The organism is Janthinobacterium sp. GW822-FHT07A03, assembly GCF_058798815.1.
Window position 1 is genome coordinate 490,709 of record NZ_JBXAKW010000003.1, and the last position, 107,145, is coordinate 597,853.

At 62.9% G+C, this 107,145-nt stretch carries 92 protein-coding genes and 1 rRNA gene; 32 read left to right on the forward strand and 61 right to left on the reverse strand.

All coding sequences use genetic code 11. The annotated features are described in order from the left end of the window. From AC1RJW_RS11825 to AC1RJW_RS11835, 3 genes are all read left to right on the forward strand, one after another. Window positions 1–1,156: aminopeptidase P N-terminal domain-containing protein (locus AC1RJW_RS11825; RefSeq protein WP_493045071.1), on the forward strand; the 1,156-nt coding region annotated here is incomplete at its 5' end. 9 nt (window positions 1,157–1,165) lie between these two features. Next, window positions 1,166–2,308 (forward strand): UbiH/UbiF/VisC/COQ6 family ubiquinone biosynthesis hydroxylase, encoded by a 1,143-nt coding sequence (locus AC1RJW_RS11830; protein WP_493045072.1) that lies wholly within the window; start codon window positions 1,166–1,168, stop codon window positions 2,306–2,308. A gap of 115 nt (window positions 2,309–2,423) precedes the next feature. Next, on the forward strand, window positions 2,424–3,377 hold the full coding sequence (locus AC1RJW_RS11835) for a GGDEF domain-containing protein (RefSeq protein WP_493045073.1): 954 nt from the start codon (window positions 2,424–2,426) through the stop codon (window positions 3,375–3,377). Between the two features lie 45 nt (window positions 3,378–3,422). On the opposite strand, the gene AC1RJW_RS11840 is transcribed toward AC1RJW_RS11835, so the two are convergent. The 3 genes from AC1RJW_RS11840 to AC1RJW_RS11850 are packed head-to-tail and all read right to left on the reverse strand — an operon-like array spanning window position 3,423 to window position 6,337. After that, window positions 3,423–4,877: an NAD(P)(+) transhydrogenase (Re/Si-specific) subunit beta gene (locus AC1RJW_RS11840; RefSeq protein ID WP_493045164.1), complete on the reverse strand. Its 1,455-nt coding sequence runs from the start codon at window positions 4,875–4,877 to the stop codon at window positions 3,423–3,425. Window positions 4,878–4,885: 8 nt separating this feature from the next. Beyond that, window positions 4,886–5,200: an NAD(P) transhydrogenase subunit alpha part 2 gene (locus AC1RJW_RS11845; RefSeq protein ID WP_034745644.1), complete on the reverse strand. Its 315-nt coding sequence runs from the start codon at window positions 5,198–5,200 to the stop codon at window positions 4,886–4,888. A gap of 24 nt (window positions 5,201–5,224) precedes the next feature. Continuing rightward, on the reverse strand, window positions 5,225–6,337 hold the full coding sequence (locus AC1RJW_RS11850) for a Re/Si-specific NAD(P)(+) transhydrogenase subunit alpha (protein WP_099411321.1): 1,113 nt from the start codon (window positions 6,335–6,337) through the stop codon (window positions 5,225–5,227). 411 nt (window positions 6,338–6,748) lie between these two features. On the opposite strand from AC1RJW_RS11850, the gene AC1RJW_RS11855 reads away from it, so the two are divergent. Then, window positions 6,749–7,228 (forward strand): NUDIX hydrolase, encoded by a 480-nt coding sequence (locus AC1RJW_RS11855; RefSeq protein ID WP_010401817.1) that lies wholly within the window; start codon window positions 6,749–6,751, stop codon window positions 7,226–7,228. Window positions 7,229–7,259: 31 nt separating this feature from the next. Beyond that, the gene (mnmA, locus tag AC1RJW_RS11860; RefSeq protein WP_493045074.1) at window positions 7,260–8,375 is read left to right on the forward strand and encodes a tRNA 2-thiouridine(34) synthase MnmA; all 1,116 of its coding nucleotides are present in this window, start codon (window positions 7,260–7,262) and stop codon (window positions 8,373–8,375) included. Between the two features lie 155 nt (window positions 8,376–8,530). On the opposite strand, the gene AC1RJW_RS11865 is transcribed toward mnmA, so the two are convergent. From AC1RJW_RS11865 to AC1RJW_RS11875, 3 genes are all read right to left on the reverse strand, one after another. Continuing rightward, complete coding sequence (locus tag AC1RJW_RS11865) at window positions 8,531–8,938, reverse strand: response regulator (protein ID WP_086144753.1); 408 nt, start codon at window positions 8,936–8,938, stop codon at window positions 8,531–8,533. A 147-nt stretch (window positions 8,939–9,085) separates the two neighbouring features. Further along, window positions 9,086–9,859, reverse strand: a complete 774-nt coding sequence (locus AC1RJW_RS11870; RefSeq protein WP_086138692.1) for a 5'-3' exonuclease — start codon at window positions 9,857–9,859, stop codon at window positions 9,086–9,088. 71 nt (window positions 9,860–9,930) lie between these two features. Then, window positions 9,931–10,602, reverse strand: coding sequence for a glutathione S-transferase (locus tag AC1RJW_RS11875; protein WP_493045075.1), 672 nt, complete (start codon window positions 10,600–10,602; stop codon window positions 9,931–9,933). A gap of 165 nt (window positions 10,603–10,767) precedes the next feature. Between AC1RJW_RS11875 and AC1RJW_RS11880 the strand changes: the two genes are divergently transcribed. From AC1RJW_RS11880 to nagZ, 4 genes are all read left to right on the forward strand, one after another. Further along, window positions 10,768–11,820 (forward strand): YjgN family protein, encoded by a 1,053-nt coding sequence (locus AC1RJW_RS11880; RefSeq protein WP_493045076.1) that lies wholly within the window; start codon window positions 10,768–10,770, stop codon window positions 11,818–11,820. 1 nt (window position 11,821) lies between these two features. Further along, window positions 11,822–12,835, forward strand: coding sequence for a M48 family metallopeptidase (locus tag AC1RJW_RS11885; protein WP_493045077.1), 1,014 nt, complete (start codon window positions 11,822–11,824; stop codon window positions 12,833–12,835). A gap of 105 nt (window positions 12,836–12,940) precedes the next feature. Beyond that, the gene (locus AC1RJW_RS11890; protein ID WP_493045078.1) at window positions 12,941–14,551 is read left to right on the forward strand and encodes an FMN-binding glutamate synthase family protein; all 1,611 of its coding nucleotides are present in this window, start codon (window positions 12,941–12,943) and stop codon (window positions 14,549–14,551) included. 181 nt (window positions 14,552–14,732) lie between these two features. Continuing rightward, the gene (gene nagZ / locus AC1RJW_RS11895) at window positions 14,733–16,274 is read left to right on the forward strand and encodes a beta-N-acetylhexosaminidase (protein WP_493045079.1); all 1,542 of its coding nucleotides are present in this window, start codon (window positions 14,733–14,735) and stop codon (window positions 16,272–16,274) included. 43 nt (window positions 16,275–16,317) lie between these two features. On the opposite strand, the gene AC1RJW_RS11900 is transcribed toward nagZ, so the two are convergent. Next, on the reverse strand, window positions 16,318–17,298 hold the full coding sequence (locus AC1RJW_RS11900) for an oxidoreductase (protein ID WP_493045166.1): 981 nt from the start codon (window positions 17,296–17,298) through the stop codon (window positions 16,318–16,320). Window positions 17,299–17,435: 137 nt separating this feature from the next. On the opposite strand from AC1RJW_RS11900, the gene AC1RJW_RS11905 reads away from it, so the two are divergent. Then, entirely contained in the window at window positions 17,436–18,356 is a 921-nt protein-coding gene (locus AC1RJW_RS11905) for an AraC family transcriptional regulator (RefSeq protein ID WP_493045080.1), read from the forward strand. Between the two features lie 35 nt (window positions 18,357–18,391). Here the strand turns inward: AC1RJW_RS11905 and AC1RJW_RS11910 are convergent, their stop codons facing one another. From AC1RJW_RS11910 to AC1RJW_RS11925, 4 genes are all read right to left on the reverse strand, one after another. Continuing rightward, on the reverse strand, window positions 18,392–18,553 hold the full coding sequence (locus tag AC1RJW_RS11910) for a hypothetical protein (protein ID WP_493045081.1): 162 nt from the start codon (window positions 18,551–18,553) through the stop codon (window positions 18,392–18,394). A 64-nt stretch (window positions 18,554–18,617) separates the two neighbouring features. Continuing rightward, on the reverse strand, window positions 18,618–18,899 hold the full coding sequence (locus AC1RJW_RS11915; RefSeq protein WP_493045082.1) for a DUF6587 family protein: 282 nt from the start codon (window positions 18,897–18,899) through the stop codon (window positions 18,618–18,620). 9 nt (window positions 18,900–18,908) lie between these two features. Beyond that, window positions 18,909–20,810: a ferrous iron transporter B gene (gene feoB, locus AC1RJW_RS11920; protein WP_493045083.1), complete on the reverse strand. Its 1,902-nt coding sequence runs from the start codon at window positions 20,808–20,810 to the stop codon at window positions 18,909–18,911. A gap of 2 nt (window positions 20,811–20,812) precedes the next feature. Then, window positions 20,813–21,097 carry a FeoA family protein gene (locus AC1RJW_RS11925; RefSeq protein ID WP_493045084.1) on the reverse strand — a complete coding sequence of 95 codons (285 nt, stop codon included), beginning with the start codon at window positions 21,095–21,097 and terminating at the stop codon, window positions 20,813–20,815. A gap of 405 nt (window positions 21,098–21,502) precedes the next feature. On the opposite strand from AC1RJW_RS11925, the gene AC1RJW_RS11930 reads away from it, so the two are divergent. Together AC1RJW_RS11930 and AC1RJW_RS11935 are read left to right on the forward strand one after the other, a co-directional pair. Continuing rightward, a complete protein-coding gene (locus AC1RJW_RS11930; RefSeq protein WP_034745611.1) occupies window positions 21,503–21,718 on the forward strand; it encodes a (2Fe-2S)-binding protein in 216 nt (71 codons plus the stop codon). Between the two features lie 17 nt (window positions 21,719–21,735). Continuing rightward, window positions 21,736–22,437, forward strand: a complete 702-nt coding sequence (locus AC1RJW_RS11935) for an energy transducer TonB (RefSeq protein ID WP_493045086.1) — start codon at window positions 21,736–21,738, stop codon at window positions 22,435–22,437. Between the two features lie 280 nt (window positions 22,438–22,717). Here AC1RJW_RS11935 and AC1RJW_RS11940 read toward each other — a convergent pair whose 3' ends face one another. After that, window positions 22,718–23,398 (reverse strand): Fe2+-dependent dioxygenase, encoded by a 681-nt coding sequence (locus AC1RJW_RS11940; RefSeq protein ID WP_493045087.1) that lies wholly within the window; start codon window positions 23,396–23,398, stop codon window positions 22,718–22,720. Between the two features lie 423 nt (window positions 23,399–23,821). Between AC1RJW_RS11940 and bfr the strand changes: the two genes are divergently transcribed. Continuing rightward, window positions 23,822–24,298 carry a bacterioferritin gene (gene bfr / locus AC1RJW_RS11945; protein WP_010401839.1) on the forward strand — a complete coding sequence of 159 codons (477 nt, stop codon included), beginning with the start codon at window positions 23,822–23,824 and terminating at the stop codon, window positions 24,296–24,298. 197 nt (window positions 24,299–24,495) lie between these two features. Here bfr and AC1RJW_RS11950 read toward each other — a convergent pair whose 3' ends face one another. The 5 genes from AC1RJW_RS11950 to AC1RJW_RS11970 form a co-directional block, all read right to left on the reverse strand. After that, window positions 24,496–25,824 (reverse strand): MFS transporter, encoded by a 1,329-nt coding sequence (locus AC1RJW_RS11950; protein ID WP_493045088.1) that lies wholly within the window; start codon window positions 25,822–25,824, stop codon window positions 24,496–24,498. Beyond that, entirely contained in the window at window positions 25,821–27,695 is a 1,875-nt protein-coding gene (locus tag AC1RJW_RS11955) for an alpha-amylase family glycosyl hydrolase (protein WP_493045089.1), read from the reverse strand. Before AC1RJW_RS11955 ends, AC1RJW_RS11950 begins: the two co-directional genes overlap by 4 nt. A 15-nt stretch (window positions 27,696–27,710) precedes the next feature. Beyond that, the gene (locus tag AC1RJW_RS11960) at window positions 27,711–30,005 is read right to left on the reverse strand and encodes a TonB-dependent receptor (RefSeq protein WP_493045090.1); all 2,295 of its coding nucleotides are present in this window, start codon (window positions 30,003–30,005) and stop codon (window positions 27,711–27,713) included. A 310-nt stretch (window positions 30,006–30,315) separates the two neighbouring features. Then, entirely contained in the window at window positions 30,316–31,344 is a 1,029-nt protein-coding gene (locus AC1RJW_RS11965) for a LacI family DNA-binding transcriptional regulator (protein WP_493045091.1), read from the reverse strand. 7 nt (window positions 31,345–31,351) lie between these two features. Continuing rightward, window positions 31,352–31,966 (reverse strand): glutathione S-transferase N-terminal domain-containing protein, encoded by a 615-nt coding sequence (locus AC1RJW_RS11970; RefSeq protein ID WP_493045092.1) that lies wholly within the window; start codon window positions 31,964–31,966, stop codon window positions 31,352–31,354. 277 nt (window positions 31,967–32,243) lie between these two features. Here AC1RJW_RS11970 and purB point away from each other — a divergent pair, with 277 nt between their 5' ends. The 7 genes from purB (at window position 32,244) to AC1RJW_RS12005 (ending at window position 38,542) form a co-directional block, all read left to right on the forward strand. Then, window positions 32,244–33,623, forward strand: coding sequence for an adenylosuccinate lyase (gene purB / locus AC1RJW_RS11975; RefSeq protein ID WP_493045093.1), 1,380 nt, complete (start codon window positions 32,244–32,246; stop codon window positions 33,621–33,623). Window positions 33,624–33,808: 185 nt separating this feature from the next. Further along, on the forward strand, window positions 33,809–34,333 hold the full coding sequence (locus AC1RJW_RS11980) for a cytochrome b (RefSeq protein ID WP_070311507.1): 525 nt from the start codon (window positions 33,809–33,811) through the stop codon (window positions 34,331–34,333). A gap of 44 nt (window positions 34,334–34,377) precedes the next feature. Then, window positions 34,378–34,932: a YceI family protein gene (locus AC1RJW_RS11985; protein WP_070290826.1), complete on the forward strand. Its 555-nt coding sequence runs from the start codon at window positions 34,378–34,380 to the stop codon at window positions 34,930–34,932. A 139-nt stretch (window positions 34,933–35,071) separates the two neighbouring features. Then, window positions 35,072–35,647 (forward strand): YceI family protein, encoded by a 576-nt coding sequence (locus AC1RJW_RS11990; RefSeq protein ID WP_493045095.1) that lies wholly within the window; start codon window positions 35,072–35,074, stop codon window positions 35,645–35,647. A 166-nt stretch (window positions 35,648–35,813) separates the two neighbouring features. Further along, on the forward strand, window positions 35,814–36,083 hold the full coding sequence (locus tag AC1RJW_RS11995) for a GlsB/YeaQ/YmgE family stress response membrane protein (protein ID WP_071075198.1): 270 nt from the start codon (window positions 35,814–35,816) through the stop codon (window positions 36,081–36,083). A gap of 77 nt (window positions 36,084–36,160) precedes the next feature. Further along, window positions 36,161–36,283, forward strand: coding sequence for a hypothetical protein (locus AC1RJW_RS12000; protein ID WP_493045096.1), 123 nt, complete (start codon window positions 36,161–36,163; stop codon window positions 36,281–36,283). Window positions 36,284–36,388: 105 nt separating this feature from the next. Then, on the forward strand, window positions 36,389–38,542 hold the full coding sequence (locus AC1RJW_RS12005; protein ID WP_493045097.1) for a S46 family peptidase: 2,154 nt from the start codon (window positions 36,389–36,391) through the stop codon (window positions 38,540–38,542). A 96-nt stretch (window positions 38,543–38,638) separates the two neighbouring features. Here the strand turns inward: AC1RJW_RS12005 and AC1RJW_RS12010 are convergent, their stop codons facing one another. Next, window positions 38,639–39,208: a hypothetical protein gene (locus AC1RJW_RS12010; RefSeq protein WP_493045098.1), complete on the reverse strand. Its 570-nt coding sequence runs from the start codon at window positions 39,206–39,208 to the stop codon at window positions 38,639–38,641. A 152-nt stretch (window positions 39,209–39,360) separates the two neighbouring features. On the opposite strand from AC1RJW_RS12010, the gene AC1RJW_RS12015 reads away from it, so the two are divergent. Together AC1RJW_RS12015 and AC1RJW_RS12020 are read left to right on the forward strand one after the other, a co-directional pair. Then, window positions 39,361–41,049 carry a M14 family zinc carboxypeptidase gene (locus AC1RJW_RS12015; protein ID WP_493045099.1) on the forward strand — a complete coding sequence of 563 codons (1,689 nt, stop codon included), beginning with the start codon at window positions 39,361–39,363 and terminating at the stop codon, window positions 41,047–41,049. Between the two features lie 90 nt (window positions 41,050–41,139). Continuing rightward, the gene (locus AC1RJW_RS12020) at window positions 41,140–43,293 is read left to right on the forward strand and encodes an FUSC family protein (RefSeq protein WP_493045100.1); all 2,154 of its coding nucleotides are present in this window, start codon (window positions 41,140–41,142) and stop codon (window positions 43,291–43,293) included. A gap of 128 nt (window positions 43,294–43,421) precedes the next feature. Here AC1RJW_RS12020 and AC1RJW_RS12025 read toward each other — a convergent pair whose 3' ends face one another. The 6 genes from AC1RJW_RS12025 to AC1RJW_RS12050 form a co-directional block, all read right to left on the reverse strand. Further along, window positions 43,422–45,371, reverse strand: a complete 1,950-nt coding sequence (locus AC1RJW_RS12025) for a S9 family peptidase (protein WP_493045101.1) — start codon at window positions 45,369–45,371, stop codon at window positions 43,422–43,424. Between the two features lie 67 nt (window positions 45,372–45,438). After that, on the reverse strand, window positions 45,439–46,911 hold the full coding sequence (locus AC1RJW_RS12030; protein WP_493045102.1) for an amino acid permease: 1,473 nt from the start codon (window positions 46,909–46,911) through the stop codon (window positions 45,439–45,441). 449 nt (window positions 46,912–47,360) lie between these two features. Continuing rightward, complete coding sequence (locus tag AC1RJW_RS12035) at window positions 47,361–48,791, reverse strand: amino acid permease (RefSeq protein ID WP_493045103.1); 1,431 nt, start codon at window positions 48,789–48,791, stop codon at window positions 47,361–47,363. Window positions 48,792–48,907: 116 nt separating this feature from the next. Next, window positions 48,908–49,366, reverse strand: a complete 459-nt coding sequence (locus AC1RJW_RS12040) for a RidA family protein (protein ID WP_493045104.1) — start codon at window positions 49,364–49,366, stop codon at window positions 48,908–48,910. Between the two features lie 254 nt (window positions 49,367–49,620). Beyond that, window positions 49,621–51,204, reverse strand: a complete 1,584-nt coding sequence (locus AC1RJW_RS12045; protein ID WP_493045105.1) for an ABC-F family ATP-binding cassette domain-containing protein — start codon at window positions 51,202–51,204, stop codon at window positions 49,621–49,623. A 153-nt stretch (window positions 51,205–51,357) separates the two neighbouring features. Continuing rightward, complete coding sequence (locus AC1RJW_RS12050) at window positions 51,358–52,470, reverse strand: NADH:flavin oxidoreductase/NADH oxidase (RefSeq protein WP_493045106.1); 1,113 nt, start codon at window positions 52,468–52,470, stop codon at window positions 51,358–51,360. Window positions 52,471–52,630: 160 nt separating this feature from the next. Here AC1RJW_RS12050 and AC1RJW_RS12055 point away from each other — a divergent pair, with 160 nt between their 5' ends. Continuing rightward, window positions 52,631–53,194, forward strand: coding sequence for a glycine zipper 2TM domain-containing protein (locus AC1RJW_RS12055; protein ID WP_493045107.1), 564 nt, complete (start codon window positions 52,631–52,633; stop codon window positions 53,192–53,194). Here AC1RJW_RS12055 and AC1RJW_RS12060 read toward each other — a convergent pair. The 10 genes from AC1RJW_RS12060 to AC1RJW_RS12105 all read right to left on the reverse strand — a co-directional run bounded on the left by AC1RJW_RS12060 (window position 53,191) and on the right by AC1RJW_RS12105 (window position 68,187). Beyond that, window positions 53,191–53,700, reverse strand: coding sequence for a DUF1993 domain-containing protein (locus tag AC1RJW_RS12060; protein WP_046684523.1), 510 nt, complete (start codon window positions 53,698–53,700; stop codon window positions 53,191–53,193). The two genes, AC1RJW_RS12055 and AC1RJW_RS12060, sit on opposite strands and share 4 nt — an antisense overlap. 109 nt (window positions 53,701–53,809) lie before the next feature. After that, the gene (locus AC1RJW_RS12065; protein ID WP_493045108.1) at window positions 53,810–54,784 is read right to left on the reverse strand and encodes a DUF2167 domain-containing protein; all 975 of its coding nucleotides are present in this window, start codon (window positions 54,782–54,784) and stop codon (window positions 53,810–53,812) included. A gap of 146 nt (window positions 54,785–54,930) precedes the next feature. Continuing rightward, window positions 54,931–55,956: a succinylglutamate desuccinylase gene (locus AC1RJW_RS12070; RefSeq protein WP_493045109.1), complete on the reverse strand. Its 1,026-nt coding sequence runs from the start codon at window positions 55,954–55,956 to the stop codon at window positions 54,931–54,933. After that, window positions 55,956–60,683, reverse strand: coding sequence for an NAD-glutamate dehydrogenase domain-containing protein (locus AC1RJW_RS12075; RefSeq protein WP_493045110.1), 4,728 nt, complete (start codon window positions 60,681–60,683; stop codon window positions 55,956–55,958). Before AC1RJW_RS12075 ends, AC1RJW_RS12070 begins: the two co-directional genes overlap by 1 nt. Window positions 60,684–60,831: 148 nt before the next feature. Continuing rightward, on the reverse strand, window positions 60,832–62,172 hold the full coding sequence (astB, locus tag AC1RJW_RS12080; RefSeq protein ID WP_493045111.1) for an N-succinylarginine dihydrolase: 1,341 nt from the start codon (window positions 62,170–62,172) through the stop codon (window positions 60,832–60,834). A 9-nt stretch (window positions 62,173–62,181) separates the two neighbouring features. Beyond that, window positions 62,182–63,663: a succinylglutamate-semialdehyde dehydrogenase gene (astD, locus tag AC1RJW_RS12085; protein ID WP_493045112.1), complete on the reverse strand. Its 1,482-nt coding sequence runs from the start codon at window positions 63,661–63,663 to the stop codon at window positions 62,182–62,184. After that, window positions 63,656–64,708: an arginine N-succinyltransferase gene (gene astA / locus AC1RJW_RS12090; RefSeq protein ID WP_493045113.1), complete on the reverse strand. Its 1,053-nt coding sequence runs from the start codon at window positions 64,706–64,708 to the stop codon at window positions 63,656–63,658. Before astA ends, astD begins: the two co-directional genes overlap by 8 nt. A gap of 13 nt (window positions 64,709–64,721) precedes the next feature. Further along, window positions 64,722–65,753, reverse strand: a complete 1,032-nt coding sequence (locus tag AC1RJW_RS12095) for an arginine N-succinyltransferase (RefSeq protein WP_493045114.1) — start codon at window positions 65,751–65,753, stop codon at window positions 64,722–64,724. 107 nt (window positions 65,754–65,860) lie between these two features. Next, entirely contained in the window at window positions 65,861–67,102 is a 1,242-nt protein-coding gene (gene astC / locus AC1RJW_RS12100) for an acetylornithine/succinylornithine family transaminase (protein WP_493045115.1), read from the reverse strand. A gap of 140 nt (window positions 67,103–67,242) precedes the next feature. Continuing rightward, a complete protein-coding gene (locus AC1RJW_RS12105; RefSeq protein WP_493045116.1) occupies window positions 67,243–68,187 on the reverse strand; it encodes a GlxA family transcriptional regulator in 945 nt (314 codons plus the stop codon). Between the two features lie 131 nt (window positions 68,188–68,318). Here AC1RJW_RS12105 and AC1RJW_RS12110 point away from each other — a divergent pair, with 131 nt between their 5' ends. The 3 genes from AC1RJW_RS12110 to AC1RJW_RS12120 all read left to right on the forward strand — a co-directional run bounded on the left by AC1RJW_RS12110 (window position 68,319) and on the right by AC1RJW_RS12120 (window position 70,217). After that, window positions 68,319–68,753 (forward strand): MarR family winged helix-turn-helix transcriptional regulator, encoded by a 435-nt coding sequence (locus tag AC1RJW_RS12110; protein WP_353659668.1) that lies wholly within the window; start codon window positions 68,319–68,321, stop codon window positions 68,751–68,753. 45 nt (window positions 68,754–68,798) lie between these two features. After that, the gene (locus AC1RJW_RS12115; protein ID WP_034778933.1) at window positions 68,799–69,083 is read left to right on the forward strand and encodes a hypothetical protein; all 285 of its coding nucleotides are present in this window, start codon (window positions 68,799–68,801) and stop codon (window positions 69,081–69,083) included. A 285-nt stretch (window positions 69,084–69,368) separates the two neighbouring features. Beyond that, window positions 69,369–70,217, forward strand: a complete 849-nt coding sequence (locus tag AC1RJW_RS12120; RefSeq protein ID WP_493045117.1) for an HDOD domain-containing protein — start codon at window positions 69,369–69,371, stop codon at window positions 70,215–70,217. Between the two features lie 179 nt (window positions 70,218–70,396). Here AC1RJW_RS12120 and AC1RJW_RS12125 read toward each other — a convergent pair whose 3' ends face one another. From AC1RJW_RS12125 to queA, 8 genes are all read right to left on the reverse strand, one after another. Continuing rightward, window positions 70,397–71,023, reverse strand: coding sequence for a glutathione S-transferase family protein (locus AC1RJW_RS12125; RefSeq protein ID WP_493045118.1), 627 nt, complete (start codon window positions 71,021–71,023; stop codon window positions 70,397–70,399). A gap of 74 nt (window positions 71,024–71,097) precedes the next feature. Beyond that, complete coding sequence (locus AC1RJW_RS12130; RefSeq protein ID WP_493045119.1) at window positions 71,098–71,808, reverse strand: helix-turn-helix transcriptional regulator; 711 nt, start codon at window positions 71,806–71,808, stop codon at window positions 71,098–71,100. After that, window positions 71,805–72,554: a hypothetical protein gene (locus AC1RJW_RS12135; RefSeq protein WP_493045120.1), complete on the reverse strand. Its 750-nt coding sequence runs from the start codon at window positions 72,552–72,554 to the stop codon at window positions 71,805–71,807. The genes AC1RJW_RS12130 and AC1RJW_RS12135 overlap by 4 nt, the downstream gene beginning before the upstream one ends. Before the next feature lie 72 nt (window positions 72,555–72,626). Then, window positions 72,627–73,649, reverse strand: a complete 1,023-nt coding sequence (secF, locus tag AC1RJW_RS12140; RefSeq protein ID WP_493045121.1) for a protein translocase subunit SecF — start codon at window positions 73,647–73,649, stop codon at window positions 72,627–72,629. A 90-nt stretch (window positions 73,650–73,739) separates the two neighbouring features. Next, window positions 73,740–75,605: a protein translocase subunit SecD gene (gene secD / locus AC1RJW_RS12145; protein WP_326458874.1), complete on the reverse strand. Its 1,866-nt coding sequence runs from the start codon at window positions 75,603–75,605 to the stop codon at window positions 73,740–73,742. 96 nt (window positions 75,606–75,701) lie between these two features. Next, window positions 75,702–76,034: a preprotein translocase subunit YajC gene (yajC, locus tag AC1RJW_RS12150; protein ID WP_034745505.1), complete on the reverse strand. Its 333-nt coding sequence runs from the start codon at window positions 76,032–76,034 to the stop codon at window positions 75,702–75,704. A 196-nt stretch (window positions 76,035–76,230) separates the two neighbouring features. After that, the gene (gene tgt, locus AC1RJW_RS12155; protein WP_493026176.1) at window positions 76,231–77,370 is read right to left on the reverse strand and encodes a tRNA guanosine(34) transglycosylase Tgt; all 1,140 of its coding nucleotides are present in this window, start codon (window positions 77,368–77,370) and stop codon (window positions 76,231–76,233) included. 2 nt (window positions 77,371–77,372) lie between these two features. After that, complete coding sequence (queA, locus tag AC1RJW_RS12160; protein WP_493045122.1) at window positions 77,373–78,428, reverse strand: tRNA preQ1(34) S-adenosylmethionine ribosyltransferase-isomerase QueA; 1,056 nt, start codon at window positions 78,426–78,428, stop codon at window positions 77,373–77,375. A 178-nt stretch (window positions 78,429–78,606) separates the two neighbouring features. On the opposite strand from queA, the gene recG reads away from it, so the two are divergent. Continuing rightward, window positions 78,607–80,709, forward strand: coding sequence for an ATP-dependent DNA helicase RecG (gene recG, locus AC1RJW_RS12165; RefSeq protein ID WP_493045123.1), 2,103 nt, complete (start codon window positions 78,607–78,609; stop codon window positions 80,707–80,709). Between the two features lie 129 nt (window positions 80,710–80,838). Here the strand turns inward: recG and AC1RJW_RS12170 are convergent, their stop codons facing one another. The 12 genes from AC1RJW_RS12170 to AC1RJW_RS12225 form a co-directional block, all read right to left on the reverse strand. Then, window positions 80,839–81,330: an REP-associated tyrosine transposase gene (locus tag AC1RJW_RS12170; protein WP_493045124.1), complete on the reverse strand. Its 492-nt coding sequence runs from the start codon at window positions 81,328–81,330 to the stop codon at window positions 80,839–80,841. A gap of 149 nt (window positions 81,331–81,479) precedes the next feature. Then, window positions 81,480–81,605, reverse strand: a complete 126-nt coding sequence (locus tag AC1RJW_RS12175; protein ID WP_493045125.1) for a hypothetical protein — start codon at window positions 81,603–81,605, stop codon at window positions 81,480–81,482. After that, a complete protein-coding gene (locus AC1RJW_RS12180; RefSeq protein ID WP_493045126.1) occupies window positions 81,605–82,819 on the reverse strand; it encodes an MFS transporter in 1,215 nt (404 codons plus the stop codon). The genes AC1RJW_RS12175 and AC1RJW_RS12180 overlap by 1 nt, the downstream gene beginning before the upstream one ends. A gap of 11 nt (window positions 82,820–82,830) precedes the next feature. Beyond that, window positions 82,831–83,820 carry a Gfo/Idh/MocA family protein gene (locus AC1RJW_RS12185; protein ID WP_493045127.1) on the reverse strand — a complete coding sequence of 330 codons (990 nt, stop codon included), beginning with the start codon at window positions 83,818–83,820 and terminating at the stop codon, window positions 82,831–82,833. Further along, window positions 83,821–84,639, reverse strand: coding sequence for a DUF3025 domain-containing protein (locus AC1RJW_RS12190; RefSeq protein WP_493045128.1), 819 nt, complete (start codon window positions 84,637–84,639; stop codon window positions 83,821–83,823). It abuts the gene before it with no gap. A gap of 6 nt (window positions 84,640–84,645) precedes the next feature. Next, a complete protein-coding gene (gene pyrC / locus AC1RJW_RS12195; RefSeq protein WP_493045129.1) occupies window positions 84,646–85,698 on the reverse strand; it encodes a dihydroorotase in 1,053 nt (350 codons plus the stop codon). 149 nt (window positions 85,699–85,847) lie between these two features. Continuing rightward, the gene (locus AC1RJW_RS12200) at window positions 85,848–87,296 is read right to left on the reverse strand and encodes an amidohydrolase family protein (protein ID WP_493045130.1); all 1,449 of its coding nucleotides are present in this window, start codon (window positions 87,294–87,296) and stop codon (window positions 85,848–85,850) included. 37 nt (window positions 87,297–87,333) lie between these two features. Continuing rightward, the gene (locus AC1RJW_RS12205) at window positions 87,334–88,059 is read right to left on the reverse strand and encodes an amino acid ABC transporter ATP-binding protein (RefSeq protein ID WP_010401921.1); all 726 of its coding nucleotides are present in this window, start codon (window positions 88,057–88,059) and stop codon (window positions 87,334–87,336) included. 19 nt (window positions 88,060–88,078) lie between these two features. Next, on the reverse strand, window positions 88,079–88,771 hold the full coding sequence (locus tag AC1RJW_RS12210) for an amino acid ABC transporter permease (protein WP_493045131.1): 693 nt from the start codon (window positions 88,769–88,771) through the stop codon (window positions 88,079–88,081). Window position 88,772: 1 nt separating this feature from the next. Further along, window positions 88,773–89,522: an amino acid ABC transporter permease gene (locus tag AC1RJW_RS12215; RefSeq protein WP_086138726.1), complete on the reverse strand. Its 750-nt coding sequence runs from the start codon at window positions 89,520–89,522 to the stop codon at window positions 88,773–88,775. 100 nt (window positions 89,523–89,622) lie between these two features. Next, complete coding sequence (locus AC1RJW_RS12220) at window positions 89,623–90,579, reverse strand: amino acid ABC transporter substrate-binding protein (RefSeq protein ID WP_070220709.1); 957 nt, start codon at window positions 90,577–90,579, stop codon at window positions 89,623–89,625. Window positions 90,580–90,774: 195 nt separating this feature from the next. Further along, window positions 90,775–92,625 (reverse strand): ABCB family ABC transporter ATP-binding protein/permease, encoded by a 1,851-nt coding sequence (locus AC1RJW_RS12225; RefSeq protein ID WP_493045132.1) that lies wholly within the window; start codon window positions 92,623–92,625, stop codon window positions 90,775–90,777. Window positions 92,626–92,686: 61 nt separating this feature from the next. On the opposite strand from AC1RJW_RS12225, the gene AC1RJW_RS12230 reads away from it, so the two are divergent. Further along, window positions 92,687–93,127 (forward strand): acyl-CoA thioesterase, encoded by a 441-nt coding sequence (locus tag AC1RJW_RS12230; protein WP_086138644.1) that lies wholly within the window; start codon window positions 92,687–92,689, stop codon window positions 93,125–93,127. Between the two features lie 21 nt (window positions 93,128–93,148). Next, window positions 93,149–94,741, forward strand: a complete 1,593-nt coding sequence (locus AC1RJW_RS12235) for an alkaline phosphatase D family protein (RefSeq protein ID WP_493045133.1) — start codon at window positions 93,149–93,151, stop codon at window positions 94,739–94,741. On the opposite strand, the gene AC1RJW_RS12240 is transcribed toward AC1RJW_RS12235, so the two are convergent. Further along, complete coding sequence (locus tag AC1RJW_RS12240) at window positions 94,738–95,604, reverse strand: LytTR family DNA-binding domain-containing protein (protein WP_493045134.1); 867 nt, start codon at window positions 95,602–95,604, stop codon at window positions 94,738–94,740. The genes AC1RJW_RS12235 and AC1RJW_RS12240 overlap by 4 nt on opposite strands. Window positions 95,605–95,760: 156 nt before the next feature. Here AC1RJW_RS12240 and AC1RJW_RS12245 point away from each other — a divergent pair, with 156 nt between their 5' ends. Next, complete coding sequence (locus tag AC1RJW_RS12245) at window positions 95,761–96,933, forward strand: acyltransferase family protein (RefSeq protein WP_493045135.1); 1,173 nt, start codon at window positions 95,761–95,763, stop codon at window positions 96,931–96,933. Here AC1RJW_RS12245 and AC1RJW_RS12250 read toward each other — a convergent pair. The 4 genes from AC1RJW_RS12250 to AC1RJW_RS12265 form a co-directional block, all read right to left on the reverse strand. After that, on the reverse strand, window positions 96,930–98,612 hold the full coding sequence (locus tag AC1RJW_RS12250; protein WP_493045136.1) for a long-chain-fatty-acid--CoA ligase: 1,683 nt from the start codon (window positions 98,610–98,612) through the stop codon (window positions 96,930–96,932). The genes AC1RJW_RS12245 and AC1RJW_RS12250 overlap by 4 nt on opposite strands. 54 nt (window positions 98,613–98,666) lie before the next feature. Continuing rightward, window positions 98,667–100,349: a long-chain fatty acid--CoA ligase gene (locus tag AC1RJW_RS12255; RefSeq protein WP_493045137.1), complete on the reverse strand. Its 1,683-nt coding sequence runs from the start codon at window positions 100,347–100,349 to the stop codon at window positions 98,667–98,669. Window positions 100,350–100,625: 276 nt separating this feature from the next. Beyond that, complete coding sequence (locus AC1RJW_RS12260) at window positions 100,626–101,681, reverse strand: aminopeptidase (RefSeq protein WP_493045138.1); 1,056 nt, start codon at window positions 101,679–101,681, stop codon at window positions 100,626–100,628. Between the two features lie 2 nt (window positions 101,682–101,683). Then, entirely contained in the window at window positions 101,684–103,759 is a 2,076-nt protein-coding gene (locus AC1RJW_RS12265) for a molybdopterin-containing oxidoreductase family protein (protein ID WP_493045139.1), read from the reverse strand. 206 nt (window positions 103,760–103,965) lie between these two features. On the opposite strand from AC1RJW_RS12265, the gene AC1RJW_RS12270 reads away from it, so the two are divergent. After that, window positions 103,966–105,159: a M20 aminoacylase family protein gene (locus tag AC1RJW_RS12270; RefSeq protein WP_493045140.1), complete on the forward strand. Its 1,194-nt coding sequence runs from the start codon at window positions 103,966–103,968 to the stop codon at window positions 105,157–105,159. A 1-nt stretch (window position 105,160) separates the two neighbouring features. Here the strand turns inward: AC1RJW_RS12270 and AC1RJW_RS12275 are convergent, their stop codons facing one another. After that, complete coding sequence (locus tag AC1RJW_RS12275) at window positions 105,161–106,063, reverse strand: NAD(P)-dependent oxidoreductase (RefSeq protein WP_493045141.1); 903 nt, start codon at window positions 106,061–106,063, stop codon at window positions 105,161–105,163. A gap of 88 nt (window positions 106,064–106,151) precedes the next feature. On the opposite strand from AC1RJW_RS12275, the gene AC1RJW_RS12280 reads away from it, so the two are divergent. Beyond that, window positions 106,152–106,724 carry an acyloxyacyl hydrolase gene (locus AC1RJW_RS12280; protein WP_226941203.1) on the forward strand — a complete coding sequence of 191 codons (573 nt, stop codon included), beginning with the start codon at window positions 106,152–106,154 and terminating at the stop codon, window positions 106,722–106,724. A gap of 133 nt (window positions 106,725–106,857) precedes the next feature. Here AC1RJW_RS12280 and rrf read toward each other — a convergent pair. Further along, a 5S ribosomal RNA gene (rrf, locus tag AC1RJW_RS12285) occupies window positions 106,858–106,970 on the reverse strand. Between the last annotated feature and the right edge of the window lie 175 nt (window positions 106,971–107,145).

Below are 107,145 nucleotides of genomic sequence, written 5' to 3' on the forward strand. Positions count from 1 at the left end.
TGTTTGGGTTTTGGTTCCCCCCCCCCCCCCCGCGCCCGCGCGCGCCATCCTGTTTTGCCGCGCCAAGAATACGGAGCGCGAAATCTGGGACGGTTTCCGCCATGGCCCTGAGGCGGCGCGCGCCAGCTTCGGTTTTGACGCCGCCTTCCCCATCGAGGAACTCGACGTGGAAATGACGCGCCTGCTGGCCGACTCCCCCGCCATCTACTATGCGCTGGGCGGCAGCCTCGATGCGCAGGTCAAGGTCTGGCGGCACAATGTGCGGCAAAAGGCCCGCAGCGGCATCACGGCGCCCGCCATGGCAATTGAGCTCAACGGCATGCTCGACGCCATGCGCCTGCTGAAAGACCCAGAAGAACAGCAGCTGATGCGCCGCGCCGCCGCCATTTCCAGCGCGGCCCACGCACGCGCCATGCGCGCCACGCGGCCCGGCATGCACGAATATGCGCTCGAAGCGGAGCTGCTGTACGAATTTCGCCGCAGCGGCGCCCAGTTCCCCGCCTATTCCTCCATCGTGGCGGGTGGCGGCAACGCCTGTATCCTGCACTACAGCGCCAACAATACGGTATTGAAAGACGGCGAGCTGGTCTTGATCGACGCCGGCTGCGAATTCGATGGCTACGCCTCCGACATCACGCGCACGTATCCTGTCAACGGCCGTTTCAGCGGCCCGCAGCGGGCGCTGTACGAGCTGGTGCTGGCCGCGCAGCAGGCGGCGCTGGACATGGTGCGCCCCGGCTTGCCGCACAGCGCCATCCACGAGGCAGCCGTGCAGGTGCTGGCGCAGGGCATGCTGGACCTGGGCTTGCTGGAGCGGCAAAAAAGCGGCAGCGCGCAGGACGTCATCGCCGACAAGGCCTATATGCCCTTCTACATGCACGGCACCAGCCACTGGCTGGGCATGGACGTGCACGACGTGGGTGCCTACCGCGACACGGACGCGCCCGGCAAGCCATGGCGCGCTTTGGCACCGGGCATGGTGCTGACGGTGGAACCGGGCATCTACGTGCGTCCCGGCGCGGGCGTGCCGGAGCAGTTCTGGCACACGGGCATCCGCATCGAAGACGATGTGCTGGTCACGCCGCAAGGCCATGAAGTCTTCAGCACGGCGCCCAGGAGCGTCGCTGAAATCGAACAACTGATGTCACAGGATTAACCCCGCCGCATGCATACACCGTCCACTTTCGATCTCGCCATCTGCGGCGCCGGCCCCGTCGGCATGGCCCTGGCTGCCCTGCTGGTGCAGCGCGGCAGCCGCGCCGCCGGCATCGCCCTGCTCGACGCCAAATCCATCGAGCAGGCCAGGCGCGACCCGCGCACCATCGCCCTGTCGCACGGCAGCCGCCAGATACTCGAAGAAGCGGGTGCCTGGCCCGTCGAGGCGACGCCTATCCACCAGATCCACGTGTCGCGCCGCGGCCAGTTCGGGCGCAGCCTGATGGACCGCGGCGAGCATGGCGTCGAGGCGCTCGGCTACGTGGCCCGTTACGGCGCCGTCGTCAGCGCGCTGGCCGACGTGTGCGAGCGCCTGGGCGTGGCCAGCCTGCGCCCGGCGCTGGTGACGGGCAGCGCGGAGGATGCCGATGGCGTGTCCGTGCAGATCGACCAGGCGGGCGCCCCGTCGAGCTTGCGCGCCAGCCTGCTGGTGCAGGCCGAGGGCGGCCTGTTCGGCCAGCAGACGGAACGCGCCGTCAGCCGCGATTATGGCCAAAGCGCCATCATTGCCCATGTGCGCACAAGTAGCCCCATCGCCCACCGCGCGTACGAGCGCTTTACCGATGAGGGTCCGCTGGCCCTGCTGCCGCAGGACGACGGCTACGCGCTGGTGTGGTGCGTGCCGCCCACGCGCGCGGAACAATTGCTGGCCCTGGACGACGCTGCCTTCCTGGCCCGCCTGGGCGCCGCCTTCGGCAGCCGCCTGGGACGTTTTACGCACACGACGGCGCGCCTGGCCTATCCGCTGGGCCTGAACGCGCAGGCGAACGGCACGGCGCGCACGGTCGCCATCGGCAACGCGGCGCAAACCCTGCACCCGGTGGCGGGACAAGGCCTGAACCTGGGCTTGCGCGACGCCGCCGTGCTGGCCCGCGTACTGGCGCAGGACAGCAGCCCCGCAGCGCTGGAACGCTACGCCAGCCTGCGCCAGGCCGACCGGGGGCTGACCGTGCGCGTCACCGACACCATGGCGCGCATCTTCACGGGCAGCGCCCCCACGCAAAGCTTGCTGGGCCTGTCGCTGGGCTTGCTGGACGCCTTCCGCCCGGCGCGCAAGAGCCTGGCGGAACTGATGATGTACGGCCGCCGCTGAGCCTTATCAATAAGGAAAGAGCACGGGCGAAAAAGAAACAGGGAACATATCCGGCATGGAGTAAACGGCCTGCGGATGCGACAATGGCTGTCACCTGGTTTTTGGCGACCGTTCCATGACAGATGCATTGCCCGCAGCACCGCCTGCAGCTCTTCCCGAAGTGCTTTTTTCCCGCCTGCTGGAAGACGCCCTCGACGCCGTCATCATCATCGATGAACATTGCCGCATCCGCTATATCAATGGCGCCATGCAGGCGCTGTCGGGCTATGCCAGCGGGGAACTGCTGGGCCAGACCCTGAACGGCCTGCTGCCCGACGCCGTCGGCGCGCAGCACGACAACCATGTGATCAACTACATCCGCAGCTCGCGCACGTCCAGCGTGCTGGGCAAGATACGCGAATTCGCCATCCGCCACCGCGACACGCAGATGATTCCCATCGAAATGAAGGCGCTGGACCTGGGCGTGGTCGACGGCATGCGCTATTTCGGCGCCTTCTTGCTCGACGTGCGCGAACGGCGCGAACTGGCGGCAAAGAATGCCAGCCTGCTGGCGCAGCTGGAACAGCAGGCGCTGCACGATGCGCTGACGTCGCTGCCCAACCGGCGCGCCTATGAAGCGCAAGCCGCGCAGGCGATGGCGCGCGCGGCGCGCAGCGGCGCCGCCCTGACCGTGGGCGTGGCCGATCTCGACCATTTCAAGAAGATCAACGACCGCTATGGCCATGCCGTGGGCGACGCCGTGCTGCGCACGGTGGCGCAGGCGCTGCGCGACACGGGACGCATCACCGACGTGGCGGCGCGCCTCGGCGGCGAGGAGTTCGGCCTGCTGTTCCCCGACGCCAGCCTGCGGCAGGCGCACCAGGTGGCCGAGCGCATCCGCGCAGCCGTGGCGGCGGCGGTCACCGTGCTGCCCGACGGCGGCTCGCTGCAGGTGACCATCAGCATCGGCGTGGCCTCCCTGACGGCCGGCGCCAGCCTGGACGCGGCCATGTCGGAAGCGGACAAGGCCCTGTACGCGGCCAAGCACCAGGGACGCAATAAAGTCGTCGCCGCAGCGGCCGCCCAATAAAAACGGCCCGCGCAAGGCGGGCCGCTCCTTCAGCACCGAGAGACTTTACTCGATGGCCTTGACCATATCCTCGATCACCTTCTTGGCGTCGCCAAACACCATCATCGTGTTCGGCTGGTAGAACAGGTCGTTGTCCAGACCCGCATAGCCGGACGCCATCGAGCGCTTGTTGACGATGATGCTCTTGGCCTTATAGGCTTCGAGGATCGGCATGCCGGCGATCGGCGATTTCGGGTCCTTCGCCGCCGGGTTGACGACGTCGTTCGCGCCCAGCACCAGCACCACGTCCGTCTGGCCGAATTCGCCGTTGATGTCTTCCATCTCGAAGACCTGGTCGTACGGCACCTCGGCTTCGGCCAGCAGCACGTTCATGTGGCCCGGCATGCGCCCCGCCACGGGGTGGATCGCGTACTTGACGGTGATGCCCTTGTGCGTGAGCTTTTCCACCAGCTCCTTCAGCGAGTGCTGCGCGCGCGCCACGGCCAGGCCGTAGCCAGGCACGATGATGACGGTTTCCGCATTGCTCATGATGAAGGCGGCATCGTCGGCCGAACCGGATTTGACCGGGCGCTGTTCCTGCGCGCCGGCCGCGCCGGCCGCCGGCGCATCGCCGCCGAAGCCGCCCAGGATGACGTTGAAGAACGAGCGATTCATGGCCTTGCACATGATGTACGACAGGATCGCGCCGGACGAACCGACCAATGAACCGGCGATGATCAGCATCGAGTTATTCAGCGAAAAGCCGATGCCGGCCGCGGCCCAGCCCGAGTAACTGTTGAGCATCGACACCACCACCGGCATGTCGGCGCCGCCGATGGGGATGATGATCAGCACGCCCAGCGCGAAGGCGATGAGGGCCATGATGACGAACGGCGTCCAGGCCGGTTCGACGCCATCGGCGAAGCAGAACGCCAGGCCCAGGCCCACCATCACCAGCGCCAGCACCAGGTTGAGCATGTGCTGGCCCTTGAAGCTGACGGGCGCGCCCTGGAACAGGCGGAACTTGTATTTGCCCGACAGCTTGCCGAAGGCGATCACGGAACCGGAGAACGTGATGGCGCCGACGAAGGTGCCGATGAACAGTTCGAAGCGGTTACCGATGGGCAGCGCCTCGCCGTGTTTCGCGATATTGAAGGCCCACGGTTCCGACACGGCCGCCACGGCGATGCAGACGGCCGCCAGGCCGATCAGCGAGTGCATGGCCGCCACCAGTTCCGGCATCTTCGTCATTTCCACGGTTTTCGCCAGGTAGGCGCCGATGGCGCCGCCCGTGACGATGCCGATGAGGACGAGGGTCAGGCCCATGCCGCCCGTCTGCTGCTCCTTCAGTTTCAGGATCAGCGCGACGGTGGTGACGGCGGCAATGGCCATGCCGCTCATGCCGAAGGCATTGCCGCGGCGCGCCGTCGATGGCGACGACAGGCCTTTCAGGGCCTGGATGAAGCACACCGAGGCGATCAGGTACATCATCGTCACCAGGTTCATGGTGACGAAGCTCATGGCGTGACTCATTCTTTTGCTCCTTGCTTGGCCTTCGGTTCTTTTTTACGGAACATCTCGAGCATGCGCTGCGTGACGAGGAAGCCGCCAAACACATTGACGGCGGCGAGCGCCACGGCCAGCGTGCCGGCCACTTGCGCCAGCGGGCCATCGGTCAGGCCGGCCGCCAGCATGGCGCCGACGATGATGATGGCGGAAATGGCATTGGTGACGGCCATCAGCGGCGTATGCAGCGCCGGCGTGACGGTCCAGACGACGTGGTAGCCGACATAAATGGCCAGCACGAAGATGATCAGGTTGGTGATGGTGTGACTGATTTCCATGATGTTGTTTTCTCCGGCGCCGCGTTATTTTCTGAGGATGTCATTGCCCGCGCAAACCAGGCTGGCCTTGATGATTTCATCCTCGCGGTCGATCAGCAATTGATCGTCCTTGTCGATGATGAGCTTTAAAAAGTCCAGCACGTTGCGCGCATACAGGGCCGAGGCATCGGCCGCCACCAGGGTCGCCAGGTTCGGCTCGCCGACGATATACACGCCGTGCTTGACGACCGTCTTGCCCAGCTCGGACAGGGGGCAGTTGCCGCCCTGCTCGACGGCCAGGTCGACGATGACAGAACCCGGTTTCATGGCTTTCACCGTCTCTTCGGAAATAAGCACGGGCGCGGCGCGGCCGGGGATCAGGGCCGTGGTGATGATGATGTCGGCCAGTTTCGCCCGTTCGTGCACCAGTTCGGCCTGACGGCGCATCCAGTCGGCCGGCATGGCGCGCGCATAGCCGCCCGAGCCCTTGGCGATTTCCTTTTCTTCATCGGTGAGGAAGGGCACGTCGAGGAACTTGGCGCCCAGCGACTCCACCTGCTCCTTGACGGGCGGGCGCACGTCGGACGCCTCGATGACGGCGCCAAGGCGCTTGGCCGTGGCGATCGCCTGCAAACCTGCCACGCCCACGCCCATGATCAGCACGCGGGCCGCCTTGACGGTGCCGGCCGCCGTCATCAGCATGGGCATGAAGCGCTGGTAGGTATTCGCGGCCACCAGCACGGCCTTGTAGCCGGCGATGTTCGCCTGCGACGACAGCACGTCCATCGACTGCGCGCGCGTGATGCGCGGCACAGCTTCCAGGGCGAAGGCGGACAGGCCGGCCGTGGCCATGGCGGCGATATTGTCCGCGTCAAACGGGTTCAACATGCCGATCAGCACCGTGCCGCTGGCCATCAGGGCCCGCTCACCGGCATCGGGGGCGCGCACCTTGAGCACGATGGCGCAGCCATAGGCTTCCTGGGCGGTACCGATCTGCGCGCCGGCGGCGGCATACGCGTCGTCGGGAATCGAGGCTTGCAGGCCCGCCCCCGACTGCACGACGACTTGATGCTTGGCTGCTAGCTTCTTGACTGTCTCGGGCGTGGCTGCCACCCGGGTTTCACCAGGCCGTGTTTCGGCCGGTATGCCTATCCTCATGATGCCTCCGCTAATTGATAAACTGACTAGAATCTAACACGGAAAGCAGTGCGTTAAACGTTTGTGAAGCAGCAACTTTTAGTCGTACGACACTAATTTCATCCGCATCCATGATTTGTTTCACCATGCGGCGCGGCGCCCATATTGTGGGAAAGGTGTGTCAATCTCACCACAGTCGAGCAAGCGTGCGCGCTTGTTTTGACTACAGGGAAAGCCTATATTAGCGGGCGCTTCCTGCCATCTTGCCAACTAAGCCCCCATGCTAGTGTGCTCCCCGGGAAAGACGTAAGTACCTCCCACCGCTATTTGCTAAAACGTTGTCATTTATCAATATGTCCGCGCAACAAAAGGCCGGCTTCAAACCGCGCGCGCAGAACAAGATAAAATGTCGGCTCTTTCAAGGATGGAATCATGCCGAGAATCTGGAAACCCTCTGTCACCGTGGCCGCCATCGTCGAGCGCGATGGCCTGTTTTTACTGATTGAAGAAGAGACCAGCGAAGGCATCAAGCTCAACCAGCCGGCCGGCCACCTCGACCCGTTCGAGTCGCTGGAGCAGGCGGTGATCCGCGAAACGCTGGAAGAAGCGGCCTACGATTTCATCCCCACGGCACTGGTCGGCATGTACATGTCGCGCTACCAGTCACTGCGCACGGGCGAGGACGTGACCTATCTGCGCTTCACCTTTTGCGGCACGGCCGGCGCCGAGCACGACCGCCCGCTGGACGAAGGCATCATCCGCACCCTGTGGATGACGCGCGACGAGCTGGCGGCGTGCCAGGAGCGCCACCGCAGCCCGCTGGTGCTGCAGTGCGTGGACGAATACCTGGCCGGCCGGCGCGCGCCGCTGGCCTTGCTGCACACGCATGCGTCCGTTTTCAATAGCGCATAGCAATATTATCTAAAGTACACTGGAAAGCAAGATGAGCAAGAAGAAAGTCGTTATCGGCATGTCAGGCGGGGTCGATTCCTCGGTCGCGGCATGGATGCTGAAGGAACAAGGCTATGAAGTCATCGGCCTGTTCATGAAAAACTGGGAAGATGACGACGATTCGGAATACTGCTCCACGCGCCAGGACTGGATCGACGCGGCCAGCGTGGCCGACGTCATCGGCGTCGATATCGAAGCCGTCAATTTCGCCTCCGAATACAAGGACCGCGTGTTCGCCGATTTTCTGCGCGAGTACCAGGCCGGACGCACGCCGAATCCGGACGTGCTGTGCAACGCCGAAATCAAGTTCAAGGCCTTCCTCGACCACGCCATGACCCTGGGCGCCGACCTGATCGCCACCGGCCACTATGCGCGCGTGCGCCAGGCTCCGACCGACGCGGGCCGTTATGAACTGCTCAAAGCCGTCGACGCCAGCAAGGACCAGAGCTACTTCCTGCACCGCCTGAACCAGGCGCAGTTGTCCAAGACCCTGTTTCCGCTCGGTGAAATCCCGAAGACGCAAGTGCGCCAAATCGCCGAAAAACTGGCGCTGCCGAACGCGCAGAAGAAGGATTCGACGGGTATCTGCTTTATTGGCGAGCGCCCGTTCCGCGAATTCTTGAACCGCTACCTGTCGTACAAGCCGGGCCCGATGAAGACGGCCGACGGCAAGACCGTGGGCGAACACGTGGGATTGAGTTTTTATACCCTGGGCCAGCGCAAGGGCATCGGCATCGGCGGCGTGAAGTCGTACCAGAATGCGGACGGCAGCAGCGACGCCTGGTATGTGGCGCGCAAGGATATCGCCAACAACACCCTGTGGGTGGTGCAGGGCCACGACCACCCGTGGCTGCTGTCCCCATCGTTGACGGCCGATCAGGCCAGCTGGGTCGCCGGCACGGCGCCGCAGGCGGGCGCCTTGAGCGCCAAGACGCGCTACCGCCAGGCCGACGTGGCTTGCCAGCTGCTGCCGGATGGAAATGAACACTTCGGCCTGGCCTTCGACCAGGCGCAATGGGCCGTCACGCCGGGCCAGTCGGCCGTGCTGTACGACGGCGACGTGTGCCTCGGCGGCGGCATCATCGCCAGCGCGACGGGCCTGGCCTAAAGTTAGCTTGGTTAAGTAGATTTTTACCAATCCAACTTAATAACAACACCTGAGAAAATCGTAGCGAGCGGCAGTGAGTTGTGGCCGAGAAGCGCAACTGTACTTTAGTACAGTGAGCATCGCCGGCCGCAAATCGCGACGCGCAGTAGATTTTATCAGGTGTCTTTCGCAGCGGCAGCAAGCGCCTGCTGCTGCTTGCGCACCATCGCGATCACCGTATTGCGCACGGTTTTCAGGACCGTGTCGGCCATGAACGGTTTCACGATGAAGCCCGACACGCCCATCGCGTGGGCCGCCTGCAGCGAGGCGGCATCGATGCCGCCCGAGACCATGAAGATGAGCGTCTTCGGATACTGGGCGCGGATGGTTTGCACCACATTCGTCCCGTCTTCCACCTGCTCGCGCGCGATGCAGACGAAATGCGGATGGTGCTTGACCAGCAGCGCCAGTCCCAGCGCGCTCGTATGCGTCTGCCCGCAGACATCGTAGCCGCCATCGGTCAGGACCGTGTTCAGCAGGCCGCGCGCCACGGCGCTGCTATCGATCAGGACTGTCTTTAACATCATGATTACTTCCCTTGCTTGATTTTCTATTGCGAGTTCCACTCAGAGAGCGCCCATCAAAATGCTCAGGGCTAGGCGCGTTGCCGAAGGCAGTACGAATGTACGACGAGGCAAGGCAACAACGCCATGAGCTTTTTTTTGGGCGCTCTACTTTTCCCACGCCAGCTTGTTCCAGGTGACGCCCAACGTCACGTCCGTCTTGAGTTCGACCAACTTTCTTGAAAGATACAGTATTTCCCGCTCTTTTCGCAGGCTTTCACCGAGCGCGCCGGGCAAAATGCCCGCGCCGGCCATCACGGCGTCGATATTGCCGTAAGCGCGCAACAGTTTCGCGCCCGTCTTCAGGCCGATCTTCGACACGCCGGGAATGCTGTCGGTGACGTCGCCCATCAGCGCCAGCAGGTCGGGCAGCAATTCCGGCGGCACGCCGAACTTCTTCTCGACCCAGGCGTGGTCGTGCCAGATGCCCTTGAAATGGTCCCATACCAGCGCGCCGTGGGCGATCAGGCCATGCAAATCCTTGTCGGTGGTGGCGATGACGGCCGCGCCGCGCCCCTCGTGCAGCCAGCGCATGACGGCCGTGCCGATCACGTCGTCGGCCTCGACCTCGGGGATGCTGACCACGTGCATGCCGAAGCTGGCCAGGGTGGCGTAAAAGCCGGGCAAGGCGTCGCGCAGCACCTGCGGCATGGGCTGGCGCCCCTCGCGGTAGCCGGCATACAGGGCGTGGCGCCACGTCGGGCCGCCAAAGTCGAAGGCCGGCAGGATGTGCGTCGGCTCGTGGTCGTTGATGAGGGTGCGAAACGACGACAGCGCATGGCGCAGCGCGATCTCCGCCTTCAGGTCGGAATCGGGTTCAGGACTGGCTTCGTAGACGCGGCGTACGATATTCAAGCCGTCGATAGCGAGGAGTCTGGCCATGCGGTAAGTGGATACTGGTTGAATCGATCATTTTACCGTATGGTTCCCCGCACATCGGCCTTGAATACCCCTCATTTGGCGAAATCGTAGGGCCCGCCCCGTTCCAGGGCGCGCTGGTAGGCCGGCCGCGCGTGGATGCGCTGCAGGAAGGCCGTCAGCTTCGGCAGGCGCTCGTCGAGCCCGCCGCGCATGGCGGCCGCTTCCAGCGGAAAGCTCATCTGGATGTCGGCCGCCGAGAATTCATTGCCAGCAAACCATTTGCTTTTCTCCAGTTCCGCTTCCATATAGGCCAGCTGGCTGTTGATATTGGGCATAATGAAGCTGCTCTTGACCTTGCTGGCGATGCCGCGCGCGACCGGCTTGACGAAAAACGGCATCGGCGACGATTCGACCTTGTCGAACACCAGCTTCATCAGCAGCGGCGGCATGGCCGAGCCTTCCGCGAAATGCAGCCAGTAGGTCCAGCGCAGCTTCTCGGGCGTGCCCGCCGCCGGTATCAGACGGCCATTGCCGTAGCGCTCGACCAGGTACTCGATGATGGCGCCCGATTCGGCGATGGTGTTGGCGCCGTCCGTGATCACGGGCGACTTGCCCAGCGGATGCACGGCCTTCAGCGAAGCGGGCGCCAGCATGGTTTTCGGGTCGCGCTGGTAGCGCTTGACCTCGTAGTCGAGGCCCAGTTCCTCGAGCAGCCAGAGCACGCGCTGCGAGCGCGAATTGTTCAGATGGTGGACGACGATCATGGCGATTTCCGTTGGCAATGGTTGAGTCCCAGTATAGCCGGGACGGGAAAATCGCGGCGGCAGGGGCCATACACCAAAAAAATTGCGAAAAACAGTATTTTCAATTGATAACTTATCAGTATTCCCTTATCTTGTTTTGTTTCCAATAAGTAAGGAAACTCCCCCGTGGATTTCGACACCAACAACACTACGCCCCAGCGCGAAGCCATTACCTTCAGCGCCACCGGCAGCGAATACTTCCGTATCTGGATCGTCAACCTGCTGCTGAGCATTGTCACCCTGGGCATTTATTCCGCCTGGGCCAAGGTGCGCCGCAACCGCTATTTCTATTCCAGCACCCACCTGGCTGGCAGCAGCTTCGAATACCACGGCAATGCCGTCGCCATCCTGAAGGGCCGCATCGCGGCCGTGGTATTGATCGGCGGCTACAACATTGCCTTCCAGATCTCGCCCATCGTCGGCCTGATCATGCTCGTGCTGATGATGGCCGTGCTGCCATGGCTGGTCTGGAAAAGCCTGCAATTCAAGCTGTACAACACCAGCTACCGCGGCATCCGCTTCGGCTTTGACGGCAGCGCCAGGGAAGCCTACAAATACTTCCTGTGGCTGCCGATCCTGAACACCTTCACGGCTGGCCTGATGACGCCATTCCTGCACCAGCGCCTGAAGCGCTTCCAGCACACGCAGAGCCGCTTCGGCAGCAGCAATTTCAGCTTCGACGCCACGGTGGGCAGCTTCTACAAGACCTATTTGCTGTTCTTCGCCCTGCTGCTGGCCGGTTTCCTGGTCCTGATCTTTGTCGTCTTTGCCAGCGTCTTCGCCGCCTTTGCCACCAACGCCAACGATGTCACCAAGGCCGGCAGCATCTTCGGCGCCGTGGCCGCCCTGTATGCGTGGGCCTTTATCGTGCTGCCGCTGTTCCTGACCATGATCCAGAACCTGATCTGGAACCATACGCGCCTGCAGCAGCACCAGTTCCAGTCGCAGCTGACCTGGGGCCGCACCACCTTCGTCATGCTGACCAACCTGCTCGGTATCGTCGTCACCCTGGGCCTGTTTTCGCCATTCGCCCAGGTGCGCTGGCTGAAGTACCGCCTGGAAGCGACGTCGATGCTGGTGCACGGCAGCCTGGACGCCTTCGTCGCCGCCACCGGCGAGCAAGTCTCTGCCACGGGCGAAGGCATGGTCGATCTGCTGGACTTCGACCTGTCGCTGTAGCATGACGCTCGATCACCACGCGCCGGGCGCGGCCCCCGTGCCCGCGCGCTATTTCGACGGCCAGACCTCGCGCCTGTACCACGTCACGCTCAGCGTGCGCGATGGCATGGCCGTGCTGGCCGGCGACATCGAGCGCAGCTGCCCGCTGGGCGAGCTGCACGTGTCCGAACGCAGCAGCCACGCCGTGCGCAAAGTCAGTTTTCCCGACGGCGCCTACCTGGAGATCGCCGACCAGGCGGCCTTCAACGACGTGCTGCATGAAACGGGCCACCGCGACGGCTGGGTGGTGCGGCTGCAGCAAAGCTGGCGCGGCGCCCTGCTGGCCACGGTCGCCACCGTGCTGGCCCTGTGGCTCAGCTATCAGTACCTGCTGCCCGTGGTGGCGAAGGGCGTCGCGTATGCGATTCCCCAGTCCGTCGAGCGCCAGCTGGGCCAGGGCGTGCTCGATTTCCTCGACGGTCACGTGTTTGAAGCAAGCAAGCTCGATGGCGCGCGCCAGCAAGCCTTGCGCGCCCGTTTCGCGCGCCTGGCCACGCCCGGCGACAGCGCGCCCGCGCACCGCATCGTTTTTCGCAAGAGCAAGATCGGCCCGAACGCGTTCGCCCTGCCGTCCGGCGACATCGTGCTGACCGATGAAATGGTGGCACTGATGCCGGACGACGACGCCATCATGGGCGTGCTGGCGCATGAACTGGGGCATCTGCAGCAGCGCCACCTGACGCGCCGCCTGATCCAGACCTCGGCCGTGGGCGCCGGCGCGGCGTTGCTGTTCGGCGATGTCTCGACCGTGGTGGCGACCTTGCCGCCGCTGCTGCTGGACTTGAAGTATTCGCGCGATGTCGAGCGCGAGGCGGACGACTACGCGATCGCCATGCTGCGTCAGAACGGCATCGCGCTGGAACACCTGGCGCAGGTGTTTGTCGCCCTGGGCAAGCTGGACGAAGGCACGCCCTACCTGTCGAGCCATCCGGCCAGCGCCGAACGCGTCGAGCGCATCCGCGCCGCACAGCGCTAAACACTCCACGCGGCGTCCACCGGGCGCCGCGTTCTTTCCCACCAGCACGTTCCGCGAATCGAAGGTAGACTCATCAGTTATCAGTCTGACTTCCCCGGAGTGCCCATGCACCTAGTACCATTTCGCTACCTGACCTTCATTGCGACGGCAGCCATCTTTGTCCTGTCCCTGTTTTACTATGACCATTACTGGCTGCCTGTGGTGGCCGGTGCGCTGACCCTGGTCGGCATCAGCGACCTGCTGCAAACGAAGCGCGCCCTGCGCCGCAACTACCCCATCCTCGCGCATTTCCGCTTCTTTTTTGAGAGTATCCGCCCCGAAATCCGCCAGTATTTCCTGGAAAGCGACAGCGAGGCGACGCCGTTTTCGCGCAGCCAGCGCAGCATCGTCTACCAGCGCGCCAAGGAGCAGACGGACAAGCGCCCGTTCGGCACCCAGCTCGACGTGTATGAAGCGGGCTACGAATGGATCAACCATTCCATCGCCCCCGCCAAGGTCACGGGCCACGACTTCCGCATCGAGATCGGCAACCATCCGGACTGCCCGCGCGCCAAGCCGTATTCGGCCAGCGTCTTCAATATCTCGGCGATGAGCTTTGGCGCCCTGTCCGCCAACGCCATCCTGGCCCTGAACGGCGGCGCGCGCAGCGGCGGCTTCATGCACGACACGGGCGAAGGCAGCATCAGCCCCTACCACCGCGAAAACGGCGGCGACCTGGTGTGGGAAATCGGCTCCGGCTACTTCGGCTGCCGCAACCAGGACGGCACGTTTTCCGAAGAGCGCTTCATCGCCAACGCCAGCTCGGAGCAGGTCAAGATGATCGAGCTGAAAATGTCGCAGGGCGCCAAGCCGGGCCACGGCGGCGTGCTGCCCGGCCCGAAAGTGACCATCGAGATCGCCACCACGCGCGGCGTGATGGTGGGCGAGGATTGCGTCTCGCCGGCCGCGCACAGCGCCTTTTCCACGCCACTGGAAATGCTGCACTTTATCGACCGCCTGCGCAATCTCTCCGGAGGCAAGCCGACGGGCTTCAAGCTGGCCATCGGCCACCCGTGGGAATTTTTCGCCATCGTGAAAGCCATGCTGGAAACGGGCATCACGCCCGACTTCATCGTCGTCGACGGCAGCGAAGGGGGCACGGGCGCGGCGCCCCTGGAATTCACGGACCATGTGGGCACGCCGCTGCAGGAAGCGCTGGTGCTCGTGCATAACACGCTGGTGGGCGCCAACCTGCGCGCGAAGATCAAGATCGGCTGCTCGGGCAAGATCATCACGGCCTTCGACATCGCCCGCTTGCTGGCGCTGGGCGCTGACTGGTGCAATTCGGCGCGCGGCTTCATGTTCGCGCTGGGCTGCATCCAGTCGCAAAGCTGCCACACGGACCGCTGCCCTACGGGCGTGGCCACGCAAGACCCGCAGCGCCAGCGCGCGCTGGTGGTATCCGACAAAATCGCCCGCGTGGCGCACTTCCACCAGAACACCATGAAGGCGCTGGCCGAACTGATCGCCGCCGCCGGCCTGGCGCATCCGCAGGAACTGTGCCCGCACCATCTGGTGCGGCGCATCTCACCGAACCAGGTGAAACTGGCGTCGGCCCTGCTGCCCTTCCTGGAAGCGGGCCAGCTGCTTGACCCGAGCCAGTTGCCGCAGCTGCCGCCCGTGTTCGGCCTGTACTGGCCCAAGGCGCAATCGGCGTCGTTCCAGCGCCTCGATTGATGCGGTGTTTGCGCAAGTGGAGCAATACCACTTAATAACCACTTGCGCAAAAACCCAAATCCAATACAATACCAAAACAAGTACAAAACCAAGGCAGCTTTTCCGGTGACCGCCACGATGCGCCACCACGGTGCCAGAATACGTATGCCGTCGTCACAATCAATACCGGAGGAGTTGCAGCATGGAGCAGGGTTTGCGCGAAAAAGTAGGACAGTTGTTCATGGTGGGCTTCGACGCCTTGCAGGCGGACGAACATATCAAGACCTTGATACGCAACAAGAAAGTGGGCGGCGTGATCCTGTTCCGCCGCAACGTACACACGCCCGCGCAAGTGTCGGCCCTGTGCCGCGAACTGCAGGAGATCAACGCGGAAGTGTCCGACATCCCGCTCTTGATTTCCATCGACCAGGAAGGCGGCATGGTGATGCGCATCGAGCAGGGCGTCACGCCGATTCCCGCGGCGATGGCCTTCCAGGCGGCCGGCTCCATCGAAGATTGCGAGCGCATGAACCAGATCAGCGGCGATGAAATGCGCCAGGTGGGCATCAATATGCTGCTCGCCCCCGTGCTGGACGTAAACAACAACCGCAACAACCCCGTCATCGGCGTGCGCGCGTATGGCGAAGATGCCGCCACCGTCATCGACTACGGCATGGCGGCCATGCGCGGCCAGCGCGCCAGCGGCGTGGCCGTCACCGCCAAGCACTTCCCCGGCCACGGCGACACGGCCATCGACACGCACTACGCCATGGCGCTGGTCCCGCACGACAAGGAACGCCTGCGCGCCGTGGAACTGGCGCCCTTCCGCGCGGCCATCGCCGGCGGCGTGGACGCCATCATGACGGCGCACGTGGTCTTCCCCGCCTTCGAGGCCGACACCAGCGTGCCCGCCACCCTGTCGAAGGGCGTGCTGACGGACCTGCTGCGCGGTGAAATGCAATACAAGGGCGTCGTCATCACCGATTGCCTGGAAATGGCGGCGATCGCCGACGGCATGGGCATCGCCCAGGGCGCCATCGCCACCCTGCAGGCGGGCGCCGATATCGTCCTCATCTCGCACCGCGAAGCGCAGCAGACGGCGGCCATCGAGGCCGTCCTCGCCGCCGTGGAACGCGGCGACATTGCGATCTCCCGCATCGACGCGGCTTGTGCGCGCGTGGCGGAACTCAAGCGCAACCGCGCCGTGCGCGACTGGCGCACACGTCCCGTCGCCCCGCCGGCGCTGATGCAGCCGGCCGCCATGGCCCTGTCGCAACTGCTGCAAAAAGCGGCCCTGCGCGTGCAGGGCGACTACCGCCCGCTCGACGCCAGCCTGCCCGTGACCCTGCTGACGGTGGAAGTGCGCTCGCGCAGCGAAATCGACGAAGTGGCGCTGGGCCGCAACAAGGAAGCGCGCAGCTCGATGCTGCCGGCCCTGCTCGAAGCGGGTCTGGACGTGCGCGAATATGCCTTGTCGGCCGAAGCGCTGGACGACGAGGTCAACGAAGCCATCGCCTTTGCGCAAGGCGCGCGGCAGATCGTGCTGCAGACGTATAACGCCATGTTCGTCGACGGCCAGCGCCGTCTGGTCGAAGCCCTGCCGCACGATAAACTGTGGCTGGTGGCGGGCCGCCTGCCCTACGACCTGGACCTGGCGCCCAATGCGCAGGGCCGCCTGGCCGCCTTCGGCTGCCGCCCGGCCGCGCTGGCGCCGGTCGTCGACAAGCTGGCGGGCAAGGCGTAAAGCCACGCCGCCCTCGCACATGCCGGGCATCGCCCGGCATTTTTTATGCCGCGTCGCCATCGAAGCGCACGCCCGTCATCTGCTCGCTGAACGCCCATAGCCGGCGTGCCTGCGCGGGATCGGCCGCCCAGCGCCGCACGCCCGGCCCCGTGCTGTCGTCCGGCACCAGGGCGGCGATGTCGCAATCCTCGCAATACACGCCGCCCATACCTTCGAGCTGCGCGCTGGTGGCGCACCAGACGGCGGTGGCGGCGCCCTGCGCCACACTCTTGAAACCCGATTGCGGCGGCGGATTCACCTGGCCCTCGTCATCAAGCGCCCCGACCCGGCGCAAGTCATCGAGGTCCAGATGACGCACCAGCGGCGTCAGGATGGCGCCCGGATGCAGCGAGAAGGCGCGCACGCCGTGCGCCGCACCGCGCCGCTCCAGTTCCACGGCAAACAAGGCATTCGCGCTTTTTGACTGCGCATACGCGCGCCATTTATCGTACGGCTGGCGCAGGAAATGCGGGTCATCCAGGTCGACGGCGGCCTGCCGGTGCCCCAGCGACGACACGCACACCACGCGCGCGCCACGCGCCTGCCGCAGGGCGGGCCACAGGCGTGCCGTCAGCTGGAAATGCCCCAGGTGATTCGTCGCGAACTGCCCCTCGTAGCCGCGCGCATCGCGCCGCAAGGGCGTGGCCATGATGCCGGCGCCGTTGACCAGCACGTGCAGGGCGCGGCCGGTGGCAAGAAAGGCGGCGGCAAAGGCATCGATCGATTGCGGATCGAGCAGGTCGAGCGCGGCGACCTCCACGCCGGCCGTGCCATCCAGGGCCGCTTGCGCCTGATGCGGGTCGCGCGCCGGCACCAACACAAGGGCGCCGGCGCCGGCCAGCACGCGCACCGTTTCCAGCCCCAGGCCCGACGCGCCGCCCGTGACGATGGCCTGCATGCCGGACAGGTCGCGCCCGGCCAGCGCCTCGGTGGCGGTCGTGGCGGCATCAAAACCGCAGCGCAGGGGAGTTTGTTTGTTGTCGATGCTGTCCATGGGATCGGCCTTTGCAAGTGGCGCCAGTCAGAATGGCTGGCGAGATGGATATGTTGCGCGCAAAGAACTGGACTGTGAATGGCGTAAAATCTTCAATACTATCGCTATCGTCCAGAATTGCCCCCATCATGGATTTGCTCTCCGATGTACTTTCGCTGTTTGATACCCGCAGTTCCTACTTTGCCGGCCTGAAGGCGGGCGGCGAGTGGGCCATCGACTTTCCGCCGCCGGACGGCATCAAGTTCAACACCGTGATCGAAGGCGGCTGCTGGCTGACGGTCGCGGGCATCGACGCTCCCGTGCGCCTGCAGACGGGCGACTGCTTCCTGCTGGCGCCGGGACGCGCGTTCACCCTGGGCAGCACACCCGGCTTGCCGGCCGCGCCGGCGCTGGACGTGTACCGGCACGCGCAGCACGGCGTGGCCCGCCACGGCGCGCCGCAGCACGATTTTTTTCTCATCGGCGGACGCTTCAGCTTTGGCGACGAAGCGGCCATCCTGCTCGACTGCCTGCCGCCGCTGCTGCACGTGCGCGGCGACACGGACCAGGCCAGCGTGCTGCACTGGGCCTTGCAACGCCTGGCGCAGGAACTGCAGGCGACGGCGCCTGGCGCGGCGCTGATGACGCGCCACTTGGGCCACATGATGCTGCTGCAGATGCTGCGCCAGTATCTGGCAGCGCAGGCCTCGCACCCGGCAGGCTGGCTGTTCGCGCTGGCCGATCCCCGGCTGCGCGCGGCCATCGAGGCCATGCATGCGCAACCGGCCCACCGCTGGACCTTGGCGCAACTGGCCGCCGTCGCGGGCCAGTCGCGCTCCGCCTTTGCCGTGCATTTCAAGAACAGGGTCGGCGTGACCCCGCTCGACTACCTGCTGCGCTGGCGCATGCGCCTGGCCACGCGGCGCCTGAAGGACAGCGGCGCGTCCATCGCCGCGATCGCGCAGGCGCTGGGCTACGATTCGGACAGCGCCTTCAGCCACGCCTTCAAGCGCGTCATGGCCTGCTCGCCGCGCCAGTACCGGCTGCGCCACGCGGGCGCGCGGGCGTAAAAAAACCCGCGCTGGCGGGTTTTAACAATACAGGATCAGCGCGCCGCGACGGGAGGCAGGGCCGCCACCGCCAGCAAGGCAAAGGGCCCGAGGAACAGGCCGATGCCGAACCAGAGTCCCCCGTGGCGGCCACGCCGGCTGGCCAGCAGCCAGGTGGCGATCGCAAACAAAAACATGAAGATCAACAGTATCGCCATTGCCACTCCTTGCCATGCGGAAAGCCCAGTGTAGCTCAGGGACGGGCGCGTAGCCAGACGTACATCAATCCTGGCGCTGCACCTGCATCAGGATCACGCGCTTGCTGCTGCCGTCGGCCGGCGGCGTGTTTGACGGCGGCGGCGGACTGTCGCAGGAGCCGCAGGAACCGCAGCCGCTGCCGCAGCCAGGCGCCACCTTGAAGAAGGTCGACATCTTCGCCTCATCGAGGCCGCAGCGCACCAGGCCGCGCACGATGGCGCGGCGCACGCCGGCTGGCAGGTACTTGGTCGAAAAATGCAGCAGCGCAGCTGCGACGATCAGGGCGACGATGAGGGTTTGCCACATGGTTTTCTCCTAAGCGCCCAGCAACAGGGCGACGCGGTACGTGATGAACGAGGCGGCATACGCGAGGGCGAACATGTAGCCCGCCATCAGCAGCGGATAGCGCCAGCCGCCCGTTTCGCGTTTCACCACGGAGAGGGTCGACAGGCACTGCGGCGCGAACACGTACCAGGCCAGCAGCGACAACGCAGTCGCCATCGACCACGAATGGGCGATCAGCGGCTCCAGGGTGGAAGCCAGCGCGTCGCCCGTTTGCGACAGCGCATACACGGTGCCCAGGGCGCCGACGGCCACTTCGCGCGCCGCCATGCCAGGTACCAGCGCGATGCAGATCTGCCAATTAAAACCGATGGGCGCGAAGATCACTTCCAGGCCGCGGCCCAGGATGCCCGCCAGGCTGTAGTAGATGGGCGGATGGATCGCGTTGTCCGGCGCGCCAGGGAAGGTGCTGAGGAACCACAGGATGATCATCAGGCTCAGGATGATGGTACCGACGCGCGTGAGGAAGATCTTCGCGCGCTCCCACAGGCTGACGGCCAGGTTGCGCAGATGCGGCCAGTGGTAGGCCGGCAGTTCCAGCAGCAGCGGCTGGTTGCCGCGCACGCCCATGCTGCGCTTCATGACCCAAGCCACGGCCATGGCCGAGATGATGCCGGCGAAGTACAGCACGAACAGCACCAGGCCTTGCAGGCTCAGGTAGTCCCACACCTGGCGCTCGGGGATGAAGGCGGCGATGATCAGCGCATACACGGGCAGGCGCGCCGAACACGTCATCAGCGGCGCGATCATGATGGTAACGAGGCGGTCGCGCGGATTCTGGATGGTGCGCGCCGCCATCACGCCGGGAATGGCGCAGGCAAAGCTCGACAGCAGCGGAATGAAGGCGCGGCCCGACAGGCCCACGCCGCCCATCAGGCGGTCCAGCAGGAAGGCCGCGCGCGGCAGGTAGCCGCAGTCTTCCAGGCTCAAAATAAAGAAGAACAGGATCAGGATTTGCGGCAGGAACACCAGCACGCTGCCGACGCCGCCGATGATGCCTTCCACCAGCAGGCTTTTCAGGTGGCCATCGGGCATGTTCGCCGTCAGCAGGGCGCCCAGGTGGCCCACGCCATCGGTGATCATTTCCATCGGCGTGGCGGCCCAGGCAAACACGGCCTGGAAGATCAGGAACATCAGCACGGCCAGGATGATGGGGCCGAAGACGGGATGCAGCACCACGTCGTCGATCTTTTCCGTCAGGTTGCCGCTGTCGCGCGTGTCGTTGCTGACGGCGGCCAGGATGCGGCGCACTTCGCGCTGCGTCTCTTCGACGCTGACGGCGTCGATGGCAGCCAGCGGTTTTGCTTCCACCACCGGCAGCGGCAGCATGGCATCGATGGCGCCCAACAATGCCTTTTCGCCGTCATGCTGCACCGCGACGGTTTCCACCACGGGCATGCCCAGTTCCTGCGACAGCCTGGCCGTGTCGATGAGCATGCCGCGCTTGCGCGCCACGTCCGTCATGTTCAGGGCCAGCAGCATGGGCAGGCCCAGGCGCTTGACTTCCAGCACCAGGCGCAAATTCAGGCGCAGATTGGTGGCGTCGACCACGCAGATGATGGCGTCCGGGCGCGGGTCACCCTTGCGCAAGCCGCCCACCACGTCGCGCGTGATGGCTTCATCAGGCGTGGTGGCCGACAGGCTGTAGGCGCCCGGCAGATCGAGCAGGCGCACGGGTTTGCCGGCGGGTGACGTGAAATGGCCTTCCTTGCGCTCAATGGTCACGCCGGCGTAGTTCGCCACTTTCTGGCGCGCGCCCGTCAAACGGTTGAACAGGGCCGTCTTGCCGCAGTTCGGATTGCCCAGCAAGGCGATTTGTGGCTGGTGCGGCGGCTTGTGCGCGCCCGCTTCCACGATAGTTTCTACGGCACCCATATTTATTCCGGTTGAAGCAGCGGTTGAATCGTGATCAGCGCCGCTTCGAAGCGGCGCAGTGCGAACGTGGCATTGCCGACCTTGATGGCCAGCGGATCGCCGCCGGGAATGCCGCGCTTGAGCATGCGGATACGTTCGCCGGGAACGAATCCCAGCTCCATCAACCGGCGGACGAGGTCGACGCCATCTTCCGTCTGTCCTGCCGTGTGGGGCGTGATATGCAACACCGTGCCGCTCTGGCCGACTGCCAGCGCATCGAGCGTCATCAGGGGTGGAACTAGAGTCATGAGCAAATTCCGTTCAAATTAAGAACACCGGGGACAGACTGCTGCGCGTGGCGCATGCCCTGATGTTGTGAGGTAAAACGCAACTGTTGCGCATTACCGACAAGCGGCCTTTCAAGGTGTCCAGACGGCGACCGTCCGAGACAATACCAGCATTATAAACATGAATGCGAATTGTTTTTATTTAGCCCGGAGAGCCGCCCCTGTCAAGGGCTGCGCCATGCGCGCAAAGCGCATGGCAAGCTGCCGGGCCAGCCCGCCAACTGCCGCACACTTGATCAAAATCGCTTGCATTGTCCCGTACTTTGCGCGACAATGAAACGTAATGATAATGATTCTCATTAAAACACTAGCAACAATGCTTCACAGCACTAGTGTCTGTTCATCCTCCAGCCAGAAGGTGTATCAATGATTGTATGTGTCTGCAACAACATATCTGATCGTGAAATCCGTCAAGCCGTCGATCTTGGCCTGTCCAGCATGGCCGAACTGCGCCGCGACCTGGGCGTGGCCACCTGCTGCGGCAAATGCCACACTTGCGCGCGGGAAGTGCTGAACGATCACCTGAACGCCACCGTGGCGCTGCAAGAAACCGTATTGATGCGAGCTGTACTGACAAACTAAAGAAAGCGATGAACGCCATGACGATGATGCCCCCGCCCGTAACGGTGCAGGCCGTGCAGCAATTTGCCGACTTCGACAAGAAGCGCAGCAAGTTCGCGCCGCTGATGGCCATCGTCGTCCTGCATATCGCCGGCTTCTACGCCATCCAGAGCGGCCTGCTGAGCCGCGTCGTCACGGCGGCCATGCCGACCATCACCACCATCAGCATCATCGCCCCGCCGGCGCCGCCCAAGCCGCCGGCGCCGTCCGTACCGAAAACCGTGGAACTGAGCGCGCCCGTGCCGCGCGCCGTGATCCCGCCGCTGCCGCTGATCGCCGTGGCGCCCACCGAACCGACGATCACGCCGCCGCAGCCGACGCGCGCCGAAGCGGCCCCTGTCGCCACCGCCGCCCCAACGGCGCCAGCGGCACCGTCGCCAACGCCGCCGGCGCCAGCGACGCCGCGCACCGTCAGCAGCGTCGAATACATCAAGGCGCCGCAGCTGATCTACCCGAATCTGTCGCGCCGCTTGGGCGAAAGCGGCACCGTGGTGTTGCGCATCCTGATCAATGAAAAGGGCTTGCCCGAGCAAATCCTGATCCAGAAGTCGACCGGCTACACGAATCTCGATGAAGCGGGCCGCCAGGCCGCCCAGCGCGCGCTGTTCAAGCCCATGATCGAAAACGGCAAGCCCGTCCCCGTGTACGTGCTTGTCCCCCTGACCTTCCAGTTGAGCTAGCCTTCCTGCGGCCCTTGGGCCGCTGCCAGCCCGCAAGCACCGCACCAAGTGCCCTGCTTGCTTTCTTGCGCCCTGTTTTTAGTCAAGCGATTTGCTTGTTTCAGTCTGCCAGCCTACATCCCCGGGCCAGGCAGACTTTTTTTTGGGGTCAGACCCTTTGGGCCTGACCCCAGCCGTTCAGGTCTAGGGTTAGAGCATGCAAAAAACCGTATTCTCTTCTTAACCCTAAAAAAACTGGGGTCGAACGGGGACGCCTAGTCCCGCAGGGTCCGCCCCCTTTTTACATCTCCGCCCACATCCGCAGCAAATTATGATAATGCCCCGTCAAGCCTACGGTCGCCGGTGAATCGCCGTGTTCTGCGCGCACGTTCTGGATGTTTTGATCGAGCTCAAACAGCATGCTGCGCTTCCAATCCTCGCGCACCATGCTTTGCGTCCACAGGAAGGAACAGATGCGCTCGCCGCTGGTGACGGGCAGCACCTGGTGCACGCTGCTCGACGGATACACGATCACATCGCCGGCCGGCAGTTTCACTTCGTGCGTGCCATAGGAGTCGACCACCACCAGCTCGCCGCCCTCGTACTCGTCCGGCTCGCTCAGGAACACGGTCGACGAGACGTCGGCGCGCATCGACTGCATGCCGTTTTTCGGCGTGCGGATGGCGCCATCGATGTGCAAGCCATAGTGCTCGCCGCCCGCATAGCTGTTGAAGAAGGGCGGCAGGATACGCAGCGGCAGCACGGCGGCAAAGAACAGCGGATTGGCCATCAGCGCGCGGCTGACGATCTCGCCCAGCTCCAGCGCCAGCGGCGAACCTTCGGCCAGCTGGCGGTTGCGCTTGACTTGCGCGCCTTGCGCCCCGACGCTGGCGCGCCCGTCGATCCAGTCCGTCTGCGCCAGGCGCTGGCGAAACTGCGTCACTTGTTCCGGCGTCAGCACGCCGGGTATATGCAGCATCATCTTGCTATCCTTTTTTCAGTAAATATCGCTGCCTGATTATCGCATCGCCGGCAGCGGCCAAGAAGACACAAAAGCAAGAATGGCCCAACATTTCCCGCCTGTTCAGCGCGGCCAGGCAGGCGTGCCGGCGACCAAAAAATAGCGCCAGGAACGCGAATGAGAATGGCCTTCATTTTCCTTAACAAATAAAAAACGGAAAAATCTGGCAATCCATTTGAGAATGGGTTTTATTCGCACGATATTTACGTTAAAAAGACGGAAAAATGCCGTTTACCGCCCGAAACCGCCCATATTTTGCGCTATCATGCGGGCATAGCGAAACCGGCAACCTGCGCGCCACCAGGCAGCCCTGCGCCACCCGGCAGTGAACGCCAGCAGCCTGCGGTTTCATCATCGAACGCGACACAGAACAAAGGAATTCCCATGAAGGGCGATAAAGAAGTCATCCGCATGCTCAACGCACAGCTCACCAACGAACTGTCGGCCATCAATCAGTACTTCCTGCATGCACGCATGTACAAGCACTGGGGCCTGGAAAAGCTGGGCAAGAAGGAATATGAGGAATCGATCGGCGAAATGAAACACGCCGACAAGCTGATCGACCGCATCCTGATGCTCGACGGCCTGCCGAACCTGCAAGCGCTGCACAAGCTGCTGATCGGCGAGAACACGCCGGAAATGCTGGAATGCGACTTGAAGCTGGAACGCGCCGCGCACGCCACCGTCAAGGAAGGCATCGCCATCAGCGAAAAAGCGGGCGACTACGTCTCGCGCGACCTGTTCCTGATGATCCTGGAAGACACGGAAGAGCATATCGACTGGCTCGAAACGCAGATCGACCTGATCGCCAAGGTCGGCATCCAGAATTACCTGCAAAGTCAGATGGCCGTCGAAGAGTAATCAGGACACCTGCCAAAACCTACTGCGCGTCGGCATAGGCGGCCTGCGATGCTCACCGGCTCGGCGCCCCCGTACTAAAGTACGGTTGCGCTTCTCGGCCACCTCTTCCTTCCGCTCGCTACGGTTTTATCAGGTGTCGTAACATCATTGGTGGAACAAGAAAAACCGGCAGCTTGCCGGTTTTTTTACGTCCGTCCTCAAGTCTTTTTAGCCTGCGGCGGGCGCAGCCTGACGAACAGCACCGCCACCGCCGCGCACAGCAACAGGGCGCCGGCCAGCCGGATGACGTTCTCCGGATTGCCGCCCAGCCAGCTGCGGTAATACAGGGGCAAGGTGAAGATCTGGATGATCATCGGGATGACGATGAACATATTAAAAATGCCCATGTAGACGCCCGTGCGCTCGGGCGGAATGCAGCCGGCCAGCATGATGTAGGGATTGCCCATGATGCTGGCCCAGGCCAGTCCCACGCCCAGCATGGGCAGCAACAGCAGCGCCGGACTGTGGATCAGCGGGATGCTCAGCATGCCCACGCCGGCCGCGCACAGGCACAGGCTGTGCATGCGCTTGGGGCCGAAGCGGCGCGTGAACGGCACCAGCGCAAAGGCGGCGACAAAGGCGACGAAATTGTAGAAGGCGCCCACCTGCCCGTTCAGCAGGCCGGCGTCGCGGAAGCCTTGCGACGCGGGGTCCGTCGTGTGAAACAGGGTCGCCGCCAGCGACAGCGCAATGTACTGCCAGTAGCAGAACATGGCGTACCACTGGAACAGGTTGACGAGGGCCAGCTGCTTCATCGTCGGCGGCATGTCGCGCAGGGCCGCGCCGATATCGGCCAGCGTGTGGCGCCAGCCCGGCGGGCGGCTGCGGATGGCCGCCAGCTCGGCCGCCGTGAGCGGATTTTCCGGCGTCGTCTTCAGGGTCCACAGCACCGAGGCGAGCGAGAACACGGCGCCGATCAGGAAGGCGGCGATGACGATGTGCGGAATATGGCTGCCATTGACGGCATCCTTGTTCATGCCCAGCATGACCAGCAGCGATGGCGTCAGGTAGGCCAGCGTTTGCCCCAGCCCCGTAAACGCGCTTTGCGTGAGAAAACCCAGCGAGTGCTGCTTCTTGTCGAGCTTGTCGCTGACAAAGGCGCGGTACGGCTCCATCGTCACGTTGTTGGCCGCGTCGAGTATCCACAGCAGGCTGGCGGCCATCCACAGGGTGGGGCTGAACGGCATGGCCAGCAGGCCCAGGCTGCACAGGATGGCGCCGATCAGAAAATAGGGCGTGCGGCGCCCCCAGCGCGTCACCGTGCGGTCGCTCAAGGCGCCAATCAGCGGTTGCACGAGCAGCCCCGTCATGGGACCGGCCAGCCACAGGTACGGCAGGCTCGCCTCATCGGCGCCCAGGTATTTATAGATGGGGCTCATGCTGCTTTGCTGTAGCCCAAAACTGAACTGGATGCCGAAAAATCCGACGTTCATGTTGACGATCTGCCAGAACGACAGATGCGGACGGTGCGCGCTGGCGTCGCTCATGCTGGCTCCCGATCTTGCTCCCGCTCCAGCCACAGCATATGCCATGGCTGCAGGCCTACCGTGCCGGCCAGCACGCTGCCATCGAGGCTGTTGCGCCATTCGCCCGCGGGCAAAGTGAAACGCTGGCTGGCGCCGCTGAAGTTGCTCAGGTTGAGAAATCCGTCGCCGCGCAGCAGTGCCAGCACGGCCGGCGTATCGGCCGGCAGCACGCTGCGCGGCGCGGCGGCGGCCAGGGCAGGCAAGCGCCGGCGCGCGTCGATCAGCTGGCGCAGCGCCAGGTACAGCCGGCCGCTGGCGCTCACGCCATCGTGGCGCCATGCCAGCAAACTGTCGTCGAACGCGGGACGCTGCAGCCAGCGGCTGTCCATCGCCCGGTCGGCCCGCTGCGTGTAGCTGTGATCGTTGGTCATGCCCAGTTCATCGCCCATGTACAGCACGGGCAAGGCGCCAAAGCTCAAGGCCAGGCCATGCAGCAGCAGCAGACGCCGCAACGCGTATTCCTGCTCCTGCACCGTGACGGCGCTTTCCAGGCCAGCCAGCGAGGCGGCCATGCCGTTGCTGCCATGCGCCCTGTCGGCGCTGCTGCTCTGGAAGGCGGCGCCGCGCGCATAGCTGCCGGTGGCGCCGGCAAAGAACTGCGCGATGCGTGCCAGGCGCGCCGGCCCGTTCGCGCCCGCCTCATTGAGCAGCACGTTCCAGCCGATGTCGTCGTGGCAGCGCACATAACTGAGCCAGCTTGCGGCCGGCGGCAGCGGCGGCGTGGCGGCGATCACCTGCTGCAGCAAGTCCGTGCTTTCCTCCGCCAGCGCGCACCAGCCGGCGGCCATCAGGCTGCTGTGATAGGCGATATGGCACTCGGGCGCCGCATCGCTGCCAAAGTAGGCGGGCAGCTTGGGCGTTGGCACGATGGCTTCGGCCTTGAGCAGCACGCCGGGCGCGACGATGGCGGCAATCGCCCGCAAGGCTTGCAGCAGGCTGTGGGCTTCGGGCTGGTTCATGCAGTCCGTACCGTCGCGCTTCCACAGGAAGGCCGTCGAATCGAGGCGGAACACCTCGATTCCCTTGTTGGCCAGGCCCAGCATGGCGCCGGCCATGGCCGCGAAGACGGCCGGATTGGCGTAATTCAGATCCCACTGGTACGGGTAAAACGTGGTCCAGACCCAGCGCTGGAGTTCCGGCACGAACGTGAAATTGCCGGGCGCCGCCTGCGGAAAGACCTGGCCCACGGTGCGCTCGTAGCGGTCCGGCTGCACGCGGTCGGGATAGGTGTGGAAAAAATCGCGCAGCAGCGCGTCGCCCGCCTTGGCGCCCAGCGCCCAAGCATGGTCGTCGGCCACGTGATTGAGGATCAGGTCCGAGCACAGGCTGATGCCGGCCGCGCGCAGCTGCGCCGTCAATGCCAGCAGGTCGGCATTGCTGCCCAGAGCGGGGTCGACTTCCTCGAAGCTGGCGACGGCAAAACCCCCATCGCTTTCGCCGGCCCGCGCACGCAAGAACGGCAGCAGGTGCAAATAGGTCACGCCCAGTTCGCGCAGGTGGCCAATGCGCGCCGCCACGCCCTGCAGGTTGCCGCCGAAGCGCTGCACGTAGGCGCTGTAGCCCAGCATGGACTGGCTGGCAAACCAGTCCGGCTGTTCTTCGCGCTGCGCATCCTGCCGCAGCAGCGCCGGCGCGCGCGCCGCATACAGCCGCCCCACGCTTTCCATCAGGTCGCCCAGCCAGGGCAGGAAGTCAGGCCGCTGGCCATACAGACCGCCCAGGCGGTCGAGCAAGACCGCCTCCTGGCGCGCATAGCGGCGCGCCGCGTCGTCGCGCAAGTGCGTGGGGAGCGGCGCCAGCAGGCGCGCCAGAGGGCTGCGTATCGACATCATGAATCCTATCCTTGCTTAAAATGCGTATTTCAGGCTGACCTTGACGGCGCGCCCCGTGATCGAGCGGGCCGCATGGCCATCGCCCTCGACTTCCGTATAGCCGATCTTGTTGAGCAGATTGTTCGCCGTCAGCGCCACCTGCATTTGCGGCGTGAGCTGGTAATTGACGAAGGCGTTGAGTACCTGATAGGCGGGCAAGGTGATCGTGTGCGCATCGTCGCCCCACGACTTGCCCGTGCCGACCAGGCTGGCGCCCAGGGTGGCGGCTCCCCATTCATAGGTGGGCGCGATCTGGTACACGACGCGCGCCTGGCGCCGCGGCGTATTGCCGATCAGCGCCACGTCGGCCGCCGCCGTGCCCGTGATCTCGGCATCCGTGAACGTCAATCCGCCATTGATGCGGAAGTCGCCGGCGCTGTAGGCCGCTTCCAGTTCCACGCCCTTGGCTTCATAGCTGTTGGCCGTGCGCAGCTGGGTGGTCGCTTCGTAATTGCTTTCCCTGGTCTTGGCCTGGAACACGGTCACAAAGGTGCTCAGGGGGCCCTGGCGCCATTTCACGCCGCCTTCGAGCTGGCGCACGGTGTTCATCGCCACCGGCACGCTGCCATCGAGCGGCGTGCCGAACAGGATACGGTCGGCATTGAAAGCCACGCCTTCGCTGACGCGGGCAAACACGGCCAGGCTGGCTTGCAGCTTGTAGTTCGCACCCAGCGAGTACGAGGTGTGGCCCAGGGTGTAGTCGACCTGCTGCACCGTCGACGGCAGATAGGCTTGCGCGCCGGTGGCGATATTGGCCGTGCCGCTGGCATGCTGGCGGTCGCGCCGCAAGCCGCCGTCGAGGTTCAGCGCGCCGCTTTCCCAGGCCAGGTTCAGGTAGGGCGACGTCGTGCGGTACTCCATGTCGACGGCGCGCGAGCAGCAGGCGCCAAAGGCCGGGCCGATGTAGCCTGGGGTGCCGCTGGCCGTCTGCAGCAGCGCCGGCTGGTCGCCCGTGGCCTGCATCAGGTATTCATTGAAGTTCCAGGTCAGGCCCAGCTTTTGCTGCGACAGGTACAGGCCGGCCGTGGTGGTCAGCTTGCCGCTGTCGAGCACGAACGTCCTGGCCAGCTTGGTGTCGCTCAGGGTGTTGCTGGCGTCGTCGATGGACGTGTTGAACACCACGGCGGAAAACGCGCGGCCCGTGTAGGGCTTGCCCTGGTTCGGGCCGCTGGCAAACACATAGCTGCCGTCGCTGCCGTTATTCGACGGGAAGACGCCGATGAAGCGCCCCGAATTGTCGGCGTGGCGGAAGTTTTCGCTCACGCTCCAGCCCTGCCCCAGCTTGAACGATGCCTCCAGGCCCACGGTATCGCTTTTGACATGCAAGCCGTCGTTGACGCGGGTGGCTACGCGCTGGTTATCCTTGTTCAGCACCATGTCGGGCACCCAGTACGGCGAATAGAAGCTGGCCTTGCGCGGGTCGATGCCGGCGATTTCCCCGATGCGGCCATCGCGCACGCTGACCGGCACCGGCAGGGCCGTGGGCGACTGGTCGTCGAGGTGCTTGAACGACAGGCGCACGAAGCCGCTGTCGAATTCATGCGTGACATTGCCGCGGATCTGGCCGCCCTTTTCGCTGTTGACGCCACTGTGGCGGATGCCTTCGCCCGTGCGCCAGGAGCCGCCGATGAAGAAGCGCGTGCGCTCCGACACCGGCGCGCCATAGTCGAAGTCGACCCTCGTCTGGTCGTAGCCCAGGCCGCGGCTGATGGCCACGCTGCCGCCCTTCTCCTTGCCGTTCTTGCTGATGAAATTGATGATGCCGCCCGGCGAATTGGTGGCCAGGGTGGAGGCCGAACCGCCGCGCACCACTTCCAGGTGGTCGAGCGTGGAATCGATCTTGACGAAGCTGTCGGGCGTGGTGAAGTTGAAGTCGCCGAACTGCAGCACCGGCAAGCCATCTTCCTGGATCTGCACGTAGCGCGCGCCGCCGGCGGAAATGGGCAGGCCGCGCACGGTGATGTTGGCATTGCCTTCGCCGCCCGAGGACTCGGCCCGCAAGCCCGGCACCGAGCGCAGGACTTCGGCGGCGCTGGTCGGTGCATTGTGCAGGATGGTGTCGAGTTCCATGCTGCTGACGGAATTGCTCGATTTCATTTTGGACGTGCCGCCGGTGGTGCCCGTGACCACGATGCGTTCCAGGTTCAGGCCATCGGCAGGGGCGGCGCTGGCGGTGTCGCCGGCCGATTGCGCCTGGGCGGCGCCCAGTTGCAGCATGGCCAGGGCGACGGCTGCGGCCATGCCGCCGCGTTGAGCAGTACGTGTCTTCATCTTGTCTCCAATGTTGTATGCCGATACGTCGAGGTATCGGCTTGTTATGAGTCCTGGCCGCCGCATGCCGTGGCGCGCTGGCTGGGCCGGTACGTCATTATTCAACGAATAAGAATTTATTGCAATCGATTGCAATCGAGCACTGCAACATGAAAATATTGTTGTTTTTAAGGGAAAACTATGGGCGAGACAGAGCGAATAAAGCGGGGTTTGACGTGAATTCAGCGTTTTTCATGCTGCGTCGCAGCATGAAAATAAAGGGGGAAATTTGAATTTATTGCAATCGGTTGCAATGACTGACAACGACGCTTCAGCGGCCCGAGGCGCGTACTATCAGCTCGGTTGGCAATTGCCGGGATGGCGCAGGCGCGCCGTCGACCAGCGCCAGCAGCGAGGCCACCAGCGCGCGCCCGGCGGTGCGGATCGGCTGGCGCACGGTGGTCAGCGGCGGATGGAAATACGCGGCCAGTTCGATATCGTCATAGCCGACCACGGCCACCTGCTCCGGCACGGCCACGCCGCGCGCGCGCAGGGCGCTGATGGCGCTCATGGCCAGCAAGTCGCTGCAGGCAAAGATGGCGTCGAACGGCAGCTGGCGGTCCAGCAGTTCCTGCACGTCCGTCGCGCCGCCCTGCGGCAGGAAGGAGCCGGCCACGTACAGTTGCGGATCGGGCGCCAGCCCTTGCGCGGCCAGCGCCTGCACATAACCCTGGTGGCGCTGCGCCACTTCGGGCAGCTTGGCGTCGCCAAAGAAGGCGATGCGCCGGCACCCCGCCGCCAGCAAGTGTTCCGTGGCCAGCCTGCCGCCGGCGACGTTATCGCCGCCGACGGTGCAATACAGCTGCTGCGGCAATTGCGCGCCCCACACGACGATGGGCACCTGGCGCGCGGCCAGCTGGTTCAGTTGTTCATGGTGGCGCCACTGGCCGATCAGGATGATGCCGATCACGCGGCCGCTGTCGAAGGACTGGGCCGCCGCATCGAGCGTTTCGGCATCCACGCGTGAAATGAGCATGTCGAAGCCCTGTTCCGTCAGCGCATCGGCCAGACTGCCCAGCATGCTGAGGAAAAAAGGATCGGACAGGTGCTGGCGCGTGGCCGCGTCATACGGCACCACCACGCCCACCGTGCGGTTCTGTTTCAGGCGCAGGTTTTGCGCGCCGATATTGATGGAATACTTGAGCGAACGGGCCAGCGCGATGACGCGCGCGCGCGTCTCTTCATTGACCAGCGAACTGCCGCTCAGCGCGCGCGACACGGTCGACGTGGACACGCCGGCCAGGCGCGCGATATCGGCCATCTGCAAGCGCTGCTGCGCCTTCGAGTCGGGACCGGTCATCGTGCGCTCACTGCGGCGCGGTGTCCTTGAACGATGGGCGCTCGGACAGCTTGTCAAACAGGCGCGCCAGCGCCGGGTGATCCGCGCGCCAGTCGATTTCCGGGAAGCGGAAGCTGAGCCAGCCCAGGGTGCAGCCCACGGCCACGTCGGCCAGCGTATAGTTCTTGCCGGCGCAATATGCGCTCTCGCCCAGGCGCGCTTCCAGCGCCGCGAGGCCCAGGGTGACTTTTTCCAGCTGGCGCGCGATCCAGGCCGCGCTTTGCTGCTCGGGCGGGCGCTGCGTGCGCTCCAGGCGTACCAGCACGCCCGCGTCGAGGATGCCGTCGGCCAGCGCTTCCCAGTTCTTGATATCGGCCCGCTCGCGGCCATTGCCGCCGGCCGGCAGCAGCTTGCACACGGGCGTGAGCGTGTCGAGGTATTCGACGATGACTTTCGAGTCGATCAGCGTGCTGCCATCCTCCATCACCAGGCAAGGCACTTTGCCCAGGGGATTGGCCTGGGCGATGCGGGTTTCCGGCACCCACACGTTTTCCAGCTCGAAGACATAGTCGAGCTTTTTTTCCGCCAGCACGATACGGGCTTTGCGGACATACGGGCTGGCGAGGGAACCGATCAGTTTCATAGGTACTTTAAGGTAAAGGAGCAGCAAGCAGTATAGCATCGGCGGCAGCGGCGTTTGGCAGCACGCGCCCAGCCGTCTCCATGGTGTGGCAGGCATGCCGCATCGGGGCCGGATTCGGCCCGAATGCGGTGCGCCGGCGCCCGATGGACGGCTGGCCAGCGGCCAGCGGTGGTAAAATCGCCCTTTACTGTGGCGCCGTCAGTGTTGCTGTATTGCAATAACCCTGCCCTCCCCGCGCGCCACACGCCAACCGTTTCTTTAACTTGCGTCCGCTCTCATGACTTCTACTACTCCGTATTCCACGCTGTCGGCCCTGTCTCCGCTCGATGGCCGCTACGCCAGCAAGACCGATCTGCTGCGCCCGATCCTGTCCGAAGCCGGTTTCATGCACCACCGCGTGAAAGTGGAAATCTCCTGGCTGCAAGCGCTGTCGCAAGCCGGTTTCGCCGAAATCAAGCCGTTTTCGGCAGAAGCGAGCGCCCTGCTCGACAAGATGGCGGCCGATTTCTCGGAAGCCGACGCGGCCCGCATCAAGGCCATCGAAGCGGTCACCAACCATGACGTCAAGGCCGTCGAGTACTGGCTCAAGGAACAAGTGGCGGACGTGCCGGAACTGGTGGCGGCGTCGGAATTCATCCATTTCGCCTGCACCTCGGAAGACATCAACAACACCTCGCACGGCATGATGCTCAAGGCCGCGCGCGACGGCGTGATGCTGCCGGCATTGAACGGCCTGGTGGCCAAGCTGACGCAGATCGCGCACGACAACGCCGACGTGCCGATGCTCTCGCGCACGCACGGCCAGACGGCCAGCCCGACCACCCTGGGCAAGGAATTCGCCAACGTCGTGGCCCGTTTGCAGCGCGCCGTGAAACGCATCGCGCAAGTGGAAATCCTCGGCAAGATGAATGGCGCCGTCGGCAACTACAACGCCCACCTGGCGGCCTACCCCGGCTTCGACTGGCCCGCATTCTCGCAGGCCGTCATCGAACAGCGCCTGGGCCTGGTCTTCAATCCGTACACCATCCAGATCGAGCCGCACGACTACATGGCCGAGCTGTTCGACGCCTTCGCGCGCGCCAACACGATCCTGCTGGACCTGAACCGCGACATCTGGACATACGTCTCGCTGGGCTACTTCAAGCAGAAACTGAAAGCGGGCGAAATCGGTTCGTCGACCATGCCGCACAAGGTCAACCCGATCGACTTCGAAAACTCGGAAGGCAACCTGGGCCTGGCCAACGCCGTGCTGAAACACCTGTCGGAAAAACTGCCCGTCTCGCGCATGCAGCGCGATTTGACCGATTCGACCGTGCTGCGCAACATCGGCGTGGGCCTCGGTTACACCTTGCTGGCGTATGACAGCTGCCTGCGCGGCCTGAACAAGCTGGAAGTGAACCACGCGCGCCTGGCGCAAGACCTGGACGCGACCTGGGAAGTGCTGGCCGAGCCCGTACAAACCGTGATGCGCCGCTATGGCATCGAAAACCCGTACGAGCAGCTGAAAGAGCTGACGCGCGGCAAGGGCATCTCGAAAGAAGCGCTGCAAACCTTCGTCAATGGCCTGGCCATTCCGCAGGATGCCAAGGACGTGCTGCTGACCATGACGCCGGGCAACTACATCGGTATCGCGGCGCAATTGGCCAAAGCCATCTAAGCAGTTTCCACATGGGGATCGTCCGATCCCACTCCCGCGGGGCGGCCAGCACACAAATGCTGCCCGCCCCGCGGTTTTTCCTGCACTCTTTCTTGTAGAATCTCCAGCACGCAGCGCAATTTGATTTTCTTTGGTATATTAGGCCGAATTAGTCCTAATACGTACTACATTCAAGAAAGCCATCGATGCAACGCTACACCACCACCGCCATCATCCTGCACTGGCTGACCGCCCTGCTGATCATCAGCGCCTTCGTCATGGGCCTGGTCATGACGGATATTCCCGGCCTGACGCCCACCAAGCTCAAATATTTCTCCTGGCACAAATGGCTGGGCGTGACCGTGCTGGCCATCGCCGCCATCCGCCTGCTGTGGCGCAAGGCCAACGTGCCGCCGCCGCACCCGGCCAGCATGGTTGCCTGGCAAAAGAAGGCGGCCGACGCCATGCATGTGCTGCTGTACATCCTGATCTTCGCCGTGCCCATCTCCGGCTACCTGTACACCCTGGCCGCCGGCGTGCCGGTGGTCTACCTGGGCCTGTTCCAGCTGCCCGTCATCATGGCGCCAAACCCGGAACTTAAGCCGCTTTTAAAAGAGATTCATTATGTTCTGAACATGACGATGGCAGCCGCCGTGGCCGCCCATGTGCTGGCGGCGCTGAAGCACCAGTTCATCGACCGTGATGGCGTCCTCAAGCGCATGCTGCCCTGACATCGACGTCCCCTTGCTCACTGAAACTACAGGAAAAAAACAAGATGAAAACCACCCAACGCATCGTCCTCGCTTCCCTGCTGGGCCTGTCCGTGGCCGCCACCGCCGCCACCCTGCTGAAAGTCGACCCCGCCAAGACCAGCGTGTCGGCCGTGTTCAAGCAAATGAACGTGCCCGTGGAAGCGAAGTTCAAGAAATTCAATATCGCCATCGATTACAACCCGGCCACGCCGGATGCCTCGAAAGCGTCGGTGGAAATCGAGACCGCCAGCATCGATATCGGCGACCCCGAGTACAACAAGGAAGTGGCCAAGAAAGAATGGTTCAACTCGGCCCAGTTCCCGAAAGCCACCTTTGTCTCGAGCAGCATCAAGGCGGCCGGCGCGGGCAAGCTGACGGTTACCGGCAAGCTGAGCATCAAAGGCAAGACCACGGACGTGACCTTCCCCCTGGCGGTAAAAGCCGACGGCGGCAAATACGCGTTTGACGGCGCCCTGCCGATCAAGCGCCTGACCTACAACATCGGCGAAGGCGAGTGGAAGGACACGAGCATGGTTGCGGACGAGGTCACCATCAAATTCCACGTCGCCGCGCAATAACACCTGAGAAAACGTCCATGACTGCGTTGCTCTTGCCTCGTCGTACTATTCGTACTGCCTTCGGCAAGGCGCCTTGTCCTGAACGTTTTTCAGGCGTTACCAAAAACAACCCCACAACCTGTTCAACTTTAGGATCTGCATGAAATTTTCGCACTTGATGATCGCCGTGCTGGCAGCCGCCGGCGCGGGTTCGGCCATGGCCGCTACCGACACCTACAACCTCGACCCGACGCATACCTTCCCCAGCTTTGAAGCCGATCACATGGGCATGTCCGTGTGGCGCGGCAAGTTCAACAAGACCAAGGGCACGGTTTCCCTGGACCGCGCCGCCAAGAGCGGCAGCCTGGACCTGGTCATCGATGCCGATTCGATCGACTTCGGCCTCGATGCCATGAACACGCACGCGAAAAAAGCGGACATGTTCAACGTCGAGAAATTCCCGCAAATCACCTACAAGAGCACCTCGCTCAAGTTCAACGGCGAGCAGCTGGTGGAAGTCGATGGCGAACTGACCCTGCTGGGCGTGACCAAGCCCGTCAAGTTGAACGTGAGCAAGTTCAAGTGCATCATGCACCCGCGCTACAAGCGTGAAGTGTGCGGCGCCGACGCCACGGCGGAATTCAAGCGCAGCGACTTTGGCCTGAACTACGGCATGCCGGCGTTCTCGCCGGAAGTCAAGCTGGCCATCCAGGTTGAAGCGATCAAGGCCGACTAAACACGACCTTGCCGCATGACAAGCCCGCCTCGCTGCCCGCAGCCAGGCGGGCTTTTGCATGCGCCATGCGAATCCGCTGGACTTTTCTATCGTGCGGCATCACTATCCATTGGCATGATGTTGTTCTGACATGACACAACCACTTATCCACCGCGCGGAGGACTACATGAATTTCATTATCTGGATCGTTATTGGCGGCGTCATCGGCTGGCTGGCCAGCATGGTCATGAAAACCGATGCGCAACAGGGCATCTTCCTCAATATCGTCGTCGGCATCGTCGGCGCCTTCCTGGGCGGCTGGCTGCTGGCGCCCCTGTTCGGCACAGGCACCATCAATAGCGACAATTTCAGCCTGTCTTCGCTGCTCGTTTCGTTCCTGGGCGCCGTGATCCTGCTGGGCATCGTCAATCTTTTGCGCCGCGGCAAAATCCGCTAAGCAAGCAAAAAGCAGGGCATGGCAAGTGGCCGGGCCGCGCAAGCGCCCGGCCATTTTTCATTGCCGCCAGGACACGTATGGACAAATACAACAGCCGCGACACGGAAAAATGCGCGTTGGCGGCCGGTTCCAGCCCCTATGCCAGCGCAAATCATGCCATTCAAGCAACGGCATGCGAGCATGCTGCCCGGAAAATGTGATTGACTAGTGCGAGTTCGATACGGATACTCTATGTCGCCCGCTGCACAATCAGCGGGTACTCCGCTGATTCCGACTTCCCTACAATGTAAAAGAACAGAACTCGAATGAAAAAATCTCTCATCGCGCTCGCCATCCTGAGCAACTTCGCACACGCCGACGAAGGCATGTGGATGCCCCAACAGCTGCCACAAGTAGCCAAGGAACTGAAAGCCGCCGGACTGAAACTCGACCCGGCCACCCTGACCAAACTGACCGAATTCCCGATGGGCGCCATCGTCAGCCTGGGCGGTTGCTCGGCGTCGTTCGTCTCGCCGCAAGGCCTGGTTGCCACCAACCACCATTGCGTCTACAACAGCGTGGCGGTCAATTCGACCAAGGAGCGCGATTTGCTGGCCAACGGTTTCCTGGCCAAGACGTTCGCTGAAGAATTGCCGGCCGCCCCGGGCAGCCGCATCTTCGTCACCTCGGCCGTGACCAATGTCAGCGACAAGATCATCAGCGCCGACGTGGCCAAGCTGCAAGGCAAGGCACGCATTGACGCGATCGAGAAAAACCAGAAGAAACTGGTCGCCGAATGCGAAAAAGAAGCGGGTTTCCGCTGCACCGTGTCGAGCTACTACGGCGGCCTGGAGTTCTACCTGATCAAGCAACTGGAAATCCGCGACGTGCGCCTGGTGCACGCGCCTCCGGCCGGCGTCGGCAAGTTCGGCGGCGACACCGACAACTGGATGTGGCCGCGCCACACGGGCGACTACGGTTTCTACCGCGCCTACGTCAGCAAAGACGGCAAAGCTGCCGATTTCAGCAAGGACAACGTGCCTTACCAGCCAAAACACGTACTGAAACTGGCCAAGGATGGCTTGAAAGAAGGCGATTTCGTCATGGCGCTGGGCTACCCGGGCCGCACCAACCGTCACCGCCTGCCATCGGAAGTGGCGTTCACGTTTGACTGGAACTACCCGGCCTTCGTGAAAGCGTCGGGCGAAACCCTGGCCATCATCGCGCGCGAAACCAAGGACAACAAGGACGTTGCCCTGAAATACGCGGGTCAAGTTGCTGGCGTGAACAATTACTACAAGAACCGCCAAGGCATGCTCGATTCCTACGCCGGCAGCGACTTCCTGGCGCGCAAGACAACGGAACACGAAGCCCTGAAAACCTGGGTCAACGCTAATCCTGCCCGCAAGGCGGAGTTTGCCGGCGACATCGAGCAAGTGGAAAAACTGATCGCCGAACGCGATGCCGACACCAAGCGCGACTTCTTCCTGGGCTACGCCCAGCCACGCCTGCTGAACACGGCACGCAGCCTGTACCGCCTGTCGAACGAAGGCACCAAGGCCGATACGGAACGCAAGTCCGGCTACCAGACGCGCGACTTGCCACGCCTGGAAGCGGGCATCACCTCGGTCGAGCGCACCTACGATGAAAAAGTCGACAAGGCGCTGGTACTGAACAGCCTGACCAAGTACGCCGCGCAACCGGCCGCACAGCGCCGCGCCAGCTTCGACGCCGCCATCGGCATCAAGGACGGCATGTCGCAAGCCGACCTGGCCGCTGCCCTGGACAAACTGTATGCCGGCAGCAAGCTGGGCGACAAGGCCGAGCGCGCAGCCTGGCTGAAACGCACGCCAGCCGAATTCCAGGCCAGCAAGGACAGCTTCATCCAGGCCGCCGTTGCCATGTATCCGGATTCGCTGAAAAACGAAGCGGAAGATGAAGAACTGGCCGGCAAGATCCAGCAAGCCTACGCCAACTACATGAAAGCAAAAATCGCCTTCATGAAGAGCAAGGGCCAAGCCGTCTATCCTGACGCCAACAGCACCCTGCGCGTAACGTTCGGCCGTGTTGCCGGCCGTGACCATGGCGCCGACGGCACCACCTGGACCGCCTTCACCACCGTCAATGGCGTCGCCGCCAAAGCCACGGGCCAGGGCGAGTTCAATGCACCGGCGAATCAGCTGGCCGCGATCAAAGCCAAGGACTTCGGCAAATTTGTCGATCCGAAGCTGAAAACCGTGCCGGTCGACTATCTGGCCACCCTGGACATCACCGGCGGCAACTCCGGTTCGGCTGCCCTGAACTCGAAAGGCGAATTCATCGGCCTGGCATTCGACGGCACGCTGGACTCGATCATTTCCGACTGGGACTACAACAAGGCCAACACCCGTTCGATCCAGGTCGACCTGCGCTACATGTTGTGGAACATGAAACACATCGACCACGCAGATAACCTGCTGAAAGAAATGGGCGCCGAGTAATTCGCGGATAACAACAACTAATAAGCCTGGCAACGGGCGGTTGTTCCCTGAGCCACTCCTGCGGGAGTGGCTTTTTTTTGCCTGTAGCTTAGTGACTTAGCGTTTGACTTTGCTAAAGCGGTAAGACACGGCTTGCTCCTCGCCAAACACGTGCGCGCGGCCACCTCCCAGCGGCAGCATCACCCTCCGGCCATCCTGCAGCAGCAAGGCCAGGTCGGCGCCGGGAAAGCGCTGCGCCAGCAACCCATGCGCTGGCCGAGCCAAGCTGGCGGCGGGAATCACGATGCGGTAATCGCCGTCGCCAAAGTCCAGCAGCAGCGCGGCCACCTCATCCGGCCCCGGCAACGCCGTGATGCGCAGGCGCGTGCCGCCCTTGACGAGCTCGAAAGCCGACCATACGGGCAAGACACGCTGCGTCGCGCCGACTCGCAGCTGCGGCCCCTTGCCCCCATGCGCCGACGTCAGCAAGACGTCAGGCATCTCCTCGGATACCGCCCCATCGACGGCCAGCAGCCAGCCCCGGTAGCGTATCAGCGCGCCCTGTGCGGCGGCCGTCACGGAGCCGCCCTGTGCCACCGGCTCCTTGCTCGCCGGCAAGCGCAACGGCGCCGCCTGCGCCGCCAGGCAAGCCCACCACACCAGTGCCGCCATCGCCGTCCTGCCCATGTCGCCTCCATCCTTGCGCCTGAAACGTATTCATAACACAAGTCCGGCGATCGCCTGCTGTCGCGCATCAAGGCATGAGCGCCGGTGCTACAATTGGCCCCTAGCGGGCGTACTTACCCAGCGCGCCTTCCCCCTCCCAGACTCAGACCGCTATGCCACCAGACTTGCGCACGACCTACGAACTCGGTAACCACAACCAGACCACGACCTGGCTGGAATGCATTACTTTCTATAAAGATCTCGCCGCACGCTACCCGCAGGTGCTGCACTTCGAACAGATCGGCCTGTCCGACTCGGGCGTGCCCATCCACGCTGGCGTCGTCAGCGCGGACGGCGTATTTGACCGCGAGCAAATCAAGCGCGCAGGCCGCACCGTGTTCTTCAACAACAACGGCATCCACCCGGGCGAACCGGAAGGCATCGACGCCTGCATGGCCATCGTGCGCGACCTCTGCACGCAGCCGGAACGCCTGGCGGCGCTGGGCAGCACCGTGCTGCTGTTCATCCCGATCTACAACGTCGACGGCAGCCTGAACCGCGCCAACACGTCGCGCGTAAACCAGGATGGCCCGGAGCAATTCGGTTTCCGCGGCAATAGCCGCCACCTGGACTTGAACCGCGATTTCATCAAGTGCGACAGCCTGAACGCGCAAGTGTTCAACCGCCTGCTGGCCAGCTGGGACCCGGACGTGATGGTCGACACGCACACGTCGAACGGCGCCGACTACCCGTACACGATGACCCTGATCCACACGCAGACGGATAAGCTGGGCAATGGCCTCGGTCCCTTCCTGCAAGACACCATGCTGCCGCATATCTTTGCGGCAATGGAAAGCGCCGGCTGGCCCACGTGCCCGTACGTGAATCCCGTCAAGGACAGCCCCGACCACGGTATCGCCGAATTCCTCGAAGTACCGCGTTTCTCGACGGGTTTTGCGGCCTTGCATCACGTCATCGGCTTCATGCCGGAAACGCACATGTTGAAACCGTTTGCCGACCGCTACGCGTCCATGCGCGCCCTGCTCGACATCACGATGGCGTTCACGGTCCAGCATGGCGAACAGATCAGGCAATTGCGCGCGCAAGCCAAGGCGGCGGGCCGCACGCAAGCCGAATGGCCCATCCACTGGACCATGAATGAAGGGCAGCCGTCGACCTTCCCCTTCAAGGGCTATGCGGCGCAGTACACGCCGAGTATCCTGGGCGACTACCAGCGCCTGTCCTACGACCGCTCGCAGCCGTGGGAACGCGACATCGCCTACTACAACCGTTTCGATGCGGACGTCACCGTGACCGCGCCGAAAGCCTATGTCGTGCCGCAAGCGTGGCGCGAAGTCATCGAGCGGCTGCGCTGGAACGGCGTCGACATGACACGCATCACCGCCGAACAGACGGTAACGGCGCGCTACTACCACATCGCCAACGTCGGCACACGCGCCACCGCCTACGAAGGCCACATGTTCCACGACACGGTGAAGCTGGAAGCGCGCACGGGACAATTCACGCTGCAGGCGGGCGACTACGTGGTCAGCCTGGACCAGGACAACGCGCGCTATGCCGTGGAAACCCTGGAACCCGAGGCGCACGACAGTTTCTTCCGCTGGGGCTTCTTCAACAGCGTGCTGGAAAAGAAAGAAGCGTTTTCCGATTACGTGTTCGAAGACATGGCGTCCGAACTGCTGCGCGACGAACCGGCGCTGGCCGCCAAGTTCGCCGACTGGAAAGCAGCGAATCCAGCCCTGCTGAGCAATCAGGAAGCCGTGCTGGACTTTATCTTCGAGAACTGCCAGCGCTTTGCCGAGCCGGAATGGCGGCGCTATCCCGTGATCGCCCTGATGTAAATCAAGGCTGTAGCGACTGCAACATCCTGGCGCCGCATCGGAGACCCCGGTGCGGCGCCTCTTTCTGTGCCCTGCCCACAAGGTAATCCCATGCACTACGCACTGAACCTGCGCACCTTTATTTACAGCCATTATTTTTACTTGGGCTTGCGCGTGGCCATCGGCCTGGTCGGCCTGGCCTTGCTGACCCAGGAAATCAGCGACAGCGCCACCGCCATGACGGTGTGCATCGGCGCCCTGTGCACGACCCTGATGGACATGCCCAGCCCGCTACGCCACAAGTTCAACGAAATGCTGGCCTCCGTGCTGCTGTGCAGCGCCGTCACCTTATTGATCAGCCTGTGCGGTCCCGTGCAGTGGCTGCTGATGACAGTGCTCGTGCTGGTGAGCTTTCTCGCCAGCATGATGGTGGTGTACGGCAAGAAATCCATGCCCTTGCAACTGGCCGCCCTGTTCATCATGACCATGTCGATGGAACACCAGATGACGTGGCAGCAATCGTTCCACCATGCGGGCCTGTTCATGCTGGGCGGCTTGATCTATCTGGCCTATGCCATGGCCATCGCCTGGGTCTTGCGCCACCGCATCAAACAGCAAGTGCTGGCCGAAGCCCTGTTCGAACTGGCCGCCTACATCGACATCAAGGCCGATTTCTACGACACGCGTTTTAACCTGACGGAGCAATTCAACAAGCTGGTGCGCCACCAAAGCATTCTGGCCGACCGCCAGCAAGCGTCACGCGACTTGATCTTGCGCAGCCACAAAAACAGCAAGGATGCTATCGTCGTGCAGGTGCACGTGTGCATGCTCGATCTGTATGAACTGATCCTCTCCACGCACACGGATTACGCGCTGCTGCGCCAGCACCTGGCCGACTCCGACGTCTTGAAATCCTTGCACGACCTGGCCTACAAGGCGGCGCGCGACATCGAAGCCGTGGCGTATGCCGTCACGCGCAAGCGCGCCTCGTATGCGCAGATCAGCTATGACAAGGAATGGGCCGATCTCGAAGCAGAGATCGTCCGCCTGCAGGCGAAGGGAGACAACGCGCAGGAAGCGCTGGCGACCCTGCGCGCGCAGCGCAACAAGATCCGCGCCATTTTAAAAATGATCGCCGAGCTGCATCTTGCCACGCAAAAAGTCTATGCCGACGTGCCATTCTGGAGCGGCGCGGACATGGCGCCGTTTTTGTCGCAGCAGAAATACGAACTGAAGACCTTGCTATCGAATCTGCGCCTGGATTCGCCCGTGTTCCGCTTCGCCCTGCGCGTGTCGATGGCCATCTCCGTGGGGTTGGCTGTAGGCCACTGGCTGCCGTATGCGGCGCACAGCTACTGGATCGTCTTGACCATCGTCATCATCCTGCGCCCCACATTCAGCATGACGCGCCAGCGCCGCGCCGACCGCATCATCGGCACCATCATCGGCTGCGTGGTCACGGCCATCGTGATCCGCTTCGTACACAGCAATATCGTGCTGATGGGCATTTTATTCCTCTCCATCGTGGCCACGCCCACCTTCATCTATCTGCGCTACCGCTACACGGCCATTGCCGTCAGCCTGATGATCTTGCTGCAAATGCACCTGGTGGCGCCCAGCAACCCGAACCTCGTCAGCGAGCGCCTGATCGACACCCTGATCGGCGCGGCGGTGGCCACCGTGTTCAGCTTTGTGCTGGCCAATTGGGAATACCAGAGCCTGCCGCGCCTCGTGCGCCAGGTACTGAATGTGAACCTCAGCTATATGCAAGCCAGCTTCGCGCTGCTGCAGGGAAAATGCTTCGATGATTTTGCCTACCGCATCGAACGCAAGCGCTTGATGGACAGCCTGGCCGCGCTCAGCTCGGCGCTGGTGCGCATGCTCGATGAACCGGCCAGCAAGCAGCGGGCCGTGGAAGACATCAACCTGTTCATCGTGCAAAATTACCTGCTGGTGGCCCACGTGGCGGCGCTGCGCTCGATCCTCGGGCGCCATGCCAGCCAGCTGCCCGTCGCGCCCGTCAACGCCTTGCTCAGCCACAGCCATACGCAAGTGTGTTTGACCCTGTCGCGCGCGCTGGAACAGCTCGACGACAAGGCCACCATCAGCGCGCCGCTGGCCCCTCCTGCCGCGCCGCCCGTCAGCGACGTGGCCTGGTCGGGCTGGCCGCTGGTGCAGCGCCGTATTCGCCTGTTGCAGGCAGATGCGGACAAGATCGTGGTACATAGCGCGGCGATCGTGCACATCGTCGCACCGCGCGCCTGACAAAAAGTCCATGGCGTTGTTGCCGCGCCTCGTCGTACATTCGTACTGCCTTCGGCACGGCGCCTAGCCCTGAACATGTTGTCAGCCGCTTTATCCAGGCTGGCCTGCCTTTGGCAGGCCACTGATCACTACTTCAAATACCGCTCGAACCAGCCAATGGTGCGCTGCTGCAAGTCGCGCTGGTGCTCGGGCTTGCGGAAGGAATGGCCCTCGCCGTCGTAAATGAACAGGCTGGACGGCACGCCCATGGCGCGCAAGCCATGCCAGAATTCCAGCGACTGGGCGGCCGGCGTTTCCACGTCGCGCTCGCCCACATAGATCAGGGTCGGCGTCTTCGCCGCCTTGATCGATTCGATGGGCGAAGCCTTGCGATACACGGCCGGGTTGTCGTACGCGGACGCGCCGAAGAACGGGATCATCCACTGGTTGATGCCGTTCTGGCCATAATAACTGATCCAGTTCGACACGCCCGCCCCCGCCACGGCCGCCTTGAAACGGTCGCTGTGCGTGACGCCCCACATGGTCATGAAGCCGCCGTATGAATGGCCGATCAGGCCCAGGCGCTGGCCGTCGATGGGTGCCACTTTTTGCGCGGCATCAATGCCGGCCAGGATATCGCGCCAGTCGCCGCCGCCAAAGTCGGCCATGTTGGCGCGTGTAAAAGCCTGGCCCTGGCCAAAGCTGCCGCGCGGATTGGGCAGGAAGACGAAATAGCCTTTTTGCGTCAATTCATGGATCAGGGTGCTCGCCGCCACGTAACGGGGCGAGGCGGCCGCACCGGGCCCGCCATGCACATTGACGATCATCGGGTAGCGCTTGCCCGCCTCCACCGTCAACGGCCCCAGCAGCCAGCCCTGCACCTTGTATTGTTCGTTGTTCCAGCCCACGTTTTGCACCGTCAGCTGCGGCGCAAAGCCGTCATTGTCGCGCGTGATTTTTTTCAGCTGGCCCACCGGTCCCGCCACCAGGTAACTGGCGTGCGTAAAGTCTTCCTGTGCGGCCGCCGCTTGCAAGCCATCGGCGCTGAACGACAGACGGCCATCGCTGCCGCCGCTGCTGATCTCACCGAGCAACACAGGCTGGGCCGGACCCGTGTGCGCATCGACAGGCACCAGCGCCAGCTGCGAATCGATCAGAGCCGTCGCCAGCAAGCCGGCGCCGCGCCAGACGACGCCATTGAAGGTGCCGCGGTAATCGGGCGTGATATTGCGCGGCGTGCCGCCGGCCAGCGGTACGGTATAGATATCGCCGCCGATGGAGCCGAAATCGCTCATCAGGCCGCCAATGAAAGCCACCGTCTTGCCGTCCGGCGAGACGGACGGCAAGTTCAGCTGCATGGCCGGCGACGCGATCACGCGCAGGACGCCCGTGGCGGCATCAATATGGCTGAGCTTGGCGACCCACCAGTTGCTGTCGCCATTGCCTTGCGCGCTGGTGGCAACGAAGCCGCGGCCATCGGGCGTCCAATTATATTCATACACATAGGTGTCGGCGGGTGACAGCAGGCGCACTTCGCCGCCGCTGGCAGGCACGACGGCAATGCGCTGGGCATCGTCTTCGCTGCCCACTTCACCTACCTGGCGCGCGCCAGCCTCGACGGCGCCGGCCAGCTTGCGTGCTCCCACCGTCGCCAGCAGCGCCAGCTGCTTGCCGTCCGGCGACCAGCGCGCCGTACTGGCCACACCTTTGATACTGGTCAATATCTGAGCTTGCGCCTGTGTCATCGTGGCCATATACAGATGCGCCGTGCCTGCCTTGGCGTCGTAGCCGACAAAGGCAAGCTGTCTGCCGTCGGGCGACCAGCTGGGCTTGTCGTAGGAACACACGGCACACGGGTCGAATTGCTGCACGATGGCGCCGTTGGCGGCGTCGCGCACCACGATGGCCGCATGCGGGCGCTGCGGCTGTTCGTCTGCCTTGCTCGATTCGATGGCGGCGATGCGCTGGCCATTGCCCGACAGGGCGACGGCGCGGTAATCGTGCAGCATCGGGCCGCTGGCAGGCGCGGCTTGCGCCATGGTTCCCAGAAAGCTGCTTGCCAGCAAGCCGCAGGCGGCCAGATCAGTTATTTTCATCATGTAAATTCCGGTTAGAAATAAAAAAAACCGCCGGCAAGCGCGGCGGTTTTGGATGGAACAGACTGCATTAGCGGGCCTTCTTGCCCAGGTGCGAATGCCGCATGCTGTACAGGAAATAAATGGCCACCGTCACCGCCATCCACACGCTGAATACGACAAACGTCGTATGCGGCAAGTCGCGCATGATGTACAGGCAAGCCAGTACGCTCAAGCCCGGAATCACGTACGGCCCGAACGGCACGCTGAAGCCTTCGATGCGGTTCGCGCCCTGCTTGTGGCGCAGCACGGGCACGGCGATCGAGACCACCATGAAGGCCGTCAGGGTGCCGATGCTGACCATATCCCACAAATAGGTCGCATCGACGGAACCGGCCACCACGGCCACCACCAGGCAAACGATGATGGTATTGCTGACCGGCACCAGGGTGCGCGGGTGGATCTTCTGGAACGATTTCGGGATCAGGCCGTCGCGGCTGACGGCAAACAGGATGCGCGTCTGGCCGTAGATCGTCACCAGGGTCACGCTGAAGACGGAAATGACGGCGCCGGCCGACAGCACCAGCGCGGGCCAGGTCTTGCCCGTGACATTTTGCAAAATCACCGCCAGGCCCGCTTCCTGGCCTTCGAACAGCTTGGCCTGTTGCGCGCCCAGGGCGGCCACGGCCACCAGCAAATAAAACACAGTGACGATCAGCAAGCCATACAGGATGCCGCGTGGCACATTGCGCTTGGGATCTTTCACTTCATCGCCCGCCGTCGCCACCGTATCGAGGCCGATGAACGAGAAGAAGACGGTGCCGGCCGCAGCGGTGACGCCCGTCATGCCGGCAAAACCCTTGCTATTGTCGGTATTAAAGAACGGCACGAAGTTGTCTGCATTAAAACCGGAAAAGGCAATGGCAATGAAGAACACGAGGATAGACAGCTTGATGATGACCATGATGGCGTTCATCAGCGCCGATTCCTTGGCGCCGCGCAGCAGCAAAAAGCCGCACATGCAGATCAAAAAGATGGGCGGCAGGTTGATGTGGCCGGCATGAAACTCCATACCATGCGGGCCGGAAACGATCATCGGCGTGCGCAGCATCTCGGGGATGTGCCAGCCGAAGGCATTTTCCAGGAAGTTATTCAGGTAGGACGACCAGCCGATGGCCACGGCACTGCCCGCCAAGCCGTATTCGAGCAGCAGACAGGCGGCCATGATGAAGGCAAGAAACTCGCCCACGGTGGCGTAGGCAAACGAATACGAGGAGCCGGAAGCGGGGATGCGGAACGACAATTCCGCATAACACAAGGCCGTCAGGCCGGCCGTGATGGCGGCGATCAGGAAGGACAGGACGACCGATGGGCCCGCCTTGGGGACGGCTTCGACCATGGTAAAGAAAATACCCGTGCCGATGGTGGCGCCGACGCCGATCATGGTGAGGGAAAACAGGCCGATGGACCGGCTCAAGCCGCTGCTGCTGAGGCCTTCACCATATTCGACCGTGGTATCGATCGGCTTGGTGCGGCAGAGTTTCTGGACCAGGGTTTGGCTCACTAGACTTCCTTTATGAGGCATACGTATTTTCGTACGACGGGTAAAAACAAATAGCGCTCCGGCCTTGAGTAACCCCCAATAAATTCTTGTGTTTTCTAGCTTCCATAAGTGGCGCGCTGCTGCGTTACCCATCGCTAGCAGTGCTCGCACTGCGTCGCGCCGGGCGCCTTGCATCACATCCACTTCTGTTTGCTATAAATTCACAATAATTTCCTGGCGATTACTTACCTGGCAAAAAACCGGAAAGATCGCGTCCATTTTCAAAACTAAGCGATTATAGGGCTTTCACCGGTTCAGCTAAACAGAACTTTGATGTAAGGAAACAACGCCAGGCGTGCGCCGCGAAACGCGCATGGACGCTAGCGGGGCTTGGAATTGTCAATATGAAATAAAAAGCGCGCCGCTGCAGGGGCAGGGGCGCGCTTTTGACTCAGCTCAACTACGCTGGCTTACTTCTTGATGTGTGGCGCATCGGCCGCTGGCCAGCCCGCTTCGTAGCCTTGCGGCACGTCATCGCGCTTGTCCTTTGGCGCCAGGCCCAGCACGTAGTACAGCACCGTCAGCAGGATCAGCCAGGCCGGTCCCACCATCAGGGCGATGCGCGTATCGGGGAAATACGCCATCAGGCCGATCACCAGCGCCAGGAAAGCCAGCGAAATCCAGGAACCATACGGCGCGAACGGCATGCGGAAGGCCAGGTTCTTGATTTCCAGCGGCGTCAAGGTCTTGCGGAACTGAATCTGCGTGACCAGGATCACGCCCCAGGTCCAGACGGCGCCGAAGGTGGAGATCGAAGTGACCCAGATAAACACTTTCTCCGGCACCATGTAGTTCAACAGCACGCCCAGCAACAGCGCTACGACGGACACGAGGATAGCGCGGCGCGGCACGCCGCTGGCCGTCGTTTCCGCAAACGCCTTCGGTGCCTGGCCTTGCAGCGCCAGGTTGTACAGCATGCGGCCCGTGCTGAAGATGCCGCCATTGCACGACGACAAGGCTGCCGTCAGCACGACGAAGTTGATGATGCCGGCGGCCGTCTTGATGCCCAGGCGTTCGAACGTCATGACGAACGGACTGCCGGTGGTGCCGATTTCATTCCATGGGTAGATCGACAGGATGACGAACAGCGCGCCGACATAGAAAATCAGGATGCGCCAGAACACCGAATTGATGGCGTCGGGAATCGATTTCTTCGGGTTTGCCGCTTCGCCGGCCGTCAGGCCGATCATTTCCACGCCCAGGTAGGCAAACATCACCATCTGCAAGGACATCAGCACGCCCTGCGCGCCATTCGGGAAGAAACCGCCATGCGTCCACAGGTTCGAGATGCCGACGGCCACGCCGCCATTGCCGAGACCGAAGATGATCATGCCCGTGCCGCCGACGATCATCAGGATGATGGTGACCACCTTGATCAGGGCAAACCAGAACTCGAACTCGCCATACGCTTTCACGGCCAGCAAGTTGATGGCGCCCATGGAGCCCAAGGCCGCCAGGGCCCAGATCCAGCGCGGCACGTCGGGGAACCAGATGCCCATGTAGATGGCGACGGCGGTAATTTCCGCCACACACGTGACCAGCCACAGGAACCAGTAGTTCCAGCCCGTCAGATAGCCTTGCAAGGGGCCCAGGTAATCCTGGGCATAGCGGCTGAAGGAACCGGCAACCGGGTTGTGCACGGCCATTTCGCCCAGCGCGCGCATGATCATGAAGATGACCGCGCCACCGATGATGTACGACAGCATGATGCCGGGACCGGCCATCTTGATCGCATTGCCGGAACCCAAAAACAGGCCCACGCCAATCGCGGCGCCCAGCGCCATCAAGCGGATTTGCCGCTCGCCCAGGCCGCGGTGCAAGCCTTGTTCACTCGTTTTCATTACGTGTCTCCGTTTTTTTCTTGAATACACCGATCCCTCCACCCCAATGGCGGTTCCGCTCTTGCTGGAAAGGAGGAAAGGGCGAGCCGGCGGCAATCGCCGGCATGCTCAGCTGATTAGGCCAGTTCGGCGATCAGCTCGATCTCGACGCAAGCACCCAGCGGGATTTGCGCCACGCCGAAGGCGGAGCGGGCGTGCTTGCCGCTGTCGCCGAAGACTTCGACGAACAGTTCCGAGGCGCCATTGGTCACCAGGTGCTGTTCCGTGAAGTCGGAGGTGGAATTGACCAGGCTCATGACCTTGACGATGCGCTTGACTTTGCTCAAGTCGCCGCCGCAGGCGTCTTGCAGGGTGGCGATCAGTTCGATGGCGATGCCGCGCGCGGCGATCTTGCCTTCTTCCGTGGTGACGTTCTTGCCCAGTTGGCCGACCCAGACCTTGCCATCCTTCTTGGCCAGGTGGCCGGACAGGAAGACGGTGTTGCCCGTGCGGGCATGCATCACGTAGGCCGCAGCTGGCGCGGCAACGACTGGCAGTTCAATGTTGAGGGCTTTGAGTTTTTCGTAAAACGACATGCTATTTCTCCAAGAAAACAATATAAGCGAAACCAAAATTCATGCACGGCAGGGCACGGAGGATGACGCCCTGGCAGCGCGGTAGTGACCGACAACAGTGCCAGATTAAACGTCATCATATTGGTGAACCAGCAGTTTTAGTTCACAAATAGGCCCGGTTATTCAGTGGATTATACCGACAATCAAACAAAATTCAGCATCGGTTCATGAAGCATGCTCTACAGGCATCGAGCGTGACTTTTTTCATTCAATTGTCACTTGTGCAATGTCAAGCCCTCCGGGTCAAGGTTTATCGCCTGCAAAAATGCCAGGTCGTGCGAAACCACAAGTAACGCCCCCTGGTATTGCAGCAGCATCTGCTCCAGCGCCTGCAGGCTGGCCAGGTCCAGATGATTGTCCGGTTCGTCGAGCAGCAGCAGTTGCGGCGGCGCCTGCGCATACAGTTCCGCCGCCAGCGCCACCTTCATGCGCTCGCCGCCGCTGAGCAAACGGCTGGGCATGGTGGCGCGCGCGCCGGCAATGCCCAGCAACGCCAGCCGCGTGCGCAGCTCGCCTTCCGGCAAGATGCTGTTGCGTGCCTGCAAGCGTTGCACGGCGCTGCACTCGCCATCTTGCAGTCCGGCATGCTGGTCCAGCCACGCCACCCGCACATGGCAGCGCAGCTCGCCGCTGGCGGGCGCCAGTTGCCCGGCAATCACGCGCAGCAGGGTCGACTTGCCGCTGCCATTGTCGCCCGTCACGGCCAGGCGGCGCGGCCCGCTCAAGACCAGGTTCACAGGCTGCGCCTGGCCATGCGGCAAGACCAGCTCGCGCAGCTCCAGGATCAGCTTGCCGTTCGGCACGGCGCTGTCGGGCGTCAGCAGCAGCCGTTCGGCCTCGGGCGCGCAGCGGGCGCTGGCGTCCATCACCCTTTGCTGGCGCGCCTGCTGCGCCTCTTGCGCGCGCACGCGCAGCTTGCCCTGACTATCCTGGCTTTTCTCCTTTTTCGCGTCCAGCAGCAGCTTGCTCTGGTTGCCTTCGCGCCCTTCCCTCTCGCCGCGTCCGACACGGCGCTGCTGGCGCTCGGCCTGCTGCTGCGCTTCGCGCTGTTCGCGTCTGGCGCCGGCCTTTTCCGCCTGCAGGGCGGCAGCAAAACCGGCCTGTTCCAGCGCGCGCTGCTGCGCATACAGCGCGTAAGTGCCGCCATAGCTGCGCAAGCCCTGTGGCGACAGCTCAACGATTTCATCGACGTGCTGCAGCAGGCCGCGGTCATGGCTGATCAGCAGCAAGCCGCCCGGCCAGCGCGCCATCTGCGCCACCAGACGGGCGCGTTGATCCGCATCAAGGTGGTTGCTCGGTTCATCGAGCAGCAGCCAGTCCGCCTGCGACAGCCAGGCGCCCTGCAGCGCGATGCGCTGGCGTTCTCCGCCGCTCAGGGTACTCGTTGGCGTATCGGCATCGACATGACGCAAATCAAGCGCATCGAGCGCCTGGCGCAGGCGGGCGTGGGCATCCCAGCGTTCGCCCACCAGGGCATAGTCGGCCTCGTCGACGCTGCCTTCAGCGATGCGCGCCAGCGCCGCCAGCAAATCGTCCATGCCGGCGAGCGCCGCCACAGTGGGATAGCGCTGCGGATCGAGTTCCTGCGCCACGTAATGCACGGCGCCGTCGCAGCGCACGGCGCCAGAAGACGGCTGCGCCCGGCCTGCCAGCAGGCGCGCCAGCGCGCTCTTGCCCACGCCGTTATCGCCGACAAGGCCGATACGTTGCGGGGCAAAGGAAAATTGCAAATCGGAAAACAGGGCGCGGCCATCGGGCAGGGCAAAGGAAAGACGGTCGAGTTGCAGTAATGCGGGCATGGATACTCCTTGGGCAAGGCTGGCGAACCCGCGCGGCGCAATGGCGCGCTAGCGGGATGGGCGAGGCCGTGCACGGCACGGCAGTATCAATGGCGCATGTCGAAGCGTCCTGGAGAAATGGGAAAGAAGCGTCAGTGTAGCAGAGCAGACCTGTTAGCGCTGGCCCAGGGTCGTGTCGCCGAACAGGTGCTTGTATTCGCGCGGCTGCGAACGCCAATACTGCGGCGGCGCCGACACGTGCGCGCCCAGCTGGGCCGCCGCATGCCACGGCCAGCGGGGGTCGAACAGGATGGCGCGCGCCAGCGCCACCATGTCGGACTGGCCATTGGCAATGATGTCTTCCGCCTGCTGCGCCTCCGTGATCAGGCCCACGCTGATGGTAGGCAAGCCGCTGTCGCGCTTGATGCGTTCGGCAAACGCCACTTGGTAGCCGGGTCCCACGGGAATCTGTTGCTGCGGCGAAATGCCGCCGCTGGAGACGTGGATGAAGTCGGCGCCCCGCTGCTTGAGTTCCTGCGCGAAACGCACGCTTTGTTCGATGTCCCAGCCGCCCTCGACCCAGTCGGTGGCGGAAATGCGCACGCCCACGGCCATGCTGGCGGGCACGGCGGCGCGCACGGCTGCATAGACTTCCAGCGGGAAGCGCATGCGGTTGTCCAGGCTGCCGCCATACGCATCGGTGCGCTGATTGGAAAGGGGTGACAGGAACTGATGCAGCAGGTAGCCGTGCGCCGCATGCAGTTCGATGCCCTCGATACCGAGCGCATGCACGCGCTGCGCGGCGGCGACAAAGGCGCCCTTGATCTGCAACAAGCCCATCTCGTCAAGGGCGAGCGGCACCGTTTCGCCAGGTGCGTGGGCGATGGCCGATGGCGCCACCGTTTGCCAGCCGCCCTCGGCCAGGTGCACGCAGGCACCGCCCTGCCACGGCGCGCGGCTCGACGCCTTGCGTCCCGCATGGCCCAGCTGCACCACCAGCGGAATCGGCGCGTGGCGGCGGATTGCCTGCACCACCTCGGCCAGCGCCGTTTGATTCGCGTCCGACCACAGGCCCAGGTCGTCGGCCGAGATACGCCCCTCGGGCGAGACGGCCGTCGCTTCCGTCATCAGCAGTCCCGCGCCGGACAGGGCCAAATGGCCCAGGTGGATCATGTGCCAGTCGGTGGCGTTGCCGTTGTCGGCCGAGTACTGGCACATGGGCGCGATGGCGATGCGGTTGGCCACCTGCAGCGGCCCCAGTGCATACGGCGTGAATAACTGGCTCATGGCGGACTCCGGAATAGGGGAAGTCCCGATTCTACTGTGCTTTGGAAAGTGCGGCTTACACCTGCTTACGTTTGATACAGCGCAAGGGCTAGCCTTGGGCAGGCGGGGCCGCTAATCTGGACACATCAACAACACCCGCAATACCACCCCAGGAGAACACATGAACACGACGACTACCGCCAACCGCATCCACCCCTTGATGGCCGGCGCCGCCATTTCCGTGACGGTCCTGTGCCTGGTGGGCGCGGCGTCCATCGCCGGCATCCTGCCCAATTCGCGGGCGAATGTGCCTGCCACGCCAGCCATCCCTGCCGACGTGGCCACCATGACGCCGGCGAACGCGGCAGCCTTGGCAGCGCCAGTAGCGGCACCGGTGGCCGCTCCCGTGGTGGCACAAGCCGCCCCCGCTCCGGCGCCGGCACCCGTCGTGCACAAGCGCGTCGTGCACCACACGCAAGTGGCACAGGCCCGTCCTACCTACAATGACGATGGCTACCACGAGACGGCCTACCGCGAACCCGTACGCCAGCAGCAGCCAGTGCCTGCGCCGGCTCCCGCCCAGCCCAACTACGTGGGCATCGGCACGGGCGCCGTCATCGGCGGCTTGATCGGCAATCAGGTAGGTGGCGGCCGCGGCAAGGCGCTGGCGACGGTGGCCGGCGTGATCGGCGGCGGCATGCTGGGCAATGCAGTGCAGAACCAAGTCCAACAGCCACAACGTTAATCGTACGGTCCCAGATAATCGAGCTTGCCCACGGCCACGCCATTGTTGCGCAGGATGGCGTGGACCATGGAAACGTGAAAATAGAAATTCGGCAAGGCAAAGCTGAGCAGGTAATCGTCACCCGAGAATTTTGTCCCCTCGTCAGTCCAGTTCAGTACGACTTCCTTCTGCGCGCTACCGGCCATCTGGCCCGCGTTGACGCTGTCGATATAAGCGATGGTGTTGGCGATGCGCTCCTGCAATTGCTCAAACGACGCTTCGTTATCCTCGAACTTCGGCGCCGGCACGCCGCTCAGGCGCTCGACCGACATCTTCGACGTATCGCTGGCGCGCTGCACCTGCGCCGTCAAGTCCAGCATGTCGGGCGCCAGCTGCGCGCCCAGTAAAATCTCGGGCACGATGCCATCTTCCTCCACGTGGGCTTGCGCTTTTTCCAGCAGGGCCGAGACGACCCGCAAGCCGCGGATGAAGACGGGAATGGTTGCCTGATACATGGACACGGACATGGCGGACTCCTGATAGTGAACGATGAGCCAGTGTACCCGAGGCGCTGTCTTCCGGCAGCGCGCACAATGCCACTCCTGTGCGTCAGCGCACCGAGCGGCCCAGTTCATCCTACTTTTCCAGATTCACCTTGCCGTCGGGCGCATGGCCCGGCTGTTCGGCTGCCTCCTGCTGCTGTACTGGCTGTGGCTGCGGCTTTTCCTTGCGCTTGCCGCCGAAAAACTTGACGATGGCCGCACCGGCGCCGACCACGGCCAGGATCAGCACTTTCTTGAAAGCCAGCAGCAGCGCCAGCAGTTTGCCGAACAGGCCCAGCTTGCTGGCCACGCCACCGGCCACCAGCGCCGCCAGGCCGTATTCGGCCACCTTGTCCGTCTTGCTGTCGAAATCGGTATAGCGGTTACCGTCGGCAAATTCCGTGAACGCCGTCACTTGCTGCATCTCTTTCTTGATCGCTTCGATCTGCTGCATGCTGGCGATCGCGTTCAGGTTCAGTACGCCTTCGCGGCCCAGCACGCGCACGTTGTAGTTCAGCGAGTGCTCGCCGCCATCGACCATCAAATCCTTGGCCCAGTACAGCTTGTGCGTATCCTTGGCGTAGCTGGGTTTTTCCGCCCAACCCATCAAATGGATGCCCGGATAACCCTGCTTCTTGCGCTCCGCATTATTTTCCAGCACGGACGCCTGCATATCCTTGAGCAATTCGTCATATTTGATGCTGTCCGCATCGTCATCCTTGATATGCCCTTCCTTTTCATACGTCACCACCACGCCCCAGCTGTCGCGCTCGAGCACGCTGGTCTTGGCAGGCACGATCATGCCCAGCGATTCCATGCCCGGTGGATTGCCCCAGGCATCGACCAGCACGCGCTCGGCATCGGCCGGCGACAGATAACGAAAATTGACGGGCAAATCCAGGGTGGCGATGCCGCCCGGCAAGGTAATCTTGCCGCGCTGCAGGTGCAACTGGGCGAGGAACTGCTCGGCCGTCATTTCCGGTGCGGCGGCCTTCTCCTCGGCAGGGGCGGCGGCCGTGAAGCCGGAGAGGGTCAGGCACAGCAGGGCTGTCAGCAGGCGTTTCAACATGATCGGTCCAAAAAATTGCAAAGGGTAAATATTTTAAACCAATCAATTGCTTAATGGATAATTATTTCCGTGCGGCATTTTTTCATAAAAAAAACGCCAGGCGGGTTTCCCCGGCTGGCGCCAAATGCTGTGTGAGGACTGGACGATCAAGCCACGCGCACCACCATCAATCCGGCGCGCAAGCCCACCCGCACATCCGGGTTGGGAAACACCACCAGCTCTTCTGCGTGCCGCACCGTGTACACATGGTCGCCATCGCTGGCGATCACGGCGTGCTGCGGCAAGGACGTGAAATTCTGCGTGCTGCGATCGAAGGCCATGCGGAATTCATCGCTGTGCTTGATGATTTCCTGCGCCACCTTGAACACGTGCGGTTGCGCCTTGACGGGCTGCGCAGGCAAGCCGCGCAACAGGCCATCCAGCGCCCGCGACACGTCGTCGAACAGCGATAAATCGTTCTGCCCCAGGGTGCCCACGCGGCCCAGCTCCACCGTGCTGGCGGCCGCGCCGCAATGCTCGGCCGAATAATAACTGTAGGTGCCGGCCGACTGCGGGTTCATGATGATGGCGCCGATGGCCGCCTGGCCCAGCCAGGCTATCAGCTGCGCCTTGGCCTCGTCGGCCACCAGGTCCGGCACGATGGCAAACGTGGGGTACACGGAAGGCCGGATGGCCGTGTGCAAATCCAGGTGCCAGCGCACGGGACCGGCCGCGTCAAAGAACGCTTTGGTCGCGGCGATCATTTCATCGGCGCGCGCGCTTTCCGCCGCTTGCGCCAGGCTGCCCCGCACGGGGCGGAACATGCGATTGAGGTCGGCGTCGATGAAACGCTTGCCGGCACGGATCGCATCGACATTGCCCACGCAGACGAGCAGGTCGACGGCCAGCTTCGACGCATCGCGCGACAAGGCGTCGAGCAGATGCGCCAGCACTTCGATCGGCCCCGTCTCGTCGCCATGCACGCCCACCGAGACGGCCACGCTGGCGCGGCCTGCTCCCGGTTTGACGACTTGCAGCATGCCAGGCGCCGGCAAGGCCACCGTGAAACCGGCGTCGGCGAACAGCTGCGCCACGCCGCTGAAATCGGCCTGCGCCAGCGCCTGCACGGCCGGCGGCAAGCCGCCAGCGCCCTGTACTACCTGGGTTACTACTTGCGTTGCTTCTTGCGTCATTACACCGCCGCTTCCGCTGGGGTTTTCGCCGTGATTTTATTCACGGCTTCCGACAAGGTCCACACGTCCAGCATGGCTTGCTCCAGTTCCGTCGCCGCCACATAGGCCGACAGACCCAGCGCACCCGTCACCGCATCGACGGCCTGGCCGGCATTGCCTTGCTCGGCGCGCGCCAGCACCTGCGTCAGCAGACGCTGTTGCGTGCGGCGCAGGGCTTGCTGCGCGTAGTTGCGCAACTGTTCCTGCGACTTGCCTTGCGCGGCCAGCTTCAGGCCACGCTCCAAGGTGTCGATGCCCGCCTGGCTGCGCAGGGCCAGGCCCACTTGCAAAAAGGCCGCCAGGTCCATCGAGGCAGGACGCGGCACGGACAGGGCCGGGAACAGGAAACCGGCGACGACGTCCAGCGCATCGACCGCATCCCACGCCTGCACGAAGGCCGGCGTCAAGCCCGGCACCAGCGCCGCTTCCGACTTGATGCCGACCGCTTTCAGCAGGTCGCGCTTCGATTCCGCTCCAAACAAGCGGGTCAGTTCAGCCAGGCCGGCGCCGCGCAGCTGCTCGGCCGGCACGGACAGCACGCCGGCGATCATCGTTTGCTGCAGCACGCGCGTTTGCGCATCGACCTTGATCGACACGTCGCGCGGCACCGTCAAGGCGTCCGCGTCGAGCGCGTCGAACACGGGCGCCAGATTCAGCGCCACCCATGCCTGGCCCCAGGCCAGGATCACGGCCGACTCGTCCACGCCGTGTTCCGCCGCCAGGTTGCGGATCATCAGCGGGCCGCAGCGGTTGATCACTTCATTGGCCAGCACGGTCGCCAGGATGGCGTTGGCCAGCGGGTGGTCCAGCGCCGAACGGGTTTCCACCAGCAAGGATGGGAAGTACGGTTTCAGGACCGGCTCGGCCCACGTTTCGTCCGTCAGCGGCAGAGCGGACAGAATGCGCTTGAAGCGGTTCTTCACGTTGGCGATCACCACCGCCAGTTCCGGCGTGGTCAGGCCACGATTATCCAGCTTGCGACGCGCCAGTTCGGCCACCGACGGCAGTTGCTCGAGTTCGCGCGACAGGGCGCCCTCTTCTTCCAGGCTGGCGATCAGGGCGGCATAGCCATCCTGCACGGCGCTCTCGCCTTGCGCCTGCAATTCGCGCACCAGCAAATGCGTCTGCTGCGTGTTGTCGCGCAAGACCAGGCGCTCGACGTCGTCCGTCATCGCATACAGCTCGCGGTTGCGTTCCGCTTCGGTCAGCTTGCCCGCATTGACTTCCACGTCCAGCCAGATTTTCACGTTCACTTCATGGTCCGAGCAATCGACGCCGGCCGAATTGTCGATCGCATCGGTGAAGATGCGTCCGCCCGCCAGCGCGAATTCGATGCGGCCCGCCTGCGTCGCACCCAGATTCCCCCCTTCGGCCACGACCTTCACGCGCAGTTCATTGCCATTCACGCGGATATGGTCATTCGCGCGGTCCTTCACCTGTGCGTGCGTCTCGGTCGAGGCCTTGATGTAGGTGCCGATGCCGCCGTTGTAGAACAGGTCCACGGGCGACTTCAGGATGCGGTGCATCAGCTCTTCCGGCGCCAGCGAGGTCTCCGCGATATCGAGCGCGGCGCGGATCTGCGGCGACAGTTCGATCGTGCGGGCGGAACGCGGATACACGCCGCCGCCATTTGATATCAAGTCCTTGTTGTAGTCGTCCCACGACGAGCGCGGCAAGGCGAACAGGCGCGCACGTTCGTCGAACGAGACGGCGACGTCCGGTGTCGGGTCGAGGAAGATATGACGGTGGTCGAATGCGGCCACCAGTTTCAGCTGGCGCGACAGCAATACGCCGTTGCCGAACACGTCGCCTGACATGTCGCCCACGCCGACCATGGTGATCGGGGTGGTATTGAGGTCGTGGTCCATTTCATAGAAGTGGCGCTTTACGGCTTCGAATGCGCCCTTGGCCGTGATGCCCAGCTTCTTGTGGTCGTAGCCGTTCGAGCCGCCCGAGGCGAACGCGTCGCCGAGCCAGAAACCGCGCTGCACGGCGATGCCGTTGGCGATGTCCGAGAACGTGGCCGTGCCCTTGTCGGCGGCGACCACCAGATACGGGTCGGCGTCGTCGAAGCACACGGTGTCGACGGGCGGGACGATATTGCCCAGCGAACGGTTGTCCGTCACTTCCAGCAGGCTGGAAATGAACAGGCGGTAGACGGCTTCGCCTTCGGCCGCGATGGTTTCACGCACGGCATCCTTCGGCATCATCTTGCAGACAAAACCCCCCTTCGCGCCGGCCGGCACGATGACGGCGTTCTTGACCATCTGCGCCTTGACGAGGCCCAGCACTTCGGTGCGGTAGTCTTCCATGCGGTCCGACCAGCGCAAGCCGCCGCGGGCGACAGGACCGCCGCGCAGGTGCACGCCTTCGAAGCGGCGCGAGAAGACGAAAATCTCGCGGTAAGGACGCGGTTCCGGCACCAGCGCCAGGCTGCTGGTGTCGAACTTGAAGATGATCTTGTCGCCTTGTTGATTGTTCTGGAAGTAGCTGGTGCGCAGGGTGGCCGCCATCAGGTCGGCCAGCGCGCCGAGGATTTCCTCGGTATCGGCGTGGTTCACGGAGGGCAGGCCGGCCTTGATGGCGGCGATTGCCTCCAGGGCGGCGGCGTGCTGCGCATCGGACAGCGAAGGATCGAAGCGCTGCAGGAAGGCTTCGACCAGGGCTTTGACCTGGGCCGGCTGCTTGCGCAGGCTCTCGGCGATGTAGCGCACCGAGAAGCGGCTGCCCGTCTGGCGCCAGTAGCTGGTGTAGGCGCGCACCAGCTGCACTTCGCGCGTCGACAAGCCGCCTTCGATGACGAGGCCATTCAGGCGGCCATCTTCGGCCGTGTCGTTGAACAGGGCGGCAAACAGTTCCTGCGCCACGGCGACGACCGATGGCTGCGCCAGTTTCGCCGCGCTGGCGGCATCGACCGTCAGGCTGGTGACAAAATAGCGCGTGCCGTCGGACAACGAAATCGAATATGCCTGTTCGCGGTCGATGGCCACGCCCGCATTGTGCAGGGCAGGCAAAATGGTCGACAGCGGCGGCACCTTGTTGGCCGAGTACAGGCGAATCGTGGTCACAAAGCCCGTCTCGATGCGCACGGCCACGTGTGCCGGATCGGTATTGCGCAGGATGGTGTCGAGGTCGCGGAAGGCGACGGCCGGCGCGGTGGCGGCCACGTAATCGAGTGGCAAGGTGGCGCAGAGTTTGCGCAGGCTGGTGCGCAAGGCCACGTCGGGCACGGCGTCGGCCACGGCGGCAAAGCCGTTATGCCAGCCATCGAGCACGCCCAAGAGCGGCTGTTCGATATCCGTTTCCAGGTCCAGCGGGTAGCGCGCGGCATGGGCGATCAGGTAGACGCGCGCCAGGGGACCGTCGGCCACCAGGGTCTGCGTGCTCACGTGCGTGGCGCCGGAACTGGCTTGCAGGGCCTTGGCCAGGCTCGATGCCACGCTGGCGCTGTAGCGCTCGCGCGGCAGGTAGACCAGCACGTTCAGGTGGCGCGCGTACACGTCGCGGCGCGCGAAGACCTTGGTGCGCGGCTGCTTGTACAGCGACACGACGGAACCGCACACTTGCGCCAGCCAGTCGAGGTCCGCTTCCAGCGCTTCCGTGCGCGGCAGGGATTCGAGGATTTCGCGGAATTTCTCGGCACGGAAGCCTTGCTGGCGCACGCCGGCCAGGCTCAGTACCTTGGCCACGCGGCCGCGCGCAAACGGCAGCGCCGCCAGCGGGGTGGAATTGCCGGCACGGGTGAACAGGCCGACGAAGCAATGCTCGCCCAGGATCGCGCCTTGCGCATCCATGTCGCGCACGCCGATGAAGTCCAGCTGCTGGTCGCGGTGCAGAGTGCCCGCCACGTCGGCCTTGACGATGGACAGCGCCGAGTCGCGCTTGGCCAGGGTGTCGAAGTCGCCCGGGATATTCGCCAGGCAGGTGCCGTAGACCGGGTGCGCCGTATCCTGCAGCACGCCGACACGGCTGGGGATGTCGCGTTCGAGTTCGCGCACGCCCGGCTTGACGCGGTAGTAGGCGTAGCCGAACACTTCAAAGCCGCCGCTGCGGGCCCATTCCAGGAAGGCGGCCACTTCCGCGCCCTCTTCGCCATGCTGCGATGCGGCCGTGGCGACGGTGGCCAGGCGCTCGCTCATGGCGGCGGCATCGCGGCGCACGACGGCAGCGTCACGCGCGACCGTTTCCAGGGCGGCGACCAGCGTGGCCAGGGCTTCCGGCGCCAGCTCTTCGTCGAGCAGCACCAGCACATACGATTCGAGCGGGTCGCCCGGCTGGCGCACCGCTTCGACGCTGCCGTCAGCGGCGCGGCGCACGGGCAGCACGGTGTTCATCACGCCGCGCACGGCCAGGTGCTGGCGGCGCATGGCCATGACGATGGAGTCGACCAGGTAAGGCATGTCTTCGTTCAGGATCAGCAAGGCGCTCGCCATGCCGCCACGGCCATCCGCATAACGCAGGGTGGCGATTTGGCAGCCGCTGCCGGTGCGCTTGGCCGCTTGCGTGAAGCCGTCGACCAGCACGGGCGCCAGGCTGTCGGGCGCGATGTCGGCCAGGTCTTCGGCGTCGAGCGAGTCGAGCCATGCCTGCACCAGCTGCACGACAGGCGCTGCCGCCTTGCCTGCATTGCCAGCCGCGTTAATCAGCTCCAGCGTTTGTGTACGCAAATCTTGTGGCGTGTGATTCATCTTGCATCTCCATTACGGTAATGTGAATGTCCAACGCTGTCGTTCGGGCTTGTGGCTGGGCGGCAGCGGTGTCAAGAGACGGGGGGCGCCCGTCCAATTCTGTGCTACGGATAGTCTGTCTCGGATTTTCTGTGTGTTTTTCTATCGCCTACAAGTCGTACAATCCAGGTAAGTTGAGGATGATCGTCAATTCTTCAAGCGCCGCATGCACTTCCAGCGCTAGCTGCGGGTCAGCCAGGTCGCCCGGCTCCAGATGGTCGCGGTAGTGCTTTTCCACCCACTGCACCAGACGATGGTACAGCGTTTCCGTCATGATCACGCCCTGGTGCATGGCGCGCGCCTCGGTTTCCGTCAGGGCCACGCGCAAACGCAGGCAGGCGGGCCCGCCGCCGTTGCGCATGCTCTGGCGCAGGTCGAAATGGATCAGTTCATCGATCGGTCCACCGCTGGCCACCAGGCCTTCCAGGTAGCGCGACACGGCGCGGTTTTCCTGGCATTCCTGCGGGATCACCAGCGCCATCTTGCCGCCTTCTTTCGTCAACAGCTGGCTGTTGAACAGATAGCTGCTGACGGCGTCCGCGATCGGCACCTGGCCCGTGTCCACGCGCAAGGCCTGCAGCTCCGCCCCGGTGGCGGCGACGGCGCGGCGCAGCTGCGACAGGCTTTCCCCTTCATCGGCAAACGCCTGCTCGTGATAGAACAGCACATTGCCATTGCCGACGGCGATGACGTCGTTATGGAATACGCCCTGGTCGATCACTTCCGGATTCTGCTGCACGTACACGGTGCGCTTCGCGTCCAGGCCGTGCAATCGCGCCACGGCTTGCGACGCTTCCAGGGTCTGGCGTGCCGGATAGCGCTTCGGCGACGGCGCGGAAGGATCGAACTCCACGCGACCATACACGAACAATTCAACGGACGGCGCGCCGTGGCTCGCGCCCAGGCGCGTGTGGTTGGCCGCGCCCTCGTCGCCGAAGGCGGGCGTCGACGGCAGCGCGTCGTGCACGGCGAAGTGCTTGTCGTCGCTGAAAATGGCGCGCAGGCTGCGTGCCGACTGCGCGTGCTCGAAGGCGCGGTGCAGCTTGTTATTCAGGTTGGCGGCCGTGAAATGCACGCGGCCATCCTGCGTGTCCGCCGACGGGCTGACCGTGGCGGCGTTCGCCGTCCACATGGGCGAGGCGGAATACGCGCAGGCCAGGATGACGGGCGACTCCTTGTAGGCGCGCGCCAGCACCTCGGCGTCCGTGCCCGTGAAACCGATAGCGCGCAGCAGGCGGAAATTGGGCCGGTCCTGCGGCGGCAGCAAGGCTTGCGCAAAGCCGCGCGCGGCCAGCGCACGCATCTTGGCCAGGCCCTGCAAGGCGGCCTGCTTCGGATTCGAAGCGCTTTTCACATTGCTGAACGAGGCCACGTTGCCGAACGACAGTCCGGCATAGTTATGCGATGGCCCGACCAGGCCGTCAAAATTGTATTCGCGCGTGCTGTGCATGAGATTTCCTTAAAAATTCAGGCCGGGTGACAGCTTGGCCGGCAATTCCAATACGCTGTTCTCGATCGACGCAACCGGGTAGGCGCAGTAATCGGCCGCGTAATAGGCGCTCGGACGGTGGTTGCCCGACTTACCGATGCCGCCGAACGGCGCCGTGCTGGCCGCGCCCGTGGTCGGACGGTTCCAGTTGACGATGCCGGCGCGCGCGCGCGTCTGGAACGTTTGCCACAGGGCCGCATCGTCGGACAGGAGCGCGGCGGCCAGGCCGAATTCGGTGGCATTGGCAACCTTCAGGGCCGCATCGAAATCGGCCACGCGGATCACTTGCAGCAGGGGGCCGAACCATTCTTCGTCGGGGATGCCGGTGGCATCGGTGACGTCGACAATGCCGGCCGTGACAAAGCCCGCCTCGGGATTCAACTGGCGCATCTGCAGCAGGGTGGTGCCGCCCTTGGCCGCCATGTCGGCCTGCGCCTGTACCAGGCGCGCGGCCACGGCACTCGATACGACAGGGCCCATGAATGGCTGCGGCTGGGCGTCGGACGCGCCGATGCCCAGTTTCGCCGCCACTTCCACCAGGCGCGCCACAAAGGCAACACCAAAGGCATTGTCCTGCACCACCAGGCGGCGCGCGCAGGTGCAGCGCTGGCCAGCCGAGACGAAAGCGGAGAAGATCGCGTGGTGCACGGCCGCGTCCACGTCCTTCACGTCCCATACGACGAGCGCGTTGTTGCCGCCCATTTCCAGCGCCAGCATCTTGCCCGGCTGGCCGCCGAACTGGCGGTGCAGGCTGATGCCCGTCTGGCAGGAACCTGTAAACAGCACGCCGTCGAGCAAGGCATTGGCGCCCAGCGCCACGCCCGTGTCGCGCCCGCCGTTGACGAGGTTGACGACGCCGTTCGGCAGGCCTGCCTGCTGCCACAGCTGCACTGTTTTCACGGCCGTGCGCGGCGCATATTCGCTGGGCTTGAAGACGATGGTGTTACCGGCGATCAGGGCCGGCACGATATGGCCGTTCGGCAGGTGGACGGGGAAATTGTATGGGCCGAAGACGCCGAACACGCCATGCGGACGGTGGCGCAGCACGGCGTCGCCATCGGCGATCTTGCTTTGCATGATGCCCGTGCGCGCGTGGTACGACTGCACCGAGATATCGATCTTGTTGGCCATGGTGGCCACTTCCGTGCGCGACTCCCACAAGGGTTTACCCACTTCTTCCGAGATCAGCAGCGCCAGCGCCTCGGCGTGTTCCTTCAGCAGTTCGCGAAAGCGCACGCAGATGGCGATGCGCTCGTCGACGGGCGTATCGGCCCACGCTTCAAAGGCGGCGCGGGCGGCCTGGCAGGCTTGCCCGACTTCGTTTTCTGTCGCTTCCAGGCTGGCCCAGGTCTGCTTGCCGTTCGACGGATCGATGGTAACTAGTTCGCGGCCCGTGCCCGGCAGCCAGGCGCCGTTGATGAAGTTCGATTGCGTGGTATTCACATTAGACATGGGGATGCTTCCTCGGGTTGAGTGACAAGGTGCGCACGGTGTCGCCGTTGCGGCAGCGCAGCAGATGCAGTTCATCGTCGTCCAACGCGATCTTGCCGCTGTGCGGGTTGGCGCTGGTGACGATCATGCGGAAATCTTTCAGGTCGGTGTTCGACACCAGGTAAGGCTCGGCCTGGGCGGCGTCGCCGCACGCTTCAGGCGCAGCTTCGGCGTCGAGCACGGCCGGCATGCTGTCGCGCATGGCGCGCAGTTCGGACACGCGCGCCTGCAGCACGGGGCCGGCGTCGAAAATATCGACATAGCCTTCGAAGTGCAAGCCTTCCTGTTCCAGCAAACGGCGCGCAGGCGCCGTGCTCAGATGCACCTTGCCGATGACTTCCTGTGCCTCGTCGGGCAGGTAGGCCACGTACATGGGCTGGCGCGGCATCAGTTCGGCGATGAATGATTTCTTGCCCAGGCTCGTCAGGTCGTCGACGTGGTGGAAATCCATCTTGAAGAAGTGGCGGCCCAGGCCTTCATAAAACGGCGAGCTGCCGTCCGGCGCCTGGTAGCCGCGCATCTCCGCGATCAGCTTTTCCGTGAACAGGTGCGGGAACTGGGCGATGAACAGAAACCGGCTTTTCGACAGCAGCTTGCCGTTGTTGCCGCTGCGGTAGTCCGGGTGCAAAAACAGCGAGCACAGTTCCGTGCTGCCCGTCAGGTCATTCGACAGGTACAAGGTTTCCATGCGCGTAAATACATCGAGCTCGCGGCTTGAATGCACGAGGGTGCCGATGCGGTAGTTATAGAACGGTTCTTCCAGGCCCACGGCGCCCTTGATGGCGCACACGCCAGCCAGGCGGCCCGTGTCGGTATCCTCCATGACGAACATGTAGTCGCGCTTTTCGGGCGCGATGGTTTCGGCGAACGAGGCGCAGGCGATGGCCAGGCGGTCGCCCAGCATTTTCATGTCCGGCTTGAGGGTGGTCATGCCGGTGCCGACCTGGCTGGCCAGGCCGTACAGGGCGTCCAGGTCAGAAGCGTTGATGGCGCGTACTACTAGCATAGTGTTCTCTCGGTTAGATGCGCACGCAAATGACGCTGTCGCCTTCGGCCACGGCCAGCGCTTCAAGCAGCTCGGGCGGCAAGCCGACGGTGTCCTGCGCTTCGAGCGCATCGCAGGTAAAGGTGACGGCGCGGAAGTTGCGCTCCGCGCCCGACGCGATCGCGTAATGCACTTTCAGGCCCGTGCGGCTGGGCGTGACGCCCGCCACGACGCGGCGCGTGAGCGAGCCCGTAAACGAGCGCAGCGCATGCTTGTGCGCCTGCAGGATCGGGCCGCCATCGAAGATATCGATGTAATCGTCCGCTTCAAAGCCTTCTTCCGTCAGCAGATTGAACGCCAGTTCGCCGCTCGGGTGGATCTGGCCCATGGCCGCCTGCGCGTCGCCCGGCAGCAGCGGCACGTACACGGGGTAGTGCGGCATCAGTTCGACGATCAGGGTGCGGTTGCGGGCGCCGCCGATGACTTTTTCGGCATCGAGGAAATCCATCTGAAAGAACTTGCGGCCCAGCGCATCCCAGAACGGCGACTGGCCGTTGGCGTCCGTGATGCCGGCCAGCGGCACGAAGAAGCGGTCGCCGAAGCGGTGCGGCGCCAGCACGGCGAACAGCAGCCGCGCGCGCGACAGCAGCGCCGCTTCCAGGCCCGCCTGCTCCATGTTGCGCACATAGAAGCCGGATAGCTGCGAGTACGCCGTCAGCTCCGAACACAGGGTCAGCGCATGCACGCTGTGGCTGATGTTCAGGTCACGCGAGACTTGCTGGATGACGTCGTTGCGAAAGGAAAAATAGGTGCCGTTCGAGCCGGCCGAGGCGAAGATGGCGGCCGTGCCGGCGATGCTCTTGTCGAGCAGAGATTCAAGCACGAAGAGATACGACTCTTCGCTGGGGATGTCGACATGGGCGGCAAACGAGGCGATGGAGCGATCGACGGAAGCGGCGATTTTCTCGCGCGTCTTCGGCAGGGTATGGACACCCGGCATGGTTACCGCGGCCAGCGCTTCGAGGGCTGCAATATCCGCAATTTCTACCGGACGGACAACATACATGGGTACTCCTTCAATGCTGACGATACATGGGCTGAAAACCCGGGTAGAACCAAGCCGGCCCGCAGCAAAGCGGCGGGCCGGTGATCAAACAGGGAGCGAGGCTAGCCTCAGGCTTTCAGCATGCCGTCGATGGCGGCGCGCAGCAAGCGGCCCGCTTCGGCAATCTGCTCGTCCGAGACGATCAGGGCCGGCGCCAGGCGCACCACGTCCATGCCGGCGATCAGCACCATCAAGCCTTGCGCTTCGGCCGCTTTCTGGATGTCTTTCGCGCGGCCCTTCCAGGCATCGCTGACGACCAGGCCCAGCAGCAAACCGCTGCCGCGCACCACGGAGAACACTTGCGGGTAATCCGTGATCAAGCCTTGCAGCATGGCGATGGTGTTGACGCTCGCTTCCTTGACGCGCGCCAGGAACGCCGGCGTGTTGATCGTGTCCAGCACGGTCAGGGCCACGGTGGCGGCCAGCGGGTTGCCGCCGTAGGTGGTGCCATGGGTACCGACGGCCAGGGTTTGCGCCAGTTCGTTGGTGGTCAGCATGGCGCCGATCGGGTAGCCGTTGCCCAGCGCCTTGGCAGCCGTCAGGATGTCCGGCGTGACGCCGTAGCCCATGTACGCGAACAATGCGCCAGTGCGGCCCATGCCGCTCTGGACTTCGTCGAAAATCAGCAGCGCGCCGGTCTTGTCGCACAAGGCGCGCAGTTCCTTGAGGAACTCCGGATTGCCCGGCACCACACCACCTTCGCCCTGTACCGGCTCGACGATCACGGCGCACACGTCATCGCCGATGGCGGCGCGCGCCGCTTCGATGTCGTTGTAGGCGATATGGTCGATCGACGGCGGCAGCGGCTCGAAGCCTTCCGTGTACTTGGCCTGGCCGCCGACGGAGACCGTAAACAGGGTGCGGCCGTGGAAGGAGCTGAAGCACGAGATGATGCGCGACTTGTGCGCACCAAATTTGGTGTGCGCGTACTTGCGCGCCAGCTTCAGGGCCGCTTCATTGGCTTCCGCGCCCGAGTTGCAGAAGAAGGCGCGGTCGGCGAAGGTCACTTCCGTCAGCGCCAGCGCCAGACGCAGCACAGGCTCGTTCGTATAGCCGTTGCCTAAATGCCACAAATTATTGATTTGCTTGGTCAGCACGTCGACCAGGGCCGGATAGCAGTGGCCCAGGCTGTTGACGGCGATGCCGGAGGTGAAATCGAGGTAATGCTTGCCCGACTGGTCCCACAAATCCAGTCCGGAACCGCGCACGGGCACCATGGCTGCAGGGGCGTAGGTAGGAACGAGGACCTGGTCAAAGGTTTCCCGGGTGACTGGACGAGCCGTTACGGTCGAATCAAGCTTGGCATTCATAGCATTTCCCCATCAATATGTTAGGTACTCCGCAGCTACGACAGCTACGTGTGTACTGCATTATAAAAAGCGGGATGCTAAAACTCTTTTGAATCTGCGACAAGGATTTTCACAATTCATCACAGCAGGGCTTGCCTTAATCAAACCGGCGGCATCAGCTTTCTTTGCCGCTCTTCGCGCGGTGTATTGCCAAACAGGGTGCCAAACGCCGTGGAAAAGTGCGAGCCGGAGGAAAAGCCGCACATCAGGCCTACTTGCACGATGGAATAATGTGTATCAAGCAACAGTTGCCGTGAGCGCTGCAGGCGCAGCTCCAGGTAGTAGCGCGACGGCAGGCTGCCCAGGTATTGCTTGAACAGCCGCTCCAGCTGGCGCCGCGACAGACCCACCAGGCTGGCGATGTCGTCGGTCGACAGCGGCTCCTCGATATTGGCTTCCATCAAGGTCACAGCTTCGGACAGTTTCGGTTGCAACACGCCGAAGCGCGCCTGCAGGGCCACGCGCTGGCGCTCTTCCTTGCCGCGCACCTTGTCCACGCACAACGCTTCCTTGACGAGCGCCTGCACGTCGGCGCCAAAGATGGTCTCGATCAGGGTCAGCGAAAAGTCGATGCTGGCCGCGCCGCCGCAGCAGGTGATGTGCGGGCCGTCGATGTCGAACAAATGCGGCGTCAGGATGGCCCGTTCGGCCTTCGCTTCCGCATCGGCATACAAGGCCCACGGCAAGGCGATGCGCACGCCATCCATGACGCCCGCGTCGGCCAGCCACAGCACGGCCGCCCCCACGCCGCCCCAGAACGGCGCCGAGCGGCAGCGCTCGATCACGGCCCGGCACAGCTCGGCGCGCAGCGGCGCTTGCGTTTCATCGGCCACCAGCAGTGCGATATGCCAGTTGCCGCCCTGCGCGGCCACCTGTTCCGGCGTGCGCACGTCCAGCTGGAACGCCTGCGAGCCCAGCGCCCGCGCGCACAGGCGCAACGGCTGCACCAGGCCGGCCCAGGTGATCGACTCGGCATCGCCGGCATGCACCAGCAGCAAGCGCAGCGGTTTGTCGAGGCCGATACGGGAAAGATTAGCGAATGACATCGGCAGGGCGGGATCGGGGCAAGGGCTGAGTTGCCCACATGATACCGGACTTCCGCCCCATCGAGACCCTCATGCAAGGGCGCATCCTGGCGCGGCGGAAAAAAGCGGAGCGGAAGGATATAATCACTCCCATGGGTGAACGATATTTAAAAAGTATCCGGCTGCTGGCCGAATGCATGCAAGGCTTCGAGCGGTTTTCTAGCGACTTCGTGCGCCAGTACGGCTTGACGCATGCGCAATTCGACATCATTGCCACGCTCGGCAACACTTGCGGCATGTCCTATAAGGAACTGGGCCAGAAAACCCTGATTACCAAGGGGACTTTGACGGGCGTGGTGGACCGGCTGGAACAAAAGGGGCTGGTGATACGCGAACGTTGTCCACGCGACAAGCGTTCCTATTACGTGCGCCTGAGCTGCGAGGGCGAACAGGTGTTCCATGACGTGTTCCCCAAGCTGACAAAGCAGGGCCAGCACCTGTTCGACGGCTATACCGAAGACGATTTCATGCGGTTGGAAACCACCCTGGCAGGCTTGAAACACGCCATCGCCAACGGTCACGGCTGACCATTCACCAAGCACAGACATTCAAACAAGACAAAGGAAACCAAGTTGAAAACCTCACTGCTCGAAGGCAAAAAGCCCGCTCATTTCGATAAACACATCATCGGCAACCTGCTGCTCAACGCCAGCACGCCGGAACTGGTGCGCCAGGAAAAACTGATCATCGGCGTGCGCAACGAAGATGGCGAAATCTACCGCCTGATCGGCGCCACCAAGCACAACAGCTTCATGAACGCCGTCGAGGAACTCTTCGACCTGGGCTTGACCGATGAGCTGGAAGACAGCGACGAACTCGTTGAAGGCTGCGACGCCATCTTCAGCGAATCTCTCTAACAACGCGTAACAAAACCTGCTGCGCGGTGCGCTTTGCGGCCTGCGATGCTCACCGGCTCGGCGCCCCCGTACTAAGGTACGGTTGCGCTTCTTAGCCACAAATCCCATCCGCTCACGATGGTTTTGTTAAGCGTTCGAAATTTCGTCGTTCAAAATGGGCACGCGTACAGTTGACTCGTGCCCATTTTGCATTTACGGGGCTTTGCTTGCCTTCTGCCAGGCTGTTTGCGAAAAGATCACGGTTAAAAAGTTCCGTACGGAAATATTGCGAGTATAATTTTTTCAATGAACAGACTCGACGCCTTTAAAAGCATCGCCGCACAAGCCGCTCGTGGCGAGCTGACCTTTCCTGCCAATGTGGACGCTTCGCTCAAGCTGCAAGAGGCGCTGGCCGATCCCGACTGCCATATCGAAGCCGCTGCCAAGCTGGTGCAGGCCGACCCGCTGCTGGCCGCGCGCACGGTGGCCATCGCCAATTCGGTGGCGTTCAACCGCTCCGGCAATGAAATCACCAGCGTGCGCAACGCCGTGCAGCGGCTCGGCGTGCGTACCCTGCAGTCGGTGGTGGCATCGCTGATCGTGCGCCAGCTGGGCAGCACCATCACCGATCCCGTGCTGCAGGCGAAGGCCAACCAGCTGTGGGAGCACACGGCCCACGTGGCGGCCCTGTCGCAGGTACTGGCCCGCCGCGTCACCAAGGTGGACCCCGATACGGCCCTGTTTGCCGGCATCATGCATGAAGTGGGCGGCTTTTATCTGCTGTCGCGCGCGGCCGAATTTCCCGGCATCCTGGACGGCGAACCGCAGGACTGGGTCGAACATGGCGAACAGGCGATCGGCCATGGCGTCCTGACCAAACTGAAGGTGCCGGAAGCCGTGATGGGCGCCATCGATGCGCTGTGGGAGGGCCTGCGCGCCATCCCGCCCGAATCGCTGGGCGACACCCTGCTGCTGGCAAACGACCTGGCGCCCGTCTCGTCGCCCCTCAATGAAAGCCCGGCCGCCATCGCCGTGCGCGCTGCGCGCGCCGCCGGCAGCATCGATTGCGTGATCGGTGACGATGCGACGCTGTCGAGCATCATGGAAGAATCGGACGATGAAGTGCAGTCGCTGCTGAAGGTGCTCGTGCATTGATGCACTTCACGCGCAAAATGTGGGTACTCACTATCAACAGAAAACGCCAATAACGCCGGACAAAAAAAACCCGCTCGAAAGCGGGTAAAGTCCAAAGCTAGGGATGTCCTGAAAGAGACAGCCCTATCTTATGCGGTGCGCCGCGCCGGCTCCGTGCGTTGGCACACTTAGCGCGCACATTATCCCGGCAACAGTTCTACATCCGTTTCCTGCCAGGCGCGCAACTGCCGCACGCGGGCAAACCACGCCTCGATGTGCCGGTACTGCGCCAGCGGCAGCCGCACGGCCTCGCTGTACATCAGGGGCGCGGCCACGGCGAAATCGGCCAGCGTCACATCGTCTCCGCTAAGCCAGCTGCGCGCTGCCAGATGCGCGTCCAGCACCACGGCGCATTCATGCAGGTCGCGCTCGCCGCGCGCCTCTTCCAGCGGGTCCGCCGGACCATTGCCCGTCATGCCTTTCCAGGCGCGTTCCCAGGCCAGCACGCTGATGGCGGGCGCGAAATGCTGCGCGGCCCAGAACAGCCAGCGGTTGACGTCGGCGCGCGCTTGCGGCGCCTGCGGATAAATCGTCTGGCCCGGCACCTGCTCGGCCAGGTATTGCATGATGGCGCACGATTCCCACAGCAGGAAAGCGCCATCGGCCAGCACGGGCACCTTGCCGTTCGGGTTCAGTTCGGCCAGCCGGCGGCGGTCGTCCGCATTCATCAGGTCGACTTCGGCCAGTTCCAGAGGCAGGCCAAGGTGGATCGCCGTCATCAGGGCACGGCGGGCATTCGAGGACATGGGGTGGTGGTACAGGCGCATGGTAAATGGCTCCGGTGAGTGAAGAAGCCACCATCGTAGTCGCCGTCACTGACAGTTTTTGTCAGTAGAGAATGTCAGGATTCCGGGTCGATATCGTGCGCCTTGCGCCAGGTGTCGAGCAAGGCGTGGCGGCGCGTGGGATAGCGCTCCTCGTGCTGTTGCACGCTGGCGATGCGGTCGATGCGGAAATGCCGGTAATCGCCGCGCAGCTCGCACCAGGCGGCCAGCAGGCGCTTACCCTCGAAAAAGGCCAGGGCAAACGGCCACACCGTGCGCGAGGTGGCGCTGCCATGCTCATCCTGATAGGCGAGCGTGAGCTTCTGTTCGTAGCGGATCGCCTCGCGCACGGGCTGCACATACCGGTCGGCCGGGTCGGCCGGCTGCGTGCCATCGGCGGGGCGGCCCAGCGGCACCCACAGGCTGGTCTCGGCCATGCTGTCGCGCAAATCGCGCGGCGAGGCGGCCGCGATCTTCGCCAGGGCATTGCTGGCCGCCTGCGCCAGACCCGCGTCGCCCTGGCGGCGTACCCAGCGTGCGCCCAGCACCAGCGCTTCCAATTCATCGGGCCCGAACATCAGCGGCGGCAGGAAGGCGCCGCGGCGCAGCACGTAGCCGATGCCCGCCTCGCCCAGCAAGGGCGCGCCCAGTTCGGCCAGGGTCTGGATATCGCGGTAGATCGTGCGCTCGGATACGCCCAGCTGCTGCGCCAGCTGGGCTGCCGTGACGGGCACCCTTTTGGCCCGCATGGCGTCCATCAGCAGGAACAAACGGCCGCTGCGGCTCATGGACAGCCCTGCAAGGCCTGGTCGCCCATGACGAGGGCGGACAGGGCCGGCACGTACAGATAGCCGTCGGGCGCCAGACGCGCTGCGCGCGGCCCCTCGTCCACGCCGGCGATGCCGTAGCAGCGCTGCAGGCGGGCGGCGGCCGGCCACCAGTAGACGGCCGCCTCCTGGTCGGGAAAATGCTGGCGCACGCCGTCGGCCTGCGCCACCACGTGCGGAAAATCGCGGTAAAAAGCGGGGGCAATGCCCAGCTCCGCGGCAAACGCCGCTTCCTGCGCCGCCGTGTCGGCCAATCGGACCGCAAGCGCTGCCGTTTCGCGCTCCAGGTCCTCGGCCGCCACGCCAGCTTCGCCCAAGGTGCGGCGCAATTGCGCCGGGCTTGCCTGCGTGCGCAGGAATGCCGATTCCTGCAGCGCCAGCACGGCATCGGCTGGAATGCGCTTGTGCCGCGCGGCCGGGAAGACATACAGGGCGCAGCTGCCCGCGCACACGGTGTCGATGGCAATATCCCATTGCTGCCGGCGCAGATAGCGGCCCAGTTGCATGGCCGCCAGCGCATCGCCACCCTCGCTATTCACGCGCAACAGCGTCGTAGCCGGCGTGGCCAGCAGCCGCAGCTTGTCCACGTCACCCTCGGCAATCGGGCCGCGCAGGGCGATGGCACCGCTGTCCACTCGGCTCAATTGCGCGGCACTGGCCAGCGTGCCGATGCCCACCATGATGCCCATCACTATCAAACGCTTCATCGTCATCCACCATAAAAAAAACGACCACCGCAACGGTGATCGTTTTTCATTCGACCTGCAAAAAACCTGCGCTTACACCACGGCGCCGTCGGTTTCGTCTTTTTCCTTGATCGGCTTGATCAAGTCTTCGCGCTTGACGCCCAGCCACATGGCGATCGAGGCCGCGACGAACACGGACGAGTAAATACCGAAGCAGATACCGATGGTCAGCGCCAGGGCGAAGTGGTGCAGGGTCTGGCCGCCGAAGACCAGCATCGACAGCACCATCATCTGGGTCGAACCGTGGGTGATGATGGTACGCGAAATGGTGCTGGTGATCGCGCTGTCGATCACTTCATGCACGGTCGCCTTGCGCTGCTTGCGGAAGTTTTCGCGGATACGGTCAAAGATCACCACCGATTCGTTGACGGAATAGCCAAGCACCGCCAGGATCGCCGCCAGCACGGTCAGCGAGAATTCCCATTCGAAGAAGGCGAAGAAGCCCAGGATGATCACCACGTCGTGCAAGTTGGCGATAATGGCCGAGACAGCGTACTTCCATTCGAAGCGGATGGCCAGGTAGATCATCACGCCGATAATCACCACCACCAGCGCGTTCAAGCCGTTCTGCGCCAGTTCCTCGCCCACCTGCGGGCCGACGAATTCGACTTTCTGCAAGACGACCGCTTCGCTGCCGGCAGCGTCCATACAGGCGCTCTTGAGCACATGTTCGCCTTTGGCGGTGACGGTATCGATGGCCTTGGTCGTGCCTTGCTCGGCCTTGCACAGCGCATCAAACACGCGCTGCGAGGTGTTCGCGGCGCTGACGCCCTTTTCCACCGGCAGACGGATCATCACATCGCGCGCCGTATCGAAGCTCGTCACGCCCGGCTCTTCGTAGCCCATGGCGATGAGCGTGCCGCGTATGCCTTCAAGATTGGCCGCCTTGGGGTATTTCACCTCCATCAGGGTGCCGCCCTTGAATTCGACGGACAGATGCAAGCCCTTGTGCACCAGGAAGAAGACGGCGGCAAGGAAGGTCACCGCCGAAATCACGTTGAAAATCAACGCATGGCGCATGAAGGGAATATCTTTTTTGATCCGGAAAAATTCCATGAAATCCTCTGAGTTCTATTCTGTGCATCCGGCGGCTGGGCCACCGGACGCGATCGCTGTTGACGCTATTGGGTGAGTCGGGGCCGTCGCTTATTTGCTGGTGCCCGGCACCCACACCGTGCCGATCGACAAGGTCGTCAGCTTTTTCTTGCGGCCATACCAGAGGTTGACCACGCCGCGCGAGACGAAGACGGAGGAGAACATCGAGGTCAGGATGCCCAGGCAATGCACGACAGCGAAGCCGCGCACCGGACCGCTGCCGAAGGCCAGCAGCGCCAGGCCGACGATCAGGGTGGTCACGTTCGAGTCCAGAATCGTGGCCCAGGCGCGGTCGAAGCCGGCGGCGATCGCCGCTTGCGGCGTATTACCGGCGCGCAGCTCTTCGCGGATACGTTCATTGATCAGTACGTTGGCGTCAATCGCCATGCCTAGCGCCAGCGCGATAGCGGCGATACCCGGCAAGGTCAACGTCACCTGGATCATCGACAGCAAGCCGACCAGCAACAGCAGGTTGGTGGCCAGGGCCAGCACGCTGAAGGCGCCGAACAGCATGTAGTAGGCGATCATGAAGACGGCGATGGCGATGAAGCCATACAAGGTCGAATGGAAGCCCTTGGCGATGTTTTCCGCGCCCAGTTGCGGTCCGATCGTGCGTTCCTCGATGACGGTCATCGGTGCGGACAGGGCGCCCGAGCGCAGCAGCAGCGCCAGTTCATTCGCGTTTTCCGCGCCGCCCATGCCGGTGATCTGGAAGCGCGAACCGAGTTCCTGCTGGATGGTCGCGACCGACAGCACTTCCGGCTTGCCCTTTTCAAACAGCACGATGGCCATGCGCTTGCCCACGCGTTCGCGCGTCGCTTCGCGCATCTTGCGTCCGCCGTCGCCATTCAGGTCGATCGACACGGCCGCTTGCTGGTTCTGGTCGAAGCTGGCCGTGGCGCTGGAGATATAGTCGCCCGTCAGGATCACGTCTTTCGCCAGCACGACAGGTACACCCTTGCCGACGGTGAACAATTCCGAGTTGAACGGAATGGCGCTCGACAGTTCGGTGCCGGGCACGATGGTTTCATCGACCAGGCGCACTTCCAGGGTAGCCGTGCGGCCGATGATGGCTTTCGCGCGGGCCACGTCCTGCACGCCAGGCAGTTGCACCACGATGCGGTCGGGACCTTGCTGCTGGATCAGCGGCTCGGCCACGCCCAGCTCGTTGACGCGCTTGGACAGGGTGGAGATATTCTGTTTCACGCCTTCGTCGATGGTCGCCTTCAGGGCCGCCGGTTTCAGGGTGATGTTCAATTTCAGGTCGCTGCCTTCGCCCGCATCGGCGAACGCCAGTTCCGACATCTGGTCGGATAGCACATTCTTGGCCTTCAGACGCGTTTCCGCGTCGCGGAAATTGATCTGGACGCTGTCGCCCACGCGCTCGATGCCGGCGTGGCGGATATTCTTGTCACGCAACACGCTACGCGCGGCGGACTGGACGCCCTGGACTTTCTTGTTCAGTACCGCTTTGGCATCGACCTGCATCAGGAAGTGCACGCCGCCGCGCAAATCCAGGCCCAGGAACATGGGCAAGGCATGCATTTTCTGCATCCACATCGGCGTATTGGCTTGCAGATTGACCGTCACGATGTACGCGGGGTCGCTGGCATCGGGATTGAGGTCCTTTTCCAGCACCAGTTTCGCCTTGAACTGGGTATCGGGATCGGCGAAACGCACGCGCACGGAGGCGAGGTTGCCGGCGCCATCCATGGTGACACCTTCCGACTTGACGTTCTCTTTCGTCAATATTTGCTCGACTTGCGTCATCAGCTCGCCCGTCACTTTGACGGTCGACTTGCCGCTGGTTACTTGCAGCGCCGGTGATTCACCGAAATAGTTGGGCGCCGTATAGAGTGCGCCCAGCAATAAGGCGACGACGATGATGATGTATTTCCAGGCAGGATAGCGATTCATATTGATTCAGCGTTCAGTGTTGAGCGTCGGAGGCGTCGCGAGGGGCGGCGGATAGCCGCCCCGTTCAATCATTGCCGGGGCAATGACAGCGAGGAATTACAGCGCCTTCAGGGTGCCTTTAGGCAGCAAGGTGGTAATGGAGCTCTTTTGCACCGTGATTTCGGTGCCGGTCGCCACTTCGATGGTGACGTAAGCGTCCACTACCTTGACAACACGGCCCAGCATGCCGCCGGCGGTGACGACTTCGTCACCCTTGGCCAGCGCGTCCATCATCGCCCGTTGTTCTTTGGCGCGTTTTTGCTGTGGACGGATCATCAGGAAATACATGACCACGAACATCAATACCAGCGGCAGGAAGCTGGTCAGGTTGCCGCCGAGGCCCAGGGCGTCGGTTGGGGCTTGCGCATAAGCGTTGGAAATGAAAAACACGGTGACTCCAGTTCTAATCAGTTTGAAAAAATAGCGCTGTATTCTAGCATTGGCAATCCGCCAAGCCCCCAATTGCAGGCATGGCAGCTTCAAATGGGGCTAAAAAGGCATTATGCAATGCTTTCTCGCCCCCGTCCAAGCACCAATACACAAAACTTCCAGCCCTGCTGCTGCCAGGGCGCAAGCTAAGGTTTTCTTAAGTTCCGCGTGCGCGTTCCGCATGGAATTGCAGCGTAAACGCGTGGAAACGGTCTTCATCGAGCGCTTCACGCATCTGGCGCATCAGGTCCAGGTAGTAATGCAGGTTGTGGATGGTGTTCAGGCGCGCGCCGAGGATTTCCTTGGAGCGGTGCAAATGGTGCAGGTAAGCGCGCGAAAAGTTGCGGCAGGCGTAGCAGCTGCAGGTCTCGTCGAGCGGCGTCTGGTCTTCCTTGTACTTGGCGTTCTTGATCTTGATGTCGCCAAAACGGGTGAACAGCCAGCCATTGCGCGCGTTACGCGTCGGCATGACGCAGTCGAACATGTCGATGCCGTTCGACACGCCCGCCACCAAGTCTTCCGGCGTGCCCACGCCCATCAGGTAATGGGGCTTGTTGGCCGGCAGGCGCGGGCCCACGTGGGCCAGCATGCGCATCATGTCTTCCTTCGGCTCGCCGACGGACAGGCCGCCGATGGCGATGCCGGGGAAATCGATCTCTTCGAGCTTGGCCAGCGACTCGTCGCGCAGCATTTCGAACATGCCGCCCTGCACGATGCCGAACAGCGCATTCGGGTTTTCGCCGCGGTGGAACTCATCCTTCGAGCGCTGCGCCCAGCGCAAGGACATGCGCATGGACTTGGCCGCTTCCTCGATGGTGGCCGGGCGACCCTGGATTTCGTACGGCGTGCACTCGTCGAACTGCATGACGATATCAGAATTCAAGACGCGCTGCACCTGCATCGACACTTCCGGCGAGAGGAACAGTTTATCGCCGTTGATGGGCGAATTGAAATGCACGCCCTCTTCCGTGATCTTGCGCATGGCGCCCAGCGAAAACACCTGGAAACCGCCCGAATCCGTCAAAATCGGCTTGTTCCAGCCCATGAAACCGTGCAAGCCGCCGAATTTTTCCATGACGGTATTGCCTGGACGCAACCACAAATGAAACGTGTTGCCCAGGATGATTTGCGCGTCGATCTCGTTCAGTTCCAGCGGCGACATGGCTTTGACGGAACCGTAAGTGCCCACTGGCATGAAGATCGGCGTCTGCACGACGCCATGGTTGAGTTTCAAGGTGCCGCGGCGTGCCTTGGTCAGGCCGCTCGTGTCGGTCTTGAGTAATGTAAATTCCAGCATGGTCAGTCTTTCACGGGGGTATCAAGGTTCAGCGCAGCGCGCGATTGCGTGGTGAGCAGCATCGCATCGCCATAGCTGAAGAAACGGTAGTTCTGCGCGATCGCATGCGCGTAGGCGTTGCGGATCGGCTCATAGCCGGCAAAGGCCGACACCAGCATCAGCAGGGTCGACTTCGGCAAATGGAAGTTGGTGATCAAACGCGTTACCGTCTTGAAAGCATAGCCGGGCGTGATGAACAGGGCCGTATCGGCGCTGCCCGCCACCAGCTGGCCGCTTTGCGAGGCCGATTCCAGCGCGCGCAGGCTGGTCGTGCCGACAGCGACCACGTCGCGCCCGGCAAGTTGAGCGGCGCGTACGGCGTCGACGGTCTCCTGCGGCATGGTGTACCACTCGGTATGCATCTTGTGTTCGGCCAGCACTTCCGTGCGCACGGGCTGGAAGGTGCCGGCGCCCACGTGCAGGGTCACATAGGCAAAGTTGACGCCCTTGGCCTTCAATTGATCGAGCAGGGCCTGGTCGAAATGCAGGCCGGCCGTCGGCGCGGCGACAGCGCCCGGCACCTTGTTGAAGACCGTCTGGTAGCGCGTTTCGTCGAATTCGTCCGCATCGTGCTCGATGTAGGGCGGCAGCGGCAAGCGGCCATGCGCCTCGATCAGCTCGAACACGTCGGCCTCGAAGTGCAAGGTAAAGAATTCGCCGGCGCGCTGGCCGACCGTGACGTCGAAGGCGTCGGCCAGGCGGATGCGGCAGCCGGGCGGCGGCGACTTCGACGCGCGCACCTGGGCCAGCACGGTGCGGTCATCGAGTACGCGCTCGACGAGCGCCTCGATCTTGCCGCCGCTTTCCTTGACGCCGAAGAAGCGCGCCTTGAGCACGCGCGTATCGTTCATCACCAGCAGGTCGCCCGCGGCTAGCTGTCCTACGATATCGGCGAACTGGCGGTCAACCAGGGTCTCGCCGTCCAGATGCAACAGGCGCGAGGCGCTGCGCTCGGCCAACGGAGTTTGCGCAATGTTTTCTTGCGGCAAATTAAAATCGAAATCGGAAAGCGAATACATGCGTTTTGCTTCAAAAGTACGTCAAAAATGATTAGGAGTGCGCAATGGAACATCTGGCACTATACTGTGCGCCTATACAGGCATTACAATAATCCGCCGCAACAATTTACGACTGCGGTACGCACAGGGTGTGCCGGACAACCCTCTATTTTACGCTAGCGGCACAAAAATCTCCGATATGTCCGAACCCAAGCCCGATCTTCCTCCCACAGCCAAGCCGGCCGCCAAGCCGAAAGCCGCCAAAAAAGTGGTCAGCACGGAAAGCCGCCTGGCCAAACTGGGCTTGCGCACGGATATGGACCTGGTGCTGCACCTGCCGATGCGCTACGAGGACGAAACCAAGGTCTATGCCATCCGCGACGCCTGCCAGCGCGGCGGCGAGTCGTGGCAGGTGGAAGGCATCGTCACCAAGTGCGAAGTCAATTTCAAGCCGCGCAAGCAATTGCTGGTGACAATCGCCGACGAAACGGGCAATTTGCTGCTGCGCTTCATGAATTTCTATGGCAGCCAGGTCAAGCAGCTGGCCGAAGGCACGCGGGTGCGCGCGCGCGCCGAGCTCAAACACGGCTTTTTTGGCGCCGAGATGGTCCACCCGACGTACAAGGTGGTCAACGAGGGCGCGCCGCTGCCCACGGCCCTCACGCCCGTGTATCCGTCCGGCGAAGGCCTGTCGCAGCACGTGCTGCGGCGCGAAATCGCCGACGCCATGCGCCGCATCGACTGGCGGGATACATTACCCGATGATCTGCTGCGCGGGATGCAGCTGTCGCCGTTCCGCGCCGCCGTGCACCTGCTGCACTATCCGCCGCAGGACATCGATGAAAGCGCGCTGATGGACCGCTCGCACCCAGCCTGGGTGCGCATGAAGTTCGATGAACTGCTGGCGCAGCAGCTGTCGCTCAAACGCGCCCAGCGCGCGCGCCGCTCGAAAGGCGCGGCCTCGCTGCCCATCGTCGGCACCTTGTCGAACGCCTTCGGCGCCGCCCTGCCCTTCAAGCTGACGGGCGCGCAGGCGCGCGTGCTCGAGGAAATCCGCGCCGACCTGCGCCAGCCGTATCCGATGCAGCGCTTGCTGCAGGGCGACGTCGGCAGCGGCAAGACGGTGGTGGCGGCGCTGTCCGCCACGCAGGCGATCGACAGCGGCTACCAGGCCGCGCTGATGGCGCCCACGGAGATTCTGGCGGAGCAGCACTTCCGCAAGATCGCCGCCTGGATGGAGCCGCTGGGCGTGAAGGTGGCCTGGCTGACGGGCAGCCTGAAGAAAAAGGAAAAGACGGCGGCGCTGGCCCTGATCGAATCGGGCGAAGCGCAGCTGGTGATCGGCACGCATGCGCTGATCCAGGATAACGTGCTGTTTGCGAAACTGGGCCTGGTGATCGTCGACGAGCAGCACCGCTTCGGCGTGGGCCAGCGCCTGACCCTGCGCAACAAGGGCGACAGCGCGGCTGTGCCGCACCAGCTGATGATGTCGGCCACGCCGATCCCGCGCACCCTGGCCATGACGTATTACGCCGACCTGGAAGTGTCGGTGATCGACGAACTGCCGCCCGGCCGCAGCCCCATCGTCACGCGCGCCATCGACCAGAACCGGCGCGATGAAGTCATCGCCCGCGTCTACGCGGCCGCGCTGGAAGGCCGCCAGGTGTACTGGGTCTGCCCGCTGATCGAGGAATCGGAGGCGCTGCAGCTGCAGACGGCCACCGACACCTACATGATGCTCGCCGATGCCTTGCCCGCGCTGCAGGTAGGCCTGGTGCACGGCCGCCTGAAGCCGGCGGAAAAGCAGGAAGTGATGGATGCTTTCATCGCCGGCCATATCCACGTGCTGGTGGCCACCACCGTCATCGAGGTGGGCGTCGACGTGCCGAATGCATCGCTGATGGTGATCGAACATGCCGAGCGTTTCGGCCTGTCGCAGCTGCACCAGCTGCGCGGCCGCGTGGGCCGCGGCTCGGCGGCCAGCGTCTGCCTGCTGCTGTACCAGGGCCCCCTGGGCGGCGTGGCGCGCCAGCGCTTGATGACCATGCGCGAAACGACAGACGGTTTTGAAATTGCCCGGCGCGACCTGGAAATCCGCGGCCCCGGGGAGTTTCTTGGCGCGCGCCAGTCCGGCCAGGCCATGCTGCGCTTCGCCGACCTGGAAACGGATCAATGGTTAGTCGACCAGGCCCGCGATGTGGCGCACGATCTGCTGCACGCTTCCACGGCGGCCGCCGCAGCCACCGTGGAAGCGCACCTGGCGCGCTGGCTGGGTGGAAAAGAAGAGTTTTTGAAGGTGTAAAGCCGGTATTGCTTTGAGGTGCTGTCGGATTACGCGCTGCGCGCTAATCCGACCTACGCGAAAAGACACCGCAATAGGCCGGGTAGGTCGGATTAGCGTAGCGTAATCCGACAACATTGTTGACTAATGTCACTCCCGCCCAACACCTGTCATGTCTACGACATCCCCGCCCCAATCCTCCGCACACAAGCCGTGCTTTACATACCGGTGAAAACTGGAATACGGCCAATCGATGACTTTACTCGCCAAGCCATGCTTGACGGGGTTGTAATGGATGTAATCGACATGCTTTATAAAGTCGCGCTCGTCGCGTAGCACATGCTCCCAGTAGCGATGATGCCAAACGTCTTTCAATCCTGCATGCTTGCTGAACCACGTCTTGATCAATCGCCAGCGCGTCATGAAGTCGGCATCGTCTTCAGGCAAGGTCCAGATGCAATGCAAGTGATCGGGCAAGACAACGATGGCGTCGATATCGAATGGCCGCTTCTGGCGCACGGCGCGGAAAGCGTCCCTGAGCAAAGCCACGGCAGTTTCCGAAGTAAAGACGGGCCGGCGGCGGGCCGTCACCACCGTGAAGAAAAAGCTGCCGCCGGGCTGGAATGCGCGTCGATATCGCATAGTTTCGGGTGTTGTCGGCTTACGCGCTGCGCGCTAATCCGACCTACGCGAAAAGACACCGCAATAGGTCGGGTAGGTCGGATTAGCGTAGCGTAATCCGACTTCCAGCGTAATCCCGCTTTTCGCAATCGGCCTTGCGCCCGCGCAGCCTACATGCACATCCAGAAGCGGTTCGCCAAGTCGAGCATGAAGTCGGGACGCAGATAGGCGAGGAAAACGATGACCAGCAGCGCAGCGCCAGCCAGGCGCCATAGCCATGTGCGCCAGTTGGCCATTACGCGGCCACCGCCACGCGCTTGACGGCGCGCTCGTCGATGGGCAGGTTGATCAGTGCGGCCAGCAAGCCCAGGCCGATGGTGATCATCCACACGACGTGGTAACTGCCCTGGTGTTCGTACAGGTAGCCGCCCAGCCACGCGCCGAGGAAACTGCCCACCTGGTGCGAGAAGAACACCATCCCGGCCAGCATCGACAAATGCTTGACGCCGAAGATGCCGGCGATGATGCCGTTCGTCAGCGGCACGGTCGACAGCCACAGCACGCCCATGCCGGCGGCGAACAGGTACACCGACCACGCCGACAATGGCGCCAGCAGGAACACGGTGATGACCACGGCACGCGTCACGTAAATGGCCGACAGCAGGTAGCGCTTGGCGATCTTGCCGCCGAGTTTGCCCGCATAGTAGGAGCCGACGATGTTGAACAGGCCGATCAGGGCCAGCGCCGTGACGGCGATGTTCGGATTCATCAGTCCCTGGTCCTTCAGGTAGGCCGGCAAGTGCACGCCGATAAAGACCAGCTGGAAACCGCAGACAAAATAGCCGGCCAGCAGAAGCCAGAACGAACGGCTGGAGATGGCTTCGCTGAAGGCGGAACCGACGCTTTGCTGCGGGCCGCTGGCGTGCGAGACGGGCGGCTCGCGCAGGTAGAAGGCCATCGGGATCATGGCCAGCAGCACCAGCGCGGCCAGCACATAGAATGCGTTTTGCCAGCCCACGGCGGAGATCAGCTGCTGCTCCACCGGCATCATCAGGAACTGGCCGAACGAGCCGGCCGCCGAGGAAATGCCGAAGGCCCACGAGCGCTGCTCGGGCGGCGCGCTGCGGCCGATGATGCCGCTGATGGCGCCAAAGGCCGTACAGGCCAGCGCCAGGCCGATGAAGATGCCCGAGCCGACGATGAACAAGGTGGGCTGCGTCACCAGCGCCATCCACACGAGGCCCGCCATGTAGCTGATGGCGCCGACGATAACCACGCGCATGGTGCCGAAACGGTCGGCCGCCATGCCGGCGAACGGGCCGAAGACGCCCCACATCAGGTTTTGCATGGCCAGCGCCAGCGAATAGGTTTCGCGCGTCCAGCCGTTCGCTTGCGAGATCGGTTGCATCCAGAAGCCCAGACCGTGGCGCACGCCCATCGCCAGGGTCAGGACGACGCCGCTGGCGATGAGGACAGTCTTCAGGCTGGGACGGGATGAAGGCAATGGCATGGGGTTCCTGTTCAAGCCTGGTCGGCTTTGTAAACGAGACCGATCTGGCCGCGCATGGTGTCAAGGTTGCGCATCAGCGCCACGCTGTCGGCGTGCGGCATGACGGGGCTTTCCAGCAGGCCCGCGCGGATGCAGCGCATCGCTTCGATCGCTTCGTGCGCGTAGCCATTGCCCAGGTGGGGCGCCGCGACGACGCGGCGCGCGCCATCCATCGTTTCGACGATCAGGTGATCGGGCTTGTAAAAACGGTTGGGCAGGCGAATGCGGCCCAGGCTGCCGGAAATGGTCATTTCCGTCGGCGTCTGCGCGCGCAGGCTGCAGGCGCAGGACGAGGTGCCGCCGCCCGCGTGCAGCAGCGAGAACACCACCTGTTCATCGACGCCGGTGGCGCCCATCTCGGCCAGCGCCTGCACCTGCGATACCGGGCCGAGGAAGAAGGCCGCCATCGACAGCGGATAAATGCCCACGTCGAGCAGCGCGCCGCCGCCGAGTTCGGGATTGAACATGCGGTGCTCGGGCGGGAAATGGGCGACAAAGCCGATATCGGCCTGCACCTGCCGCAGCACGCCGATTTCGCCGCTGGCGATGATGCGCTGCGCTTCCTGCACGGCGGGCAGAAAACGGCTCCACATCGCTTCCATCAGAAACAGCTTTTTCTCGCGCGCCATATCGACCACGGCCTGCGCCTCGCGTGCGTTCATCGTGAACGGCTTTTCGCACACGACGTGCTTGCCGGCGGCCAGGCACATCAGGGCATTTTCCGCATGCAAGGTGTGCGGCGTGGCGATGTAGATCACGTCCACGCCAGGATCGTCAGCCAGCGCCTGGTAGGCGCCGTGGCAACGTTCGATGCCGAATTCGGCGCCGAAGGCTTGCGCGCCGGCGCTGCTGCGCGAGGCGACCGCCACCAGCTGCGCGCCGGGCGCATCGCGCAAGCCATTGGCCATCGCGCGAGCGATCTTGCCGGTGCCAAGGATGCCCCAGCGGACGGTATTTTCCATCTATTGATCTCTTTCTGCGCCAGCCACCTTGCGCTTCGGGCGGAATACCGCCGCGTCATTGTAAAAATCGTCGTCCTGGCCTTCGCACCAGCCGGGTAAGCCGAGCACCGGCAGGGGCGTGAAGTCGGCCGTCGTGAGGCCTTGCCGCGCCAGGTCTTGCGCCACCCGCTCGTCGAGCCAGGCGCGGCGTGCCGCATCGTCCAGGTTGAAATAGGCGTCGCCGGCAAAGATCACGCGCGTATGCGCCGTGATGGCCTTGCGCGGCGCCACCAGTTTTTCCATCAGCGCGTGGCCGAACAGCCAGACTTCGGCGTCGCCGCCCGCGCCAAATTTCTCGCGCTGCGCGATAAATGCGCTGCGCCAGTCGTGCCCGCGCAGTGCCGTTTCCAGCGCGCGTCCCGCATCGCTGTCGCGCAGCACCAGCAAGGCGGAATTTTCGTCAAAAATCGTCGCGCCGTCGCGCGCCGGGCCGCGCGATTTGCCCACGCCGGACAGGGCGATCTGCGCCGCCTGCAGCGCATTCAATTGCCGCTTGATGCGCGGGAAGGTGAGCCACACGAGCGCATTGAAAAAATCGTGCAGATTGTCGCGCGTGGGCACGCCGCCCGTGGCGCCGATGAACTCCTCGTACGCCACGCCTTCGGGCAGGTCCGCTTGCGGTACGAAGGCCAGCGGCAAGCCGGACGGATTGCGCAAGTCCAGCGCCCGCGCCCGTCCGTTCAGCGCCGCGATCACCGTGTCGCGCTGCAGGTCCAGCTGCCGTCGCGCCGGCAGCACCGTGGCAAACCAGGGGCGGGTCCAGTCTATCGATGGCAGCATGAACGCCTAGACCATTTTCCAGTTGATCTGCTCGCCCGCGTTGAGCGGAATCACGTGGCTGTCGCCCAGCGGCAGCGAGGCCGGCAAGGTCCAGCTTTCGCGCTTCAGGGTGATGGTGTCCGTGTTGCGCGGCACGCCGTAGAAGGCCGGGCCATGGAAGCTGGCGAACGCTTCCAGCTTATCGAGCGCGCCGGCCCGTTCGAACGCTTCCGCATACATTTCCATCGCGTGCAAGGCCGTGTAGCAACCGGCGCAGCCGCAAGCCATTTCCTTGGCGCCTTGCGCATGCGGCGCCGAGTCAGTACCGAGGAAGAAGCGCTCGTCGCCGCTGGCAGCCGCCGTCATCAGCGCCAAGCGGTGCTCTTCGCGCTTGAGGATGGGCAGGCAGTAGTAATGGGGGCGGATGCCGCCCTTGAAAATCTCGTTGCGGTTGTACAGCAGGTGATGCGCCGTGATGGTGGCGGCGATCGGGCCTTCCGCTTCGGCCACGTACTGCGCCGCATCCTTGGTGGTGATGTGCTCGAACACGACGGACAGGGCCGGGAAGGCGCTGCGCAGCGGGCGCATCACGCGCTCGATGAAGACGGCTTCGCGGTCGAAAATGTCGATTTCCGGATCCGTCACTTCGCCGTGCACGAGGAAGGGCATGCCCACTTCCTGCATCACTTCGAGCACCTTGTAGCAATTCTTCAAATCCGTCACGCCCAGGTCGGAATTCGTGGTGGCGCCGGCCGGATACAGTTTCACGGCCTGCACGATGCCGCTGTCCTGCGCGCGGCGGATTTCGTCGGGCGAAGTGTTGTTCGTCAGGTACAGCACCATCAGCGGATCGAAGTTCACGCCTTCCGGCACGGCGGCCAGGATGCGCTCGCGGTAGGCGCTGGCATCGGCCGTGGTGGTGACCGGGGGTTTGAGGTTCGGCATGACGATGGCGCGGCCGAACTGGCGCGCGCTGTGCGGCAGCACGCTGGCCATGACGGCGCCGTCGCGCAGGTGCAAATGCCAGTCGTCTGGACGGGTGATGGTGATGGAGTCTGGGGTGTGATCGAGTGTGGACATGGCGGCTGCTCTCAGGCGGTCATTGCGGATAGCGCCATTTTACCAGCCGCAGGACCGTCCCGCCTGCCGGGAGAGCCCGCGCATGCTGGCTGGGAGACGGCAAAACGGCCGGTATCACCCGGCCGTTTTAACTAAAAGAATGAAGAGCATCAGGACTTGGCCGATGCCGTCTCCTGCTTCGCTACCCAGGCGCGGATCTCGGCCAGCATCCGGTCCAGCTTGGCGCGGTCATACACCTGGCCACGGCTGACCACCAGGCGGATCTGGCGCGTGGCGCCGATGTCCTGCAGCGGGTTCGCGTCGAGCACGAGCAAATCGGCCGCCTTGCCGGCCGCCACGCTGCCGTAACGCTCCAGCTTGCCCAGGAAGCGGGGGCCGTTGATGACGGCCGACTGCAAGGCTTGCTTTGGCGTCAGGCCGTATTGCACGTACAGGCCGATTTCATCGTGCAGGGCCTGGCCCGGATAGTCGAAGGAATTCAAGAAGCCCGCATCGGTGCCGGCGATGATGCTCACGCCCTGCTGCTGCAAAATGGGCAGCAGCTTTGCCGATTGCTCGAACTGCGCGTGGCGCTGGGCGATCGCATCCGGGCCATCCTTGGCGGCGCGCTGCACGCGCCAGTCGTAGGTGGCGCGCAAGCCCTTGCCAATGTACTGCAGGGCAGGATCGTGCGTGTGGTCTTCACGGTCCAGGTAAGCCGTCACGCGCGAGCCCCACAGGGTAGGCACGATGGCCGTGCCGCGCGCGGCCAGGTAGCTGAAGGCCTTGCGCGCCGTCGGCTCGTCGTAGCTTTGCAGGCTTTCGCGCATGGCCTCCTTGCCCGTCATCGCGCCCGCGGCCACCTTGTCCGTCAGCTCCTGTTCGCGCGGCGTCGTGGCGCGCAGCAGATACGATTGATGCTCGATCGTGCCCAGGCCCGCATCGGCCATCTGCTCCAACGTGAGCTGCACGGGGATATGGCCCGAGGTGCGCATGCCCCGTTCGCGCGCCTGGCGCAGCGCTTCCAGGTACAGCTCCGGCTTCAGGGTGTTTTCCGTGATCTTCACGAAGTCCACTTGCTGCGCCTGCAGGCCATCGAGCGCGCGCGTGACTTCCTGCGGCGTGCCCACTTCGATGGTGCCCTTCCACAGCGGCTTGAGGCCTTCGAGCTTGGCGCCAGAGGTAAAGATCGTCGGACCTTCCAGCTGCCCCGCATTGATCTGCCGGCGCCATGCCAGCACCGTGTCGGGCAAGTCGCCCGAACAGTCGCGCACCGTGGTGATGCCATGCGCCAGGTACAGGGGCAGCAGCTGCTTGTTCTCGTCGATCAGCTCGGGGCCGCCGCCGAAATGCACGTGCGTATCCCACAGGCCCGGCATCAGGTATTTGCCGGGCAGGCGGATAGTCCGCTTCGGCGCGTAGCTGCGCAGCTGCGGGTCATCGACGACGGCGACGATGCTGTCGCCCTTGAGCAGCACGGTCTTGCCCTTGACGGCGAGGCCACCGGCCACGTCGATCAGGGTGGCGTCGCGCAGGGCGATGTCGACGGCGATCTTGTCGGCCGCGTGGGCATGGGCCAGCATGCCCAGCGCCAGCATGGTGCCGGCTAGTTGTTTCATGTCAGGCATTCGTACTCAGCTTCAAGGTGATGGAAAATTAATGGATGATCTTGGCAAGGAAATCGCGCGCGCGGTCCGAGCGCGTCGTGTTGAAGAAGTCATCCTTGCTGCAATCCTCGATGATCTTGCCCTGGTCCATGAAGACGATGCGGTTCGCCACGCGCTTGGCAAAACCCATTTCGTGCGTGACGACCATCATCGTCATGCCTTCCTGCGCCAGGCCCACCATCACGTCGAGCACCTCGTTGATCATCTCCGGGTCGAGCGCCGACGTCGGCTCGTCGAACAGCATGGCGATCGGGTCCATCGACAACGCGCGGGCGATCGCCACGCGCTGCTGCTGGCCGCCCGACAGCTGGCCGGGGAACTTGTCCTGCTGCGACAGCAGGCCCACGCGGTCCAGGTATTTCAAGCCTTTGGCATTGGCTTCGTCGGCACTGCGGCCCAGCACCTTGATCTGGCCGATGGTGAGGTTTTCGCGGATCGACAGATGCGGGAACAGCTCGAAGTTCTGGAACACCATGCCGATGCGCGCGCGCAGTTTCGACAGATTCGTTTTCGGATCGTTGACGGTGATGCCGTCGACGATGATCTGCCCCTGCTGGATCGGTTCCAGGCCGTTGACGGTCTTGATCAGGGTCGATTTGCCGGAGCCGGACGGGCCGCAAATGACCATCACGTCGCCCTTGGCGACCTTGGTGCTGCAGTCGGTCAGTACCTGGAACTGGCCATACCATTTGCTGACGTTATTGAGTTCAATCATCTTGTTCTTTCTTTTACGGTTAGCGAATGATGGCGACGCGTTTCTGCAGGCGTTTTACCAGGAACGACAAGGCATAGCACAGCACGAAATACACGACGGCGACAAACACGTACATCTCCACCAGACGGCCGTCGCGCTGGGCGATTTTCGAGGCGGCGCCCACGAAATCGGGAATCGACAGCACGTACACGAGCGACACGTCCTGGAACAGCACGATGGTCTGCGTCAGCAGCACGGGAATCATGTTGCGGAAGGCTTGCGGCAGCACGATGTTGCCCATGGTTTGCCGGTAGTTCATGCCCAGCGCCTGGCCCGCCCACACCTGGCCGCGGGGAATCGACTGTATGCCGCTGCGCATGATCTCGCAATAGTAGGCCGCCTCGAACATGATGAAGGTGATCAGCGCGGAAGAAAACGCGCCCACTTTCACGGGTTCGTTGGCGCCGATGACCCAGGCCGCGATATACGGCACCAGGAAGTAGAACCAGAAGATCACCAGTACCAGCGGAATCGAGCGTATCAGGTTGACGTAGCTCGACGCCACACCCGAGATGAGGCGGTTGCCGGACAGGCGCATCAGCGCCAGCAAGGTACCCAGCACGATGCCGCCCACCATGGCCAGCGCCGTCAGCTTCAGGGTAAATACCATGCCGGTCTGGAACAGGTAGACCCATGAGCGGGAGATGACGTCGAAGTCGAAATTACCGAACATGTCAGTGTCCTCCCGTCTTGGCGCCGGCGACGATGAAGCCGGGGATGGCGACCTTTTTCTCGATCAGGTGCATCAGCACCACGACCAGCAGGTTGACGACGATGTAGATGATGGTGGCGGCCGAAAATGCCTCGAACACCTGGAAGGAAAACTCCTGGATGGCGCGCGCGCTGGCCGTCAGTTCGATCAGGCCGATGGTCAGCGCCACGGAACTGTTCTTGATGATGTTCAAAAATTCGCTGGTCAGCGGAGGCAGGATGACGCGCGCGGCCATCGGCAGCAAAATGAAACGGTAGGTTTGCGGCAGGGTCAGGCCCAGCGCCGTGCCGGCCAGTTTCTGCCCGCGCGGCAGCGCCTCGATCCCCGTCGTCACCTGCACGGCCACGCGCGAGGAGGTGAAAAAGCCCAGGCACAGCACGGCCGTGACGAACGGCGCGTTCGGCAGCGACTTGACCCAGGTACCCAGGTCGGGCGGCAGCAGTTCCGGCATGACGAAATACCACAGGAACATCTGCACCAGCAGCGGCACGTTGCGGAACAATTCGACGTAGGCATTGGCCACGCCCACCAGCCATTTGTTCGGCAGGGTGCGGATGGTACCGACCACCAGGCCCAATATCAGTGCCATGATCCAGGCCGCACCGGCCGTGGCCAGTGTCCAGACCAGGCCGGACCACAGCGTGTCCATATACGTACCCACGCCATCGGGAGAAATCTCCCAGAAAATGCGCCAATTCCAGTTGTAGTTCATGATCATCCTTCCCGTGCAGCTCAAGGAAAGCGGCTTGTCCGCCGCCCGTCCCGTAAATAAAACGGGAGGCTTGCGCCCCCCGGTTTGTTACGCAGTCTTGTTATTTTTTCCGTTTGTCCGAAGTCTTCTGCGCTTCGGGCACTGCCGCATACGCGGCCGGGTCACCGGAGTCGGTCGGATTGGCAAACACGGCCTTCAATTGCGGCGGCATCGGGAATTTCAGGTTGATGTTTTTCGGCGGGATCGGCGAGGTAAACCATTTCGCGTAAATGCGGTTGATGTCGTCGCTCTTGTACAGGCGGATCAGCGCATCGTCGACCACTTTCTTGAAGGCCGGGTCGCCCTTGCGCAGCATGATGCCGTACGGTTCGACCGACAGCGCTTCCTTGGTGATTTCGTAGTCGTTCGGGTTCTTCGAGTTGGCCACTTGCGACGCCAGCAAAATGTCGTCGTTGGCTTCGGCCACCGCGCGGCCCGTTTCCAGCATCAGGAACGACTCGGGATGATCCTTGCCGACGGCAATCGTCATGCCCAGGTTCTTTTCCTTGTTCAGGATCGTCATCTGCTTGATGGTCGACGTGCCGGCCGTGGCGACCAGGGTCTTGCCGCGCAAGTCTTCCAGGGTCTTGATGTTCGAGGATTTTTTCGACAGCACGCGGTTGCCGATGACGAACATGGTGGGGGCGAATGCCACTTGCTGCTGGCGCTCCAGATTGTTCGTCGTCGAGCCGCACTCAAGGTCGATGGTGCCGTTGGCCATCAGCGGGATGCGGTTGGCCGACGTGACGGGGCTCATCACCACTTTCAGTTCGCTCATGCCCAGGTGCTTTTGCAGGGCCGTGACGACTTTCATGCACAGGTCGATCGAATAACCCTGGTATTGCTGCTTGTCATCGAGATAGGAGAAGGGCACGGAGCCGTCGCGCACACCGAGGGTGACGGAACCGGCTTTCTTGATCTTGGCCAAGGTGCCGGTCAATTCCTGAGCCTGGACTGGCGACATGCTGCTGATGACACCGACGCTGAGCAGCGTGGCGATGATTTTGGTCAATTTCATAAATTCTCCTGGGCGGACAAACGGGATGGACCCCGAACGAAACAACTGTGGTGCAGACGCCACCAATGGAATTAATTTTATTTCATTTTCAGCGCCGGACCAGCCGTTTTCTGCGATTGCCCTCAAATAGGCGCTATACGCGCGCCTGAAGGGGCGCGGCTGTAGCATTTTTCCTACTGATTTCCCATTCCCGATTTATTTTGCTTGCGCCAGCCCCGCCAACTCGTCCTCTTCCGCCTCATCGTCCCTGTTCGCCTGCTGGCGTTGCCACATCTGCGCATACAGGCCATCCGCCGCCAGCAATTGCGGATGCGTGCCCCGCTCGACGATACGGCCATGGTCGAGCACGAGGATTTGCTGGGCATCGGCCACCGTCGACAGACGGTGCGCAATCACCAAAGTGGTGCGGTTTTTGGCAATCTCCTTCAGCTGCGACTGGATCGCCTGCTCGGCCTTGGAGTCGAGCGCCGAGGTCGCTTCATCGAAGATCAGGATGGCCGGGTCTTTCAGCAGGGTGCGGGCAATCGCCACGCGCTGCTTTTCGCCGCCCGACAGTTTTAAACCCCGCTCGCCCACCATGGAATTGTAGCCATCTGGCAAGCTTTCAATAAAATCATGGATCGATGCGGCTTTGGCCGCCGCCACGATGGCTTCCTTGCTGGCGCCCGGCTTGCCGTAGGCGATGTTGTATTCGATGGTGTCGTTGAAGAGCACGGTATCCTGCGGCACGATGCCGATGGCCGCGCGCAGGGAATCCTGCGTGATATTGCGCAAGTCCTGGCCATCGATGGTGATGCCGCCGCCATCGACTTCGTAAAAGCGGAACAGCAAGCGCGACAAGGTCGACTTGCCCGAGCCGCTGTGGCCCACCACGGCCGTCGTGGTGCCGGCGGGGATCTGGAAATCCACGTCGAACAGGATTTGCCGCTTGGCTTCATAGCTGAAATCCACATGCGCGAAACGCACGGCCGCACCCCGCGTGACGAGCGGCTTGGCGTCCGGCGTATCGGCGATTTCGCGGTTCTCGTTGAGCAAGGAAAACAGGCGCTCCATGTCGGCCAGGCTTTGCTTGATTTCGCGGTAAATGACGCCCAGGAAATTGAGGGGAATATATAACTGGATCATGAAGGCGTTTACCAGCACCAGGTCGCCCAGGGTCATCGTGCCGGCGATCACGCCCACGGTGGCGCGCCAGAGAATTAATGTCACGGCCGTGGCGATGATCAGCGACTGGCCCGTATTGAGCAAGGACAAGGAAGTCTGCGATTTCACGGCGGCAGATTCATAGCGCTGCAAGCCTTCGTCGTAACGCTTCGCTTCGTAATCCTCGTTGCCGAAATATTTTACGGTTTCATAGTTGATCAACGAATCGATGGCCTTGGTATTCGCCTTCGAGTCGAGGTCGTTCATGGTGCGACGGAAATGCGTGCGCCAGTTCGTCACCAAGACGGTGAACGCGATGTACGACACGAGCGCCACCGCCGTGATCACGGTGAACCAAATGTCGTAATGCAAGACCAGGTAGCCGAGCACGAGGGTGATTTCCACCAGCGTCGGCAGGATGTTGAACAGGGTGTAGGAAATGAGCGAACCGACACTGCGCGTGCCCCGCTCGATGTCGCGCGTCATGCCGCCCGTCTGACGGTTCAAATGGAAACGCAGGGACAAGGCATGCAGGTGGCGGAACACTTGCAGGGCGATGGTGCGCACGGCGCGCTGCGTGACGCGGGCGAACAGGAATTCGCGCAATTCCGTAAACAAGGTGGTCGACAGGCGCAGCAAGCCGTACGCCACCAGCAAGCCGACGGGCAGCACCAGCAGCGCTTGCGGGTGCGCGGCCGTGATCGTCATGGCGTCGACGAGTTTTTTCAGGATCAGGGGCACGCCCACGTTGGCCAGCTTGGCGCCCACCAGGCATAGCAGCGCCAGCAGCACTCGCCATTTGTAGACCCACAGGTACGGCAGCAAGGTCTTGATGGTGGCGAAGTCGCTGTGGCTGGCGGAAGCTGGCGAGCGGGGCGGAGGGGGAGTCTGGGAACGGCGCATGGCGAAGGTCGGCTTTTTATGGTTCAATCGCAGCAATTGTAGCCTTTCATGAGAATAAAAGATGAGCACCTCCCCCGCCCGCCCCGACAACTGCCTCGCCTCCGGCCTGCCCGCCGGAAAAATGCCGGAATTGCGCATGATGCCCGCGCCGTCCGACGCCAATGTGTACGGCGACGTCTTCGGCGGCTGGATCATGGCGCAAGTCGATATCGCCGGTTCCCTGCCGGCCACGCGGCGCGCCAACGGCCGTGTCGCCACCATCGCCGTCAATTCCTTCGTCTTCAAAAATCCCGTCTTCGTCGGCGATCTTCTCTCCTTCTACGCCGATATCGTCAAAGTGGGCAATACTTCGATCACCGTCAACGTGGAAGTGTATGCCGAGCGCAACCGGCTGCAGGCGTGCATCGTGAAAGTCACGGAAGCGACCCTGATCTACGTGGCGACGGACTCCGACCGCAAGCCGCGCAAGGTGCCGCCGATCGAGACCTTATTGGCGTCTTGATTGTCGTAATCATTCCACACGATGGATAACCAGCGCCGCATCTTCTTGCTAAGCGCTGCGCGCATCACGGCGCTGGCCGCGGCCGGCAGCGTGCTGTCCGGTTCCGGTGCCGGCGCCGCTACGCGCCTGAACGGCACGGGCTATCCGTTTGCGCTCGGCGTCGCTTCCGGTTCGCCCTTGCCGGACGCCGTCGTGCTGTGGACGCGCATCTGCTACGACCCGCTGCAGTCAGCCGCCACGCCAGCCATCGCCCTGAACGTGCGCTGGGAAGTGGCCGAAGACGAGGCTTTCCGGCGCATCGCCGCCAAGGGACATGCCACAGCCACGCCGGCGCTCGCGCACAGCGTGCATGTCGACGCGGGCGGCCTGGCGCCCGGACGCTGGTACTGGTACCGCTTCATGCTGGGCGACGCCGTCAGCCCCGTGGGCCGCACGCGCACGGCACCCGAACCCGGCTCCATGCCTGCCTCGCTGAAACTGGCCGTGGCCTCGTGCCAGCACTGGGAATTCGGCGCGTATGCGGCGCACCGGCACATCGCGGCGGCGGCGCCCGACCTGGTGGCCTTTCTTGGCGATTACATCTATGAGTGGGGGCCGTACCAGCTGCAGCACCCGAGCCGGGCCGTGCGCACGCATGAAAGTTTTACCTTGGACGAGTACCGCGCCCGCTACGCGCAATACAAGAGCGACCGCGACTTGCAGGGCGCGCACCTGGCCGCACCGTGGATCGTCACCTGGGACGACCATGAAGTGGCCAACGACTACGGCAACGACCGCGACGAGTTGCTCACGCCCACCTTCTTGCAGCGCCGCGCGGCCGCCTACCAGGCGTTTTATGAACACATGCCGCTGCGCCTGCTGCCGCTGGGCAGAAGGGGCTTTGTCGACATGCGCATCTACCAGCGCTACGACTGGGGCCGCCTGGCACGCTTCCACGTGCTCGACGACCGGCAATACCGTGCCTACCACGCGTGCGCCAAGCCGGGCCGCGGCGGCTCGAATTCCGTCACCACGCGCAACTGCCCCGACTTGCTGAAACCGGAGCGCACGATGCTGGGCGAAGAACAGCAGCGCTGGCTGCAAACCGGTCTCGATGACTCTCCCGCACGCTGGAATATTCTCGCCCAGCAAACCCTGATGGCGCAATCGAGCCAGGTGCCCATCCTGCGACCCGGTGACGAGCGCATCTGGACCGATGGCTGGGATGGCTATCCCATGGCGCGCCAGTACCTGCTCGACGCCCTGCGCAGCAGCAAGGCCAGCAACCCCTTGGTGCTGTCGGGCGACGTGCACACTTTTTATGCGACGGAACTGAGCCGCAACGCCATGCGGCCTACCGGCAAGGATAATCCCGTGCTGGCCACGGAGTTTTGCGGTACCTCAATCACCTCGAGTTCACGTCCGCAGGCGCGCACGGACCAGTACGTGGCGATGAATCCGCACATCCGCTACGGACGCAGCGACAAGCGCGGCTATATGTTGCTGGATATCACGCCGGAGAAAACCACGACCCTGTTCCAGGGCCTGGAAAATGTGCGTGACAGTACTTCGACCATCGCGACACTGGCCAGTTTCACCGTGCAGAATGGCAAGGCGGGCTTGCAACGCACCTAGCCTATGCTTTTCAAGGCGTCGCGGTAACGCCGGCTGACGGGCACTTCGCCGCCCGTGGACAGCACGGCACGCGCGTCGCCCGATTCCAGCGGCGTGATTGCCTGCACGAAATCGAGGTTGACGATATAGCTGCGGTGCACGCGCACAAAGCGCTTGCCATCGAGGCGGCGCTCGATGGCCGCCATGGTCGAACGCAGCGGATAATCGTGGCCGCGCACATGCAGGTTCACATAGTTGCCCCAGGCCTGTATCCACTCGATATCGGCAGCCGGCAGCAGGAAATCCTTGCCCAGCTTGCGCACCAGAAACCGTTCCGGCTGCTGCACCGGTTCCACGGCCGGCCCTTCATCGGGCTCGCCCAGCAGTGTCGCCTCGCCTTGCCAGCGCATCAGCAGCAACTGGTAAAAGCCCACGGCCAGCAAGACAAGGAAGTAAGCACGCACATCTTTCAGGTATTCATATGGTAACTCGCGCCACCAGGCGCCGAAATCATAGTGGCTGCCTTGGCTCCAGTACGCCAGCTTGCGCAAGGCCACCATGGCTGCCACATGCACCAGGCTGTAGGCGACCGACGCAGCCAGGTGCCAGCGCAGGTTCTGGCGCTGGAACACCAGGTGCAACGGCCGGTACTGTCCCGCCAGCACGACCACGGGCACCAGCGCCAGCAGCACCAGATTGCTGCTCCACTCCCACACGGCCACTTCCCAGAACGGCGTATTGACGCCGGCGCGCTGCAGGTCCAGCCACACGAGCCAGCTGTTGACGCTAGCCTGCAGCAGATACAGCACGATCCAGAATCCCGGCTCGGCCACGCGACGCCAGCGTTGATAACGTTGCAACAGATCAGTGGAGGAAACGGCCATGGTCTCGGACGATGAATTAGTTGCATGATTGTAACGTCCCACACCCGTCCCAGGCGATCCATTCGTCACAGCCAGCCGTCCGCTGGTCCCATTTCGCTGGCTCGCTGCCCCGTCGCTGCCTATGCTGGGCCTTCCTTCACCACTCGTCCACCGATCATGACCATAGCTTCCCGCCGCCACGATATCGACGCCTTGCGCTTTCTCGTCTTCAGCCTGCTGATTGTCTATCACACTGCCCTGCTGTACATGGATGGCTGGAACTTTCACATGCACAGCAGCTACGCCACCGACGCCTTGAACATGCCACTGGTCTTCCTCAACCGCTGGCGCATGGAAATCGTCTTCCTTATCTCCGGCGTTTCGTGCGCCATGATGACGCAGACCTCGCGCGGCACCTTCCTGTGGCGCAGGATCCAGCGATTGCTAGTGCCGCTGCTGTTCGGCATGGCCATCATCATTCCCATCCAGCCGTATTGCGAAGGCGTCAGCAAGGGCCTGGTCGAGCCTGGATTTGGACAGTTCCTGCTGCATTACTTTGGCGGCTACGCCTGGCCTGCGGGCGCATTTGCAGGATGGCAATTTGGTTTTACCTGGAACCATCTGTGGTATCTCGTGTACTTGCTGCTGTACATCATCGTACTGGTGGCGCTACAACCGCTGCTGGCAGCGCTGCGCCCCCGGTTCCAGCGCTTGCGCGGCTGGCGTCTGCTGGTCCTGCCTGCCCTGCCACCCTTGGCGGCAATGGCCTTCCTCAAAATGCGCTATCCGGAAACCCATGCGGTGCTGCATGACTGGTATGCGCACGCCATGTATTTCACGCTGTTCGTGTATGGCTGGTGGCTGGGCAATGACAAGGGCTTATGGTCAGAACTGGCGCGCCTGCGCTGGCAGTCGCTGTGGCTGGGTCTGGGCGCGTTTGCCGTGTACATGTTTTTCGACCGGATATATTCGGAGAACCTGCTGACCTGGGCCTCGTTCGGCTCCTGGCCCATGCGCAACCTGTACATGTGGCTGGCCATCTGCGCCATCCTGGGCTGGTCGCACACGCTATTGAACCGTCCGTTTGCCTGGCTGCCTTGGGCGCGCCAGGCCGTCTTTCCCTGGTACATATTGCACCAGAGCGCGATCGTGCTGCTGGCCTACTGGCTGGTGCCGTTGAAGCTGGGCCCCGTGCTGGAGCCGCTGCTGGTACTGGCCGGCACGGTGGCGACCTGCTGGCTGGGGACGTCGCTGCTGATCAGCAAGGTCAACTGGCTGCGTCCCTGCTTCGGCTTGCCCGCCAGGCCACGGCAAGCCGTAGCGGCGGACACGGCCTTGGCGGCGAATTAAGCTACTTTCTTTTCGTCGCGTAATTGACGGCGCAAGATCTTGCCGACGTTGGTTTTCGGCAATTCATCGCGGAACTCGATGTATTTCGGCTTTTTGTAGGCCGTCAATTCATGTTTGCAATGCTCGCGGATCTGTTCCACCGTCAGGTTCGGATCCTTGCGCACGACAAACACTTTCACGGCTTCGCCCGCGTTGGCGTCCGGCACGCCGATGCAGGCGCATTCGAGCACACCAGGGCAGGACGCGACCACGTCTTCCACCTCGTTCGGATACACATTGAAACCGGAGACAATGATCATGTCTTTCTTGCGATCCACGATTTTTACGTAGCCGCGATCGTCCATGACGCCCACGTCGCCCGTCTTGAAGTAGCCGTCGGCCGTCATCGACTTGGCCGTCTCGTCCGGACGCTGCCAATATCCCGCCATCACTTGCGGGCCGCGCACGGCGATCTCGCCCGGCTCGCCCAGCGACACTTCCACGCCGTCATCATTCAGAATAGCCACTTCCGTCGACGGGAAAGGCAAGCCGATGGTGCCCGTAAATTCCGTGATATCGACGCGGTTGCCCGTCACCACGGGTGATGTTTCCGACATGCCATAGCCTTCGATCAGCGGGCAACCCGTCAGTTTCAGCCAGCGTTCCGCCACGTTGCGCTGCAGGGCCATGCCGCCGCCATTGCACACTTTGTAGCTGGAGAAATCGAGCTTGGCAAAGTCGGCATTGTTCAGCAGCGCGTTATACAGAGTATTAACGGCAGGGAAGACGACGATCTTGTGCTTGGTCAATTCCTTGACGAAACCGGGGATGTCGCGCGGATTCGGAATCAACACGCACATGCCACCCAGACGCATGCCCATCAGGGCGCTGACCGTCAGCGAATAGATGTGATACAGGGGCAAGGCGCACATGAATCCCATCGAGGTCGCGCGCATTTCAGGCGTCATCACGGGCGACATCCAGGCCTCGTTTTGCAGCACGTTGGCGATCACATTGCGATGCAACAACATCGCGCCCTTCGACACGCCCGTCGTGCCTCCCGTGTATTGCAGGAAGACAATATCGTCATGCCCCTGCTGCACCGGCGTCAGGCTCAAGCGTGCACCTTCGGCCAGCACCTTGTTGAAGCTGATGGCGCCCGGCAAGGAGAACGCGGGCACCATTTTCTTGATCTTGCGCACGACGAAGTTGACGATGGTGCCTTTCAGTCCGCCCAGCAAGTCGCCCATGGTGGCAACGATCACGTGCTTGACCTGGGTGTGCGGCAGCACCTGCTCGACCGTGGTGGCAAAGTTTTCCAGCACGATGATCGCTTCGCTGCCCGAATCGATCAGCTGATGCTGGAGTTCGCGCGGCGTGTACAGCGGATTGACGTTCACCACCGTATAGCCGGCGCGCAGGATCGCCGCCATGGCCACCGGATATTGCAGCACGTTCGGCAGCATGATCGCCACGCGCGCGCCACGTTGCAAGCCCTTGCTTTGCAGCCAGGCGCCCATCTGCAGCGACAGCTTGTCGAGTTCGCGGTAGGTGAGGAATTTATCCATGCACACGAAAGCATTGCGGTCCGCATATTTCTGGAACGACTCTTCCAGCAAATGCGTGACGGAACGGTATTGCGTGCAATCAATCTCTGCGGGAACGCTGTCCGGGTACGACTTCAACCAAATCTTGTCCATCTCGCCTCATCTTTATCTGTAAAAGGGATGCGCCTCCTGGTGCATCCACATTGTTTATGCTGCTATCTTCGTTTCGTCACGCAAGGCGCGACGCAAAATCTTGCCGACGTTGGTCTTCGGCAGTTCATCACGGAATTCGATGTATTTCGGCCGCTTGTAGCCCGTGAACTGCTCCTTGCAATACGCGGCCAGCACGGCCTGGGTCAGGTTCGGGTCCTTGCGCACGACAAACACTTTCACGGCCTCGCCCGAGTGCTCGTCAGGCACGCCCACGCAGGCGCACTCGAGCACGCCCGGATGGGCCGCAATGACGGCCTCGACTTCGTTCGGATACACATTGAAGCCGGAAACGAGAATCATGTCTTTCTTGCGATCCACGATCTTCACGTAGCCGCGCTCGTCCATGATGCCCACGTCGCCCGATTTGAAGTAACCGTCCGGCGTCATGACCTTGGCCGTCTCATCGGGACGGTTCCAGTAGCCGCTCATCACTTGCGGGCCACGGATGGCGATTTCGCCCGTCTGGCCCAGCGGCACTTCCTTGCCGTCATCGTCGAGGATGGCAATGTCGGTCGAGGGCACGGGCAAGCCGATGGTGCCGGAAAACGCCGTGCTGTCGGCGCGGTTGCAGGTGGCAACAGGCGACGTTTCCGACAAGCCATAGCCTTCGATGATGGACACGCCCGTTACTTGCAGCCACTTGTCGTTGACGGCTTGCTGCACCGCCATGCCGCCGCCATTGGCGATCTTCAAGCCCGAGAAATCGAGCTTGGCGAAGTCGGGATGATTGACCAGCGCGTTATACAGCGTATTGACCGCAGGCAACAAATTGAACTTGTACTTGCCCAGTTCCTTGATCAGGCCAGGGATATCGCGCGGATTAGGGATCAGGATATTCAGCGCGCCCACACGCGTGCCCCACATCGCGCACGCCGTCAGGGCAAAGATATGGTACAGCGGCAAGGCGCAGACGATGATCAGCTGCTCGCGGCTGTTCTGGTCGAGCGCCGCGCCCGACCACGCTTCGCTTTGCAGCACATTGGCGATCACATTGCGATGGCTCAAGGTCGCACCTTTCGACACGCCCGTGGTGCCGCCCGTATATTGCAGGAAGGCAGCATCGTTGATGCTCAGCTCGACGGGCGTGAGCTTCATGCGGCTGCCCAGCGCCAGTGCCTGCTTGAAACGCATGGCGTTCGGCAAGGAATACGCGGGCACCATCTTCTTGACGTTGCGCACGACAAAATTGACGATCATGCCCTTCAAGCCGCCCAGCATTTCGCCCATGCTGGCAACGACGATGTGCTTGACAGCCGTCTTGCTCAGCACTTGCTCGACCGTATGGGCAAAGTTTTCCAGCACGATGATGGCTTCGCTGCCCGAATCGTTCAGCTGGTGCTCGAGTTCGCGCGGCGTATATAAAGGATTGACGTTGACCACCGTGTAGCCGGCGCGCAGCACGGCCGCGATCGCCACCGGATACTGGAGTACGTTCGGCATCATCAGGGCGACTCTGGCCCCCTTTTTCAAGCCGCGGCTTTGCAGCCAAGCGCCCAGCTGGCGCGAATAGGTGTCGAGTTCGGCATAGGTGAGAAATTTGTCCATGCAGACATAGGCATTACGGTCCGCATATTTTTGAAACGCTTCTTCCAGCAAATGCACCAGCGAACGATATTGATCAGGATCGATGTCGGCGGGGACGCCGGGAGGATACGACTTCAGCCAAATTTTTTCCATCCTGTGCCTCTTGTCTCGAATAATCGTGGGGGAGCCGGCGCATCTTGCCGACGCGGATCATTGCTGCGGATTCTGTCGTCCGGCAGTCAGTTTGAGCATTCTGACGAGCAATTGCTCTATGCTACTAATGCGATGCTATCGGGCGCCGCGCTTCCATGCAAGCGCTTTCAACAGTATTCGAGCAGCAACTCTAGGGGCATTTTGTGCTGCATTGCAGCATGATAAATACGCTGTTACCGAATCGCTTGCCTCGGCGTACTGGACAATCTTTACGGGTCAGGGGCTGGACAATTGTTCCAGCGCACGCCTGCGCTCAGGCTTCTTGATCTGGGCCATTGTGTGCACTGCAGCATAAAAAGCACGAAAGTTCTTTTTTTCTTCCAGCAATTTTTTGAAGGCAGGCAAAAATTCATTGTAGGTAGACACGGAAGCCAGGTGCGCATTGCTCAATGGCTGCTCGAACCAGCGGTCGTAACCGGCAAAACCACCCCAGTTTTTCTTCAGTGCCTGATATGCATCTTGCAATGCCGCAAACACCTGCGCCTTGCGCGCGCGCTTCTCCGCATCGCTGGCCTCGCTCGCATACACGACTTCCAGTTCCCCCCGGTATATCAGCAGCAAGGCCAGAAAATCCTGGCGCCGCGCCGCGTACTGGGCGTACGACGCGCGCATCGCGTCATTGCCCTCGCGCGCCAGCCAGCGCTGCACGCCCGCCTCTTCCACGGCACTGGCAAACGACTCGTTGAAGGCCGAATCGCCGGGCACGTACACCACCTGATGCGCCAGTTCATGGAAAATCAGGCGCGCCAGTTCCGCATCGTTGTAGTTGATAAAGGTCGACAGCAGCGGGTCGTCGAACCAGCCCAAGGTGGAATAGGCGGGCACGCCGCCCACCTGCACGTCGTAATGCTGGGCGCGCAGCTCGTCGGCATACGCGAGCGCCTCGTCCTTGCTGTAATAGCCGCGGTAATTGACGCAGCCGGCGATGGGAAAACACCATTGCAGCGGCTGCAGCGACAGTTCCGGCGTGGCCACCACGTTCCACAGCACGAAGGGGCGCCGCAGGGCCGCGTAGTTCTTGTAGCTGCCATTGTCCGGTAAATCCAGCTCGCTGACGGCAAAGCGGCGAATTTGCTGCGCCTTGGCCAGGCGCACTTTCAGGCGCGGCTCGGTGGCCGGATCATCGAGCCAGTCACCGATGGGCCGGGCGCCGGACCACAAGGCATATTGCCCCTGCGCCGCCTGCGTGTAGTAGCGCAGCTGCGTGCAGCCGCCCAGCGACAGGCACAAGGTGCCGACAAGCAGGCGGACCGGCCAGCGCGCCAGGGCCATGCTCAGGCAGCCTTTTCCACTTCGACCAGCGTATCGTAAAACGTCGGCGCGCGGCCCATGTCCGTCAGGCGCTGGCTCGTCACTTCATTGGCGTTCTTGCCGTCGCTGGCGAGTTTCTTCCACCATACGGACAAGCCCACCACCAGGCCCCGTCTCGCCTTGTCCGTGACCCTGGCCTTGGCGACAAAACTGCCGCGGTCATTGAAGATGCGCACCATGTCGCCGGCCGTGATGCCGCGCGCGGCGCAGTCGTCCGGATGGATGTCGAGGTGCGGCTCGCCTTCGGCCGCGCGCAGGCTTTTCACGTTCACGAAAGTAGAATTGAGGAAATTGCGCGCCGGCGGGGAAATCATGGCCAGCGGGAAGCGCGCCGCCAGCGCAGGATTGCTGGCTTGCGATTCGTGCGGTGCAATATACGTGGGCAAGGGATCGAGTCCCGCCTGCGCCATGGCTTCCGAATACAACTCACACCTGCCCGATGGCGTAGGGAAACCGCCCTCGGCAAATGGCGCCTCGGGCATGGCCAGCTTTTGCCAGCCCCTGCGTTTCAGCGATTCCCAGTCAAAATGCACGGCGCGTGCATCTGTGCTGTCGAAGGCCTTGGCCGCCAGCGCATCGTCACTTTCCTGGAAGCACGGGTCATCAAAGCCCATGTATTGGGCCAGCAGGCGGAAGATTTCCGTATTCGCCTTCGCTTCGCCCAGCGGCGCCACGGCCGCGTTGTTCGCCATCATGTACAGATGGCCGTAGGTGGAATGCGCATCGACGTGTTCCAGCTGCGTGGTGGCTGGCAGCACGATGTCGGCGTAATCGACGGTATCGGTCTGGAAGTGTTCGAGCACGACCGTAAACAAGTCTTCGCGGGCAAAACCCTGCGCCACTTTCGAGGAATCGGGCGCCACCGCCAGCGGATTCGAGTTGTAGACGATCACGGCTTCCACCTGCGGGCCGAATTCGGGCGAGCTGGCTTTCAACAGGTCGTCGCCGATGGTGCTCATGTTGATGGTGCGCGGCGTGCCTTTGAGCAAATCCGGGCGCTGCAGGGCCTTGCGGTTGACGGGGAAGGAACCCGAGCTTGACAGTTGCATGCCGCCGGCAGGATGGCGCCACGCGCCCGTCAGGGCTGGCAGGCAGGCGATGTTGCGCACGGCCATGCCGCCGCCATGCACGCGCTGCACGCCGTAGTTGGTGCGGATGGCGGCGCCTTCGCCAGAGCGGCACGCCTGGCCATACAGGCGTGCCAGTTCCACCACTTCCGTGGTCGTGATGCCGCATACCTCGGCAACGCGCTCGGGCGGCCATTCCAGCGCCCGCTGTTTCAAGGCATCGTAGCCTACAGTGTAGCGTTCGATGTAGTCATGATCGAGCAAATCTTCCAGAATCAAGACATACATCAAACCCAGCGCCAGGGCCGCGTCGGTACCCGGCAGCAAGGCGATATGCTGGTGGCATTTTTCTGCCGTCAGCGAACGGTAGGGATCGATGGCGATCAGGGTGGCGCCATTGCGCTTGGCTTCCTGCGCCCGCATCCAGAAGTGCAGGTTCGAGGCGATCGGGTTGCCACCCCAGATGATGATCAACTTGGCGTTCTGGAACTGTTCCAGGTCCGTGCCGATGCTGGCGCCCACCGTGTAGCGGTAGCCCGTGGCGCCGGCCGACGCGCAAATGGTGCGGTCCAGCAGGGAAGCACCGAGCTGGTTGAAGAAACGCGAGGACATCGATTCGCCCTGCACCAGGCCCATGGTGCCGCAGTAGCTGTACGGCAAGATCGCCTGCGGATCGCGCGCGGCGATCGGTTTCAACCGGGCCGCGATGGTCGTCAGTGCTTCGTCCCAGCTGATGCGCTCGAACTTGCCTTTCCCCTTCTTGCCCACGCGGCGCAGCGGATGCAGCAGCCGGTCCGCATGGTAGGTGCGCTCCGTGAAGCGCGATACCTTCGTGCACAGTACGCCAGCCGTGGTCGGGTGGTCAGGATCGCCCTTGACGGCGGTGGCCACCCCATCGGTCACGGTGACCAGCAAGGCGCAGGTATCGGGGCAATCGAGCGGGCAGGCGGCGCGCACTTGGGTGGTGGTCATGGTGCAATCCAAAAACGTTGGGGGAAGGCGATACTGTAAACCATTCCGCGCGCTTGCTGTTGGCGTCAGGGCAAGCTGGTCCGTGCGCTGGATTTACCCGGCAAACAAGGGCTACAATGCACTATTAGCCACGCCTGTTTTTGATCAAACAAGCGCGGTCCGGCGCGCCATACATTGCTGCGTGCCAGCATCCACAGGAGAGTCCCATGAAACTAGTTGATCCGATCTTGGCGTTTCAATCCGAGCTGCAAGGTATCCGCCGCGACCTGCATGCGCACCCCGAGCTGTGCTACGAAGAACAGCGCACCTCGGACGTGGTCGCCGCCAAACTGACGGAATGGGGCATTCCCGTGGTACGCGGCCTGGGCCGCACTGGCGTGGTCGGCATCATCCAGCATGGCACCTCCAAGCGTGCCATCGGCCTGCGCGCCGATATGGATGCCTTGCCGATGCAGGAAATGAATACTTTCGAGCATGCCTCGCGCCACCCGGGCAAGATGCACGCCTGCGGCCACGACGGCCACACGGCCATGCTGCTCGGTGCGGCCCATTACCTGGCGCAACACCGCAACTTCGATGGCACTGTCTACCTCGTCTTCCAGCCGGCGGAAGAAGGCGGCGCCGGCGCGCGCGAAATGATCGAAGATGGCTTGTTCAGCCGCTTTCCCATGGATGCCATTTACGGCATGCACAACTGGCCGGGCGCCGAAACGGGCACCCTGAGCGTGGTGGAAGGGCCGATGATGGCGTCGAGCAATGAATTCCACGTCACCGTCAAGGGCAAGGGCGCGCATGCGGCCCAGCCCCACAAGGGCATCGACCCCGTGATGGTGGCCGTGCAAATCGCGCAAAGCTGGCAAACCGTCATCACGCGCAACAAGAGTCCGCTCGACACGGCCGTGCTGTCGATCACGCAAATCCATGCGGGCAGTGCCACCAACGTGATTCCCGATGACGCCAGCCTGGTCGGCACCGTGCGCACGTTTACCACGCCCGTGCTGGACCTGATCGAAGAGCGCATGCGCGAGATCGCCGTGCACACTGCCGCCGCTTTTGGCGCGGAAGTCGACTTCCACTTCAAGCGCAACTATCCGCCGCTGGTCAACCATGCGAAAGAAACGGCGTTTGCCGTCGACGTGATGAAAAGCGTGGTGGGCGCGGACAAGGTCAACGCGAATGTCGAACCCACCATGGGCGCGGAAGATTTCGCGTTTTTCCTGCAGGAAAAGGCCGGCTGTTACATCTTTATCGGCAATGGCGATGGCGATCACCGCGATGGCGGCCACGGCCTGGGCCCGTGCGTCTTGCACAATGGCAGCTACGACTTCAACGACAATCTGCTGCCAATCGGCGCCAGTTTCTGGGTCAAGCTGGCCGAAGCGAGCCTGCCCGTCGCTTGATTCAGCTCAGCTTGTCCGGACCTGTGCCCAGACGCTGGCCCGGATTCAACGCTTCCAGGGCCAGCAAGGCTGCCGCATGGTCGGCCGTCGGGTGGCTGGTGGCGAGGGTTTCATAGCGCTGCGTCACCAGTTGCGTCACTGGCAAGGTGACGTGCGCCGCTTCGGCCGCCGCGAGGATATTGTGCATGTCCTTGATCTGGCTCTTCACCTGGCCACCGGCAACAAAGTTGCGCGCCAACATGCGCTGGCCATGTACGTCCAGAATCTTGCTCTCGGCAAAACCGCCGCGGATGGCTGCCCGCACGGCAGCCGCATCGGCACCCGCCGCCTGGGCCAGCAGCAAGGCTTCCGCCACGATATTCAGGGTCGCGCCGACGATCAGCTGATTGCACAGCTTGGCCACCTGGCCACTGCCGGGCGGGCCCACCAGAGTCGGGCGCCCCATCGCCGCCAGGAGAGTTTCCACACGCGCGTAATCGCCGGCGCTGGCACCGGCCATGATGGCCAGGGTACCCGCCTGCGCCCCGCCGACACCGCCCGACACGGGCGCATCGATGAAGCCATGGCCAGCGGCGTGCAAGGTGGCATGAAATTGCTGGGCTTCCGATTGCTTGGTGGAACTCATATCGATCCACAGCGCACCAGCGGGCAAGGCCGGCAGCGCCTCTTGCAACACGTGCGCCACGATGGGACCGGCTTCCAGCATCGAGATGACCACGTCCGCGCCATCGACCGCTTCAGCTACGGATACGGCTGCCTGCGCCCCTGCCGCACGCAGGAGTTGGGCCTTGCTGTGCGTGCGATTCCAAATTGTGACAGAATATCCAGCGCGTAGCAGGCACCGGACCATCGGATCCCCCATCAGACCGATACCGAGAAATGCGATTTTTGTAGAGAATGTCAATTGAACCCCTGAGATCAACAAGTGGCGAGAGCGGCATCAAAGCAGGTGCCTGTACAAACAAGACAATAGCCTAACGGCCAATTTTACGATGAAAGCCTCTATGTTCTTCAAGAAGAATCTCCTCAAATCCATCGCCGCCGTTGCCGCGCTGATGGCGGCCAACGCCGGCTTTGCCGCCGACGACAAACTGATCGACTCCGTCTACGGCGAATATGCCAAGGGTGTCAAAGTACAGATGCTGCGCGCTGGCGTGACGTCGAACTGGGATAAGGCCTGGTTTGTATCGAATGGCACTCAGCTGAGCGGTTACTGGGATGCCAGCATCGGCGGTTGGGATGGCAAGAGCTATCGCAACGTCCCCGGCCAACATCAAAAACTGTGGGACCTGGGCTTTACCCCTGTCTTCCGCTTTGAAAACACGAATAAGCTGGGCTTCTATGCGGAAGGCGGCATTGGCGTACATATGCTGTCGAAGCTGTACGATAACGACGATAACCGCCTGTCGACCCACTTCCAGTTCGGTGACCATATCGGCGTCGGCTATGTCTTCAATAACAAATGGGAAGTCGCTGCGAAGATCCAGCATTTCTCGAACGGCGGCTACAAAAAGCCAAACAGCGGCGTCAATTACATGAACGTCAAAGTCGCTTATCACTTTTAATGGGTTTGATAAATGACAAAGGCAGCGCGTAGCGCTGCCTTTTTTTATGCCGTTACGCTTTGGCGGCTGAATCAGCAGACGAAAAAAAACCCCACCGGAGTCCGGCGGGGTTTTTCTCTACTGCGAATAACAAGCCTGACGATAACCTACTTTCACACTGGTTGCAGCACTATCATCGGCGCAAAGTTGTTTCACGGTCCTGTTCGGGATGGGAAGGGGTGGGACCAACTTGCTATGGTCATCAGGCATAACTTGTACTGGCGCTTGTTCTCTGTTGAGCAACAAGGCCATGAATCTGGAAGAAGTAGGATTATGTATTGAGGTATTAGTGTTACAACACTAAGGGGTAATGATTGCGATCAACAACACGCAACATGTACTTTCTCATCCTCTGTACCTGCTAAGGTTATAGGGACAAGCC

Bases quoted from the DNA above. Each gene is read 5' to 3' on its own strand.
- AC1RJW_RS12220 (WP_070220709.1), bottom strand. From the start codon at position 90,579: ATGAAATTGACCAAAATCATCGCCACGCTGCTCAGCGTCGGTGTCATC.
- AC1RJW_RS12045 (WP_493045105.1), bottom strand. From the start codon at position 51,204: ATGCCCGCATTACTGCAACTCGACCGTCTTTCCTTTGCCCTGCCCGAT.
- AC1RJW_RS11965 (WP_493045091.1), bottom strand. From the start codon at position 31,344: ATGACCGGTCCCGACTCGAAGGCGCAGCAGCGCTTGCAGATGGCCGAT.
- AC1RJW_RS12040 (WP_493045104.1), bottom strand. From the start codon at position 49,366: ATGTCGTTTTACGAAAAACTCAAAGCCCTCAACATTGAACTGCCAGTC.
- AC1RJW_RS12240 (WP_493045134.1), bottom strand. From the start codon at position 95,604: ATGGCCGTTTCCTCCACTGATCTGTTGCAACGTTATCAACGCTGGCGT.
- AC1RJW_RS12015 (WP_493045099.1), top strand. From the start codon at position 39,361: ATGCCACCAGACTTGCGCACGACCTACGAACTCGGTAACCACAACCAG.
- AC1RJW_RS11875 (WP_493045075.1), bottom strand. From the start codon at position 10,602: ATGATCGTCGTCCACCATCTGAACAATTCGCGCTCGCAGCGCGTGCTC.
- AC1RJW_RS11935 (WP_493045086.1), top strand. From the start codon at position 21,736: ATGACGATGATGCCCCCGCCCGTAACGGTGCAGGCCGTGCAGCAATTT.
- AC1RJW_RS11905 (WP_493045080.1), top strand. From the start codon at position 17,436: ATGGATTTGCTCTCCGATGTACTTTCGCTGTTTGATACCCGCAGTTCC.
- AC1RJW_RS12225 (WP_493045132.1), bottom strand. From the start codon at position 92,625: ATGCGCCGTTCCCAGACTCCCCCTCCGCCCCGCTCGCCAGCTTCCGCC.
- AC1RJW_RS11960 (WP_493045090.1), bottom strand. From the start codon at position 30,005: ATGAAGACACGTACTGCTCAACGCGGCGGCATGGCCGCAGCCGTCGCC.
- AC1RJW_RS12210 (WP_493045131.1), bottom strand. From the start codon at position 88,771: ATGTTCGGTAATTTCGACTTCGACGTCATCTCCCGCTCATGGGTCTAC.
- AC1RJW_RS12010 (WP_493045098.1), bottom strand. From the start codon at position 39,208: ATGGGCAGGACGGCGATGGCGGCACTGGTGTGGTGGGCTTGCCTGGCG.
- AC1RJW_RS11955 (WP_493045089.1), bottom strand. From the start codon at position 27,695: ATGATGTCGATACGCAGCCCTCTGGCGCGCCTGCTGGCGCCGCTCCCC.
- AC1RJW_RS12170 (WP_493045124.1), bottom strand. From the start codon at position 81,330: ATGCGATATCGACGCGCATTCCAGCCCGGCGGCAGCTTTTTCTTCACG.
- AC1RJW_RS12280 (WP_226941203.1), top strand. From the start codon at position 106,152: ATGAAAGCCTCTATGTTCTTCAAGAAGAATCTCCTCAAATCCATCGCC.
- AC1RJW_RS12200 (WP_493045130.1), bottom strand. From the start codon at position 87,296: ATGAAACAACTAGCCGGCACCATGCTGGCGCTGGGCATGCTGGCCCAT.
- AC1RJW_RS11990 (WP_493045095.1), top strand. From the start codon at position 35,072: ATGAAATTTTCGCACTTGATGATCGCCGTGCTGGCAGCCGCCGGCGCG.
- AC1RJW_RS12005 (WP_493045097.1), top strand. From the start codon at position 36,389: ATGAAAAAATCTCTCATCGCGCTCGCCATCCTGAGCAACTTCGCACAC.
- AC1RJW_RS12130 (WP_493045119.1), bottom strand. From the start codon at position 71,808: ATGAGCCGCAGCGGCCGTTTGTTCCTGCTGATGGACGCCATGCGGGCC.
- secD (WP_326458874.1), bottom strand. From the start codon at position 75,605: ATGAATCGCTATCCTGCCTGGAAATACATCATCATCGTCGTCGCCTTA.
- astD (WP_493045112.1), bottom strand. From the start codon at position 63,663: ATGTCTAATGTGAATACCACGCAATCGAACTTCATCAACGGCGCCTGG.
- pyrC (WP_493045129.1), bottom strand. From the start codon at position 85,698: ATGTCCACACTCGATCACACCCCAGACTCCATCACCATCACCCGTCCA.
- AC1RJW_RS11855 (WP_010401817.1), top strand. From the start codon at position 6,749: ATGCCGAGAATCTGGAAACCCTCTGTCACCGTGGCCGCCATCGTCGAG.
- AC1RJW_RS11985 (WP_070290826.1), top strand. From the start codon at position 34,378: ATGAAAACCACCCAACGCATCGTCCTCGCTTCCCTGCTGGGCCTGTCC.
- AC1RJW_RS12135 (WP_493045120.1), bottom strand. From the start codon at position 72,554: ATGAAGCGTTTGATAGTGATGGGCATCATGGTGGGCATCGGCACGCTG.
- AC1RJW_RS12105 (WP_493045116.1), bottom strand. From the start codon at position 68,187: ATGTCATTCGCTAATCTTTCCCGTATCGGCCTCGACAAACCGCTGCGC.
- bfr (WP_010401839.1), top strand. From the start codon at position 23,822: ATGAAGGGCGATAAAGAAGTCATCCGCATGCTCAACGCACAGCTCACC.
- AC1RJW_RS12050 (WP_493045106.1), bottom strand. From the start codon at position 52,470: ATGAGCCAGTTATTCACGCCGTATGCACTGGGGCCGCTGCAGGTGGCC.
- AC1RJW_RS12065 (WP_493045108.1), bottom strand. From the start codon at position 54,784: ATGTTGAAACGCCTGCTGACAGCCCTGCTGTGCCTGACCCTCTCCGGC.
- AC1RJW_RS11870 (WP_086138692.1), bottom strand. From the start codon at position 9,859: ATGGCCAGACTCCTCGCTATCGACGGCTTGAATATCGTACGCCGCGTC.
- AC1RJW_RS12245 (WP_493045135.1), top strand. From the start codon at position 95,761: ATGACCATAGCTTCCCGCCGCCACGATATCGACGCCTTGCGCTTTCTC.
- mnmA (WP_493045074.1), top strand. From the start codon at position 7,260: ATGAGCAAGAAGAAAGTCGTTATCGGCATGTCAGGCGGGGTCGATTCC.
- AC1RJW_RS11950 (WP_493045088.1), bottom strand. From the start codon at position 25,824: ATGAGCGACGCCAGCGCGCACCGTCCGCATCTGTCGTTCTGGCAGATC.
- AC1RJW_RS12020 (WP_493045100.1), top strand. From the start codon at position 41,140: ATGCACTACGCACTGAACCTGCGCACCTTTATTTACAGCCATTATTTT.
- AC1RJW_RS11930 (WP_034745611.1), top strand. From the start codon at position 21,503: ATGATTGTATGTGTCTGCAACAACATATCTGATCGTGAAATCCGTCAA.
- AC1RJW_RS12060 (WP_046684523.1), bottom strand. From the start codon at position 53,700: ATGTCCGTGTCCATGTATCAGGCAACCATTCCCGTCTTCATCCGCGGC.
- nagZ (WP_493045079.1), top strand. From the start codon at position 14,733: ATGGAGCAGGGTTTGCGCGAAAAAGTAGGACAGTTGTTCATGGTGGGC.
- AC1RJW_RS11925 (WP_493045084.1), bottom strand. From the start codon at position 21,097: ATGACTCTAGTTCCACCCCTGATGACGCTCGATGCGCTGGCAGTCGGC.
- AC1RJW_RS11970 (WP_493045092.1), bottom strand. From the start codon at position 31,966: ATGAAACTGATCGGTTCCCTCGCCAGCCCGTATGTCCGCAAAGCCCGT.
- AC1RJW_RS12075 (WP_493045110.1), bottom strand. From the start codon at position 60,683: ATGAATCACACGCCACAAGATTTGCGTACACAAACGCTGGAGCTGATT.
- AC1RJW_RS11910 (WP_493045081.1), bottom strand. From the start codon at position 18,553: ATGGCGATACTGTTGATCTTCATGTTTTTGTTTGCGATCGCCACCTGG.
- AC1RJW_RS12255 (WP_493045137.1), bottom strand. From the start codon at position 100,349: ATGGAAAAAATTTGGCTGAAGTCGTATCCTCCCGGCGTCCCCGCCGAC.
- AC1RJW_RS11940 (WP_493045087.1), bottom strand. From the start codon at position 23,398: ATGATGCTGCATATACCCGGCGTGCTGACGCCGGAACAAGTGACGCAG.
- astA (WP_493045113.1), bottom strand. From the start codon at position 64,708: ATGCTAGTAGTACGCGCCATCAACGCTTCTGACCTGGACGCCCTGTAC.
- AC1RJW_RS12215 (WP_086138726.1), bottom strand. From the start codon at position 89,522: ATGAACTACAACTGGAATTGGCGCATTTTCTGGGAGATTTCTCCCGAT.
- AC1RJW_RS12095 (WP_493045114.1), bottom strand. From the start codon at position 65,753: ATGTATGTTGTCCGTCCGGTAGAAATTGCGGATATTGCAGCCCTCGAA.
- AC1RJW_RS12235 (WP_493045133.1), top strand. From the start codon at position 93,149: ATGGATAACCAGCGCCGCATCTTCTTGCTAAGCGCTGCGCGCATCACG.
- AC1RJW_RS11830 (WP_493045072.1), top strand. From the start codon at position 1,166: ATGCATACACCGTCCACTTTCGATCTCGCCATCTGCGGCGCCGGCCCC.
- AC1RJW_RS12250 (WP_493045136.1), bottom strand. From the start codon at position 98,612: ATGGACAAGATTTGGTTGAAGTCGTACCCGGACAGCGTTCCCGCAGAG.
- AC1RJW_RS11850 (WP_099411321.1), bottom strand. From the start codon at position 6,337: ATGAGGATAGGCATACCGGCCGAAACACGGCCTGGTGAAACCCGGGTG.
- AC1RJW_RS11890 (WP_493045078.1), top strand. From the start codon at position 12,941: ATGCACCTAGTACCATTTCGCTACCTGACCTTCATTGCGACGGCAGCC.
- astB (WP_493045111.1), bottom strand. From the start codon at position 62,172: ATGCACAGCACGCGCGAATACAATTTTGACGGCCTGGTCGGGCCATCG.
- AC1RJW_RS12185 (WP_493045127.1), bottom strand. From the start codon at position 83,820: ATGGAAAATACCGTCCGCTGGGGCATCCTTGGCACCGGCAAGATCGCT.
- AC1RJW_RS11915 (WP_493045082.1), bottom strand. From the start codon at position 18,899: ATGTGGCAAACCCTCATCGTCGCCCTGATCGTCGCAGCTGCGCTGCTG.
- purB (WP_493045093.1), top strand. From the start codon at position 32,244: ATGACTTCTACTACTCCGTATTCCACGCTGTCGGCCCTGTCTCCGCTC.
- AC1RJW_RS11835 (WP_493045073.1), top strand. From the start codon at position 2,424: ATGACAGATGCATTGCCCGCAGCACCGCCTGCAGCTCTTCCCGAAGTG.
- queA (WP_493045122.1), bottom strand. From the start codon at position 78,428: ATGTATTCGCTTTCCGATTTCGATTTTAATTTGCCGCAAGAAAACATT.
- astC (WP_493045115.1), bottom strand. From the start codon at position 67,102: ATGAATGCCAAGCTTGATTCGACCGTAACGGCTCGTCCAGTCACCCGG.
- AC1RJW_RS11980 (WP_070311507.1), top strand. From the start codon at position 33,809: ATGCAACGCTACACCACCACCGCCATCATCCTGCACTGGCTGACCGCC.
- secF (WP_493045121.1), bottom strand. From the start codon at position 73,649: ATGGAATTTTTCCGGATCAAAAAAGATATTCCCTTCATGCGCCATGCG.
- AC1RJW_RS12175 (WP_493045125.1), bottom strand. From the start codon at position 81,605: ATGGCCAACTGGCGCACATGGCTATGGCGCCTGGCTGGCGCTGCGCTG.
- AC1RJW_RS12265 (WP_493045139.1), bottom strand. From the start codon at position 103,759: ATGACCACCACCCAAGTGCGCGCCGCCTGCCCGCTCGATTGCCCCGAT.
- AC1RJW_RS11845 (WP_034745644.1), bottom strand. From the start codon at position 5,200: ATGGAAATCAGTCACACCATCACCAACCTGATCATCTTCGTGCTGGCC.
- AC1RJW_RS12190 (WP_493045128.1), bottom strand. From the start codon at position 84,639: ATGCTGCCATCGATAGACTGGACCCGCCCCTGGTTTGCCACGGTGCTG.
- AC1RJW_RS12070 (WP_493045109.1), bottom strand. From the start codon at position 55,956: ATGACGCAAGAAGCAACGCAAGTAGTAACCCAGGTAGTACAGGGCGCT.
- AC1RJW_RS12260 (WP_493045138.1), bottom strand. From the start codon at position 101,681: ATGGCCCTGGCGCGCTGGCCGGTCCGCCTGCTTGTCGGCACCTTGTGC.
- recG (WP_493045123.1), top strand. From the start codon at position 78,607: ATGTCCGAACCCAAGCCCGATCTTCCTCCCACAGCCAAGCCGGCCGCC.
- AC1RJW_RS12055 (WP_493045107.1), top strand. From the start codon at position 52,631: ATGAACACGACGACTACCGCCAACCGCATCCACCCCTTGATGGCCGGC.
- AC1RJW_RS11995 (WP_071075198.1), top strand. From the start codon at position 35,814: ATGAATTTCATTATCTGGATCGTTATTGGCGGCGTCATCGGCTGGCTG.
- AC1RJW_RS12025 (WP_493045101.1), bottom strand. From the start codon at position 45,371: ATGATGAAAATAACTGATCTGGCCGCCTGCGGCTTGCTGGCAAGCAGC.
- feoB (WP_493045083.1), bottom strand. From the start codon at position 20,810: ATGGGTGCCGTAGAAACTATCGTGGAAGCGGGCGCGCACAAGCCGCCG.
- AC1RJW_RS12120 (WP_493045117.1), top strand. From the start codon at position 69,369: ATGAACAGACTCGACGCCTTTAAAAGCATCGCCGCACAAGCCGCTCGT.
- AC1RJW_RS12205 (WP_010401921.1), bottom strand. From the start codon at position 88,059: ATGATTGAACTCAATAACGTCAGCAAATGGTATGGCCAGTTCCAGGTA.
- tgt (WP_493026176.1), bottom strand. From the start codon at position 77,370: ATGCTGGAATTTACATTACTCAAGACCGACACGAGCGGCCTGACCAAG.
- AC1RJW_RS12230 (WP_086138644.1), top strand. From the start codon at position 92,687: ATGAGCACCTCCCCCGCCCGCCCCGACAACTGCCTCGCCTCCGGCCTG.
- AC1RJW_RS12125 (WP_493045118.1), bottom strand. From the start codon at position 71,023: ATGCGCCTGTACCACCACCCCATGTCCTCGAATGCCCGCCGTGCCCTG.
- AC1RJW_RS11885 (WP_493045077.1), top strand. From the start codon at position 11,822: ATGACGCTCGATCACCACGCGCCGGGCGCGGCCCCCGTGCCCGCGCGC.
- AC1RJW_RS12110 (WP_353659668.1), top strand. From the start codon at position 68,319: ATGGGTGAACGATATTTAAAAAGTATCCGGCTGCTGGCCGAATGCATG.
- AC1RJW_RS12000 (WP_493045096.1), top strand. From the start codon at position 36,161: ATGGACAAATACAACAGCCGCGACACGGAAAAATGCGCGTTGGCGGCC.
- AC1RJW_RS12270 (WP_493045140.1), top strand. From the start codon at position 103,966: ATGAAACTAGTTGATCCGATCTTGGCGTTTCAATCCGAGCTGCAAGGT.
- AC1RJW_RS12180 (WP_493045126.1), bottom strand. From the start codon at position 82,819: ATGCCATTGCCTTCATCCCGTCCCAGCCTGAAGACTGTCCTCATCGCC.
- AC1RJW_RS11865 (WP_086144753.1), bottom strand. From the start codon at position 8,938: ATGTTAAAGACAGTCCTGATCGATAGCAGCGCCGTGGCGCGCGGCCTG.
- AC1RJW_RS12035 (WP_493045103.1), bottom strand. From the start codon at position 48,791: ATGAAAACGAGTGAACAAGGCTTGCACCGCGGCCTGGGCGAGCGGCAA.
- AC1RJW_RS11840 (WP_493045164.1), bottom strand. From the start codon at position 4,877: ATGAGCTTCGTCACCATGAACCTGGTGACGATGATGTACCTGATCGCC.